Raw genomic sequence first — 112,143 nt, 5'->3', positions numbered from 1 at the left:
CAGGCTCGTCTCGTCGCCGACCCGGCCATCAATTTCCCGTCTCCCTTCATAGACAGGACGGGAACCCGAAGGGCGACACAACGGGGTGTCCTTCCTTCTCTTCATAAAAAGAGGGGCTTCGCCTCGGCCTACGGCCCGCACTGCGTGCGTTCACCCGCTGCGCGGGATGTGTCTACTTTCTTGGACAAGCAAGCCCAGCCGCTTGCGGCTGGAACGCCGAAGGCGGCCCGAAGGGTGAGTGGCAACGCCACGAATCAAGTAGAACGCCCAACAGGGCGTCAGCGGCGATGGGAAATGGATCGGCATTGAATCAATTCCCGCTAAAGCGCGATGAACCAAAAAAAAGCCGCCCGGAGGCGGCTTCAGGTTGCTGACGAACCCCGCCTTGAGCGGGGTTCGTCGTTTCTGGGCGGTGATCCGTGGATCAGGAGAGTGGACTCTTGGGCCGGGCCGGTTCGAGGAGCCAGGGTCGAACCGGAAGGACGAGTCGCCGTTAGGGAACGAGCAAGTCGCCTGCGGCGTTTACTAGACCGGTAAAACGCCTTGAGACTACCCTTCAGGCGGCCAACGCCATCTTTTTCAAGTTCTGCGCCGCCGCCGACAGCAACGCCTGCTCACGCATCCCCGCCAGACCCCGCATTCGCGCATAGCGGTACCCATGCAGTTGCTTGGCGTCCGCGAAGCTGCGTTCCACCGTCTCCTTGCGTCGCTCGTAGACCTGCTTCCCCTCCGACTCCAGACGGTGTCGATTGACCCGTTCCTTCGCCGCTTCCCAGACATGACGCGTCACCGTCTTCTGCTTTTTGTCGTTGCGCGTGCACTCAGCCAGCCTCGGACAGCTCCGGCACCAAGCCGGGTCCGATTGGTAATGCCGGTATCCCTGCCGGTTGGTGGTCGCGTAGCGCAGCGCTTGCCCCTCCGGGCAGCGGTAGACATCGTTCGTCTCGTCATAAACGAACAACCGCTTAGCCATCATCCCCTTGGCCTTGTTCGGCCGCCGGTAACCGATCACCCCATACAGTTCACGCTTGTCCAGACCCTGGCAGATCGCCGCCGTGAAGTACCCAGCGTCCAGCCCCACCGCTTCCACCTCGAACCCGAACCGCTCGCTCTGACGGTCCAGCCGCTCCAGATACGGCACACTGTCGTGCACGCTCGCCGGCGTCACGTGGACGTCCGTGATGATCGTGTGCTTGGCGTCCACCGTGCGATGGTCCAGGTAGAAGAACCCCTTGGGCTTGCCCTCTCGCACCATGTACCCGCTGTCCGGGTCCGTCTTACTGATCTTTTTGCGCGCCGTCTCCGGTTCCGCCTCGGGGCGAGGCGGCAGCGGCTTTTTTCCGTGCGCCTCCCGGTCTTCAGTGACCGACTCTTCCAGCTCCGCCAGATAGGCTTGCGGGCTCACCTCAACGTCTTCAACCGTATAGTGATGCCGGTTGGCGCTGGCCTTGATGTGCGTGCTGTCGGTGTACAGGATGCGACCGCCCACCAGGCCCCGCTCCATCGCTTGCTCCACGATCCGGTCAAACAGCCTCTGTGCGATGTCGCTGTCGCGGAACCGGCGCCGCCGGTTCTGGCTGAAGGTCGAGGCGTCCGGCACTTTGTCGGTCAACCGCAGCCCCAGGAACCAGCGATACGCCACGTTCACTTGCAGCTCGCGCACCAACTGCCGCTCGCTGCGAATCCCAAACAGATAGCCGATGAACAGCGCCTTGAACAACACCACCGGGTCCAGCGCCGGGCGGCCGTTGTCGTCGCAGTAGAGGTGGCGGACTTCGTCGCGAATGAATGAGAAATCGACGATGGCATCAATGCGCCGGAGCAGGTGATCGGAAGGCACCAGCTCTTCCAGGGTCACCATCTCCAGCTCGTGTTGGGTTGGACCGGGATCTTTTAGCATACCCTAATAACAACAAAGCCCCGGTCAAATGACCAGGGCTTTGTCAGCAACCTGAAGCCGCCCGGAGGCGGCTTCTCTTTCTCGGCGGGGTGGCGCTTCAGTCGCGCTCGTTGAGCGGAACGAATTCGCGCTCGGTCTCGCCGGTGTAAAGCTGGCGGGGACGGCCAATCTTGTAGGGATTGGAGATCATCTCGTTCCAATGCGCGATCCAGCCCACGGTGCGGGACAAGGCGAAGATCACGGTGAACATGGAGGTCGGGATGCCGATCGCCTTGAGAATAATGCCAGAGTAGAAGTCCACGTTCGGGAACAGCTTCTTCTCTTTGAAGTAGGGGTCGCTGAGCGCGATCTCTTCGAGCTTCATGGCCAGCTCAAGCTGCGGATCGTTGACGCCCAGTTCAGCCAGCACTTCGTGGCAGGATTCACGCATCACCGTGGCACGGGGGTCGTAGTTCTTGTAAACCCGGTGCCCGAAGCCCATCAACTTGAACGGATCGTTCTTGTCCTTGGCTTTGGCGATGTACTCGTCGATTTTGGAGATGTCGCCGATCTCGTCGAGCATGTTCAGCACCGCCTCATTGGCACCGCCATGGGCGGGGCCCCACAGGGCAGAGATGCCCGCGGCGATACAAGCGAACGGGTTGGCGCCGGAGGAGCCGGCCAGGCGCACCGTGGAGGTGGAGGCGTTCTGCTCGTGATCCGCGTGCAGGATGAAGATCTTGTCCATGGCGCGCGCCAGGGTGGGGCTGATCTTCGATTCCTCGCACGGGTTGCCGAACATCATGTGCAGGAAGTTTTCCGCGTAGCCCAGGTCGTTGCGCGGGTACATCAGCGGCTGGCCAAGGCCATACTTGTAGCACATCGCCGCAATGGTCGGCATCTTGGCGATCAGCCGGTAGGCGGTGATCTCGCGATGCTGCGGGTTATTGATGTCCAGGGAGTCGTGGTAGAACGCGGACAACGCGCCGACCACACCGCACATGATGGCCATCGGATGGGCATCACGGCGAAAGCCATTGAAGAAGTTGCGGATCTGCTCGTGCACCATGGTGTGGCTTTTCACGGTGGCGACGAACTGGTCCTTCTGCTCGGCGGTCGGCAGTTCGCCGTAGAGCAGGGTGTAGCACACCTCAAGGTAGTCGGACCTGGAGGCCAGCTCCTCGATGGAGTAGCCACGGTGCAACAGCTTGCCCACTTCACCATCGATAAAGGTGATCTTGGATTCGCAGGAGGCGGTGGACGTAAAGCCCGGGTCGAAGGTAAAGATGCCGTTGGCGGTCAGGGAAGAGACGTCGATCACGTCGAGACCCAGGGTCGGCGTGTGGATCGGAAGTTCCAGATCGTCCCGGCCCTCTACCTTGAGAATGGCTTTCTTCTCGGTCATGGGAATTTCTCCTCGGTGTATAGAGGGTACCCCAATTGGGGTAAAGGAGCCGTTCAGCCGTTGCCGTCGAGCGGCGGCCCACGACTCCCAAGGTCCTCCAGAGCGCGGGGGACGTTAAAGTTTTGGTGGGTCTTTGTCAACGAGAAGGACCCGTGTCACAAAGGCGACTTTTGCAGCGTAAACAGCTGATTAGAGCGCTTTCGCCGTTCCGGCGCGCCACCCCTTCGCCGGTTCGATGGGAAACTGCCTTTATAAAACAAAGCGTTAGCCCGAACTTCTAAATGCCTTGGCAAGCGCCACATCGCCGACCGGGCCACCCATGGTGGCGCGTGAAGCGATTTCGGCGGCCGGCGTCGCATTGTCGTGGACGCGCTGTTTACTCCGTGATCAGTTCATGGCCGGTGTGGTTTGCGCGTGCCATGGCGACGGCGCGAATATCTTCACCGCACGGAGAAAAGCGTCAGTAACCTGTTTGTTTTGCCGGGGACGCGGCGATATACTGCCGCCCGCGAAGGAGTCTCCGGCTCAGTCCCTTGCGATCTTCATCGATCATGACGGACTGACCCCGGAGTTCCCAGTGGGCTCCACCCCGGCCCGGGCACTCTTCGGTTTCCGATCTTCACATTCTGATCTCGCCGACGGTGTCAAGTTCCCGACAACCGCTCCGGTGCACCCGGAGCCCGGCAAAAGTGTAGGCTACCGTGAACGACAAAAGACCCGTCAACCTCGATCTCACGACGATCAAGTTCCCGGTCACCGCCATTGCATCCATTACCCATCGCGTGACCGGCGTGGCCATCTTCGTGGCCCTGCCGATTCTGCTTTGGATGATGGATCGCTCCCTGGCGTCCCCCGAGAGCTTCGCGGATTTTAAACAACTAATGACCTCGCCACTGTTAAAGCTGGTGGTCTGGGCGATTCTCGCCGCGCTTTTCTATCACCTGGTGGCGGGTATCCGGCACCTGATCATGGATACGGGCGTGGGTGAAACTCTGGAAGGTGGCCGTCGTGGTGCTTCCGCCACGTTTATCGTCACCGCGGTACTGATTCTGTTGGCAGGAGCCTGGATATGGTAACCAGCGTAACAAGTCTGGGCCGTAACGGCCTTTATGACTGGCTGATCCAGCGGGTCTCCGCTGTGGTGATTGCCGTGTACATGATCGGCATGCTGGGCTTTCTGATCACCCAGTCCAATCTGGATTTCGACACCTGGTCCGCCTTCATGGGCTCCGCGCCGATGCGGATCGCCAATACTCTTCTGGTGCTCTCCGTGGCCGCCCATACCTGGATCGGCCTGTGGAGTGTTACCACTGACTATCTGACCAGCCTGACCTTCGGCAAAGCCGCCACCAAGGTTCGTCTGGTGGTGCAGATGGTGATTGCCCTGTTGCTGCTCGTGTACGTGCTGTGGGGCCTGCTGATGATCTGGGGAGGCGCATAATCGATGTCCATTAGAACGATCACCTTTGACGCAATCGTCGTTGGCGGCGGTGGCGCCGGTATGCGCGCCTCCCTGCAGATGGCGCAATCCGGCTTCAAGACCGCGCTGATTTCCAAGGTCTTCCCGACCCGTTCACACACCGTGTCCGCCCAGGGCGGCATCACCTGTGCCATTGCTTCGTCCGATCCCAACGACGACTGGCGCTGGCACATGTATGACACCGTCAAGGGCTCCGATTACATCGGTGACCAGGACGCCATTGAATATATGTGCCAGGTCGGTCCGGAAGCGGTGTTCGAGCTGGATCACATGGGCCTGCCGTTCTCGCGCACCGAGGAAGGCCGCATCTACCAGCGCCCGTTCGGTGGCCAGTCCAAGAACTTTGGCGAGGGTGGCCAGGCCGCCCGTACCTGCGCCGCCGCTGACCGTACCGGTCACGCGTTGCTGCACACCCTTTACCAGCAGAACCTGAAAAGCGGCACCCAGTTCTATAATGAGTGGTACGCCGCCGAGCTGGTCAAGGACAGCCAGGACAATGTCTGTGGCGTCATCGCCATCAACATTGAAAGCGGCGAAACCGTGTTCTTCAAAGCCAAGGCCACGGTGTTCGCCACCGGCGGCTCCGGGCGCATCTACTCCTCGACCACCAATGCCCTGATCAACACCGGCGATGGCGTGGGCATGGCCCTGCGTGCGGGTGTGCCGGTCCAGGACATCGAAATGTGGCAGTTCCACCCCACCGGCATCGCCGGCGCGGGCGTGCTGGTCACCGAAGGGTGCCGGGGCGAGGGCGGCTACCTGATCAATAAGGATGGCGAGCGCTTTATGGAGCGTTACGCGCCCAACGCCAAGGACCTGGCGTCCCGGGACGTGGTGGCCCGCTCCATGATGATGGAGATCCTCGACGGTCGCGGCGACGGCCCGGACGGCAGCTACGTGTACCTGAAACTCGACCATCTCGGCGAGGAAGTACTGCACAGCCGTCTGCCCGGCATTTGCGAACTGGCGATCACCTTCGCCGGCACGGACCCGGTGAAAGAGCCGATTCCGGTGGTGCCGACCTGCCACTATATGATGGGCGGTATTCCCACCAACGTTCATGGCCAGGCGCTGAAACTGAGCGGCGGCCACGAGGGCGACGCCCAGGCCGTTAATGGCCTGTTCGCGGTGGGCGAAGTGGCCTGCGTATCGGTGCATGGCGCCAACCGACTGGGCGGCAACTCGCTGCTCGATCTGGTGGTGTTCGGTCGCGCCGCCGGCCTCTATATCGAGGACGCGCTGCGCCAGGGCATGACCCAGTACGAGCCCAGCAACGACGACCTTGATCGCGCTCTGTCCCGGGTGCGTCGCTGGGATGAGTCGAAAGGCGGCGAATCGGTGGCGTCCCTGCGCAAGGAGCTGCAGAGCACCATGCAGAACCACTTCGGTGTGTTCCGTAAGGGTGACCTGATGGAAGAGGGCGTGGAGAAGCTGGCCAATCTGCGTGAGCGTATCGCCAACGCGCACCTGGAGGACAAGAGCGGGGCGTTCAATACCGCCCGTGTCGAAGCCCTGGAGCTGGACAACCTGTTGGAAGTGGCGGAAGCCACCGCGATCGCCGCCGCCGGCCGCACCGAAAGCCGTGGCGCCCACTCGCGTTATGACTTCCCCGACCGCGACGACGAGAACTGGCTGTGCCATTCGATCTTCGATCCGCTCACCAAGCAACTTGGCAAGCGCGAAGTGAACTTCAAGCCGAAAACCGTGGACACCTTCCAGCCCAAGGTGCGGACCTACTAACGGAGACATGTAGCCATGAAAGTCAGTATCTATCGCTACAACCCGGAGACCGACCGCGAGCCGGCCATGAAAGAATACGAGCTGGACACCCAGGGCAAGGACCTGATGGTGCTGGACGTGCTCAACCTGCTCAAGGAACAGGACCCGTCACTGTCGTTCCGCCGTTCCTGCCGGGAAGGGGTGTGTGGCTCCGACGGCATGAACATGAACGGCAAAAACGGTCTTGCCTGCATCACGCCGCTGTCCGCCGTGGCGCCGGGCGTGAAAGAAGGCAAGAAACCGCTGGTGCTGCGCCCGCTGCCCGGCCTGCCGGTGATCCGCGATCTGGTGGTGGACATGACCATGTTCTACAACCAGTACGAGAAGGTGCAGCCGTACCTTCAGAACAACACGCCGGCGCCGGCCATTGAGCGGCTGCAATCGCCGGAGGACCGCGCCAAGCTGGACGGCCTCTACGAGTGCATTCTGTGTGCGTGCTGCTCAACCAGCTGTCCGAGCTGGTGGTGGAACCCGGAGAAGTTTCTGGGCCCGGCGGCGCTGTTGCAAAGCTACCGCTTTCTGGCGGACAGCCGCGACAACGCCACCGAGGATCGTCTCTCGAAAATGGACGACCCGTTCAGCCTGTTCCGGTGTCACGGCATCATGAACTGTGTCAGCGTTTGCCCGAAGGGGCTTAACCCGACGCGAGCCATCGGGCATATCCGCTCGATGCTCTTGGAGCGGGGCGTGTGAGACGAGAAAAACGGCCTTCGGGCCGTTTTTTTTGGCTGGACGCTGGACGCTGGACGCCGGACGCCGGACGCTAAACCCTGAGCCTGAAGTGTGCGGTGTGTTTCCTGCTATACCAAACCAGAAAACACGCCAAGGTGTTCTGCTACGGGTTGGGCGTCCGGCGTCCGGCGTCTGGCGTCCAGCGTCCAGCAATTTTGTATCCGAATGCGACCAGATGAAGCCCGCCGTCGCCGCATTCGTTAAGCTTGGCCCTGTTTATGATCGGTTTGAGGCGTTTTGCCGTGGCGAACGCGCCGGATCGGAACAAATTAGGCCTACCATGGTCTTGTAGTGCCTAACAATGGCCCCATAAACGTAATACACTATCGACCGATTCCGGTAACCCCGGGATCACCGCGAGCAGGGTGGAGCAGTGCTTAAAAGGCGCCTGTTCCGTAAATGGCAAAAGCGCGGGTAACAGGGCGCACGGCCCTGTGGACAGAGCATCATGACATGCCCACAGGCGTGACGTCGGCCCGGCTAAGGAACGAGCGACGATGCAAGACAGTTCCATGTACCGCCAATGGCAGTCCTCACACATCGGAGGCGCCAATGCGGCCTATGTCGACGAACTGTATGAATCCTATCTGATTGATCCCAACTCCGTGCCGGAAGACTGGCGCGTTTACTTTGAAAAACTCCCCAGTGTCGATGGCGCGGTGGAATCCGACGTGCCCCATTCGGCGGTGCGCGAGCATTTCCTCCTTGAAGCCAAAAACCGTTCCCGGGTGCGCAAGTTCGGTGCCGGCGCGGTCAGCAGCGAGCACGAACGCCGCCAGGTGAGGGTACTTCATCTGATCGCCGCGTATCGCAACCGCGGTCACCAGATGGCCCGGCTCGACCCGCTTGGCATCATGGAGCGCGAGGCGGCGCCGGACCTGGAGCTTGCCCACCATGGCCTGAGCAAATCCGACCTGGACACCGTGTTCCAGACCGGCAACCTGTTCATCGGTAAGCCGGAAGCCACCCTGCGCGAAATCGTCGACTGTCTGCAAGGCACCTACTGTTCCACGGTGGGCGCCGAATACATGCATATCGTCAACACCGCGGAGAAGCGCTGGCTGCAGCAACGCCTTGAGGGCGCGCGCAGCCATCCGCAGTACGGCGAGGACATCAAAAAGCACATCCTCGAACGGTTGACCGCCGCCGAAGGCCTGGAGAAATATCTTGGCAGTCGCTACCCGGGCACCAAGCGGTTTGGCCTGGAAGGCGGCGAATCGCTGATTCCGCTGATGGACGAAATGATTCAGCGGGTCGGCAGTTACGGCGGTAAGGAACTGGTGATCGGCATGGCCCACCGGGGCCGCCTTAATGTGCTGGTCAACACGCTGGGCAAAAGCCCGCGTGATCTGTTCGGTGAATTCGAAGGCAAGAGCTTCAACGAGAACGGCTCCGGTGATGTGAAATACCACCAGGGCTTCTCGTCGAATGTGCAGACCTCCGGTGGCGAGGTCCACCTGGCGATGGCGTTCAACCCGTCCCACCTGGAGATCGTTTCTCCGGTGGTCGAGGGGTCGGTGCGCGCCCGCCAGGACCGCCGCGGTGACCAGAACGGCGACCAGGTGGTGCCGATTCTGATTCACGGCGACGCCGCGTTCGCCGGCCAGGGCGTGGTCATGGAAACCTTCCAGATGTCACAGACACGGGGTTTCCATACCGGCGGCAGCATGCACATCATCATCAACAACCAGGTCGGCTTCACCACCAGCCGCCGCGATGACGCGCGCTCCACGGAATACTGCACCGACGTGGCGAAAATGGTGCAGGCGCCGATTTTCCACGTTAACGCGGACGATCCGGAAGCGGTCTATTTCGTCACCCAGCTGGCGGTGGACTACCGCATGCAGTTCAAGAAAGACGTGGTCATCGATCTGATCTGCTATCGCCGTCTGGGTCATAACGAGGCCGACGAGCCCTCGGCCACCCAGCCGTTGATGTACAAGAAGATCAAGTCGCACCCGACCACCCGCACCCTGTACGCGGAGCGGCTGGTCAATGAAAGCGTGCTCGCCGAGAAGGCGGCGCAGAAGATGGTGGACGACTACCGCGACGCGCTGGACGAAGGCAACCATGTGGTCAAGGCCCTGGTGCGCGAGCCCAACAAGGCGCTGTTCGTGGACTGGTCGCCTTACATCGGCCACGCCGTCGAGGATGACTGGGACACCGGCTATCCGCTGAAAAAACTCCAGGACCTGGCCAATCGTCTGGAGACGATTCCCGAGGGCGTGGTGATTCAGCGCCAGGTGAAGAAGATCATCGAGGACCGTCGCAAGATGACCGCCGGCGCCATGGCGCTGAACTGGGGTTACGGTGAGACCCTGGCCTACGCGTCGCTACTGGATCAGGGTTTCGAGGTCCGTCTCACTGGCCAGGATTCCGGGCGTGGCACTTTCTCGCACCGGCACGCGGTGGTTCACAACCAGAAAAACGGTGAATTGTACGTGCCGCTGCAAAACCTCTACGAAGGGCAGCCGACGTTCGAGATTTACGACACCCTGCTTTCTGAGGAGGCGGTGCTCGGGTTCGAATACGGTTACTCCACCACCACGCCCAAGGCGCTGGTGGTCTGGGAAGCGCAGTTCGGTGATTTCGCCAATGGCGCCCAGGTGGTGATCGATCAGTTCATCTCTTCCGGAGAAGCCAAGTGGGGCCGCCTTTGTGGGCTGACTCTGCTGCTGCCGCACGGTTATGAAGGCCAGGGTCCCGAGCACTCCTCGGCACGTCTGGAACGCTTCCTGCAATTGTGCGCCGAGCACAACATGCAGGTGTGCGTGCCGTCCACGCCGTCACAGATCTACCATCTGTTGCGCCGTCAGGCGGTTCGCCCGCTGCGCAAGCCGCTGGTGATCATGAGCCCGAAAAGCCTGCTGCGACACAAGCGCGCGATTTCATCGCTTGAGGATCTGTCCGACGGGCGTTTCCAGACCGTGCTGGACAACCGCGCCGACGTCGGCGCCGATCAGATCAAACGCGTGGTGATGTGCTCCGGCAAGGTGTTCTACGACCTGCTGGAGAAACGCGAAGCCGACGATCTGAATGACACCGCCCTGGTGCGCATCGAGCAACTCTATCCGTTCCCGGAGCAGCGGCTCCAGGAAGTGCTGGAGAGTTACCCGAACCTGGAGACCCTGGTGTGGTGTCAGGAAGAGCCGATGAATCAGGGCGCCTGGTATTGCTCTCAGCACCACATGTTCCGGGTGGCGCGGGCGGTCAAGAGCGACCTGATGGTGCATTACGCCGGCCGTGACATGGCCGCCGCTCCGGCGGCGGGCTCCATGTCCCTGCACGTTGAACAGCAGCAGCGTCTTGTAGAAGACGCCTTTCAGATCAAATAGCGAAAGCCAAACTGAATTGGTAAGGAATAAGCATGGCGACAGACATCAAAGCCCCGCAATTTCCCGAATCCGTGGCGGACGGAACGGTGGCCACCTGGCACAAGAAGGAAGGTGAGGCGGTCAAGCGTGACGAGCTGCTGGTGGACATCGAGACCGACAAAGTGGTGCTCGAGGTGGTCGCGCCGATGGACGGCGTGGTAGCCAAGATCCTCAAGGACGAAGGCGACACGGTCGAGAGCCAGCAGGTGCTCGGCCAACTGGAAGCCGGCTCCGGCTCCGGTGGTGGCGACGCCAAGGCCGAGTCCGAGGACAAGCCAGCGGCCAAGGCCGACAAGGCCGACAAGGACAGCGCCGAGCAGCCCGAGAAGTCTTCCGAACAACAGGAAGAGGGCGATGACGACGCCCAGGCTGGCCCCGCCGCCCGTAAAATGATGAGCGAGCACGGTCTTTCCGCCGCCGATGTGAAGGGCACCGGGCGTGCCGGCCGCATCACCAAGGAAGACGTGGAAAAAGCGCTGGCCAGCAAACAGAGTGGCCAGCCGGCGTCCGCTTCCGAGGCGCCCAAGGCGGCACCGATTCCCGCCGCCGAACCGGGCGAGCGTGAAGAGCGCCGGGTGCCGATGACCCGCTTGCGCAAGCGCATCGCGGAGCGCCTGGTTTCCGCGCAACAGAACGCGGCCATGTTGACCACCTTCAACGAGGTCAACATGAAACCGATCATGGACATGCGCAAGAACTACAAGGACGCCTTCGAGAAGGCGCACGGGGTTCGCCTGGGCTTCATGGGCTTCTTCACCCGCGCCTGCGTCGAGGCCCTTAAGCGCCACCCCGAGGTGAATGCCTCCATCGATGGCGACGACGTGGTCTATCACGGTTATTACGACATCGGCGTGGCGGTTTCCACCGAGCGCGGTCTGGTGGTGCCGGTGGTTCGCGACGCCGACCAGAAAGGTCTGGCGGAAGTGGAATCGCAGATCATCGACTATGGGCAGAAGGCACAGAAAGGCAAGCTGTCCATCGAAGAGATGACCGGCGGCACCTTCACCATCTCCAATGGGGGCGTGTTCGGTTCGCTGATGTCGATGCCGATCCTCAACCCGCCGCAAACCGCGATCCTGGGCATGCATAAGATCCAGGAGCGTCCCATGGCGGTGGACGGCAAGGTGGAAATCCTGCCGATGATGTATCTGGCGCTGTCTTATGACCATCGCCTGATCGACGGCAAGCAAGCGGTGCAGTTCCTGGTCACCGTGAAGAACTTCATCGAAGACCCGGCGCGCCTGCTGCTGGATATTTGATTTTTCGCTTGCACGCGGCACGCTTGCACGCAACACGCTGGAAGGCGTGAGAGCGTGTCGCGTGGAGCATGCAGGCGTCGAGAAAAGGATTGAGTTATGGCTGACAAGTACGATGTCATCGTGATCGGTGGCGGCCCTGGCGGGTACGTTACCGCGATCCGCTGTGCGCAGCTTGGCCTGAACACCGCTTGTATCGAAAAGCGCATCAACAAGCAGGATCAGCCGGCCCTGGGCGGCACTTGCTTGAACGTGGGGTGTATTCCCTCCAAGGCGTTGCTCGACTCTTCCTGGAAGTACCATGAAGCGGAAGGCGCGTTCGCCGACCACGGTATCCAGGTGGGCAAGCTCGGCATGGACGTGAAAGCCATGCAGGAGCGCAAGGACAAAGTGGTTCTTCAGCTCACCGGTGGCGTGGCGTCCCTGTTCAAAGCAAACAAGGTCACCTGGCTGCAAGGCAGCGGCGAGCTGAAAGCCAACAAGCAGGTGGTGTTCACTCCCCACGACGGCGAAGCACAAACGCTGGAAGCCGAAAACGTGGTGCTGGCCGCCGGCTCGGTGCCGGTGGCGATTCCCCCCGCCGAAGTCGACCAGAACATCGTGGTGGATTCCACCGGCGCCTTGGAATTCGACGCCGTGCCGAAAAAGCTGGGCGTGATCGGCGCCGGCATCATTGGCCTGGAACTGGGCAGTGTCTGGTCCCGGTTGGGCAGCGAAGTCACGGTGCTGGAAGCGGTGGATACGTTCCTGCCCACCGTCGATCAGCAGATCGCCAAAGAGGCGATGAAACTGTTCACCAAGCAGGGGCTCGACATCCATTTGGGTGCGCGGGTCACTGGAACCAAGAAAAACAAAAATTCCGTGCGCGTCACCTACACGCTCAATGGTGAAGAGCATGAGGAAACCTATGATCGCCTGATCGTCGCCGTTGGCCGCCGCCCCTACACCGAAGGGCTGCTCAGCCAGGATGCCGGGGTGACACTGGACGAGCGTAATTACATCTACGTGGACAACCAGTGCCGTACCGATGTGCCCGGCGTCTACGCCATTGGCGATCTGGTGCGCGGTCCCGCCCTGGCTCACAAAGCCATCGAAGAGGGCGTAATGGTGGCGGAGGTGATCGCCGGGGAGCACACCCAGGTGAATTACGACGCCGTCCCCGGGGTTATCTATACCCACCCGGAAGTGGCCTGGGTCGGCAAGAGCGAACAGGAAGCGAAGGACTCGGGCGAGCCGTACAAAACCGGTGTCGTTCCTTTCGCCGCCAATGGTCGCGCCCTGGCGGCCGGCGAGCCCGCCGGCATGGTCAAATTCGTGGTCGATGAAAAGACCGATCGGATTCTTGGCATGCACGTGCTGGGTCCGCAGGCTTCGGAGTTGATTCAGCAGGGTGTCATCGCCATGGAGTTCGGCTCCAGCATCGAGGATCTGCAGTTGATGATGTTCGGGCACCCGAGCCTCTCCGAGACCGTGCACGAGGCCGCTCTGGCGACCGATTACAAGGCTATTCACGTGGCGCAACGCCGCCGCAAAAAATAGGGCAACGCCAACACGGGCCCTGAAAAACGAAAGCGGGGCCCGCCAAGGCCCCGACTTTTTTGCAGCGCCGGGAGCGCTATCCACAGACAAGCTGACGGAAGTTAAGGCATGAATCTCCACGAGTATCAGTCGAAACAGCTTTTTGCTGATTACGGCCTGCCGGTTTCCAAAGGTTTCGCCTGCGACACCCCGGAAGAGGTGGCCGCCAAGGTGAAGGAAATCGGAGGCGACAAATGGGTGGTCAAGGCTCAGGTACACGCCGGTGGCCGCGGTAAGGCCGGCGGCGTGAAGCTGGTCAACAGCGCCGAGGAAGCCGCCGAGTTCGCCAAGAAATGGCTGGGCCAGCGTCTGGTCACGTTCCAGACCGATGAGCGCGGCCAGCCGGTGACCAAGATTCTGGTGGAAACCTGCACCGACATCGCCCAGGAGCTTTACCTGAGCGCGGTGTTCGATCGCTCCACCCGTCGGGTGGTGTTCATGGCGTCCACCGAGGGCGGCGTGGAAATCGAGAAGGTGGCCGAGGAAACCCCGGAAAAAATCCTCAAGGCCCTGGTCGACCCGCTGGTCGGCGCACAGCCTTATCAGGCCCGTGAAATCGCGTTCAAGCTGGGTCTGGAAGGCAAGCAGGTCAACCAGTTCGCGAAAATCTTCGTGGGCCTGGCGAAGCTGTTCGAAGACAAGGATCTGGCGCTGATCGAAGTGAACCCGCTGGTGATCACCGAGCAGGGCGATCTGCACTGTCTGGATGCCAAGATCAATGTGGACGGCAGCGCGCTGTTCCGTCACCCCGACATCAAGGCCCTGGAAGATCCCTCCCAGGAAGACGAGCGCGAACGCCGCGCCGCCGAATGGGACCTCAACTATGTGGCACTGGATGGCAACATCGGCTGCATGGTCAACGGTGCCGGCCTGGCCATGGGCACCATGGACCTGGTGAAACTGAAAGGCGGCGCGCCCGCCAACTTCCTGGACGTGGGCGGTGGCGCCACCAAGGAACGGGTCACCGAAGCGTTCAAGATCATTCTCTCCGACGACAAAGTCAAAGCCGTGCTGGTGAACATCTTCGGCGGCATCGTGCGCTGTGACCTGATCGCCGAAGGCATTATTGGTGCCGTCGAGGAAGTGGGTGTGAACGTGCCGGTGGTGGTGCGTCTGGAAGGCAACAACGCCGAACTGGGCGCCCAGAAGCTGGCCGAGAGTGGCATGAATATTATTGCCGCGGAAAGTTTTGACGACGCCGCCGAGCAGGTGGTGAAAGCCGCTGGAGGTGCCAAATGAGCGTATTGATCGACAAGAACACCAAGGTCATCTGCCAGGGTTTCACCGGCAGCCAGGGCACCTTCCACTCCGAGCAGGCGATTGAGTACGGCACCAAGATGGTCGGTGGCGTCACCCCGGGCAAAGGCGGTCAGACCCACCTCGGCCTGCCGGTGTTCAACACCGTCGCCGACGCCGTCAAGGACACCGGCGCCACCGCGTCCGTGATCTATGTGCCGGCGCCGTTCTGCAAGGATTCCATCATCGAAGCGGCGGACGCCGGCATCGAGCTGATCGTCTGCATCACCGAGGGCATCCCCGCCCTGGACATGCTGTACGTGAAGGAATACCTGATTCGCAAGGGCGGTGTACGCCTGATCGGGCCGAACTGCCCGGGCGTGATCACCCCTGGCCAGTGCAAGATCGGCATCATGCCCGGTCACATCCACAAGCCGGGCAAGGTGGGCATTGTGTCCCGTTCCGGCACCCTGACCTATGAGGCGGTCAACCAGACCACCAAACTGGGTTACGGTCAGTCCACCTGCATCGGTATTGGCGGCGACCCGATTCCGGGTACCACTTTTATCGACGCGCTGGAAATGTTCCAGAACGATCCGCAGACCGAAGCCATTGTCATGGTCGGCGAGATCGGCGGCACCGCGGAAGACGAAGCGGCCGCTTACATCAAGGAGCACGTGACCAAGCCGGTGGTCAGCTACATCGCCGGTGTCACCGCGCCTCCGGGCAAACGGATGGGCCACGCGGGCGCGATCATCGCCGGTGGCAAGGGCACCGCGGACGAGAAGTTCGCCGCCCTGGAAGCGGCCGGTGTGGTCACCGTCCGCAACCCCGCCGAGATTGGTGAGGGTGTGAAGAAAGCGACCGGCTGGTAACAGGGCAGGGTTGCGAAAAGGCCGGCGAAAGCCGGCCTTTTTTGTGGCGGGTTTTTGTGGCGGGAACATTGGCGTTCGAACACCGGGATTAACGGCACGCCCGGCGCCGATGTCGCTGCCCTGACAACACTGGCCATTTCACAAAGGCGCACCAACGGTCTAACCGCGTTACGCCGGTGTGGCGGCCACCCCCTTTAATGCAGAGTGTCGTCTTCGTCTTCCAGATCGAAGGCTTCGTAGTCGTTCAGCTCGCGCTTGAGACGGCGCTCCTCCAACCGGTCTTCAATACGATGCCGCATGTCCATGTTGAAGCTGCGTGGGCGGGCCGCGCGCTCCTCCTGGGCATCATCGTCATCGGTTACATCATCGAATTCAAAGTCATCGTTCATTAGCAACTCATCCGACTCATAGTCATGCTCAGCGCGTCGGCTACTCATGGTCGTCTCCCTGCCAAATGGAACCGCCGTAAACAACCGGGTACCAAGGGACGCCGAACCAGACAGCGTCCAACCTGACCACCTCAGCGCCTATATAACGTTTGGATTTCCTTCAGACAAGCGTTTTTTTATGAAAACCGATGACCGGCGCGCGGACCTTCGGTCACGGTACCGGCAAAGCCCCGTCATACCCGGCCTGGCGGTGGCGGCGGGTGTGATCGCCGTCAAAGCCTGACCAGCACGCCGCGCCGCCGGCGGCGAAACGGTGGCATGCGCACGGCGGGCTTTGTAAGCTGAGCCCTGCCGCGCGATGGCGCTTCCAATCGGCGTTTCGTCAACGCGCGGCCGGGACCATCGGCGAGCTTTGCCGGCCTGTCGTCGCCAATCGGGGAGAACATGAAAAATGGCTGAATGGCTGGTCGTGGCGGGCGTCAGTATCGTGATCATGGCGACCGTGGGGTTGCTCAGGCAGGCCGCGTTCCGGGGGCACAGCGCGCTGCTGTTTCTGTTGCCCCTGGCCGGCTGGCGGCAGGTGCAGGAAAACTGGGACGCCTATGGCCGTCTGGCGCTTCTGCGCGTGCTGGGCGCGGTCTGCGTGCTGTGCGGGCTGGCGCTGATCGCCACCCAGCAACCAGCGCTGCCGCAGCCCGGCCCGCCCCGGGGACCGTTGCTCACGGGCACGATCGCCACCACGCCGAGCGCGTTCGTGGCTTCCCAGCAGGCGGCGCTGCTGATGGCGCGTGGCGAGGGCCAACCGCTGGCCGGTCGCGTTCATGGTCAGCCCCTGACCACGCCCCGGGCCAGCCTGATCAATGGTGTGCTCAGTGTCAGCCAGGGCGAGGGCTTTCTGGCCGATCTGTCGATAAGCGTGATGCTCGGCTGGACGGCGGAATCCCTCAACGAACGGCGCACATTGCTGATCAACCCGGCTGATCGGGACGCCCCGGATGTGCACCTGTCCTGGCGGCCGTCCGGGCATCATTACCCCGAGACGCGGATCTTCCATAACGGCTACCGGCTGGAGCTGGTCCTGGCGCCGCTGGACCGGCATCAGCTCAGGGGCCGTCTGCAGCTGGTGTTGCCCGACAACCGGCAAAGCTATCTGGTGGGCACCTTCACCGCCTACACCAACCATCTGCGCTTCCGTAATGGCGAGGTCGATCTTGATTTCGACCATCCCGATACCCTGGGCTATGTGGCCGAGCAGTACCTGCAAACCCAATACCCGAACGGCGCCATCGACACCCTGGTGATTGAACACGTCAAGTTGCATCGCCCGCAGCGGGAAGGCGAAGTGCAGGCCCGCATTGTCCTCACCGATGGCACCGTGCAACGTCGCTGGATGGCGTTGGCGGAATCGTCGGTGGGCTGGTCGGTGACTCCGGGTTCACTGCGTGGCGAAACGTTGGAAGCGGCGCACGACGGAGGCAACGACCCGCCAGCCGCGCAGGCCAGCTCATCCCCCGACACCGCCGAGACGCCGGCCGCGCACTGGCCGGTGCGCCAGATCGCCGACTTTAAGGATCTGGCCACGGCGGTGGGCCAGGACGTCACCGTGATCGACCGTGCCGGCCGGCACACCCGAGGGCGTTTGCTGCGGGTGGCCAGCGACCGGCTCTGGCTGCGCGTGGCGATGGGGGCCGGACGCGCCGATCTGGAACTGGCCGCCGAGCGGGTGGCGGCGCTGGATCTGGAAGAGCAAGGCGAACGGCTGAGCATCGCCAACGAAGCGCCGGCGGCGCAGGCCGGGGCTCGCCAGGCGGATCAGCTGCCGGAGCTGGAGTCGGCGCCAATGGGTAGCGTTGAACAGGCGCTGGTGGGGCGCCGGGTGACGGTCAGCCTGAACAGCGGCGAGCGGCATCAGGGCGTGCTGCGCGCGGCGGACCAGGAACGCATTACCCTGGCGGTTTCCATGGGGGCCGGCGGCGTGGAATACTTCTTCGATCTGACCGATGTGGCGTCGATCGCGGAGGCACCGTGAACATACTGATCACCGGAGGCAGCGGCTTTATTGGCCAGGCGCTGTGCCAGCGGCTGGCCCGGCACGGCCACCAGCTGACCGTGCTCAGCCGCCGCCCGGAGCGCGCGGCCGGTTGTCTGCCACCGGACACCCGGGTGATCGACAGCCTGGACCGGATTGATGACCAGGAAGCCCTGGACGCGATCATCAATTTGGCCGGCGAAAACCTGTTCAGCAAACGCTGGACGCCGGCGCGCAAACAGACCCTGATGAACTCGCGCCTGGATGTGACCCGCGCCCTGGTGATGCTGGCCCGTCGGTTGCGGCACACGCCGGGGGTGATGGTGAGTGGCTCGGCGGTGGGCTTTTACGGCGACGCCGGCGACGCCGAGCTCACTGAACACAGTGCGGCGCGGCGCAAGGACTTCGGCTACCGGCTCTGCGACGCCTGGGAGCAAACCGCCCGCGAAGCGAGCCGCCTGGGCATGCGCCTGTGTTTGATCCGCACCGGCATCGTGCTGGGCCGCGAGGGGGGCATGCTGGCCAGCCTGTGGCCGGTGTACCGGCTGGGGCTGGGCGCGCGGCTGGGCGACGGCAGCCAGTGGCTGAGCTGGATTCATCTACACGACATGGTGGCGATCCTGGTGCGCGCGGTGGAGACCCCCGGCGTGGAAGGGATCTTCAATGCCACCGCCCCGGGGCCGGTGACCCAGCGCCATTTCCACCATGCCCTGGCCAGCGCGGTGCGCCGGCCGGCGCCCTGGGCGATGCCGGCACCGCTATTGCGGCTCGGCCTCGGCGAGCGCGCGGGCCTGATGCTGGGCGGGCAACGGGTCTATCCGCGCCGTTTGGAAGACCAGGGTTTCGTGTTTCGCTTCCCCACCCTTGAAAACGCCCTGCGGGATCTGGCCGGCGCGCCGCGCTAGCCACAGCCTGTCAATCACCGTTGCGCGGCCCCCGTGCTCTTGAAATTTGGCCCCCGCCCACCCATTACCGGATGCACGGCCGGCATGGCCACTGTGTTCCTGTTGACTCTTTGCGGAGAAGAATTCGATGACGCAAAATCGCGAGACCCGGGGCTTCCAGGCGGAAGTATCCCGATTGCTGAACCTGATGATCCATTCGCTTTACAGCAATCGGGAAATTTTCCTGCGGGAGCTGGTTTCCAATGCTTCCGACGCCTGCGACAAACTGCGTTTCGAGGCGCTTGACGACGCCGCCTTGCTGGAGCGCGATCCGGAGCCCTGGATCCGCATCGCCGCCGATGCTGATTTGGGCACGCTGACCATCGCCGATAACGGCATTGGCATGAGCCGCGAGGAAGTGATCGACAATCTGGGCACCATTGCCCGCTCAGGCACCGAGAAGTTTCTCGCCGGGCTCACCGGTGAAAGCAAGAAAGACGCTCAATTGATCGGACAGTTCGGGGTTGGCTTTTATTCCGCCTTTATCGTCGCCGAACGGGTTGAAGTGTTCAGCCGTCGGGCCGGCGCCGCCAGCAACGAGGGCGTGCACTGGGAAAGCGACGGCCAGGGCGAGTTCATCGTCGAGGACGTGGAGCGTGAACCGCGCGGAACGTCGGTGGTGCTGCACTTGCGCGAGGACGCGCGCGAGTTCCTGGACACTTTCAAGGTGCGCGAGGTGGTCCGGCAGTATTCCGATCACGTGGCGTTTCCGATTCTCATGGCGAAGCCCGCCGAGGCCGGTGACGACGGCGAGAAGCGCGACAGCGAGTGGGAGACCATCAATTCCGCCACCGCCTTGTGGCAACGGCCACGCAACGAAGTCAGCGATGAGGAATACCAGGGTTTCTACAAGCACATCGCCCACGATTTCCAGGACCCGCTGACCTGGAGCCACAACAAAGTGGAAGGGGCGCTGGAATACACCAGCCTGCTGTATGTGCCGGCGCGGGCGCCCTTCGACCTGCACCACCGGGAAGGCAACCGTGGCCTGAAACTGTATGTGCAGCGGGTGTTCATCATGGACGACGCGGAGCAGTTTCTGCCGTTGTACCTGCGCTTTATCAAAGGCGTGGTGGACGCACCCAATCTGCCACTCAATGTCAGCCGCGAACTGCTGCAGGACTACGGCCCGGTGAAGAAGATCCGCGCCGCGCTCACCAAGCGGGTGCTGCAGATGCTGAAGAAACTCAGCCAGGACGAGCAGCGCTACGCCGGTTTCTGGGCCCAGTTCGGCCAGGTGCTCAAGGAAGGCATCGGTGAGGACGGCGACAACCGTGAAGCCATCGCCGCGCTGCTGCGGTTTTCCTCGAGCGCCGGCGAAGAGGGCGCCACCGTCGGCCTGGACAGCTACCTGGAACGGGCCGCCGAAGGCCAGGAGCGGATTTATTACCTGCTCGCCGACAATCTTTCCGCGGCGCGCAACAGCCCGCATCTGGAAGTGTTCCGTAAAAAAGGCATCGAGGTGCTGCTGCTCACCGAGCGGGTGGACGAGTGGATGGTGGGTTTCCTGAACGAATACCAGGGCAAGTCGCTGGTCAACGCCGCCCGTGGCGAGCTGGAGATGGACGGCGAAGACACCCCCGCCAAAATCGGCGATTCACCGCTCACCGGACGTCTGGCCGAGGTGCTGGGTGAGCAGGTAGAGACGGTGCGGCCCACCGCCCGGCTGGTGGAGTCGCCGGCCTGTCTGGTGCTGGGCAAGGACGAGCTGGGCCCGCAGATGCGCATGATGCTGGAAGCGGCCGGGCAGAGCGTGCCCGAGAGCAAGCCGGTTCTGGAGGTGAACCTGAGCCACCCGCTGATCGAACGGTTGGCGCGGGTCGAGGCCGACGGCGAATTCGCGGAAATGGCGGAGCTGCTGCTGGATCAGGCATTGTTGGCCGAAGGCCAGTTGCCCCGGGACCCGGCCGCCACCGCCCGGCGCCTGAATCGTCTGCTGCAGGAGCACGCCAGCGGCGGCGCCTGAGGCGCGATCGGCCCGGTGGCTGGATTAGTGCTCACCGGGCCGAGTATGATGCCTCGAATTCGATTCACCCGGCCTTCGGGCCGGCAGCGAAAAAAGGTGCCCGCATGGCCCCGCACAGAGACAGTTTTGCCGCCGTTCTGGCCCGTCCCAGGGCGGCGCTGTTCCCGGTTGCACGGTTCCGAAGTGAGCCACGGAGAGCCGGCCGATGAGCGTTAAGAAGCACACCGCCGCGATCCTGGGTGGCGGCAGTTTCGGCACCGCCATGGCGAGCATTCTGGCCGAAAACGGCCACACCACCCGGCTCTGGGTGCGCGATCCGGAGACCGCGGCGGCGATTAACGAAGACCGGGAGAACCCCCGTTATCTGCCCGGACAAGCCCTGCCGGAAGGCGTGCACGCCACCGAGGATCTCGACGAGGTGCTCGGCGGTGCCGATCTGATCTTCGTGGCGGTGCCTTCCAGCGCCTTCGTCGAGGTGCTGCGCCAGGCGCGCCCCAAGGTAGCTGACGATACCCTGGTGGTGAGCTGCACCAAGGGCATCCACGAACAGGGCTTCCTGCTGATGAGCCAGTTGCTCGAGCGGGAATGGCCGCACACCCGCATCGGCGTGCTCAGCGGCCCCAATCTGGCCCGCGAAATCGTCGAGCGTAAGTTCACCGGCACGGTGATCGCCAGCGCCGACAGCGAGCTCTGCCAGACCATTCAGGACGCTCTGAGCTGCGACTATTTCCGCGTTTACGACAACCCGGACATGTACGGCGTGGAATTGGGCGGCGCCTTGAAGAACATCTACGCGGTGGCCTCTGGCCTGGCGGCGGCGGTGGGTGTGGGTGAAAACAGCCGCAGCTTCATGCTCACCCGCGCACTCGCCGAGATGAGCCGCTTCGCCGTGGAGATGGGCGCCAACCCGCTCACCTTCCTGGGCCTGGCCGGCGTCGGTGACTTGATTGCCACCTGTTCGTCGTCGCTGTCGCGCAACTATCAGGTCGGGCAGCAGCTCGGTCAGGGCTTGTCGCTGGATCAGGCGGTGGCCCGCCTCGGACAAACCGCCGAGGGCATCAACACCATCAAGCTGGTGGCCGGGCGCGCCCGTGAGCTCAATGTTTACATGCCTCTGGCCAGCGCCCTGTTCGAGATCATCTACGAGCACAAGCCGCTGGACACCATGGTGGCGCGGTTGATGGGAGGCGAGCACAAACACGACGTGGAATTCAGCTTCCACGGAGTCCGCAGTTGAAGGTGTATCTGTGCCGCCACGGCGAAGCCATGGCGCAAGGGCCCACCGACGCGGAACGCGCGCTCACCGAACGGGGTCGCTTGGAAGTGATGGCGCTGTGGCAGACGCTCAGTGAAGAAGGGGTGCGCATTGACCGCCTGATCGCCAGCCCCTACCGCCGCGCCCAGCAAACCGCCCTGTGCATCGCCCGGGTGTACGGCGGCATGGAGCAGGAGGCCTGCGGCTACCTGGTGCCGGAAGCGCACCCGGAGCAATTACTGGATTGGCTGATCCGACAACCCGAGGGCGACAACCTTTTGCTGGTCAGCCATATGCCGCTGGTGTCACTGCTCACCGGCATCTGGACCGGCGACCCGGCATCGCGGCCCGGTTTCCGAGTCGGCGCCGTGGCCGCCCTGGAAGTGGAAGTGGCCGCCGCCGGCGGCGCCCGGCTGCGCTGGCTGCGCGCCCCCGGGGAGGGATGAAGGTGTTGAAAGTTAAAACTTAAAAGCCACCGGTCAGTCCTGGCGGACGGCGTTGCGCGGGTCAAGCGGCGTGGGCGAGGGCTCCGGCGCGCCTTGTTCCTCGCTCTTCCAGTGCTGCACCGCGACCTGCGCTTTCACGTGATCGAGAATTTCCAGCAGCGTCTGTTTCACCATTTCGTTGAGTTTGCCACTGTCGCCACTGGAGGCGCTCAATACGTTGTCGATCAGGGTATCCAGCCGTTCCCGATAGGCCGGGTCACTGATGTCCTCGACCAGTTGTTCGACCAAAGCGGTACCGGAATCGCGCACCGTTTCGCCAAGCAGGGCAATGGCGCGCGGGCCGGCCACCGGGATCATCGCCAGGCGGCGGCCGGCGGCGGTGCGATTGACGGCCTCGTCGGTCAGGTGCACCAGGTAATCGGAAAGCTGGTCGCGGTATTGATCGTGGCTGCGCCGGGTGGCGTCGGCGATGCGCCCGGCAAGATAATCGACCAGCTGCGCCCGCCGGGGCGCCAGCACTTCCCGTTCAATGCGATGCATCATCGGCCCGCCGGTGCGGATCTCCCGTTGCGCGCCCTCCAGCACGTTGATCACCACCCGGTCGGAAATCTCCTCCATCAGCACCCGGTAATACTTGATCACCGCCTGGCCCACGGCGGTTTCGGAAAAGTCCACCACGCCCAAGCGCTGCAGGCGGTACATCAGGCTGATCAGGCGCAGTATCCGCAGCCAGCGGAAGCTGCCGACCGGGATACAGCCGAGCAGGTCGTACCAGTGCACGAACGGAAAGAAAAACCAGCGATGGTAGGTGCGCCGACCGATGGCGAAGCCCCAGCGAATCACGAACTCGGTGAGATAAATCGCCACGAACCAGAGGTCGATGCGCACGAAATTGGCGTGCACTTGATTGTTATAGAACTGGAACAGCGTCGGTGTGTATTCCTGCATAACGCCTTGCACCAGGTCGAGCCGGAACGCCCAATCGAACAGGATCAGCGACAGGTTGGCGACCACCAGCACGATCATAAAGACGTCGATCAGAAAGCCGAGGCCATCCAGATTGGGGCGCAGTTTTTCCGGGTGCAGATGAATACTCATGACACGAAGTGACTCATGACGTTCAGGGATTGCCCAGATGATCAAACCGGCTCCACACCGGACAATGGTCCGAGGGCCGTTCCATGGCACGGATGTCGTAATCCACGCCCGTATCGGTGAGGCGCTTGAGCAAGGGCGGCGTAGCCAGCACGGTGTCGATGCGCAGACCCCGGCGCGGATCCCGTTCAAAGGCCCGTGAGCGATAATCAAACCAGGAGAACACGTCGTCGGTGTCCGGATGGCGGTGGCGGAAAGTGTCCACCAGCCCCCAGTCCATCAAGCGCTGCCACCACTCCCGTTCCTCGGGGAGGAAGCTGGTTTTGCCCTCGCGCAGCCAGCGCTTGCGATTGGCCTCACCGATGCCGATGTCGAGATCGGTGGAAGAGATGTTGAAGTCGCCCATGATGGCAAGCTGGTCCTGGGGCGTGTGGTAGCGTTGCAGATAGTCCTGGAGGTCTTCGTAGAATTTTTTCTTGGCCGGAAACTTGGTCGGATGCGCGCGGTTTTCGCCTTGCGGAAAGTAGCCATTGAGCACCGTGACCGGGTTGCCTTCGGCGTCGCGCAGGCGGCCGATCACCATTCTTCGCTGTGCTTCTTCGCCGTCGTTGGGAAAGCCGTAGTGCACTTCTTCCAGCGGTTCGCGGGTCAGAATGGCCACGCCATAATGGCCTTTCTGGCCGAAATAGTACGGGTGGTAGCCCATGTCCCGAACCGCTTGTTCCGGGAATTCGCTGTCGTGCACCTTGGTTTCCTGCAGGCCGAGCAGGGTCGGCTGATACTTTTCCAGCAGCGTTTCCAACTGGTGCAGGCGCGCACGAATACCGTTGATATTGAATGAAATCAGGGTCATGGACTCTCCTTGGGTGGTCGCGGCCGCGCTTTGGGTGATCGCAGCGGGCCACCCCGGGTTCACGCCGGCGGAGCGCGCCGCGCCCCCGGCCTGGCAATCGAAAGCGGCAATTGTACACGCTGAATCGGCCAAGCGCGCACCCGCGCCGCGCTCGGCCGCCGCCACCGGGGGTTGAGCGATTTGGTCCATGAGTTTAGTGCCCAGGAAGGCTATCATGGCACTTTTTTCCGGTCCTGACGTTTGCCAGCCCGCTTCGGTGGCGGGTCGCGAATGGCTTCAAGGAGACTCAATGAACGCCGTAGAACATGCCCCCCAAGACCGCCCGGTGCTGGCGTTCGCGCACGCCAATGGCATCCCCGGCCACAGCTACGACACCTTTCTGGCGCCGTTCCAGGAACGTTTCGATGTGCGCGTGGTGGAGTGCCTGGGCCAGGACCCGCGCTATCCGGTGGACCGTGACTGGGTCAGCCTGAGCCTGGAACTGGAAGCGTTTCTGGAACCGCTGCCCAAACCGATCATCGGCCTGGGCCACTCGATGGGCTCGGTGTTGATGTTCTGGGTGGCGCACCGTCATCCGGACTGGTTTCAGGCGCTGATCATGCTCGACCCGCCGGTGGCCAACGGCCCCCACGCGCTGGCGTTGCGGCTGACCAAGCTGACCGGCCTCGGTGACCGCTTCTCGCCGGCGCGCAAAAGCAAGGGGCGGCTCGACTACTGGGCCAACTGGGACGACGTGCAGAGTTACTTCAATTCGCGCGGCCTGTTCAAGGCGTTCGACCCGCGCGCCCTGGAAGATTATCTGCGCGCCGGCCTGGAACGCCACGGTGACGGCTGGCGGCTGCGCTTCCGCCCGGACGTCGAAGTGGCGGTGTTTCAACAGACCCCCACCGGGGTCACCCGCCTGCCGCGTCTTAAAGTGCCGGGCGTGCTGATCACCGGCGAGGGCTCGCCGGAGCTGTTTCAGAACGGTGGCCGGCGTCACGCCCGCCGCCACCGTATGAAGCGGTTGTTCGCGCCGGGCAGCCATATGTACCCGCTGGAACGGCCGGACAGCACCGCCAGCCTGGTGCTGGGTGAGCTGGACCAGTTGCTGGCCGGGGAGGGCGCCCATGCGAGCGGTCACTGAACGGCGTTTCCATGCCTCCGGCCAGACCCTGGCCGCCTTACTCTGGGAGGGGCAGGGCGAGCCAATGCTGGCGCTGCACGGCTGGCTGGACAACGCCGCCTCGTTCATTCCGCTGGCACAGCATTTGTCGTCGCCGATGCTGGCGATGGATTTCTCCGGTCATGGGCATTCCGAACACCGGCCCGCGGATCTCGCCACCCATCTGGTGGATCACGTCCGCGATGTGCTGGAAGTAGCCGAGCAGATGGGCTGGCAGCGCTTTGTGCTGGTCGGCCATTCGATGGGCGCCGGGGTCGCCAGCCTGTTCGCCGCCACCTACCCAGAGCGGGTCAGCCATCTGGTGCTATTGGAAGGGTTGGGGCCGCCGGCCACCGACGCCGACGACGTGGCGCCCACGTTGCGCAAGGCGATTGATCAGATTCGCGGCCTTTCCGCCAAGCGCAAACCGGTGTACAGCGATCCGGAACAGGCGGTGGCGGCGCGCCTGCCGGCGCTGGGCGGGCTCGAGGAACAGTCCGCCCGGCTGTTGTGCGAGCGTGGCCTGGTGGCGGTGGAAGACGGCTGGACCTGGCGCACCGACATTCGTTTGCGCATCACCTCGTCGTTGCGTCTCACCGAACAACAGGTGGAGGGTTTCGTGCGCGGCATCGCCGCGCCCACCCTGTTGGTGTTGGGTGAGCAGGGGCTGGGCGGCGATGGCCGTTTCGCGCACCGGGAAGCCTGGGTGCCGGCTCTGACGCGCGTGGATCTGCCCGGTCGCCACCATCTGCACATGGACGATCCGGCGCCGGTGGCGGCGGCGATTCAGCGTTTTCTCGACGCTCATCAATAAGCGGATCGCTGGCCACGCACCGACGTATCCGAGCGCCGGGCGCGGGTGACAATCGCGGCGACGACGGTGTACCGTCTTCAGTTTGCGAACGCCGCTCGCCTGGCGTCGTGGCGATCCGGTTCGATGGCGTAAAATCATCAACAGGCTATGGGCCTGATCACACCAGGTTCCTAGGGAGATACCGATGGACGTGACCGTGGAACGTCGTTATCCGGTCGATGTGGAACGCCTTTATGAGATTCTCACCAGCAAGGACTTTTTTCAGACCCGCTTCGAGTGGGGCAAAGTGGACGATTACCGCTTTGATGCCTTTGGCCCTCAGGGCAGCGAATTCCTGATCCGTATTGTGCAACCGATGGACATCCGGCTGGACAAAGTGCCCTCAATGGCGCGCCGGTTCCTGCCGGCGAAAGCGGATCTCACCACTGAATTCCGCTGGCGCCCCGCCGACGGCGGCTACCAGGCCGATTACCGGTTCGCGCTCGGCAATGTGCCGGTCAAGGTGGGCGGCACCATGGCCCTGCTGGCCGACGGCGAGCAGGCCGGGCAGATCACCCGGGTGGCGGTGAATTCCTCGGTACCGCTGGTGGGCCGTAAGCTGGAAAGCCTGATCGGCGAACGTTTCGACCGGGCCCTGGAAGGCGATTACCGCCACACCCTGCGCTACATCGAACAACACGCCCAACAGAACTGAACACTGAAAACTGAAATGCACCCCTACCGATACCGCCGCAGGCGCCGGGCGAGGCTGCGCATGCGGCGCACGAAGCGTAGCGGATTGCGGCGCTTGCGCCGCCACTCGCGCTGCGCCTCGGGCTGCGGAAAGATGTACAGCGGGCGGCTGGCCAGGGCCTTGAGAATGTGCGCCGCGAGCCTCTCCACCGGGTCCGGGGCGCGCAGCAGGGCGCGCTCCAGCCGCGCGCGGCTGAGCGGGTCGGAATCGCACATGTGCCGGGCCAGATCGCTGGCGAACCAATCCGGGCAGACCACGCTCACCGCCACGCCGAGGCCTTCCAACTCCGCCGCCAATGCCTCGCTGAGGCCAATCAGGGCGGCGTTGCAAGCCACATAACTGGCCATGCCCGGTGGGGCACTGATGCCGGGCAGGGCGGCCACATTGACCAGATGCCCGTCGCCCTGAGGTTTCATCAAGCGCAGCGCCGCCTGGCAACCGTGCACGGCGCCCATCACGTTGACGTTCCACAGGGTCTGCCAGCCGGTGTTGTCGAGCGCTTCGAACGGACCGGCGGCGGCCAGCCCGGCGTTGTTGATCAACACATCAAGGCGCCCCCAGCGCCGCTCAATGCGTTCCACCGCCTGGCGCATCTGGCGCTCATCGCTGACGTCGGCGTTCAGGAACAACACCTCCGCGCCGCCCTGGCGAAGTTCGTCCGCCAGAGCCACGCCGGCGCTGTCACGCTGGTCCAGCAGAGCCAGCCGGTATTGGCGCGCGGCGGCGCGCGCCAGAGCCCGGCCCAACCCGCCTGCGGCGCCGGTGATCAACATCACCGGCTTAACGCCGGCGGCCGGTGCCGGCGGCGTGTCAGCCTTGTTCAAGGTCGAGTTCCCGCATCGGCTGACGCAGCACGTCCTCTTCACCCTCACTGCGCGCCAGCAATACGGCGCACACGCTGTCCCCCCACACGTTGGCGGCGGTACGGCACATATCCAGCACCCGATCGGTGACCAGAATCAGGCCAATCGCTTCCGCCGGCAGACCGATCACGCCGAGGATCACGGTGATCGCCACCAGGCTGGCGGCGGGGATCGCGGCCACGCCGATGGAGGTGATCAACGCGGTGAGAACGATAATGAACTGGGTGGTCAACGACAGATCCAGCCCATACGCCTGGGCGATGAACAACGCCGCCACGCATTCGTACAAGGCGGTGCCGTCCATGTTCACGGTGGCCCCCAAGGGCAGAACAAAGCTGGAGGTGCGCTTGGAGACCCCGGAGCGTTTTTGCACGCACTCCATGGTCAACGGCAGGGTGGCCGCCGAGCTGGACGAGGAAAACGCGGTCAGCAGGGCCGGTGTCATCGCCTGCAAATGCCGCAATGGCGAGCGCCGCCCGAGCACGCGGATCAGCAGCATCATGGTGCCGAACATGTGCAAGCCCAGGGCCAGGAGCACGGTAATAAAGAACAGCGCCAGTGGCTCCAGGGCATCCAGGCCGGTGCGCGAAACGGTGGCGGCGATCAGCCCGAACACGCCCAGGGGCGCGAAGCGGATGATCAGCATGGTGATGCTCAGGGTGACCTGGTAAATGCCCTCGATGGTATTGCGCAGGGCGGCGCCGGGTTCGCCGCCCAGGGTGCGCAGAAAGTACCCGAACATCAGCGAGAACACGATCAGGCCCAGCATCTGCCCCTGGGCGGCGGCCTGGAACAGATTCGGCGGCAGCATTTGCACCAGGATCTGGGTGAAATCGCCGGCGCCGCGCCCTTCGATGCTTTGCAAGGTGTCCTGGGTGTCGGCGGACAGGCCGAGCAGGTCGCGGGCCGGCTGGCCATCAATGATGCCCGGGGCGATCAGGTTCACCACCAGCAACCCGATCAGAATCGCCATCAGGCTGGTGCCCATATAAAAAAGCACCGTTTTCATGCCCATGCGGCCCAGGTTGCGGCCTTCGCCCACGTTCATCAGGCCGCTCATGATGGCGGTGGTGATCAGTGGGATCACCACCATTTTCAGTGCGTTGATAAACAGGGTGCCGATCAGATCGTAGCCCGGCAGCACCGGCACCCCGAACAGCTGGCTGCCTTCGCTGGTCACGGCGCCGGCCAGGCCGCCCAGTAGCATGGCCAGGAAGATCTGATGGTGTAATTTCATGCCGAACCCCAATGGAAGGATGGCCGGTAGCATAATGACCGGTTGGAACCGCTGGCAAGTTGCCCGGCCGTTACCGGTGGCCGACGCCGTGGTGTCGCCCTCCGGATTGGTATCGGGACGCCTGGTGATACCGTCCCTGGATTTAGCGTGCTGCGCGGCAAAATCCTTTAAAGCAGCGCGCGCAGGGCCTCATCGAGCGCCGGCCAGTGCCGCCGCACCCGCTCGCCGGCGTTGTTTAAAAGCCGGTCCGCGGGCACCGGCCCATAACGCTCGCACAGCAGCACGTAGGCCCGGTTAAGAAGCCGTTGCAGCGGCTCGCGTGGCAAGGGCGCGAGCGTGTCCCGGGGTTGGTTGAGCCAGCGTTCCATGGTGGCGCGAACGTCCGCGTCGAATCGCTGGCGGCGCAGGTCGGTGAGCTGGTCCAGGCGCATCGGGCTGGCCTCCTGCTCACCAAGTTGCTCCCACAGACCGCGCATCAGGTACTGGAACGCCAGGGTGCAGGGGTGGGCATCGTGGTGTGGGCGCTCCGAGTCGGCCGCTGCCACCGGATCGGCGAGCAGTGCGCGTTCCGGCAGCGACATCGCCTGCACCAGGCTCAGATGCAGATCGTGGCGGCGCTCGGCGATCTCGAACAGGCGGCACAGTTCACTGACGTAGCCCTGCAGGGAGAAGCGCGCCCGGCCGGCGTAGTCACGCTGCCACAGTGCCAGCGCCTCGGTGAGAGCGGCGCTGTCCAGATAAGGCGTCAGTCCGGTGGCGATGGCACGCCGTTGGCGCTGGCTGTCGCTCATTGTCGACCTCCCAGCCCCCCGGCGACCTGATCGTTGTAAAGGTGTGATTGCGAGAATTCCGGGTAACCGATCTCGGCGTGTTCGCTGAGATCCAGGCCGCGCTGCTCATGCAGTGCCGGCACCCTGAGGCCGGTGGTCAACGCCAACAGCATGTACATGATCAGTGCTGCGAAGAACGCCCAGGCAAACGCCACCGCCACGCCCAGCAATTGCACCAGGATGCGCTGCGGATCGAACAGGTCACCGTGGAAAAACAGCCCGGCGGCCAGCGTGCCCCAGGCGCCGGCGAAGGCGTGCACCGGCACCGCCGAGACCACGTCGTCCAGGCGCAGGGCCAGTAACAGGCGCGCCCCCGGGCCGACCATCAATCCGGCCAGCAGACCGGTGACGATGGCAAACCCCGGCACCATGGTGGCGCAGCCGGCGGTGATGCCCACCAGCCCGGCCAGCGAGCCGTTCACGGTTTCGGTGAGCAGCACCGGCCGGCGCATCAGCAATCGGTAGAGCGCCGCCCCGATGGCGCCGGAGGCCGCCGCCAGTTGGGTATTGAGATTGACCAGGGCGATGTCGGCGCTGGCGCTCAAGGTCGAACCGCCATTGAAACCGAACCAGCCGAACCACAACAAAAAGCCGCCCAACGCCACGAACGATAAATTGTGGCCGCGAATCTCACGGGGCCGCCCCTGGCCATCGAAACGCCCCAGGCGTGGGCCGACCACCATCACGCCGGCCAGCGCGCACCAGCCGCCGACGCTGTGGACCACGGTGGAACCGGCGAAATCGATAAAGCCGAGCCGATTCAGCCAGCCGTCGCTGTTCCACGCCCAACCGCCGAACAGCGGATAGATCAGCCCGGTGATCACCATGGCGCCGCACAGGTAGCCGGCGTAGCGGGTGCGCTCGGCCATGGCGCCGGAGGCGATGGTGGCGGCGGTGGCGGCGAACATCAGCTGAAACAGCAGCAGGGTCCACAGATCCGCATCGCCCTGGCTGGGCGCGAACAGGGTCTCGCCGAACCAGCCGCTGGGGTTGCCGCCGAACATCAGTCCGAACCCCAACGCCCAGAACACCAGCGTGCCAACGCACAGATCCATGTAGTTTTTCATCACCACATTGAGGGCGTTCTTGGCGCGGCTGAGGCCACTTTCCAGCAGCGCGAACCCCGCTTGCATGAGAAACACCAGCGCCGCGGCGATCGCGATCCAGGCCACATCGGCGCCGGAGTAAGCCGGGCTGTCCGCGAGTGCGGGAAGAGGCAGGCCGGTCAAGGCCAGTGCGAGCAGTCGTCGTTCCATGCTATCCCCACCTTGTTATTGTTCCCGGGGGGATACTGCAACCGCTGTGCCAGACCCGCCGCCGCTGGCCGGGCCGGGCGACGTGACTCGAGAACAACGGCTTGCGCCAGATTGGTGCGTGGCGCGCGCGGCGGACGTGGTCGGTTCAGGGCAGAGCGAGATCGAGGCTGCCGGACACCGACAGATCCGGTTCACACAGAGCGAGGATCTGCTGGTACTGCCGGTCGGTGATGTTCTGCACCGACAGGCGCGGGCGGATCACCAGCTCCAGATCGGCGAACTCGGGGTACTGGCGCACCTCGTTGAGGGTCAGGGGGCGGGTATAGCTGCGTACGTACCGCACATCGATCTGATACCAGCGCGGTTGGTTGGCGCTGCTGCGCGCATCGAAGCCTTCGTGATCCGGATTGAACTGGGTGGGGTCCGGGTAGGCCCGCGACACCACCAGGGCCTCGCCGACGATCGCCGGTCGTTTGCCCCGGGAGTGATAGATCAGCACCCGGTCGCCTTCCTGGATTTCATCCCGCAGACGATTGCGCGCCTGATAGTTGCGGACGCCGTCCCAACCGGTGATCTGATCCGGCGCATCGCGAAGGTCGTCGAGGCTGAAGTGTCGCGGTTCGGTTTTGAAAAGCCAGGTGCGCATGGAACCCTCAGTGCAGTTGGACACCGGAAATAAGGAGGCTCCGCTCCACGGCAGGGCAGGGTGCGCCTGGCTGCAATGAGATTCGCGTGGGGCCCGTTCACCGCCCGCAATTTAACATGTTTTACATCGAAGTCAGCACTTTGAACCGGCGGCAAGGCAATAAACCTGCACATTTTTACATTGCGCGATCACGGGCTCCGCGCGCCGATAATGTGCTACTCTTGCGCGCCCGTTCAGGAGGCCCCCACGTGATCGAACCCCGCGAACAGCAACAGGCCCTGGCCACCCTGCAAACTCCCCGTGATTGCCTGCGCTGGGGGGAGTCCGCGTTGCGCCGCGCCGGCGTGTTTCTCGGCCATGGCAGCGACGATCATGGCGACGAAGTTCTGGCGCTGTTGCTGCACGTGCTGGCGCTGCCCCTGGACACCGACCCGCGCATGCTCGACGCCCGTTTGCTGGCCGATGAGATCGAACGCTTCGTTGGTTTGATCAAACGCCGCATCAATGACCGCACGCCGACGCCGTATCTGACCGGCCAGGCTTGGTTCTGCGGCTTGCCGTTCTCGGTGGACGAACGGGTGCTGATTCCGCGCTCGCCGATCGCCGAACTGATCGAGGCGGGTTTTCAGCCCTGGCTCGACCCCGGGCAGGTGCACTCGGTACTGGATTTGTGCACCGGCAGCGGCTGCATCGCCATTGCCTGCGCCTACGCGCTGGAACAGGCCCGCGTTGACGCCAGTGATATCTCCGCCGATGCGCTGGCGGTGTGCGAGCAGAACATTGCCGCGCACCGGGTTGGCGATCAGGTCAGCGCGGTACTGTCCGACGGCTTCGACAATCTGCCTGGCCGTTACGATCTGATCGTGTCCAACCCGCCTTATGTGGACGCCGACGAGATCGCCGCCATGCCCGAGGAATATCGCCACGAGCCGGAACTGGCCCTGGCGTCCGGCGGCGATGGCCTGGATTTCACCCGCCGGCTGCTGCGCGAAGCGGCCGACCATCTCACCGACGAGGGTGTGCTGATCGTCGAGGTGGGCGCCAGTGACCGCCATGTGGTGGCAGCCTGGCCGCAGGTGCCGTTCTTCTGGTTTGAGTTTGAACGCGGCGGCGAGGGGGTATTCATGCTCACCCGCCAACAGCTGCTAGACTTCCATCATTGCTTCGCGCCCCGGTAACGAGGAACCCCATGTCTGGAAACAGTTTTGGTGAACGCTTTCGCGTCACCACCTTCGGAGAGAGTCATGGCGTCGCCCTTGGCGCGGTGGTGGAAGGCTGCCCGCCGGGGCTGGCGATCAGCGAACAGGATCTGCAGGTCCAGCTCGACCGCCGCAAGCCCGGCACCAGCCGCTACACCACCCAGCGCAAAGAGCCCGACCAGGTGCGCATTCTTTCAGGCGTGTTCGAAGGCCGCACCACCGGCACCTCGATCGGCCTGCTGATTGAGAACACCGATCAGAAATCCAAGGATTACGCCAACATCGCCGAGACCTTCCGGCCCGGCCACGCGGATTACACCTACACCCAGAAATACGGCTTCCGCGATTACCGGGGCGGCGGGCGTTCGTCCGCCCGGGAAACCGCCATGCGCGTGGCCGCCGGCGCCATTGCCCGCAAATACCTGAGCGAGCGTCTTGGCGTGCGGCTGTACGGCGGCGTCGAGCAGATCGGCGAGATCCGCGCCGAGCGCTACGATTGGCAGCGGGTCGATGACAATCCGTTTTTCTTCCCCGACGCCGACAAAGTGCCGATGCTCGAAGCGCTGATCAACCAGTTGCGCAAAGAGGGCTCCTCGATCGGTGCCCGCGTCACGGTGTTCGCCGAAGGCGTGCCGCCGGGCTGGGGCGAGCCGGTGTTCGACCGCCTGGACGCGGATCTGGCCAAGGCGCTGATGTCGATCAACGCGGTCAAGGGCGTGGAAATCGGCGATGGCTTCGAGGTGGTCAACCAGCGCGGCGAGCAGCACCGCGACGAGATGTCGCCGGCCGGTTTTCACAGCAACCACGCCGGCGGCGTGCTCGGTGGTATCAGCTCCGGGCAGGTGATCCGCGCCAGCCTGGCGCTGAAACCCACCTCCAGCCTGACCCTGCCGGGGCGCAGCATTAACCTGCGCGGCGAGGCGGTGGAAGTGGTCACCAAGGGGCGCCACGACCCCTGCGTCGGCGTGCGCGCCACGCCCATCGCCGAGGCCATGCTGGCGCTGGTGCTGATGGACCACTACCTGCGCCACCGTGCCCAGAACGCCGACGTGACCCCGCCACTGGCGCCGATTCCCGGCCAGATCTAACCCCGTTGCCGGGCGCGCCCCACGCGCCTGGCCGGGCCCGGCCCGGGCCATCGAGAGAACCCGATGCCTTAGAGAGTTGCTCAGATGTTCCCTTACTACTGGCGACTGTCCGGTTTCTACTTTCTGTACTTCTCGTTGCTCGGCACCCTGGCGCCTTACTGGTCGCTGTACCTCAAGAGCCTGGGGTTCAGCGCCGCCGCCATCGGCTTGCTGATGGCGGTGCCGCAGATCACCAAGATCGGCGCCCCCAATCTGTGGGGCTGGCTGGCCGATTGCACCGGCCAGCGGTTGCGCATTATCCGCTTCGGTAACCTGGCCGCCGCCATCGCCTTTGTCCCGGTGTTCTGGGTCGACCGGGTGTGGAGCATGGCGCTGCTGCTGGCCAGCTTCAGCTTTTTCTGGAACGCGGTGCTGGCCCAGTTCGAAGTGGTGACGCTGCGCGCTCTGGGCGATCAAGCGCACCGTTACAGCCAGGTGCGCCTGTGGGGTTCGCTCGGCTTTATCTGCGCGGTGCTGGTGGTGGGCTGGGCGCTGGACCGGTTGCCGATCAGCGTGTTGCCCTGGGTGATGGCCAGCCTGTTGTGGCTGCTGTGGCTGGGCACGCTGTTGCTGCCGGCCGGGTCCACCGCGCCGCGCCAGCGTGGTGCCGGCGGCATCAAAGCGCTGCTGGCGCGCCGTGACGTGCAGGCCTTTATCGCCGCCTCGTTTCTGATGCAGGCCTCGCACGGACCGTACTACACCTTTTACAGCATCTATTTATCCGACCTGGGCTTCAGCAAATTCACCGTTGGTTTGCTGTGGGCCCTGGGCGTGATCGCCGAAGTCGGCCTGTTTCTGGTGTTCCACCGCCTGCTGCGCCGCTTTCCACTGCGCTCGCTGCTGATCGCGAGCCTGCTTCTGGCGGCCCTGCGCTGGGCCATGATCGGGCTGTGCGGCGCCCACCTCGGCTGGCTGATCGCCGCGCAACTGCTGCACGCCGCCAGCTACGCCAGCTTCCACTCCGCCAGCATCGCCTGGGTGCAACACACCTTCGGCGAACACCACGCCGGCCAGGGCCAGGCGCTCTATTCCAGCCTCGGCTACGGCGCCGGCTGGGCCGCCGGCGCCGGCCTCAGCGGTTTGTTCTGGACGTCGCTGGGGCCGATCTGCTTTCTGGTGGCCGGCGTGGTGGCACTGGCGGCGGCGGGGGTGGCCTGGCGGGGCATGGGGGGAACGCTGGACACAGGACGCTAGACGCCGGACGCCGGACGCTGGACGCCTGACGCTAAAACCGCCGTGGTCTGATCGGTTTGGTTGTTTCGCAAAGGCCCTATGCGCAGCCGCAACGCCTGCCGGCCCGGGTTTTGACTTAGCGTCCGGCGTCCGGCGTCAGGCGTCTAGCGTCTGGCGCCTTCCCCAACAACCCCAGAAACGCCGCCGCCGCGTTGGAGCGGCTGCGGCGCGGGTGGGTGACCACGCCGAGCTGGCGCAGCGGCAGGGGGGTGTCCACGTTAAGGCGCACCACGCTGTCGTCGAGCATGGTCTGCGGTAGAACGCTCCAGCCCAGGCCGATGGAGACCATCATGTGAATGGTCTCCAGATAATTGGTGGACATGGAGATATTCAGGCTCAGGCCCTGTTCGCCGAACAGCCGTTCGACGATGCCCCGGGTGAAGGTCACCGGAGAGGGAAGGATGGCGCTGTAATCGGTCAGGGTGGCGAGCGGCAGGTGCTCGCGGCCGGCCAGGGGGTGCTCCGGCGCCGCCATGAACACCAGCGGGTCGTGCCAGATCACCTCGCTGAGCAGGCGGCTGTCCGGTTCCGGCGGCAGGGTCACCACCCCCAGTTCCAGATCGCCGTGCAGCACCGCCTCCCAGGCTTCCTCGGAATCGATAAAATCAATGTCCAGTTTGACCTCCGGATACTCCCGGGAAAACCGCCGCAGCACCGGCGGCAAGCGGTGCAGGCCAATGTGATGGCTGGTGCCGATGCGCAAGGTGCCGCCCACCGCGCTGGTCAGATTGCCGATCTCCCGGCCCATGTCCTCCAGCTCCAGCAGCACCTGGCGGGCGCGCGGCAACAGCGCCCGGCCCGCCTCGGTCAAGCTGATGCGGCGGCCGATGCGATCAAACAAGCGGGCCCCGAGCTGTTGCTCAAGTTGGGCGATGCGCTTGCTGACCGCCGGCTGGGTCAGAAACAACCGCTCCGCCGCCCCGGAAAACGACCCGCTTTCAGCGACCGCCATAAATGCGTTGAGGGATTGGGTGTCCATGGGGCTGGTTCCGAGGGTTGGAGGAGGGAATGTTTGGCAGACGCTGGACGCTGGACGCTGGACGCTGGACGCTAAAGTCAAAACCCGGAACCGGATAGCTTTGCGGCTACGCAAGCAGATGCTGTAACCCCGCAAACCTTCGGGTCGGGGGTTTTTAGGGGTTTTAGCGTCCGGCGTCCGGCGTCTAGCGTCCAGCCCGTCCCAAGTCGCTTCGAGCCGTCCGTCTGACGTCAGCCTTTCAGATAACTCTAAGGAATCCTAAACATAAAAAATATGAATTGGAATTATATTAAGCCCCTGCGTACAGTGTGGGCATCGAATGGGAGCCAGCCTTATGTCCGCCACAACCTTCTCCGGCAAAACACTGTACGACAAACTGTGGGATGCCCACCTGATTACCGAGCGGGAAGACGGCTCGGCGCTGATCTATATTGATCGCCAGATCATTCATGAGGTGACCTCGCCGCAGGCGTTCGAAGGCCTGCGGCTGGCCGGGCGCAAGCCGTGGCGCGCGGGTGCCTCGGTGGCGACGCTGGATCACAACGTGCCGACCACGCCGTTCCAGAGCGCCGCCGACATCGTCGACGAGACGTCGCGGTTGCAGGTGACCACCTTGCAGGACAACACCCGCGAGTTCGGCATCACCGAATTCGGCATTGGTGACGTGCGCCAGGGCATCGTTCATGTGATGGCCCCGGAGCAGGGCGCGGTACTGCCCGGCATGACCGTGGTGTGCGGCGATTCGCACACCTCCACCAATGGCGCCCTGGGCTGTCTGGCCCACGGCATTGGCACCAGCGAGGTGGAACACGTGCTCGCCACCCAGACCCTGGTGGCCAAGAAAATGAAGAACATGCAGGTCAAGGTGGAAGGCGACCTGGGCCCGGGTGTCACCGCCAAGGACGTGGTGCTGCACATTATCGGCGTGATCGGCACCGCCGGTGGCAACGGCCACGCCATTGAGTTCGCCGGCAGCGCGATCCGCTCGCTGAGCCTGGAAGGCCGCATGACGGTGTGCAATATGTCCATCGAGGCGGGTGCCCGGGCCGGCATGGTGGCGGTGGACGACACCACCATCGACTATGTGAAAGGCCGCCCCTACAGCCCCACCGGAGCCGACTGGGACAAGGCCGAGGCGTACTGGCGCACGCTGGTGTCCGACGCCGACGCGCGCTTCGACACGGTGGTGGAAATCAACGCCGCCGACATCAAACCGCAGGTGTCCTGGGGCACCAGCCCGGAAATGGTGATTCCGGTGGACGTGCCGCTGCCGGACCCGGCCGCCGAATCCGATGAAGTGAAACGCTCGGGCATGCTGCGGGCCTATGAATACATGGGCCTGAAACCCGGCATCCGGGTTGGCGACATCAATGTGGACCGGGTGTTTATCGGCTCGTGCACCAATTCCCGCATCGAGGATCTGCGCGCCGCCGCCGCCGTGGCCAAGGGCCGCAAGAAAGCGGATTCGGTGAAGCAGGTGCTGGTGGTGCCCGGTTCCGGCCTGGTTAAACAGCAGGCGGAAAAGGAAGGCCTGGACAAGATCTTCCTGGAAGCGGGTTTTGAATGGCGCGAGCCGGGCTGTTCCATGTGCCTGGCGATGAACCCGGACCGCCTGCAACCCGGCGAGCATTGCGCCTCCACCTCGAACCGCAATTTCGAAGGGCGCCAGGGTAACGGCGGGCGCACCCATCTGGTGAGCCCGGCGATGGCCGCGGCCGCCGCGGTGGCCGGTCATTTCGTCGATGTGCGTGAACTGGGCGCCTAGCAGCCTGCTAAGGAGACAGAGCATGGAAAAGTTCGTTAAACATACCGGCCTGGTGGCGCCGCTGGATCGCGCCAACGTGGACACCGACCAGATCATTCCCAAGCAGTTTCTCAAGTCGATCAAGCGCACCGGCTTCGGCCCGAATCTGTTCGACGAGTGGCGTTATCTGGACGAAGGCCATCCGGGGCAGGACAACGAGGCGCGCCCGAAAAACCCGGACTTCGTGCTCAATAAGCCGCAATATCAAGGTGCCAGCGTGTTGCTTGCCCGGCGTAATTTCGGCTGTGGCTCAAGCCGCGAGCATGCCCCCTGGGCGCTGATGGATTTCGGCTTCCGGGCGGTGATCGCGCCCAGCTACGCGGACATTTTCTACAACAACTGCTTCAAGAATGGCCTGTTGCCGATTGTGCTCAGTGAAGCTACCGTTGACGGCCTTTTCAAGGCGGAAGCCGAAAACGAGGCGTTCCAGTTGACCATTGATCTGGAAAACCAGTGTGTGCTCAGCCCGTCAGGCGAGCGTTTTCCGTTCGAGATTGATGAGTTCCGCAAGCACTGCCTGCTCAATGGCCTCGACGAGATCGGCCTGAGCCTGCAGCAGGCGGACGCCATCCGTGAGTACGAGGCGCGCCGCGCGCAATCGGAACCCTGGGTGTTCCAGGAACCGGCGCTCTAAATGCCGTCGCCGCGCGCGCTCGCGAGCCTGTTGCTGGCCACGTTGCTGGCTGGCTGTGCCGGGGTGCCGCTGTATCAGCCGCCGGGCGACGACCAGCCCGTGGCCGTCGTGACCGTGAGCGATCAGGCGGCCGGGCAGGGCGGCGAAGGGCGTTGGCCGGCCACCGCCGCTGTGTTCGCCGTGGACGGCGTGCGGGTGGCGGAGCAGGGCGGTGCGCAACAGGTGCGTTTGAGCGCTGGGCAACACAGCCTGCGGGTGTTCGCCGACCACGGTGGCAGGTTGCGCTTCGGCACGCTGGAGTGCCGCTTCGACGCGGCCGCGAATTACGCCATCACGATCAGCCAGGGCAACGGTGAGCACGCCTACCAGGCGGTGCTTGGCAAAGCCGGCTCCGGGGTGGTGCCGATTCTGGACGAGACAACGTTTTAAGGGTGTCGCCGCACCGGTTAATGGCCACTCAATGGAACAACGGACAACTGGATCAGGGGCCGCGCGCCTCGTAAACAGGACAAAATATGAGCTCTATTCTGGTATTGCCGGGTGACGGCATTGGCCCGGAAATCGTTGAACAGGCACTGCGTGTGCTGAGCGCCGCTGAACAACGGTTCGATCTGAACGTGGAACTGGACCAGGCGCTGGTCGGCGGCGCCGCCTACGACGCCGAAGGCGATCCGCTGCCCGAATCCACCCTGGCCAAGGCGCGCGCCGCCGACGCCATTCTGTTCGGTGCCATCGGCGGGCCGAAATGGGACACCATTGAGCGCGACAAACGGCCCGAGCGCGGCCTGCTGCGGCTGCGCTCCTCGCTGGGGCTGTTCGCCAACCTGCGCCCGGCGATTCTGTTTCCGCAACTGGCCGACGCCTCCAGTCTTAAACCGGAAGTGGTGTCGGGGCTGGATATCCTGATCGTGCGCGAGCTCACCGGCGGCATCTATTTCGGCCAGCCGCGCGGCATCAAGGAAGAAAACGGCGAGCGCGTCGGCTTCAATACCTACGTGTATTCCGAATCGGAAATGAAGCGCATCGCGCGGGTCGCCTTCGACCTGGCCATGCAGCGCGGCAAGCGCGTCTGTTCGGTGGACAAGGCCAATGTGCTGGAGGTCACCGAGCTGTGGAAAGAAGTGGTCACCGAGGAAGCGAAAGCCTACCCAGAGATCGAGCTGTCGCACATGTACGTGGACAACGCCGCCATGCAACTGGTGCGCGCGCCCAAACAATTCGACGTGATCGTCACCGGCAACCTGTTCGGTGACATCCTCTCCGATGAAGCCGCCATGCTCACCGGCTCCATCGGCATGCTGCCCTCCGCGTCCCTGGACGAGAACCGCAAGGGCCTGTACGAACCCTGCCACGGCTCGGCGCCGGACATCGCCGGCCAGGGCATCGCCAACCCGCTGGCGACGATCATGTCGCTGGCCATGCTGATGCGTTACAGCCTGCAGCGCGGCGACGTGGCCGATGCCATCGAAAGCGCCGTGGAAAAGGTGCTGGATCAGGGGTTGAGAACCGCGGATATTTACACCGAGGGCACTCGTAAAGTGAGCACCGGGGAAATGGGCGCCGCCGTCGCCGAAGCGCTGAGCCACGGCTGAACCCCATCATCCACAGAAAGAAAGGGCGAGCCCTTTCGGGAGACAGGTTTACATGAAGAAAGTCGGTTTTATCGGCTGGCGCGGCATGGTCGGTTCCGTATTGATGGACCGCATGCGCGAAGAAAATGACTTCAAAGACATCGAACCGGTGTTCTTTTCCACCTCCCAGGTCGGCCAGCAAGGCCCGGACGTGGGCAAGGACATTCCCACCCTTGGCGACGCCAAGAGCGTGGATGATCTGAAAGCCCTGGACGTGATCGTCACCTGCCAGGGCGGCGACTACACCAATGAGGTGTACCCGAAATTGCGCGAGGCCGGCTGGAAAGGCTACTGGATCGACGCCGCCTCGACCTTGCGCATGGCGGACAACAGCGTGATCGTGCTGGACCCGGTCAATCGCAAGGTGATCGACCAGGCACTGGATCGCGGTACCCTGGATTTCGTCGGCGGCAATTGCACCGTCAGTTTGATGCTGATGGCACTGGGCGGGCTGTTCAATGCCGATCTGGTGGAGTGGGCCAGCGCCCAGACCTACCAGGCGGCCTCCGGCGCCGGCGCGCAGAACATGCGTGAATTGATCGCGCAGATGGGCGCCATTCACGGCGATGTTGCCCGTCACCTGGCCGACCCGGCCAGCGCCATTCTCGACATTGATCGGCAAGTGGCCACCTCCATGCGCGGCGACGCCATGCCCCGCGACCATTTCGGCTTCCCGCTGGCCGGCTCCCTGCTGCCGTGGATCGATAAAGAGATGGACAACGGCCAGAGCAAGGAAGAGTGGAAAGCTCAGGCCGAGACCAACAAGATTCTTGGCCGTGGCGATCACCCGATTCCCCTGGACGGCACCTGTGTGCGCATCGGCGCCATGCGTTGCCACGCCCAGGCTCTCACCGTGAAGCTGAAGAAAGACGTGCCCCTGGACGAGATCTATGATCGTATTGGCCAGGCCAACGACTGGGTCAAAGTGGTTGCCAACGAGAAAGAAGCCACCCTGCGCGACCTGACCCCCACCGCCGTGACCGGCACCCTGACCGTGCCCGTGGGCCGGCTGCGCAAACTCAACATGGGCCCGCGGTTCCTGAACGCCTTCACGGTCGGCGATCAGCTCCTCTGGGGCGCCGCCGAACCGCTGCGTCGGATGTTGCGGATTTTGTTGGAACGATAAAGGGCTGGACGCTGGACGCCGGACGCTAGACGCTAAAGTCAAAACCCGGGTGGGCCACCCTTGCGGCTACGCACAAGTGCTTCTGCGTAGCCGCCAAACTGTGAAGATGGGGGTTTAGCGTCCGGCGTCCGGCGTCCAGCGTCCGGCGTCCCAAAACTCACTCAGACACCTCCCCGGAGAAACACATGTCATACCAACCGGCACTCGCGATAGTGGGCGCCACCGGCCTGGTGGGCGGGGCTTTTCTGGAGCTGCTTGCCGAACGGCAACCGCCACTCGGTGAATTGTTCGCGCTGGGCTCGGAAAGCAGCCAGGGCAAGACCGTGCATTTTGGCAAGCGCTCACTGAAAGTGGGCAAGGCCGAGGAGTTCGATTTTTCCCAGGTGCAACTGGTGGTGTTCGCGGCCGGTGCCGCGGTGTCCCAGGAACTGGTGCCGCGCGCCATTGAAGCGGGCGCCATGGTGATCGATCTGTCGCCGGCGTACCGTTACGAATCCGATGTGCCCCTGGTGGTGGCCGGCGTTAACGATGAGCAGCTGGCCGCCGCCCGCGAGCGCAACCTGGTGGCCGCGCCGGACGCCGCCACGGTACAACTGCTGCTGGCGCTCAAGCCGCTGCTGGCACAAGGTGAGTTGACCCAGGTCACCGTGACCCAGATGCAGGCGGCGTCGTCGGCCGGCCGCAACGGTGTGGAACGGCTTGCCCGGCAGAGCGCGCGCTTGCTCAACGGGCTCGACGCCGACGAAGGCGAGGGCGCGCAGCACGCCTTTAATCTGATCCCGGTGGCCGGCCGCCTGCAGGACAACGGCTACACCAGTGAAGAGCTCAAGCTGATGCTGGAGACCCGCCGCGTACTGGGCCAGCCGGATCTGGCGGTGGACGTGACCTGCGTGCAGGTGCCGGTGTTCCATGGCCTGTCGCAGTCGGTGCGCGTGCAGGGTACCCTGCCGGTAACGCTGGCCCAGGCGGAAGCCTGCTGGGACCACGCCCCCGGCGTGCACATGGACAACGGCGCCGAAGGCGACGGCGCCTCGCCGGTCAAACAGATTCTCGACACCTTGACGGTGCGCATTGCCCGCGTGCGCGAAGACATTGATGGGCAGGGCAGCCTCAGTTTCTGGACGGTGGCGGACAACATTAAAACCGGGGCCGCGCACAACGGCGTGCTGCTGGTGGAGGCGTTGATAAAAGACTATCTGTGATGGATAGTTACTGACATTATGTGACGCAGTTTCTAGGTTTTTCGCCTGAGTTTGTGCAAAATCGGCAACAATAGTCTGTTGGCAGCCGGACACCGCGACCGGATAATTTCGTGGCCCGCGATTCCGTGGCCCGTGAAAGCCTCAGCGCCCCTGGCCAGGGCGCCGTTCACGCAGGCGGCTGATCGACACGCCACAGCGCGGGCAGCACGGCGCGCCGGGCCAGCCGGCCGGCGCCAACACGGCCAGGGGGGCTGGCGCGGCTCCTTGGGACGGATAATAAGTAAAGGGTCTGATCGATGCTCCGAAAACTTGGGATAGGCTTTATTGCCCTGGCCGCCATGACTCCGGGGCTGTCGGCGGCGCTGGGGGTAGGGGATTACCAGCTCGATTCCTATCTGAATCAACCGCTGGACATGTCCGTCAATCTCTACGACGTGGGCGATTTGTCGGAGGATCAGATCCTTGTCAATCTTGCGTCGCAGTCGGATTTCGACGCCGCCGGCGTTGATCGAAGCTATTTTCTCACCGACCTGCGCTTCCAGATCGAGCGCCGCGGTGACGACGCCGCCGTGCTGCACATTCGCTCGCGCCAACCGGTGCGTGAACCCTATCTGAATTTTCTGGTTGAGTTTCTCTGGCCCACCGGTCGTCTGATGCGCGAATACACCGTGCTGCTTGATCCGCCGAGCTACGACAACGGCAGCAACGCGGTGACGCCGGCGCGGGTGCAACAGGCGCCCCGTCCGCTCGCCGAATCGCGCTCGCAACCTCAACCCCGCTCCGAATCCCGGCCGCAGCCATCACGGTCCCAGCCATCACGGCCGCCGCAAGCGCGTGCCGACAATGCCGCGCCCGCGCCCGCCGAGCCACGGCGTTCGCAGCCCGCCGCGCCGCCGCCGGCGCGCGCCGACCGCACCCCGGAAGCCACGGACCGCACCTACCGGGTGTCCGCATCGGACACCATGTGGAGCATCGCATCGCGCAACCGGCCCGCCGCGGATGTGTCCGTTCAGCAGACCATGATGGCCATTCAGGAGATCAACTCCGAGGCCTTCATTGACGGCAACGTCAACCTGGTGCGTGAAGGCGCGGTTCTGCGCCTGCCCAGCGCCGATCAGGTTCGTTACCTGCCGGAGCCGGAAGCGGTCTCGCGAATGGCGGACCAGAACCGGCAATGGCGCCAGCGGCAGACCCGTGATGAGCAGGTGCGCAACCCGCAGCGCGCGCCAGTGGACGCCACCGGTCGTGACACCCCGGCGCCACGGGACAATGACGCCTCGGGCCAGGGTCGGGTCACCCTGGTGACCCCGGACACCGCCGAAGGCGCCAGTGATGGCGACGGCACCGGGGCTCAACAGGGCGGCAGCGCCAACACCGCGGCACTGCAGAACGAACTGGCGATCCGTGACGAGAACCTGGATCGTCTGAATCGGGAAAACGACGAGCTGCGCAGCCGGCTCGACGACATCGAAGCGCAGATGGACACCAGTCGCCAGCTGATGAACCTGCGCAACGAGCAGATTGTCGCGCTTCAGCAGGAACTGCGCCGTCTTCAGGAAGAGCAGGGCGCCGACGTCAACCCGGACCTGCTCAAGGCACCGGCGCCGCCGGCCGCCGCCCAGGGCGATGAAAGTGAAAACGGCGACATTGACGCCGGCACCGCCTCCGAGCGCGCCGAAGAAGCGGGCCAAACCGACAACGCCGATGCCGACAACAGCGGCGCGGTTCCGAGCGACGCCGCCAACGGCACCGCCCAGGACGGTGCCGCGCCGAAGGCCGCCGCCGGCAACGGCATCGTTGATCTGATCATGCGGAACCTGCTTTATATCGGCGCGCTGCTGGTGGTTCTGTTGCTACTGCTGATGTTGCTGATTCGCCGTCGCCGGGATAACGGCGACGACGACGATGATCATCAATACGGCCCCGACGATGATGACCAGGGCGACGGCTTCGGCGGCAGTGCCATGGCGCTGGGCGCCAGTGACGCCAGCGAGGATTTCGGCGCACCGCCGAGCGAGGATCTGGACGACGATCAGATGGACCCGATGGAGCGCGCCGACGTCTACGTGGCCTACGGTCAGTATCCGCAGGCGGTCGATTACTTGCGCAACGAGATCAACCAGGACCCGCAGCGCGGTGATTTAAAGATTCGCCTGTTGGAGCTGCTGAAAGAAACCGGCGATGAGCCCGGCTTCCGCCAGCAGGCGGCGCTGTATGCCGGCACTGGCGCCGCCGTGGACGCGGCCATCAAACGTCTCGGTGGCGACCCGGGGGAGCGGGCCGGCGACGGCGATCCCTCCCTGGACGACCTGGAGCTGGATCTGGCTTCGGACCTGTCCGACGAAGCCGGCGACGATCAGCCCACGGCGGCAGCCAGCGACACTTTTGACGACGACGAACTGGAATTTTCCGATCTCGACTTCGACCTGGACGACGAGCCGCGCAATCTGGATTTGAAGGACGAGACGCCGCTGCAACTCGACGACCTGGTGCTCAGTGTCGGCGACGATGACGAAGGTTTTGACGACGAGCTGGAAGAGAGCGACCTGCAACTCGACACGCTGGAGCTGGACCACCCGCACAACGACCAGGCGGATGCCCACGACCGTGACGACGAGCAGAGCATTTCCCTGCAAGGCGCGCTCGAAGAGGGCAACGACGAGGCCGCCGCCGACGACGACAACCCGTTCGCCGATCTCGACCTGGAAGAGCTGGACATGCAGCTCAACGAAGTGGCCGAACGCAACAGCTCTCCGGCCGACGCGGATCGTCACGTGGATGCCGACGAGCTGGAACTGGACGATTTCGATCTTTCCCTGGATGACCTGGAGCTTGAGCCGGCCGATCCGGCGGACCCCTCGGCGGTGACCGGCGTCGAGGCCGACACCGGGAACCCGCCCACCGATGAACCGGACCGGTTGGACATCAGCGACCTGGAGCTGGAGCTCGATGGCGACGACCAGGCGCCGCCGGAAACCGTCACCGGTGCCGCGCCGCTGGCCGGTGCCGAAGACCGGGATGTGCTTGGCGACGACGACGATTTCGATTTCCTCGGTGAAACCGACGAGAACGCCACCAAACTCGACCTGGCCCGCGCCTACATCGACATGGGCGACGCCGACGGCGCCCGCGACATCCTCAACGAGGTACTCAACGAAGGCACCGGCGAACAGCAGGGCGAAGCCCGCGAACTGCTGGGACGGATTGGCTGACACGGCGGCAAGCTGGCTTACACGCTGCACGCGGCACGCTTGCACGCTCAGTCAAAACCCGGTCGCCGCTTGGGCGGACGTAAAAAGGGTTGCGGGCTCCGGCTGGTAGCGTGCTGCGTGTAGCGAGCGCATAGCGTATAGCGCCCACCCACCCCCTGGCGCGCCCCCCCATCGATGCCTTAATGTATCGCCCCCGTTTCAGCAGCGTTGCGAATTTCCATGACCCGAATCGCGGTGTCGGTAGAGTACGATGGCAGCGCCTTCCATGGCTGGCAGACCCAGCAGGAAGGGGTGCGCACGGTGCAAAGCGAACTGGAAGGCGCGCTGTCGAAAGTGGCCAATCATCCGGTCACCCTGTTTTGCGCCGGGCGTACCGACGCCGGCGTGCACGCCACCGCGCAAATCTGCCATTTCGAATCCGACGCGGCGCGGGACATGAAAAGCTGGGTAATGGGCGCGAACCGGTTCGCCGCCAAGGACGTGGCGGTGAACTGGGCGGTGCCGATGCCCGATGACTTTCATGCCCGGTTCAGCGCCCGGCGGCGGCGTTACCGTTACGTGATCTACAACCACGCCACGCCGCCGGCGCTGTTCCGGCGCCAGGTGACCTGGAATTACCGGCCCCTGGATGTCGACGCGATGGTGCAGGCCAGCCGTCATCTGATTGGCACCCACGACTTCACCTCCTATCGCAGTGTGCATTGCCAGGCCAAATCGCCGCTCAAGACACTCAGCCTGTTCCAGATTCACCGGCAGGGCCCGTTGATCATTCTGGAAGTGGAAGCCAATGCTTTTTTGATGCACATGGTGCGCAATATGGCCGGTGTGCTGATGAGTATTGGCGCTGGCCATCATGCGCCGGATTGGGCCGCTCAGGTGCTGGAAGCCCGTGATCGCCGCCAGGGTGGGGTCACGGCGCCGCCGTTCGGCCTCTATCTGGTGGACATCGGCTACCCGGAGCAATTCGAACTGCCGCGTTCGCCGTTGGGGCCGCTGTGGCTGGGTGGATTGAGCGCGATCTCATAGCATAATTGACACCATGCTTGCTCCGATCTGATAGGATAAGACATCAATGAACACTCCCCGGATCAAAATCTGTGGTATCACCCGGCCCGAAGACGCGGTGCGTGCCGCGCGCGCCGGCGCCGATGCCATTGGTCTGGTGTTCTATCCGCCTAGCCCCCGTTACGTGACCCTTCGCCAGGCCACCGCCGTGCTCGCGGCACTGCCGCCGTTCGTGACCACCGTGGGGCTGTTCGTGGACGCCGACCCGGCGACCCTGCAGGCCCACTTGAACGCGTTGCCGCTGGACATGCTGCAACTGCACGGCAATGAGACGCCCGAGTACGGCGCCGCCTTAACGCGCCCATGGATCAAGGCGCTGCGCATGCGCGACGGCGCCGATCCCGCCGCCGAAGCGCTGCGTTACCGCGCCGCCGGCGCGCGCGGCCTGCTGGTGGACAGCTATGTGCCCGGCGTGCCCGGGGGCACCGGCGAGCGCTTTGATTGGCGGCGCCTGCCGCGCGATGCGGCGTTGCCGCTGGTGCTCGCCGGCGGTCTGGATGCCAGCAACGTGGCCGAAGCGGTGCGCACCGTTCGCCCCTGGGCGGTGGATGTCAGTGGCGGCGTCGAGCAGCTTGCTGTCGATGGCCGCCGCCGGGGTGGCATCAAGGACAGTGCGGCGATGCGCGCTTTTATCCGTGCCGCGCGCGGTTGAGCGGTTCATCGTTGCCGATTTTCATTGCCGCCGAGAGCGGTATCAACACGAAGGAGCATGAGGTGACTGAACGTCCTGATTACAAGGCATTCCCCGACCAGCGCGGTCATTTCGGGCAATTCGGCGGACGGTTCGTCTCCGAAACCCTGATGGCGGCTCTGGACGAGTTGGAAACCATGTACCGGCGCCTTAAGGACGACCCCCAGTTCCAGGCCGATTTCGACTACGACCTGGCGCATTACGTGGGCCGCCCCTCGCCGTTGTATCTGGCCGAGCGCTGGAGCCGGGAACTGGGCGGCGCGCGGGTGTGGCTCAAACGTGAAGATCTGAATCACACCGGCGCCCACAAGGTCAACAACACCATTGGCCAGGCGCTGCTCGCCAAGCACATGGGCAAGAAGCGCGTGATCGCCGAAACCGGCGCCGGCCAGCACGGCGTCGCCTCCGCCACCGTGGCCGCGCGCCTGGGGCTTGAGTGTCACGTGTTCATGGGCGAGGAAGACATTCGCCGCCAGCGCCTCAACGTGTACCGCATGAAGCTGCTGGGCGCCAACGTGGTGCCGGTGACCTCCGGTTCGCGCACCCTTAAGGATGCCATGAACGAGGCCATGCGTGACTGGGTCACCAACGTGGACGACACCTTCTACATCATTGGCACGGTGGCCGGGCCGCACCCGTACCCGATGCTGGTGCGTGACTTCCAGGCGGTGATCGGCCGCGAAGCCCGCGAACAATGTCTCAAGCAAGCCGGCAAGCTGCCCGATGCCCTGGTCGCCTGCGTGGGCGGTGGCTCCAACGCCATCGGTCTGTTTCACCCGTTCCTGAATGACGACGGCGTCGCCATGTACGGCGTCGAAGCCGCCGGTGACGGCATTGACACCGGCCGCCACGCGGCGCCGCTGAGCGCCGGCCGGCCGGGCGTGTTGCACGGCAACCGCACCTATCTGATGGAAGATGACAACGGCCAGATCATCGAGACCCATTCGGTGTCCGCCGGCCTGGATTATCCCGGCGTTGGCCCCGAACACGCCTGGCTCAAGGACCTGGGGCGGGTGCAGTACGTCGCCGCCAACGACCAGGAAGCCCTGGCCGCGTTCCGTGAACTGACCATGGTGGAAGGCATCATGCCGGCGCTGGAGTCCGCGCACGCGGTGGCCCACGCGCGCAAGCTGGCGCCGACCATGGACAAGGACCAGAACATCATCGTCAATCTGTCCGGCCGGGGCGACAAGGACATCCTTACCGTGGCCGAGATCGACGGCATCGAATTCTAGGCGCGAAGCGTAGCCTGACAGTCAGCATAAGAGAGAGAGTCATGAGCCGTATTCAAGACTGCTTCGCCCGACTCGGTGAGCAGCAACGCAAAGCCCTGATCCCGTACATCACCGCCGGCGACCCGACCCTGGAAGTCACGGTGCCGGCCATGCACGCCATGGTCGAGGCGGGCGCCGACGTGATCGAGCTGGGGGTGCCGTTTTCCGATCCGATGGCCGACGGCCCGGTGATCCAGAAAGCCTGTGAGCGGGCTCTGCGCGCCGGCACCAGCTTGACCCGCGTGTTGGAAATGGTCGGCCAGTTCCGGCGCGACAACGACACCACGCCGGTGGTGCTGATGGGCTATCTGAACCCGGTGGAGATCATGGGCTACGCCCGCTTCGCCGACGCCTGCGTGGCCGCTGGCGTGGACGGCGTGCTGCTGGTGGACCTGCCGCCGGAAGAGTGCGAGGACGTAGCGCCGCTGTTTCGTGAACGCGGCATCGACCTGATCTTTCTGATCGCGCCGACCACCACCGACGCTCGGATCCGGTCGATTGCCGCCGCCGCCAGCGGTTACCTGTATTACGTCTCGGTGAAAGGGGTCACCGGCTCCGCCAGCCTTGATGTGAACGAGGTGGCGGCCCGCGTTGAAACAATTCGCAACCTTGCCCAATTGCCGATTGGGGTAGGCTTTGGTATCAAGGACGCGCAATCGGCACAAGCGGTGAGCCGGGTCTCCGACGGTGTCGTGGTCGGCAGCGTACTGGTCAGCCAGGCCGCCGAACACGAGCAGCACCCGGAGAAGATCGCCCCCGCCATGGCGGCGATTCTCGCCGACATGCGTGCCGCCATGGACAAGCCCTGAGCCGCCCCGCGGTTCGCGCAACAGAGTAGGCGTCGACGATGAGCAACAACTGGCTGGAAAAAATCCTTCCCGCGGTACGCCGCCCGGAGGAGAGCCGTCGTAACAATGTTCCCGAAGGGTTGTGGCGGAAATGTCCGCGTTGCGACAGCGCCCTGTACCGGCCGGAGCTGGAGCGCAATCTGGATGTGTGTCCGAAATGCGAACATCACATGCGCGTGGGCGCGCGCAAGCGCCTCAAGCTGTTCCTGGACGAGGGCCCGGTCAGCGAGATCGGCGCCGATCTGGCGCCGGTGGACCGGCTCAAGTTCAAGGATTCAAAAAAATACAAGGATCGCCTCAGCGGCGCCCAGAAAGAGACCGAGGAGAAAGACGCCCTGGTGGTGATGAAGGGCAAGCTGAACGGTCTGCCGCTGGTCGCCTGCGCCTTTGAGTTCCGGTTTATGGGCGGTTCCATGGGGTCGGTGGTGGGCGAGCGCTTCGTGCGCGCGGTGAACGTCTGCCTGGAGCAAAAGCTGCCGCTGGTGTGCTTCGCCGCCAGCGGTGGCGCGCGCATGCAGGAAGCACTGTTCTCGCTGATGCAGATGGCCAAGACCTCCGCCGCTCTGGAGCGCCTGCGCGAGGCCGGCTTGCCGTTTATCTCCGTGCTCACCGATCCGGTCTATGGCGGCGTGTCCGCGTCCCTGGCCATGCTCGGCGACGTCAATGTGGCCGAGCCGAACGCGCTGATCGGCTTCGCCGGCCCGCGCGTGATCGAACAGACCGTGCGCCAGAAGCTGCCGGAAGGCTTCCAGCGCAGTGAGTTCCTGCTCGACCACGGCGCCATCGACATGATCGTGGAGCGTCAGCATATGCGCGACACGTTGCACCGGTTGCTCGCCAACATGACCGGGGCGCCGCTGGCGGACGCTGTTTGACCTCTGCGGCCCTCCAGCTCCGGCACTGGCTGGAGCGCATCGAGCGGCTCCACCCCAGCGACATCGAACTCGGCCTGGCGCGCCTGCGCCAGGTGGCCGAGCGGCTGGCCGTGACCACACTGCCGATGCCGGTGATCACCGTGGCCGGCACCAACGGCAAGGGTTCGGTGGTTGCGCTGCTGCGCGCGCTGGCGGAGCAGGGCGGCCAACGCTGCTGCGTGTACACCTCGCCGCACATCCTGCGCTTCAATGAACGCATCCATCTGCCCGATGGCCCCGCCGACGCCGCCGCCCTGGTGCGCGCTTTTGAAGCGGTGGACGCGGCTCGCGGCACGGTGCCGCTGACCTATTTCGAGTTCACCACGCTGGCGGCGTTGTGGCTGTTCGCCGGCAGCGGCGCGCACCTGACGATCCTGGAAGTGGGCCTGGGCGGCCGCCTCGACGCGGTCAATCTGATTGACGCGCAGGTGGCGGTGGTGACCTCCATCGGCCTGGATCACACCGATTGGCTTGGCGACAGCCGTGAAGCCATTGCCGTGGAAAAACTGGGCATTGCCCGCGCCGGCAGGCCACTGATCTACGGGGAGATCGACGCGCCGGCCAATCTGGACCAGGAAATCGCGCGGATCGGCGCGCGGCCGTATCGGGCCGGCCGCGAGTTCGACCTCGCCGATGGCGAATTACGGTTGCGCGACGGTGCCGGGCAAACGGTGGCGTACCCGATGCCGGAGCCGGTGGCGCTGAGTGCCGACAACCTGGCCAGCGCGGTACAGGCGCTGTGTGCCGCCGGGCTGGCCCCGGCCAGCGAGCACCTGGCGGCGGCGGCGACGCTGCGCTTGCAAGGCCGCTGCCAGCAACTGCGCTATCGGGGCGTGGAGTGCGTGTTGGACGTGGGTCATAATCTGGAGGCGCTCAGCCGCCTGTTCACGCGCCTGCCGCCCTGCGCCGGCGAGCGGCGCCTGGTGCTCGGCATGATGGCCGACAAACCGGTGGACGCGGTGGTCCGCCGGCTCGCCGATGAGCCGCTGCGGTGGTATCTGGCGCGGCCGGATCTGCCCCGCGCGGCGGACACCCGCCGCCTGGCCCGGGCCTTGCCCGAGCGGATTGCCCCCCGTCACTGCGCCAGCGTCGCCGACGCCCTTGATCAGGCGGTGACGGATAGCGCGGCGGGGGATCAGGTGGTTATAGTGGGCTCATTCTTTACCGTCGCGGAGGCGCTGGCCGTCATCGAGCGCGAAACGGACCCGGGAGAGTGAAAAAGTGGACGTGAAATCCCGTCAGCGGTTGATCGGTTTTCTGCTGTTGTTGCTGTTGGCCGCGATCCTGGTGCCGCTGGTGTTGCGCAGCCCGGATGAAGTGCGGGTGGCCCTGGACATGTCGATCCCGGAACCGCCGGCCCTGGAAGAGCCGGAGGTGGCGCCGGTGATCAGCGACGACGAACGCCAGCAAACCGACCAGCAGATCAGCGAGCAGCGGCAATCGGTGGCCGATGCCGGCGACCTGGCCGCCGCCGATCAGGGCGCCGATCGGGCGCGGCAGCCATCCGCCGACGCCACACCGGAACCGCAAGCCGAGCCGGCCCCGCAGGCGCGACCCGAGCCCGCCGCCGAAGCCGAGCCGACCGCCGACCCGGACAACCCCAGCCCGGCTTTTACCGTTCAGGTGGCCAGCTTCAGCGACCGCGCCAACGCCGATGCCCTGACAGCGCGCCTCAAGGAGGCCGGTTACAACGCCTACGCGCGCGCCGTGCAACAGGATGGCAACACCTGGCAGCGGGTGTTCGTGGGCCCGGAAATCAAACGCGACCGCGCCGAAGCCCTGCGTCAGCGCCTCGCCGACGATAAGCGTTTTGCGTTGCAGGGCCTGGTGCGTGGATTCGCGCCTTGAGGCTGGATGCCAGACGCTAGACGCTGGACGCCGGACGCTAGAATCAAAACCCGTGGTTGAAGGCGTTGCGGCTACGGTAGGTGCTGTGTTCGTGCTGCCAGCCAATACGAAACCGCCGGGGTTGTCTTTAAGCGTCTAGCGTCTAGCGTCTAGCGTCTGGCGTCCGGCGTCCGGCGCTTGGCGCTTGGCGTCTCGCGTCCACCGCCCAGCCAACCAACCCATGTGCAAGCGAGGGAGCCTCTGTTAGACTCTGCGACCTGTTCCAACCGCGCGCTTTTCCATGAATCTGGCAGACGGCATCATCCTGTTTATCATCGCCGTGTCGACACTGTTGAGTGTGCGTCGCGGTTTCACCCGGGAAGCCTTTTCCCTGCTGACGTGGGTGGCCGCCTTTCTCGTCGCGCGCCTGTTCAGCCCGGCGCTGGAGCTGCTTCTGCAAGACCAGATACAGACCCCGAGTCTACGCACCGCGGTCGCTTTCGGTACCCTGTTCGCGATCACCCTGGTGGTCGGGGCGTTGATCAATCATTTGCTTGGCGAGCTGATCCGAGTGACCGGCCTGAGTGGCACCGATCGTCTGCTGGGCATGGTATTCGGCGCATTGCGTGGCGCGTTGGTGGTGGTGGTTCTGGTGGCCCTTGGGCACCGCTTTTTTGGCCAGGACCCCTGGTGGCGGCAGTCCATGCTGGTGCCGCATTTCGCTCTGCTGGAAGACTGGACCCGCCGTATGGCGGAGCAGTTGCTGGCCTATCTGATGAACTTCAATGGCCATCCGGCCCTTGGCACGACCCCTTCGTCCTAGAGGATTCTCAACATGTGCGGCATTGTTGGCATTGTCGGCCATTCCTACGTGAACCAGGCGATCTATGACGCCTTAACGGTTCTGCAGCATCGCGGCCAGGACGCCGCCGGCATCGTCACCTGCGACGGCGATCGCCTGTTTCTGCGCAAGGACAACGGCATGGTGCGGGACGTATTCCGCAACCGGCACATGCGCCGCCTGGTGGGCAACATGGGCATCGGCCATGTGCGCTATCCCACCGCTGGCAGTTCCAGTTCCGCCGAGGCGCAGCCGTTCTACGTCAATTCACCCTACGGCATCACCCTGGCGCACAACGGCAACCTGACCAACTCCGAGGCGCTCGCCGAGCACATCTTCCGTGCCGATCTGCGCCACATCAACACCACCTCGGATTCGGAAGTATTGCTCAACGTGTTCGCCCACGAGCTGCAACGCCGGGGCAAGCTGCAGCCGGAACCGGACGACATTTTCGATGCCGTGGCGGCGGTGCATCGGCGCGTCGAGGGAGCCTACGCGGTGGTGGCGATGATCACCGGCTACGGCATTCTCGCGTTCCGCGATCCGCACGGCATCCGTCCGGTGTGCTTCGGTAAGAAAGAGACCGATCAAGGGCCGGAATACATGGTGGCCTCCGAGTCGGTGGCGCTGTCCGCGCTGGGCTTTCACCTGGAACGGGATCTGGCGCCCGGCGAGGCGGTTTACGTGACCGCCGATGGCCGCCTGCACACCCGTCAGTGCAGCGATCATCCGAGCCTCAACCCGTGCATTTTCGAGCAGGTCTATCTGGCCCGTCCGGATTCCATCATCGATGACATCTCGGTGTACAAGGCGCGCCTGCGCATGGGTGAGAAACTGGCGGAAAAAGTGGAACGGGTGTGGCCGGATCACGACATCGACGTGGTCATTCCGATCCCCGACACCAGCCGCACCTCGGCGCTGCAAATGGCCAATCGCCTGAACGTGAAATACCGCGAAGGGTTTATCAAGAACCGCTACATCGGCCGCACGTTCATCATGCCCGGCCAGCAGCAGCGGCGGAAATCGGTGCGCCAGAAGCTGAACGCCATCGAGCTGGAATTTTCCGGCAAGAACGTGTTGCTGGTGGACGACTCCATCGTGCGCGGCACCACCTGCCACGAAATCATCCAGATGGCCCGGGAAGCGGGCGCCAACAAGGTGTATTTCGCCTCCGCCGCGCCGGCGGTTCAATATCCCAATGTGTACGGCATCGACATGCCCTCGGCCAGCGAGTTGATCGCCCATGACCGCAGCGAACAGGAAGTCTGCCAACTGATCGGCGCCGACAAGCTGATCTACCAGGATCTGGACGATCTGGTCAGCGCCTGCAAAGAGGGCAACCCGCACATCGAGGAGTTTGATTGCTCGGTGTTCAGCGGCCATTATCTGGCGGGTAACATTGATCAGAATTACCTGTCGGATCTGGAAGCCCGGCGCAATGACAACGCCAAGGAAAAACGGGAAAAAACCCGCGCTCTGGCCGACAACGAAGTGATTGATCTGCATAACTCCAACTGATTCAGACCAGCCGAGGTGGTAATGAGCGATAAACCGGACCCGAGTGAACTGCATACCGATACCCTGGCGATCCGCTGGGCGCAGTTGCGCACCGACGAGATGGCGCACTCGGACCCGATCTTTCTCACCTCGAGCTTTGTGTACGACAGCGCGGCCCAGGCCGCCGCGCGCTTTTCCGGCGAGCAGCCGGGCAATGTCTACTCCCGTTTCACCAACCCCACGGTGCGCGCCTTCGAAGAGCGGCTCGCCGCCATGGAAGGCGGTGAAAAGGCGGTGGCGCTGGCCTCCGGCATGGCGGCCATCAGCAGCACCTTCTTCGCGCTGCTGGCGCCCGGCGATCACGTGGTCAGCTCGCGCAGCGTGTTCGGCACCACCAATGTGATCTACAACCGTTATTTGAAGAAATTCAATATCGACACCACGCTGGTGGATCTGGCCGATCTGGATCAATGGCGTGCCGCCATGCGTCCGGAAACCAAAATCCTGTTTCTGGAAAGCCCGTCCAATCCGCTCTCCGAGATCGGTGACATCGAAGCGCTGGCCAGGCTTGCCCACGACCAGGGCGCGTTGTTGGTCGTGGACAATTGTTTTTGCACGCCGGCGCTGCAAAAGCCGATTGAGCTGGGTGCCGATCTGGTGATTCACAGCGCCACCAAATATCTGGACGGCCAGGGCCGTTGCCTGGGTGGCGCGGTGGTCGGCCCGGCCACACTCACCGACGAAGTGCTCGGGTTCGTGCGCTCCGCTGGGCCCAGCATGAGCCCGTTCAACGCCTGGGTGTTCCTCAAGGGCTTGGAAACTCTCGGCCTGCGCATGAAAGCGCATTCGGAAAATACCCTGCTGCTGGCGCGCTGGCTGGAGCAGCAACCGGGCATCGCCCGGGTGCATTATTCCGGCCTGGAGAGCCACCCTCAGCACCAGTTGGCGGCGCGTCAGCAAAGCGGTTTTGGCGCGGTGATCGCCATCGAGGTGGAAGACAGCGACGGCCACCGCGACCGCCAGGCCGCCTGGCGTTTCATGGACGGCACCCGCCTGATTTCCATCACCGCCAACCTGGGTGACGTGAAATCCACCATCACCCACCCCGGCTCCACCACCCACGGCCGCGTCGACCCCGAGGAAAAAGAGCGGGCCGGCATCACAGAAAACCTGATCCGGCTGGCGATTGGCCTGGAACACGTGGAAGATCTGAAAACCGACTTGAGCAGGGGGCTCAAAGCGCTCGGATTCTAGAACAAGTTAAAAGTTAAAAGTTAAAAGTTAAAAGGAGCTGGGCCGGTGCCCACCGTGGACTTTGGGCGTGGGCACGGTGAAACCGGATAGCGGCGAGCTTTTTCGCGTTTCAACTTTTCACTTTTAACTTTCTTCTTCGAGGGGGTTTATGCAGGCGTTGGATAAAGCGCTGGCCCAGGTGGGCAGCGTGGTGCTGGGTAAAACCGAACAGCTGAAACTGGCGCTGGCCTGCATGCTCGCGGGCGGTCATCTGTTGATCGAGGATCTGCCGGGGATGGGCAAGACCACGCTGGCGCATGCGCTGGCGCGGGTGTTCCGCCTCGACTACCGCCGTGTTCAGTTCACCAGCGATATGCTGCCCGCCGATATCCTCGGTGTTTCCGTGTTCGACCCCGACAGCCGTGCGTTTTCTCTTCGTGAGGGGCCGGTGTTCACCCAATTGCTGCTCGCCGACGAGATCAATCGGGCCACCCCCAAGACCCAGGGCGCCTTGCTGGAAGCGATGGAAGAGCGGCAGGTGACGCTGGATGGCGCCACCCGGGCGCTGCCCGATCCATTTTTCGTGGTCGCCACCCAGAACCCGGTGACCCAGGCCGGTACCTTCGTGCTGCCCGAATCCCAACTCGACCGTTTCCTGATGCGCATTTCCCTGGGTTACCCCTCGCCGGAGGTGGAGCGCGCGCTGCTGGCCGGTGGCGATCTGCGCGAAGCGGCCCGCGCCCTGAAGCCGGTGATCGACCCCAGCGGTCTGATCAAACTGACCGCCCATGTCGCCAAGGTGCGCGCCACCGACGAACTGCTGGATTACATCCAGCGTTTGCTGGAAGCCACCCGCGCCGACGACCGCCTGGAGGCCGGGCTGTCGCCACGCGCCGGCCTGGGGCTGTTGCGCGCCGCCCGTGCCTGGGCGTTGCTCCACGACCGTAATTACGTGTTGCCCGAAGACGTGCAGGCGGTGTGGTCGGCGGTGGCCGAGCACCGCTTGCAGTCGCGCCAGGGCGGCAGCGTGGCCGCCATGACCCAGTCGCTGCTGCAGAGCGTACCGGTGGTGCGTCACTGAGCGGGAGGAAGCGCCGTGTTCAAGCAAGCCTGGCAACGCTGGCTGGAACGCCGCCTTCCCCGCGCCGCTCAGGTACGTCTTGATCAGCGCCGTATTTTTATTTTTCCCTCCGGTTACGGTTTCCTCTATGTGCTGGTGGCGGTGCTGTTGTTCATCGGCGGCATCAATTACGAAAACAACCTGATCCTGGGGCTGTGTTTCGTCATGCTCAGCCTGTTCGTGGTCACCATTTTGCACACTTACCGCAATCTCTCCGGCCTGAGCCTGCGCGCCGGCGCCTCGCGCAGTGGCTTCGCCGGCGGCCAGGGCGCCCTGCAGGTGGTGTTGATCGCCCAACGGCGCGCGCACCGCAGCCTGTGGCTGAGCTGGCTCGATCAGCCACCCCAGGAAATCAGCATCGAGCCCGGTGAAGAGAGCGCGCTGTGGTTCAATCTGCCGTTGCCGCGTCGTGGCCGGGTGACACCGCCGCGCCTGCGGGTGCAGAGCCGCTACCCGCTGGGGCTGCTGCGCAGCTGGTCTCTGGTGGCCTTGGATCAGGCCTGCCGGGCCTGGCCGCGCCCACAAAGCACGGCGCAATGCCCGGCCGACGGTGGCGACGGCCACCGAGAGGTGGCCCGGGCCGGGCAAATCGGCAGCGAGGAATTCCAGGGCCTGCGCGCCTACGCGCCGGGCGATTCCCTGCGCCAGGTGGACTGGAAAGGGTACGCGCGCGGGCGAGGTCTGCACGTCAAACTGTTCCAGGAGCCCGCCAATGGCCGTCTGTGGTTGCGCTATCAGCGTCTTGAGGGGCAGGGCATGGAAGCGCGCCTTTCGGTGCTGTGCTATTGGGTGCTGCGTCTGACCCGCGAGAACCGGCCGTTTGCCCTGGAATTGCCCGATGCCACCCTGGCCCCGGGGCAAGGCGATGAGCACCGCCAGCGTGCCCTGGATCTGCTCGCCCGCCACGGCGGGCCACGCTGATGGCGCGCATTTATCAGATTCCCAGCCACGCGCGCACCTGGTTGACCCTGGGCATCGTCGCCGCCTCGCTGCCGCAATTGTTGCGCGGCCCGCTCTGGCAGGCGGCTCTGTTGTTGCTGGTGCTGGGCTGGCGGGCCTTGATCGAACGGCAACGGCTGGCGTCGCCGGGCCGGTTGGTGCGGCTGGCGCTGCTGGTGGCGACGGTGGCGGCGACCTGGCGCAGCTTTGGTCGGCTGCATGGCCCGGAAGCAGGCACCGCGCTGATCACCAGTTTGTTCGCGCTGAAGTATCTGGAGCTGGTCAGCAAGCGCGATGCCTATGTGTTGATCGTACTGGGCTATTTTGTCTGTGCCACGGTGTTGCTGTTTTACCGGGGGCCCGGTGCCGCCCTGTATGTGTCCGGCTGCCTGCTGTTGCTGACCGCCAGCCTGGCGGGCATCAACTACAGCGATACCCACGCCCGGCGTCGCCAGCATGTGCGCACCGCCGCTGTGCTGCTGGGCCAGGCACTGCCGTTGGCGGTGGTGCTGTTTATCCTGGTGCCCCGGGTGGCGCCGATGTGGAGCATGCCGCTCGGCGGCGGTCAGGCCCGCACCGGCATGAGCGATACCATGTCGCCGGGGCAGGTCAGTAGCCTGACCGAATCCAGCGCGCTGGCGTTCAGGGTCGAGTTCCAGGGCCCGCCACCGCCGCCCCGGGAGCGCTATTGGCGCGGCCTGACCTACAGTTACTTCGACGGCACCACCTGGAGCCAGGCGCGCCCGCGTGGTTGGCGTGACCGGGACACCCTGTACCGGGGCCGTGGCGCGGCGCCGCCCTGGTACCAGAGTCTGCTGGCTGCCCGAGGCGACGCCGCCGGCTATCGCTACCGGGTGATCATGGAGCCCAGCCAGCGGCGCTGGCTGTACGCCCTGGCGGTGCCGTTCACCGACCTGGATGGCATGGGCCTGGCCCGTGACTGGCGGTTGGTCGCCGATCACGCCGTGGACACGGCGCTGGGTTACCGGGTGCACAGCGTGCCGGCCGCTCGGGCCGGGGCGCTCACCCTGGAGCAGGCCGAGCGCGACCTGATGCTGTCGTTGCCCGAGGGCGGCAACCCCCGCGCCCGCGCCCTGGCCGAGCAATGGCGGCGGCAATATCGGGATAACAGCGCCCGGGTCAACGCCGCCCTGGGTTATTTCCGCCAGCGGCCGTTCCATTACACCCTGCAGCCGCCGCGCCTGAGCGGCGATACCGTGGATGGCTTTCTGTTTGGCACCCGGCGCGGCTTCTGCGAGCACTACGCGTCCGCGTTTACCTTTTTGATGCGCGCCGCTGGCGTGCCGGCCCGGGTGGTGGCCGGCTACCAGGGCGGTGAGATGAACGCCGGCGAATACCTTCAGGTGCGTCAGTACGACGCTCATGCCTGGGCCGAGGTGTGGTTGAGCGGGCAGGGCTGGGTGCGCGTCGACCCGACTGGGGCGGTGGCGCCGGAGCGTGTGGAACTGGGCCTGCGCGGCGCCCTGCAACGCGCTGGCGATGGCGCCGACGCGGCGTTGGGCGGCATCGGCCGCCTGCCGCTGCTGTTCCAGCTCCGGCAATGGGTGGACTACCTGGATTTCAACTGGCAAAAATGGGTGCTCGGTTACCGTCAGGACCAACAGCGGGCGCTCTGGCAGCGCCTGCTGGGCGGGGTCTCGCCGTGGCGTGTGGGGCTGGCGTTGATGGTCTCGCTGGCGGTGTTCGCCGCCGTGCTCGGCGCCTGGGTGTTGCTGCGCCGGCGTGACCGCCCCATCACTCCGTTGCAGCGGGAGTTCCACCGGCTGCGCCGGGCGCTGGCGCGCCGCGACCTGACGGCGCCGGCGGCGGCGTCCGCCGCTGAACTGGCCGCGCTGGTGAGCCGGGCGCGGCCCACCGCCGCCCGCGCCGCCGGCCACTGGCGTTGCCTGTTCGAGCAGCTCGCCTACCGGGGCGAGCAACCGCCGGCGCGGGCCGAACTGGCGGCGCTGGCGCGGCGGCGGCGGGCGCTGTTGCGGGCGCTGCGGCGCTGACGGCGGTGCCATCGGCCCTGCCCACGCGGCGGAAAGGTTTCTATCTTTGTGTAGGAGCAGGCCCAGCCAGCGACGGGTTTGATTCTGGTTTTCGCGTCGGACGTCTGACCGCAAACCCGTCAGGTTCGCGGCAAAGACACCGTGCCATTCGGCCAAAAGACGTCGCTTGCACGGCCTGCTCCTACGGCGCCGCTGTAGAGGCACTGTCAGCGTTACGGTGCGCCCGGTGCCGATCTGCAGGGCCTTCCCCTTGACTCACTGGCGAACCAATAAGGAGAACAAGCATGGCCATCGCCCGCTATAAGCAAGCGCTTGAACTGACCCCGCACGCGCCCTGGGCGCAACGTTTCTGGGACGCCTTGGTGCCACTCAAGGACCGGGTCGCGGGGCATCCGCTGTTTCAGGAGATGGGTGAGGGGGCGCTGTCGTTGCCGCGTTTTCGCGATGCGTTGCTGCACTTCTATCCGCTGGTGGAGCATTTTCCCAAATACATGGGGCTGGCCCTGGCGAAAACCCGGCCGGGTCTGTACCCCGGCCATGAAGAGACCAGGAACTGGTTGATCGGCAACATCAAGGTGGAACAACGCCACGCCTATTGGTACCAGGACTGGGCCGCCGGCTTCGGGCTGGCCCTGGCGGAGCTGGAGCAGGTTCGCCCGCCAGCGGCGATGAACGCGATCAATCACTATTTGTGGGATGTCGGCCATCAGGGAAGCCTTGATGAGAGCATCGCCGCCACCAACCTGGCGGTGGAATGGGCCACCGGCGAATGGAGCCAGCATGTGGTCAGCGGCATGCAGCACTACGCCGAGCAAGGGCAGGCCAGCATTACCCGCCACACCCTGGCCTGGCTGCGCGCCCATGCCAGCTACGACGACGCCCACCCCCACGAAGCGATGGAACTGGTAAAGCGGCTGGCCACCGACGAGCCCGCCCGCCAGCGCGCCTTCGCCGCCGCGCAACGGGGGCTGGAATATTATTTGCTGGCGCTGGATGACTGTTACCAGCAGGGCGAGCAGCGAACGGCGCAAACGGCGCCGGATTTAGGGGAGTGAGGGTTCGGTTTTCAGTGTTCAGTGTTCAGTAAAACCCGCACAATCGCGACTGAAAACTGAAAACTGAAAACTGAAAGCTGAAAGCTGAAAGCTGAAAACTGAAAACGCCCCATGTCCCTTCTGCCCGTCGACACCATCCTTCCCGAACTGCTGCGCTGTCTGGCGGAGTGCGGCGGCGCCGTGCTTGAAGCGCCGCCCGGCGCCGGCAAGTCGACGCGCGTGCCGCTGGCGCTGCTGGCAGCGCCCTGGCGCGGCGACGGCAAGATACTGCTGCTCGAACCACGCCGGGTGGCGGCGCGGGCGGTGGCCGCCTTCATGGCCGAGCGGTTGGGTGAGCCGGTGGGCGCCACGGTGGGCTACCGCACCCGCCTGGACAGCCGGGTCAGCCACGCCACCGTGATCGAGGTGGTCACCGAGGGCGTGCTCACCCGCCTGATGCTCGATGACCCGTCGCTGGAAGGCTACGCGGCGGTGCTGTTCGATGAATTCCACGAGCGTTCCCTGCAAGCGGATTTGGGGCTGGCCCTGGTTCAGGAGGTGCGTCAGGCGCTGCGTGGTGAGCTGCGTCTGCTGGTGATGTCGGCGACCCTGGAGGTGGGGCCCCTGGCCGAGGGGCTGGCGCTGCCGGTGGTGCGCAGTGAGGGGCGCGTCCATCCGGTGACGGTGAGCCATGCTCCGCCGCCGGACAGCCGCCGGTGGCTGGAACATTGCGCCGCCCAGGTGCGGGCGTTGGCGGGGCAGGGCACGGTGCTGGTGTTCTTGCCCGGCGTGGGCGAGATCGACCGGTTAGGTGCTTTGCTGGCCGACCTGCCGATGCCGGTGGAGACGCTGCATGGGCGTTTGCAGGGCGACGCCCAGGCGGCGGTGTTGCGCAACGTGGAGGGCCAGGCCCGGGTGGTGTTGAGCACCAACGTGGCGGAAACCAGTGTCACTATTGAAGGGGTCACCACGGTGCTCGACAGCGGCCTGGAGCGGCGGCCGGATTACGATCCACGCCGCCAGCGCAGCCGCCTGGTGACGCGCCGCATCAGCGAGGCCAGTGCCGCGCAGCGCGCCGGCCGGGCGGGAAGGCTGGGGCCCGGCCGTTGCGTGCGGCTGTGGTCCCGGGACGAGGTGCTGGCGCGGCGCGGCGAGGCGGAGATTCGCCAAGTGGGCCTGGAAGGGCTGGTGTTGGATCTGGCGCGTTGGGGCTGCCGTGACCCGGCCGAGCTGTTCTGGCTGGACCCGCCGCCGGCCGGCGCCTGGGCGGCGGCCCGGCAGCGCTTGCAGCGGCTTGGCGCACTCGGCGCGGACGGCGCCATCAGTGAGTGGGGCGCGCGCCTGGCGCAATTGCCGCTGCCGCCGGAGTTGGCGGCGCTGGTGTGGCTGGGACGCGAGCAGGGCCTGCCACTGAGCGCGGCGCGGCTGGCGGTGCTGCTTTCCGAGCCAGCGCCGGGCCTGGATCGCGAACCGGACCTGGCGGTGCGCCTGAACCGGTTTGCTGAGCGCAGCGGCGACTGGCCTGCGCTGCATCAGGTGACTCAGCGGCTGCTGGCGAACCGGGCGGCGCGGGACCGCGCCGAGCCGCTGGCCGGCGCCGGCGGGTTGCTGGCGCAGGCGTTTCCGGATCGGCTGGCGCGCCGCCGCGAGGGCGAGGCGCCCCGTTACCTGCTCGCCGACGGCAGTGGCGCGCGCTTGCCCCCGGGCAGCGCGCTCGGCACCCGGGCCTGGCTGGTGGTGCTGGAAACCGACGGCGACCCCCGCGAGGCCAACATCCGTTTGGCCTGGGCGCTGGATGAGCAACAGGCGCGACGGTGCCTGGATGAGCGCGGCGTCTGGGAGGAGCGGGTGGCCTGGGACAACGGCGCCCAGCGGGTGCGCGCCCGCCGGGTGTTGACCCTGGGTGCCATCGAGGTGGACAGCCAGCCACTGCAGCAGCCGTCCGCCGAACAAATACAGGCGGGGTTGCTCGATGGCGTGCGCCAGCAGGGTCTGGAAGCGTTGCCGTGGACGCCGGCGCTGCGCCAGTGGCGCGCGCGCGTGGGCTGGATGGCCCGGCTGGAGCCGCGGCAATGGCCGGACACCAGCGATCAGGCCTTGCTGGCTAACCTGGAACAATGGCTGGGGCCGTTCCTGGCCGGCCTGCGCAGCCTGCGGGATCTGCGCAAGGTGGCGCTGGCCGACGCCCTCGGGTTGCTGCTCGGGCCGGGCCAGCGTCAGACCCTGGAGCGACAACTGCCCGCCGGCGTGGCGGTGGCGTCCGGGCGCACCGCGATGATCCGCTATGACAACGAAGGCAGCCCGAGACTGGCGGTAAAACTGCAGGAGTGTTTCGGCATGCGCGCCTTGCCGGCCCTGGCGGAAGGTCGGGTACCGCTGGTGGTTGAACTGCTCACCCCGGCGGGGCGGCCGGCGGCGATCACCGCGGATCTGGAGCATTTCTGGCGGCACGGCTACCCGCAAGTGCGCAAGGCGCTGCGCGGTCGCTATCCCAAGCACCCCTGGCCGGACGACCCGTTCAGCGCCGTCGCTACCTCTGCCAGTAAGCGCCGCCAATAAGCGCCGGCGCTGAAGGTTGAGCGTTTCCGCCCTTTCCAGGGGCGCGCCTCTCTGCTATCAATAGCCGCTTTTCACGGGAGCGCATTATGAAATTTGATTCCATTATCAAGGCGGCCGAGGGCCCGCGTATGCAGGTGCCCGAGGGCTGGGGCCAGGGCCGGGCCACCTTCGGGGGGCTGGTGGGGGCGATCCTTATCCGCCATATGCAGGCCAACATGGACGCCGACGCGGCGCTGTTGCGCAGTTTCTCACTCTCGTTCGTGGCGCCGATGGTGCCCGGCCCGCTGGATCTGGATATGGTCACCCTGCGGGCCGGCAAGTCGGTCACCCAGGTGCAGGTGAGCGGCCGCCAGGATGGCCAGGTGGTGGCCACCATGCTGGCCAGCCTGGGCCACGGCCGAGAGTCGCAATTGCGCGTGCCGGCGCCGCGCGCGCCGGCCTGCAAGCCCCCCTCGGAATGCTTCAAGGTCCCGTTCCTGGAAGGCAAATCGCCGGACTTTCTGCGCTATTTCAATCTTTTCTATGCCGGTGGCAATATCCCGTTCAGTGGCTCCAAGGAACCGGATTTCCAAGGCTATATGTGCTTCAGCGAGGCCAGTGATAACCAGGATGCCGCCACCCTGGCGTGTCTGGCGGACACCTGGCCCTCGTCGGTGATTCCGATGCTGAGCCGGCCGGCGCCGATGAGTTCGCTGACCTGGACCATGGAATATCTGGTCGATCCCGCCACGCTGCCGCCGGTGGATTGCTGGCAATACGACGTGCGCACCGATGCCTTCGCTGACGGCTACGGGCAGAGCCAGGCCACGATCTGGGACGATCGCGGCAATCCGGTGGCGTTCAGCCGCCAGACCTTCGTGGTGTTCACGTGAGTCCGGTGCGGCGATGAATACGCCTCGCGACCGCGCCGCCGACCACGCCTTGCCGCCGCTGCGCGCCGCTGACGTCGGCCCCCGGGTACCGCGGCGCGGCCATTGGCTGGCGGCCGCTCTCGGCCGGGCGATCCTCAGACTGATTGGCTGGCGGGTAGTGGGCACTCTGCCGGATGTGCCCCGGGCGGTGATGATCGCCGCGCCGCACACCTCCAATTTCGATGGTCTGGTGGGGGTCAGCGCGATCCAGGCGTTACGCCTGGATATCCGCTTCATGGCCAAGCACAGTCTGTTTCGCGGGCCGGCGGGTGTGTTGCTGCGGGCGCTGGGCGGCATGCCGGTGAACCGCGACAGCGCCGGTGGGGTGGTGGAGAAATCAAAAGCCCGCCTGCAAGGCGAGGAGCCATTCTGGCTGGGGATCACGCCGGAAGGCACCCGTGCCGGCGCCAGGGAGTGGAAAACCGGGTTTTACCGCATCGCCGAGGATCTGCGCCTGCCGATCATCGTGGTGACGTTTTGCTATCGGCGCCGTCAGGCGCGGGTGTTGCGGGCGATCTGGCCCAGTGGCGATCTGCAGCGGGATCTGGAGCTGATCCATGCGTTGTTGGATGACGTGCGTCCGCGCCATCCGGAGCGGTTGTCCGCGCCGCTCAAACGCCGGCGCGGGCAGCCATAAGCCGGGTGCTCAGCCGGCGTCCCGGTGCCGGCGGATAAACGCCTCGCGGCCGATCGCCGCCGTCAGGGCGTAGGCGAGCGGGGCACCGAGGGACTCGACTCGCGTGCGCATGTCGTCGCCGAACGGCTCCAGCGCCGCCAGTTCAATGACCCCCAGGGCCTGGTCGCCGTGCCACAACGGCAGCATCAGAAGCTGCGCCGGGCGTACCCGGCTCTGGCCGGTTTCCAGATCCAGGTAACCGGCCGGCACGTCGTGGCGTACGGTGACGCCGCGCCCGCCTTCCAGAGCCCCGCCCAGCAGCCCCTCGATGGCCACGTTGTCCCGTTGGCGGGCCTGCTGATTCAAGCCGCGCGCTGCCTCCTGGTGAAGCAGGCCATCGTCGAGCCGGTAGGCGGCGCCCGCCACCGCCGGGGTTTCCGCGATCAGGAACGCAAGAGTCTGATCCAGCAACACCGCCACCGTTGGGTTGCCGGCAATGTGCGCCATGAACTCGTTGAGCATGCGCTGGCGGCGGGTTTCCCGGTCGGCGTTGTCGCGCCACTGGCGCAGGCGCCCGGATTCGCGGTTGAGCAACAGGGTGTTGGCGTAGCTGGTGCGGGCGCTGGCGTCCAGCATGTAGCCATTGAGCGCGCACACCATCAGCGGAAATCCGTAAAACAGCAACAGCGCCGCCGGGCTCACCGACCAGCCCGCCACCATGGCGGTGAGCAACGCCAGTATCAGCGAGCCCAGGCACCAGAACAGGGTGCGGGTGGGCGGCAGGCGCAGAATCGAGAAGCCGATGATCAGCACATAGACGGTTTCAAACGCCGCCACCTGGCCGAGAAAAGTGCCTTCCAGATAAATCGCCCCCATCAGGGTGCCGGCCAGCGACGTCATCAGCGCCAGGCCGATCAGCGTGGTCACCCAGCGATCCAGGCGCGGCACTTTGATCGCCAGCAGCAACAGGCCCAGTGAGGCCGCGATGGGGTACACCCCGAAGCTTTGCCAGAGCGCCAGATTGTGTTCCTGGTTGAAGATCGAGACCGGCACCGCCACCAGCAGAAACAGCGACACCAGCACATAGATGGAACGCTTGATCAGCTTCTTGGCGCGGCGTTCCGCGTGCTCGGTGTAGGTGTCTTCCAGGCTGCCGGGAAAACGCACCCACAAGGTGTTCAGAGATTGCTTGAGCGCCCGCTCCTGACGGCTGTCCAGCGACGGCAATGATTTGGTGCCCGACATAAACTTCCCCTTCCCCGGTGACGCGGTGTTTTTTTGCTGGTCTCTCGCCGTGGCTTTCCGCGTGGCTTTGTTTGCGTGCCGTCTTTACGTGACGCTGTTCGCGTGGCTATGTTGTTATGCGCGAAGACGGTGGCCGGTTGATCGATGCGGCGCCCACTCGGGAGGGCCCGCCACGCGGGCTCCTAATGAATTATCGTTAAATTAACCAACAGGTGCGAATAATGGCCGATGCAGCCCGTTTTGAACAGGCCCAGAAAGACGTAAAGACGCTGACCCGCAAACCGTCCAATGACGATCTGCTTTATCTGTACTCTCACTTCAAACAGGGCAGCAGCGGTGACGTGAGCGGCAAAAGGCCGGGCATGCTGGATATGGTCGGGCGCGCCAAATACGACGCCTGGGCGAAACTGAAAGGCACCAGCCAGGACGACGCCCGCCAGCAATACGTCGACAAGGTCGACGCGTTGCTTGAGAGTCATAAATAAAGAGAGCGGAGTTTTCAGTTTTCGGTTAAGCGTCGGACGTCGGATCAATCGATGCGGGCGAACAGGGCGCGTTCGTCGTCCGGGTCGGCGTTGTCGATGCGTTGTTGTTCTTGCCGTTCCCGGCTGAGGGCACGTTTGCCGAGCATCATCACCATTGGCGCGGCGATGTAGATCGATGAAGTGGTGCCCACCACGATGCCGAACAGCATCGGCAGAGCGAAACTGGCCACCGCCTGGCCGCCGGCCAGCGCCATCGGCACAATCGCCAGGAAGGTGGTGGTCGAGGTGAACACGGTGCGCGTCAGCGTTTGCGTGATGCTGCGGTTGATCAGGGTTTCCAGTGGCTGGTCTGGATTCAGTGCGTGGTTCTCACGAATGCGGTCGAACACCACGACTTTGTCGTTCACGGAATAGCCGATCAAGGTGAGCAGCGCGGCCACCGCGGTGAGATTGAATTCCACGCCGGTGAGCACGAAAAAGCCCAGCGTCTTGCTTAAATCCAGCCCCAGGGTAATCACCGCCGCCCATGCGTAGTAGGGCTTAAACCGCACGCGCAGATAGATGAACATGCCGACACCGGCCAGCAACACCGCCAGCAAACTGGTTTGCACGAAGCCGCCGCTGACACTGGGGCCGACCACATCCACCTTGGGAAAATCGGCCTGCGGCGCCACCGTGGTGACCGCGCTTTTAACCCGGTCCACCTGGGCGGCGGCGGCGGCGCTGGCCGGCAGCCGCACCAGATAATGGCCGGCGTCGCCGAACTGCTGGATCGCCGCGTCGCTCAGGCCCTGTTCGGCGAGGCCCTGACGCACGGTTTCAATGGCGGTGGTGGCGCCGGCACGCACCTCCACGCTGGTGCCACCGCGAAAGTCGATGCCCTGATTGACACCCGGGTACACCAGGGCGATCAGCGACGCCACCGACAACAACACCGACAGCGCAACGCCCAGCCCTTTAACGCGCATGAACTGGATCGGCGGCCGGTCGTCGTCCCGTTGCAGCGCCGCCACTCCTGGGATGTCCAGGGGCGCGCGGCCGGCGCGGCGCAAACGCCACTGCATCAGCAGCCGGGTCACCGACACCGAGGTGAACAACGACACCACCAGGCCCACCCCCATGGTCACGGCGAAGCCTCGGATCGGCCCGCTGCCGAACATGAACAGCAGCCCCACCGCGATCAGCGTGGTGATGTTGGAGTCGACGATGGTCGCATAGGCCCGTTGAAAACCGGCTTGCAGGGCGCCCTCGGCGCTGCTCCCACGGCGGCTTTCTTCGCGAATGCGCTCGTTGATCAGAATATTGGCGTCCACCGCCATGCCCACGCTGAGAATCAACCCGGCGATGCCGGGCAGGGTCAGGGTGGCGCCGAGACTGCCCAGTACGCCCAACACCAGGGCCACGTTGACCACCAGCGCGGTGTTGGCGATCAGCCCCCAACGGCGATAGATGCCGACCATGAACAGCAGCACCAGGGCGGCGCCCAGCAACCCGGTGGACACGCCCATGCGAATCGCGTCGCGACCCAGGTCCGGCCCCACGGTGCGCTGCTCCACCACTTTCAGGGGCGCGGGCAGGGCGCCGGCGCGCAGCAACAGCGCCAGATCGCCGGCCTCGCGGCTGCTGAAACCGCCGCTGATCTGCCCGCGCCCGGCGGTGATCGGCGAACGGATCACCGGGGCGGTGATCACTTCATCGTCCAGCACCACCGCGAACGGCCTGCCCACGTTGGCGCTGGTGATCTCGCCAAAGCGCCTGGCGCCTTCGCTGTCGAGGCGGAAGTTGACCACCGGCGCGTTGCTGGCCTGGTCGAAGGCGAGGCGGGCGTCGGTGAGGTGGCCGCCGTCCAACAGCGGCGCCGCGGTGACCACATAGTGGCGCCCGGATTGATCGCTGGCCGGCAGACTGAGTGTGTCGGCACCCGGGCGCGCCTCGACCAGATGAAAGGTCAGCCGGGCGGTGCGGCCCAGCAACGCCTTGACCCGATCCGGATCGGTGACACCAGGCAGTTGCACCAGCACACCGTCCTCGCCCTGGCGGGTGATCAGAGGTTCCACCACGCCGGTTTCGTCGATGCGCCGGCGCACCACTTCCAGGCTTCGGGAGACGGCATCCTGGGTCAATTGCTGGCGCAGCGCGCCGCTCGGCGCGAAACGAATACCTTGCGTGTCCCGGCTCACCTCGAACAGGGTGACGCCATTTTCCCGGGCACCGGCTCCGGCCAATTGAATCGCGGCGTCCTGGTCCGGGCCGGGGCGCAACACCAGCCGGGCCTGATCGCCATCGAGCAGGGCGCGGCCATGGCGAATGCCTTTCTGGTCAAGCTGTTCGGCCAGATCACGGGCCTGTTGCAGGGTGCGCTCGCGCACCAGCTGTTTGGTCTGTACTTGCAGAAGAAGATGCGAACCTCCTTGAAGGTCGAGGCCCAGGGTGAGGGTGTTGTTCCGATACCAGGATGGCAGGTCCTGGAGCAGTTTGGTGGGCAGCACATTGGGCAGCGCCGCCAGCACGCCAAGCAGAATCACCAGGCCATAGCACAGCGCCCGGATGCGTAAAGATTTCATACTCTGAATTCCAACCACGCGGAGGCACGGCGTTCAGGCGCCGCTTACCGCTTGTTGCTATTGATCGCCGCGAAAACGCGGCCTGGGGCGGGTCGGGACTTCACAGAGGTGGGGCGCGCGGAACACCTGGGCGGGACCGTAAGGCCATGACCGGAGCCGGTGCCATCGGCACGCGGCTGGCCAGGGCAGGGAAAAATGTGGCGGCCGTCGCGGAAAACGCCGGGCCGGGCAGGGCCGGCGGCGGCGGGTCACCGGCGCCATGGTCCGCATCGCCACGGCGTTGCCATTCGGCGCCGACGTCGCGCAGCAGAGCGAGCTGGCCATCCTGGCCAACGGCAACGGTGCGCGGTAACGCATCCGCCGTGCCACCGGTGGCCAGCGCCGGGCCGGCGGCGACAGCGAGCGCCAGCAATAAGCCGAGCAGCGCCGCCCAGGGCAGCAGGGCGCGGGTTAAGGGCGGCGAGGGCAGTCGGTTCAGGCGCAACGGCGGTGTCCAGTTGTTAACGTAGGCGGATGCCAGGCAAATGCTAAGCCGGCCGCTGGTTGCGCGCAATGGCGGCGCGCCGCCGTCACAGCCAGGCCTTGAGCAGGCGGCGCACACTGGACCAGCGGTTCACCATCAGCGACAGGAAGATCATCAGACAACCGGAGATTTGCACCGCCGACATGCTCTCGCCAAACCAGAACACCGCGAACAGGGCCGTCCACATCGGTTCCAGCACCATGATCACCACGCCATGACTGTGCACGGTGAGGCTCTGCGCGTAGGTCTGCACAAAGAAGCGCATGGCGGTGCCGACGGTGGCACTGGCCACCACCCAGCCGAGCATCACCGGGGTGAAATTGGCGATGGCGGTGGGCCAGTCCTCCAGCAGTAACGAGCCGCAGGCGGTGACCAGCCCGACGGTGAACAACACCACGGTGGTCAGCGCCACCGCCGGCACCCGCTCGCGGCGCATCTGCTCGCCGTTGGCGGCGCGTACCACGGCGTCGTTGGCGGCGCGGGAATTGAGGGTAAAGAACAACGCGAACACGCAGGCGGAGGCAATATAGAACAGTTGCCCAAGCTCGGCTTGAAAGCCGCCATCCAGGCTCAACAGAGCCAGACCGGAGGCCGCCACCGGCAGCGCCACCCAGGTGCTGGCCGGGGGTGTCTCCTTGAACACCAGCCGTGCCACCACCGGCACCAGCACCACCCCCAGGCTGGTCAGAAAGGCGCCTTCGCCGACATGGCTGCCGACACTCAGGCCCATGATCCAGAAGCTCATCGCCAGGCCGAACACCACGCCCACCTTGAAACTGCGCCAGTACTTGTCCCGGCTCATGCGCCGTAACTGGCGCCAGCCAGCGAGGCCCAGCACCAGGCCGGCGAGGGCGAACCGCAACGCCATGAACAACAGGGGCGGCATCAGCAGCACCGCCTCTTTGGAAAACATCCAACTGACCCCGGCCAACAGGGTCACCGCCACCAGCAGCAGTTCGGACTTGCCCGAATTCACCACGCCCACGGTTCGCTCACCGAATCAAAGAGGTAAAGACGCGCCGCCCGGTTAGCGGGCACGGCACATCGGGAAGGGATTACAGGTAGCGCCCGGCGGCCGCGATCACCACCACCAGCAGGCCAAGGATCAGGTTGAGGCCGACCAGCTTGCGGATCTGGCCGACCCGGCGCGCGCCTTCCTGCACATCGTCGCTGGCCACCGCCTGTTTGAGGCGGCGGAAGGCAGCGAAATAGACGTGGCCGAAAATCAGCATCATGACGATGCCCAGACCGAGCATCGCGTGCACCGCCCCGCCGACCTGGGCCATGCCGCCATAAATGCCGAAGATCATGCCGAAGCCGGTGATCAGCAGTACCAGAATCGCGCCCCACACCCAGGCGAAGAAGCGTCCCAGGGTGGCCGCCCACAGCGCCGGCCGCCGGGCCGGGTCGAGGACTTCGCCGACCGCTGGGCGCATCGCCATATAGGCAAAAAACATTCCGCCGACCCAGACCACGGCGGCGAGCAGGTGAAGGGCAAGGGGCAGTGCCATGGCAGCGGCCATTGAAGACTCCATGCAGGTGAACTCGGGGAGCGCAGTGTAGCAGAGCCCGCCCGGCCTGGCAGGCAAGGAAAATTTACACCAGCGGCTCCCCAAAACCCGAGCAAATTGATAACGTGGGCACCCCGGGCGCGGTCGCGCCGGGGCCGCGCGGATCACCGCCGGCGGGCGTAGCGCATCACAGGGGAAACCAGGAACCCATGACCACTGAGGCCATCCGCGTCGAAGACTATTACGAACCGGCGACTTTTCGCCGCATCAAGGATCTGGCCGACACCAGGGAGACGCCCTTCGTGGTGATCGACACGGAAACCGTCGGCAAGCATTACGATGAGCTGATTGGCCATTTTCCGTTCGCCAAAGTGCACTACGCGGTCAAGGCCAACCCCGCCGTGGAACTGATCACGCTGCTGCGTGACCGGGGCGCGAACTTCGACATCGCCTCCATCTATGAGCTGGAAAAGGTGATGGGCCTGGGGGTCGGCGCCGAGCGTTGCATCTTCGGCAACACCATTAAAAAAGCCCGCGACATTCGCGCTTTTTATGAAAAAGGCGTGCGCATGTTCGCCACCGACTCGGAGGCGGATCTGCGCAACATCGCCAAGGCGGCGCCGGGCTCGCGGGTGTACGTGCGCATTCTCACCGAGGGCACCCACACCGCCGACTGGCCGCTGTCGCGCAAGTTTGGCTGCCAGACCGACATGGCCCTGGACCTGATGATCCTGGCCCGCGACCTGGGCCTGGACCCCTATGGCGTGTCATTCCACGTGGGCTCCCAGCAGCGCGACATCGGCGCCTGGGACGCCGCCATTGGCAAAGTGAAAATCATGTTCGAGCGGCTGCGCGACGAAGTCGGCATCGAGCTGAAGATGATCAACCTGGGCGGCGGTTTCCCCGCCAACTACATCACCAAGACCAACGATCTGGCGCTCTATGCCCAGGAAATTATTCGTTTCCTGAAAGAGGATTTTGGCGAACAGCTGCCGGAAATCATTCTCGAACCGGGCCGCTCTCTGATCGCCAACGCCGGTGTGCTGGTCAGCGAGGTGGTGCTGATTTCACGCAAATCCCGCACCGCGCTGCAACGCTGGGTGTTCACCGACGTGGGCAAATTCTCCGGGCTCATCGAGACCCTGGACGAAGCGATCAAATACCCCATCTACACCGAGAAAAAAGGCGAGATGGAAGAAGTGGTGATCGCCGGCCCCACCTGCGACAGCGCCGACATCATGTACGAAAACTACAAATACGGCCTGCCGCTTAACCTGGCCATCGGCGATCGTCTGTACTGGTTCTCCACCGGCGCCTACACCACCAGCTACTCGGCGGTGGAATTCAACGGTTTTCCGCCGTTAAAGGCGTATTATATTTAACCAAGAGCGGGTTTTCGGTGTTCAGTTTTCAGTGTTCAGTGTTTAGTAAACCTGGCCAACGGGAAAAGTCTCCCAACTGAAAACTGAAAACTGAAAACTGAAAACTGAAAACTGCCCCCTTACCTAAAACCTCACCGCCACCCCGGCGCCCATCGGCGTCACCCAACGCTGAACATAAAAATCCAAACGCCCGCCGTTGGCTTTGACGGTGAAATCCGGGTGCTGTTCGAGGAACGCGGTGGCGGTGTCCGGGCGGGTGCGCACGTTCAGTTCGGTGGTGAGCATGCCGGTGGCGAAATTGACCCAGGCGTCGCCGGGGCGGTTGTCGTCCAGGCCGATGGCCAGGCCGGCGAGGCCGTTGACGATCAGCCCTCCCAGGCGGCTGCGCCAGCGCCGTTGTTGCTCTTCTTCCGCCGCCAGGGTGGCCATGACGATGCGCGCGCTGGCCAGGGCCTGGCGGTCGCCGTCGGCGCGCAGAGCCTGGAACCGTTGCAGTGCCTGGCCGTGCCGCGGGGCGAACAGCAGGGTGCCGGCCAGACCCAGCGCCGCCTTGGTGGCGTCGACGTAATCGTCATAGCGGTCGTCGGCGTGATGGGTGCGGTGCGCCTGCACCAGCGACCAGGCGCTGCTGCCGGCGTAAAAGGCGCCCCAGCCCCATTGCCAGTAGCGCGCCTGATCGGCGCCCCGTTCGAAGCTGTCTTCCATTTCTTGCCACTGATCCGCCCGGGTCGGCGAGGGCACGGCCAGCATCATCAGGGCCAATATCAGGGCAGAGGCTAACGAAACGGATCTGATCGCCATGGTGGGTTCCAGTCAGGTTCCTTAGGCAAGGCGCTCCATATAAACCCGTTTGCGGGCACGACGCAAAACACCGGCGCACTTGAGCGCCGGCGCGGAAATGGGCAAGCTGCCCACTCCTTTGTGTGCAGTGAGCGACGATGTTCAAACGGCTGGGGCGGTGGCTGGAAACGCGCAAGGTGGCTCGCCTGCCAGTGACCCGGCAGCAGTGGGAGCGCGCGGTGGCGGTCTGGCCGGTGGCGGCCCGCTATCGCGGCGCCGCCCGGGATCGTCTGTACGATGCCACGTTGCGTTTTCTGGTGCGCAAGGAAATGGTCCCCGGCGGCGATTTCGAGCTGGCTGATGACATGCGTCTGCTGATCGCCACCATGGCGGTGGTGCCGGTTCTGGAGTTGGGCCTGGACTGGTACGACGGCTGGTACACCCTGATCGTCTACGAGGACACCTTCGTCACCCCGGACGGCGAAATGGATGAGTTCGGGGTAGTGCACGCCCAGGGGCGCGAGCTGGCCGGCGAGGCCTGGTTGCGCGGCCCGCTGCTGTTGTCCTGGGCGGACGTCACCGAGGCCGGCGGCGACGACGGCTACAACGTGGTGCTGCACGAACTGGCGCACAAGCTGGACATGCTCAGCGACGGCCCCAACGGCGCGCCACCGTTGCACGCGGGAATGAGCCCGCAAGCCTGGCACGATGCGTTCACCCAGGGTTACCAGGCGTTGGAACAGGCGGAACGCCGTGGCCAGCCGTTTATGGACCCTTACGCCCTGGAAGATCCGGGCGAGTTTTTCGCCGTTGCCAGCGAATGCTTCTTTGAATCCCCGCCTCTGCTCAAGGAATCGCTGCCCGAGGTGTACCGGCAATTGAGCCTGTTTTACCGGCAAACGCCCTGATAAACGCGGCGGTTCCGGCGTTTATCCGATCACGAAAAACGTTGCAGCCGTTGCCGCAGACGCTGATTTTCCTGGCGCAGGGAGGCCACTTCCTCAAGCAGTTCCAGGGCCAGAGCCACGCCGTTCCAGTCGATGCCCAGGTCCTGGTGCAGGCGACAGGCGCGGGTCACCAGGAGCACCACCTGTTCGTCGAAATGCCAGTCGTTGCCGTGGCGCACCGGTTCGATGATGCCCACCTCGACGATTTCCACCACCGTGGTCCTTGGCAGGGCGACGCGATGGCAGAGTTCACTGAGGGTAAGGGTGCCGTTTTGCCAACTGCTCATGTCAATGCTCCCAATCCGCTCTCGGGTTGAAGTCCGCCTGCTCGGCCAGTTGCCGCCAGAGCGCATCGGCGCTTTCGTCGCCGCCCTCGGGCATCACCACCTTGAGCACCGCGTAGAGATCTCCAGCGCCCCCTTTCGTGGGCAGGCCCTTGCCTTTAAGGCGCAGGCGTCGGCCGCTCTGGCTGTGCGCGGGCACCGTCAGGCTGAGCCGGCCGGTGAGGGTGGGCAAATCCACCTTGGCGCCGAGCGCCGCTTCCCAGGGCGCCACCGGCACGGTAATGATCAGGTCGTGGCCATCCACATCGAACAGCGGGTGCGGCACCAGCCGCACGCGTAAATAAAGATCGCCGGCGGGGGCGTCGTCCAGGCCCGGCGCCCCCTGGCCTTTCAGGCGAATGCGTTCGTTGTCGCCGGTGCCGGCTGGGATCTTCACGTTAAGGGTTTTTTCCCGGTCGGCGAGGCGCCGGCCGCGCGCGTCGTACTGGGGCAGGGCAAACCGAATCTGTTTGCTGGTATCGCTGACCGTGTCTTCGAGAAACAGCGGCAACTCGACTTCCAGATCCTCACCACGATGGCGTCCAGCCGCACCGGCGTTCCAAGAGAACCCCTGCGCGCCAGCGCCGAACAGATTTTCAAAAAAATCCGAAAAATCACCATGCCCGGTGGCGGCGTCGCCACCCGCCGAGGGGCGCCAGCCCGGCGGCGGCTCGAAACCGCCGCCGGTGCCATGGCCGCTGGCGCGGTACTGGCGAAGCTGATCGTATTCGGCCCGTTTGGCGCTGTCCTTGAGCACCTGGTAGGCCTCGGCCACTTCCTTAAAGCGGGCTTCCGCGTTGTCGTCCTTACTGACGTCGGGGTGATATTTGCGCGCCAGACGCCGATAGGCGGCTTTCACCGCTTTGTCGTCGGCATTCGGCTCGACTCCGAGTATCTGATAGTAATCCTTGAAGTCCATCGTTTTCCGCTGCTCCAGACTTGAGGGCGGTGACCATGATCCGCCTGTCATTGCCTTCAAATGCGTCTTTTTGTGTCGTTTTACAAGCCTTTACCTTCCCAGTGCCACTTAAACTGATCGCTAAGTGATATTTTACCGCCGCTTACTTGAACCCGCGCCCGGTTCCTTCTATCAAATAACACAGAGGCTTTGCACGGTGAAGCAGCGAGCAGAGCGAGAGGGTTCGGGCGAAGGCCGGGGAACGGCCGAGAAGGCAGCGGGATAGCGCTTCGGCCTGAACGCTCACGACGATAAGGGACGATGAAGGAGAGCCGCTTGAAAATCGTCGATACCACTTTGTTTTATACCCAGTCCAGCGGCGGGGTTCGCACTTACATCGACAGCAAGCGAAAAGCGCTGCTCCAGCGCCCGGGCATTCACCATAAAGTGGTCTACCCGGGGGCGAAGGCCCTGTTTGATGGCGATTTTATTCAACTGCCGGCGATCAACCTGCCGATGGCGCCGGGTTTCCGCTTCCCGGTGCGGGTACCGTTGTGGGGCAACGTGATGGCCGGCTTGCAGGCCGACATTATTGAAGCCGGCGACCCCTATACCCCGGCGTGGGCGGCGCAACGGGCGGCGCGTCTGTTGGATGTGCCGGCGGTGGGTTTTTACCATTCCGATCTGTTCACGCTGATTCATAATCGCGTCAGCCGTTTTCTCGACAGCAGCACCCGGTTGTACATCAACCGTCTCTATGAAGGGTTCGATCTGGTGCTCAGCCCCAGCCAGGTGATGGCGGAGCAGCTGCACCGCTGTGGTATCCGCGACGTGCGCGTGCAACCTCTCGGCGTGGATCTGTGCGCCTTCCACCCCGATCACCGTCGTACCGACGCGAGAAGCGAACTGGGCCTGAGCGAGGACCAGCCATTGCTGGTGTTCGCTGGCCGTGGCACCCAGGAAAAAAACATTCCGGTTCTGCTCGACGCGATGCGCGCACTGGGTTCGGACTACCATCTGCTGTTGATCGGCACCGGTTTGCAACCGGACGCCCCCGACAACGTATCAGTGATTGACCAGTTCTGTGCCACCGAAGACGTGGCCGGCTGGATGGCCTCCGCCGATGCCCTGGTGCACGCCGGCGATCAGGAAACCTTCGGGCTGGTGGCACTGGAAGGCATGGCCTGCGGGCTACCGGTGGTGTGCGTGGACGCCGGCGCGCTGCCGGAAGTGGTGCCCGAGCATTGCGGCCGCCGCGCGCCGCCCAACGACGGCCCGGCGATGGCCGAGGCGGTGCGCGATCTGTTCGAACACGCCGACCCGAAAGCCATGGGTCGCGCGGCGCGCGCCTACGTGGAAGAGCGCCACAGTTGGGACGCGGTGGTGGAAAGTCTGTTGGGGCATTATCGGCGGGTGCTGGGCAGTCGCGGCGAAGCACTGCTGGCGGGCACCAATGAAACCCACTCCTGAGCGCGCCGCCTTTCTGTTATCCCTGCACGATGTGGCGCCGGTCAGTTGGCCTCTGTATCGGGATTTCCTCGACCAGTTGAGCGATCTGCAAGACGTGAGGTGCACCCTGTTGGTGGTGCCCCATTTTCATCGCGGCGTCGTCGCCGCCGACGACGCCGGCTTCTGTGCCGCCATGGTGGCTCGCCAGGCACGCGGCGACGAATTGGTGCTGCACGGCTATACCCACACCGACGACGCCTCACCACCGCGATCGCCCGGCGGCATTTTACGCCGGCGCATTCTCACCCACGAAGGGGAGTTCGCGGCGCTCGATGAGCGCCAGGCCCAGGCGCGCATCGACGAGGGCCTGGCGTTGTTCCACGCCCAGAACTGGCGGGCGGCGGGCTACGTGCCGCCGGGCTGGGTCAGCAACGCCGCCGGCCGGCGGGCGATTACCGCCGCCGGCTTCGCCTACCGCACCGACGCCCATGCCCTGTACGCGTTGCCTTCCGAGCACCGCTTGCCGTTGCCGACCCTGGTGATGTCGTCGCGTTCGGCCTGGCGGCGCACCCTGTTCGCCGCGCTCAACCGGCACCGCCTGCGGCGCTTCCACGATCAATCGGTGCTGCGCCTGGCGATCCATCCGGTGGACCTGCGATTCGCCGATTCCCGGCGTTTCTGGCTGGACACCATCCGTGATCTGCACGGCCGCCGCCGCAGCCTGACTAAACAACAGTGGCTCGCCGAACAGACGCTGCCCACGCCGCGCCGGGAGGCCGCATGAAACGCCACTGGGTGGTTTTGCTGTTCGTCGCCGTGCTGGTGGGCGCGTCGGTGCCGCTGATTCTCGGCGGCAAGGGTTTGTTTATCGAATTGCTCAAGGTGCCGCCCAGCTGGTTGCTGGGCATGGTGGCGTTGATTTTCCTGTGCTGGAATCTCAATGCCCTGCGTTTGCGCCTGATGCTCAAGGGCCGCGCCCGCCACCTCAGCCACCGCGCCGCGCTGGCCACGGTGATGGCCACCGAGTTCACCCTTAACGCCACCCCCGGTGGCAGTGGCGCGCCGTTCGCCATGGCCGCCTTGTTGCGCCGCCATGGCGTCGCGCCGGCCACCGCCACGGCGGTGCTCGCCGTTGACCAGCTCACCGATTTGCTGGTGTTTTTGCTGCTGCTGCCAACGCTGGCGCTGTACGGCTTGTCCCGCTATCTGAATCTGGATGGCTGGTGGGAATTGGCGGTGCCGTTCGCGCTGCTCTCGGCAGGGCTGCTGTTGGTGGTGCTGATGGCGCGCGCCCATCGCCCGCTGCTCAGCACCACCGGGGAGTGGCTGCGCCGGCTGCGCGTGAAGCGCTCGCGCCGGTTTGGCCTGGCGCGTTCGATGCTGCGTTTTCGCAGCGGCATAGGAGACACCCTGGCGGTGCCCAAACGGCGTCTGCTGGCCATGTTTGGCCTGTGCCTGGCGCACTGGTTATTGCGTTATTCGGTGATCTGGCTGGCGGTATTGTCGCTCGGCGACCAGATCGACTGGGTCTACGGGTTCTTCGTGCAAATGGTGGCCATGGGCGCCGGGCACCTGACCCTGCTGCCCGGTGGCGCCGGTGGCGCGGAAGTCGCCGGCGCCGCCATGTTGAACCCATGGCTGGGCAGCCTGACTACCGCCACGGTGATCGTGGTGTGGCGCTTTATCACCTTCTACTGGTATCTGATCGCCGGCGGCCTGGTGATGCTGATCTTCACCGCCCGCGAAGCGCGCCGCGCCCGCGCCGCCTCGCCGCCATTAGGCGGGTGAAAAACAGGATGCGGGGAACAGGGCGGGGGCTTCAAGCTGCAAGCCGCAAGCCGCAAGCTACAAAAAGCGGCGCCGTGGCACACATTTGAAGCTTGAAGCTTGCAGCCGCCCGCCCGGCGGGCTGTTCCCTGTTCCGTTCAATAAAATACCCCGGCCGTGGCCGGGGCAGCCCCCCAAGGGCTTGAAAAGGGTGGGGTGTTATTCAGCGTTCGCTAGAGCGTGTACATCATTGACGGTCCTGGAAATTCCGAGCCGTTGTCTTCGCCCACTTCTTCCGCCACCAGAGCGTTGGTGCGGTTGCTCATTGCCATCAATAACGGTTTAACCTGCTCCGGTTTGGCGGCCAGATTGACCAGTTCGTCCGGGTCGTTGAGGGTGTCGTAGAGTTCCAGGTCGTTATGCCCGGTGAGGGTGTCCCAGTCTTTCGGGGTGTGGTGGCTGTCCGGGCTGAAGTAGCGGGCGAACTTATAGCGGCCGTCGTAGACCCCGCGATGCAGGCCACGGTTGCCGAGCTCGGGCCCCAGGCGAAGCTGCTTGAGAAACTCGGTCATCAGTTTCACCGGGGTGATTTCGTCGCCGTCCTTGACCAGCCGGCGGGTGGTTTCCGGGTCGGTGTAAAGCGTGACGCCATAGGCGAACAGAATGCCCTTGCGGTCGCGGTCGGTGACCTGGCCACCCAGGGCCGGGCTGAGGTCCACGCCAGGCGTGTCGCTTTGCCCCTGACCTTCGGTGGCCAGTGACACCAGCGTGGGCAGCAGATCCAGCGTCGAGCCGAGATTTTCCACGCTGCGGCCGCCGGCCACGTCCGGATGGCTGACGATCAACGGTACCCGGCTGTTTTCCTTGTAGATCATCGGGCCTTTCTGACGCAGGCCGTGGGCGCCGGCCATTTCGCCGTGGTCGGCGGTGTACACGATGATGGTGTTATCCAATTGCCCGCTTTCTTCCAGAGCCTGCAGTACCTGGTCGACCTGTCGCGACACGTCGCGGATGCAATTGAAGTAGTAGCTTTGATTGGCCAGCCAGGCGGCTTCGTCGTCGCGGTCCATGCGGCCATACAGGCTGTCGATCACCTGGGCGTAGGAACGGTGGCTCCACGGCTTGTCGTGCAGATCGTCCTTATAGAACGACGCCGGCAAACCAACCTGGGACCAGTCCCGGCGGTAAATCGGGTCGTGGGGCGCGGGGCGCAACGGTGCCATGAACGCCGGGTTGGTGCGTGAGCGCTCCTGTTTCTCACCGCTGGAAAAAAACATGATGTCGTGGGGATTGACGAAATTCACCGCCAACAGCCAGGGCTTATCCAGTTGCTGGCCGGTGCGCATCAGCCATTGGCTGGCCTCGCCGGAAACCATGCGATCGGCGATAAAACCCTGCCACACCGAGCCGTGCACATCGCCGGTGAGGTTGTATTCACTGAAACCGAATTGATCCAGCGCATCGGTTCGGCTGGGATAGCTGCCGTACATCAAACCGGGGCCGTCCTTGATGTCGGAAAGGTGCCACTTGCCTTTGTAGGCGGTGTGGTAGCCGAGCCGGCGAAAAACATGGCCGAGGGTGGGCAAATCCCGGTTCAGGGTGGGGAAGGGCGGCGCGTGTAGGTTGGCGGTCATGTGCGTGCGCATGGTGTGCTGGCCGGTGTACATCACCGAACGCGACGGCGAGCACGGCGAGGTGTTGGCGTAGTAGCGGGTGAAGCCGGTGCCGCGCGTGAGCAGTTTTTCGTGGGCGGGCAGATCCAGGGCGCCGGGCAGATCCTCCCAGCAGCGTTCCTGGTCGGACACCAGCAACAGCACGTTCGGCGGGCCCTTTGTGGCTGACGATGTGCCCTTGCCCAGCGCCGGGGCCGCCTTCAAGGCGGGGGCGGCGCCCAGGGCAGCGGCGCCCAAGGCGATGTTTTTGAGAACCTGGCGGCGTGTGATGTCGTCCATGCCCAACCCTCGGTACCTGTTGTTGTTTTGTTGCGTCTGACCGGGAGTATGCTTGGCGGATTCATAACAAGGGGTAATATATCCATGCATTTTCGAATTGGAGAGCGCCATGTGGCAGCTTCACCATCTGGCTCAGTTCCGCGCCGTCTATGAGCACGGCAGCGTGTCGGCGGCGGCCCGCGCCCTGGGTCTCACTCAGCCGGCATTGAGCCGCAGCCTGCAAAAGCTGGAGGAAAGCGTCGGCGCGGCGCTGTTTCAGCGCCATACCCGTGCGCTGCGGCCCACTGAGCTGGCCGCCTTGGTGTACCGCCAGGCGGTGCGGGTGCTGGACGAAGCCGCCGGCCTGGACAGCGTGATCGAAAGCTTCCACGACGGCCTGGCCGGGCTGGTGAAGGTCGGTTGTGGTCCGTTCGTTCCCGACATCGTCTCCCAGGCCCTGGCCCCCCATTTGCAGCGGCAGGGCACGGCGATCCGCCTGGACATTCAAACCGATCACTTCGAAGCGTTGCTGGAGGGCCTGTACGCCTACCGCCACGACTTTCTCGTCTACGACGTGCGTAAGCTGCAAGAGCTGCCGGATCCGGCCGACGGCGTGATTCAGCCGCTGCTGCGCATGCCGGTGCGGCTGGTCGCGCCGCGACAATGGCTGCGCGGCGCTGGCCACCGTGCTGCCCACGACCCGGACGCCGCCCTGCGCATGGTGTTGTCCCGCCCCTGGGCGTTGCCACGAGTGGCACCGGAATACGGCGCGCAGGCGCCGTTCTGGTTCCAGCGGGAATTACTGCGCCGGCGCGGCGCTGAGTTTCAACTGGGCACCATCAGTTCCTGTTTGGCGCTGTGCCGTAGCGGCCGGGCGATCACCATCGCGCCGGACATTCTGCTGACCGGTGACCGGGAAGCCGGAGCCATTGAGGTGCTGCCCCTGGACATGGGCGTGGTGGTGGAAACCGCCGCCTACCGGCTGCGTTCGCGGCCGCTGTCGGAAGCCGCCGGCCAGGTGTGGCGGATGATGAAAGCCGGCGTGGTCGCCGACAACGCTGGCGGCGGGGCATGAAGGCGGTTGTTCGCGGCGCCCGAAGGGCGCCGCGACACGCTGGCACGCGGCACGCTTCACGCAACATGCGCAATGCAAGCTTCAAGCTTCAGGCGACAACACGGGTGCGGCCATGGTGGGGCAAAGGCCGTGCCCGCGCTCCACGGAAAACTGAACACTGAACACTGAAAACTAAAAACTCGTCTCCACCCCCAACGCCCCAACGGCGTCGCTCCACGCCCCTTGGTAACCCTAAACCGCAGGGTCCGGGCGCTTGCGCAGGCGCGACAGGCTGACCAACACCGCCAGGGCATCGAAACCCGCCGCCATCAGCAGCGGCGCGACGATGCCGCCGCCGGTGAGCGCGAAGGCGAGCGCGGTGAGCGCCGCCCCGGTGCTTTGCCCAAGCAGGCGCGCGGTGCCTTGCATGCCGGCGGCGCCGCCACTGCGATGGCGTGGGGCGGCGCCGATGATGGCGCGGTTGTTGGGCGCCTGAAAGAAACCGAAGCCGAGCCCGCACAGGGCCATGCAAGGCAGCAAGGCCGCCAGCGATGGCTGGGCCGGCAGCGCGGCGATCAGCAGCAGTCCGATCAACTTCAACGACAGCCCCAGCGCGCACAGCGCGCCCACCGGGTAACGGTCCGACAGCCGCCCGGCGATCGGTGCCGCCACCACCACCGCCGCCGGCCAGGGCGTCATCAGCAGGCCGGTCTGCACCGGGCTGTAACCGAGGGTGTCGTGCAAGTAGAACGGCAGCACGATAAAGGCGGTGATCTGGCTGGCGAAAGCACACATTGACGTGCAGACGGCCAGCGCGAACGGCCGGCTGCGCAGCAAATCCACTGGCAGCAGGGGGGAGCTGCGATTGAGCTGACGACGCACCAACAGCCACAGCACCGTCGCCGCCAGCGCGATTTGTGACAGCGACCAGGGCCAGTAGACGCCGTGAGAGAGGCCATCGATGGCGGTCACCAGCAAACCGATGCCGAGCACATTGAGCACCGCGCTAAGAAAATCAAAGCGATGGCTGGCGCGGGGGGTAAACGGCAGGCTGCGCGCGGCCAGAAAAAACGCCACACAACCCAGGGGAATGTTGACCGCGAACAACCACGGCCAGTCGCCCACCGACAGAATCCCCGCCGCCACCGTCGGCCCGATGCCGGTGGAGAACGCCACCACCATGGCGCTGATACCGATGCCTTTGCCCAGTTTCCGGGTCGGATAAATAAAGCGGATCAGGGCGGCGTTGACGCTCATGATGCCGGCCGCGCCAAGCCCCTGAAAAAAGCGCGCCGCGGCCAGCATCGGCAACGAATCGGAAAAAGTGCAAACCAGTGAGAACACGGTGAACAAGGCCAGCCCGGCCAGGTAGACGCGCCGGTAGCCAACGATGTCGCCCAACGCGGAAAGCGGCAGCAGAGTGGTCGCCACGGCGATCAGATAGGCGTTCACCACCCACACCGATTCGGAGGCGCTGACATTCAGGTTGTCGGCGATCACCGGCAGCGCCACGTTGACGATGCTGCTGTCCATCACCGCCATGCCGGTACTCACCGCCACCGCCAGAATGGCCCAGTAGCGCTGCGGTTTGGGGACACCGTCTTGCGGTGGAAGGGGGGATGAGGTGTCGCTTTGGGGGAGGGCGCTGGGGGACAAATCATGGCTCCGGCTGACAGGGCACCGATCGGGGGATTTGCTAATGGCGCGACATGATACCCCTCCTGACGAACTTTGCGCGCCTGTTGATACCAATGAATCGTTTCATTTTTGTACTGCCATGCAGAATTAAATATTTCTATGCGGAACAAAAAGCCGCTTAAAGGGATAGCCCGAGTGTGCCGGAAAGAATCCGTCTTGGCGGTTAAGAAAGCCGCTGAACCTCCTTGTTCGCTGTATTCGCATCGCTATATTCGAGGCCCGGAACAGATCCGTGATCATTGAAATTCTCTGATCCATGTTCCGCAATGCGAAATAAAAAGGCACCTGACAAATCCGACGTTTCGTTAGTAAAGCAAGCCTTATTTCCGACCATCCGGCTCGGGAGCCATGACGGAATCAACGAAGCGGCGTGTCGGGGGCTTTCCTCGAGCCGGGGCGCACGCCCGGCCGTACAACAACAAGAGGAAGTGGAAATGACAATCAAGAAAACCGCGCTGAGCCTGGCGCTGGGATCGGTGGGATTGCCCTCCATGTTGCTGCTCGCCAGCAACGCTTACGCGGTCAGCTTTCCGGTCAATCTGGACAGCGACGAGCAAACCGCCGAGACCTTCGAAATCTACGGCAAGGTCCGCCTTTCGGTGGATTACGCGGATTCCGATCTGGGCGGCGCCGAAGAGAATAAATCCATCGGCCTCACCGACGGCAGTGTCGGGCTTTCATCCAACACCACCATCATCGGCTTTCGCGGTTCTTACGCGGTTAAAGAGCAGCCCTATACCGTGGTGTGGCAGGTCGAGCAGAACTTCAATCCGGACACCGCCACCGACGACACCTGGTCCAACCGGGACACTTTTCTTGGCGTGGAAACGCCGTTAGGTCTGTTCCGTGTTGGTCTGATGGACATCCCTTTTAAACGGGCGGGGCTCGCTAACACCATATTCGTGACCACCGTTGGCGACCCCTTCGCGATTCTTGGTAAGAGCTCGCAGAACGGTTCACGACTGGACCTGCGCGGCTCCAACTCGCTGTATTGGAACGGCGAAGTCGGCGATGTAAAGCTGGCGGTACAGTACGCTCTGGATCAGAACAAGGTTGCCTACGATCAGCCCGGCGGCGACGTCAACGAGGGCAACCAGGGTTTTATCGATGACAACGACGGCGACATGTTCAGTGCCAGCGCCGGTTATGACCTGGGGCCAGTAACGCTGACCGCGGCTTACGCCAACTATTCGGAAATCTACGGGGGCGAAGTGGAGGCCTGGCGGGCCGCCGCCAAATACACCGCCGGCGCCGCCAAGATGGGCGTTATCTTTGAGAACATCGATACCGACAGCGATGTGGCCGGTGGTTCCCTGTCCCGTTCGGCCTATGGCCTGTTTGCCCAGTACCGATTGCTGCCCAAGACCACCGTCGGCGCCCAGTGGATGCACGCGGATGAATCCGATCAGGCCGGCGGCGACGACGAAGCGGATCAGTTCTCCCTGGGCCTGTACCAGCAGATCTTCCCGCGCCTGAAGGTGTACACCCTGGCCACCACCACCCGTAACGGTGACAACGGCAAATACCGCACCGCCGATTACGCGCACGGCGACAAAGTCGCCACCGTCGCCGGCGGCGACCCGTTCGCGGTCTCGGTGGGCGCTGAATTCGTATTCTGACCGGGCTCTCCACCCGCGGCGCATGCCGCGGTCATAGTGACCTTGTGCCGCTTCTTCGGGAGCGGCTTTTTTTGCTTCATCGCGGTTTAGCGGGAATGGTCTCGAGCTGATCCATTGCCCATCGCCGCTGACGCCCTGTTGGGCGTTCTACTTTCTTGCTTGTCCAAGAAAGTAGACTAAGAAGGACACCCCGTTGTGTCGCCCTTCGGGTACCCGAGTCGCGGGAAATTGATGGCCGGGTCGGCGACGAGACGACATCCTGTCGTCCGCCGCGTCAGTTGGCCGTCCCTGGCCAACTGGCCCTATCAATTTCCCGCGCCTCGGCGACACAACAGGGGGAGGCCCTCCAGAGCGGCACGACCAGGCCGTCGCCGTTGGAGATAAAATCTGGCCAAGCAGTTTCATCCAAGAGTATTGACGGCTCTGCTAGCAAACCCGTGAGTAAAGCCCTTTCCCGGTAAGCCAATAGATCGACCTTAAACCCATCATGGGGACGCTAGTCTCTCAAGCGTCATTGTTGGCGCCAAACCGTGCCGTCACGGTCCTGGCGGTTTGGTGACCCGTGGCGGTGACGCTGCTCAGTGAGCGGGGCAAGGGCGGGGCCTGGCGGGAGCTGTTTGGCCAGGGATGGCCAAACAAACAGCGGCCAGGGATGGCATGAGCGGTCCCGGAAGGCACCGCCCTTGTCCCGCGTCCTCAATAGCGCCAACCAGACACGATCCCAAAAGACAATTCCCGCTAAAGCGGGATAAACCAAAAAAACCGACGCCGCTGCACCTCACTTGAAGCTTGAAGCCCCTGCCCACAAGGAACGGCATCCAATTCGGCATGGCCTCGCATGGTCCCCTGTTTTCTTTATCCTGTTCCGCGCTTTCAGGTGCGCTCGATGAATTCGAGCAAGTGGTGGGCAAGGACTTCGGGCTGGTCGTGATGGAGATTGTGGCCGGCGTTTTCGATCAGCGCCTGCTGGCCGTGGCGCAGACATTGGAAACGGTGCTGATAGAGGGCGTCGGTGGGGAACACGTTGGCCATGTAATGGGATTGGTCGCCGCGCAACCATAAGGTGGGCGCCTGAATCGCGGCCAACATGGTTTCAAAATGGTCCGCCGCCGGGAACGACAGCGGCAAACCGCGCAGGCGTCGCCAGTCGTCCATGTGCAGCATCAGCTCACCGCCGGCATCGGGCTGGCCGATGTGGCGGCTGAGAAAGGCGGCGCGTTCCGGCGTCAGCCGGGGGTTGGCATGACTCAGACGATCGGCCAGGGCAGCGCGGTCCCGGTAGGGGCGATGGCGAGGGCGTTGTTTGATGGTGTCGAGCCAGCCGGCCAGCCGTTGCGGGGCATCCGCCAGCGCCACCTGGGGCGGCCCGAACCCTTCCAGACTGATGCAACGGGCGACCCGCTCGGGGCGGGCGGCGGCGTACAGCGTGGCCACCTGACCACCATAGCTGTGGCCGACCAGGGTCACCGGTTGATCCGCGGCGCACTGGTCGAGCAGGGCATCCAGTATCGCCACGTCGTCGTACATCCAATAGGGGCCGGGCCGGCCGGGGGTATCGCCATAACCGGGCCAGTCGGGCGCGATCAGTCGCCAGCCGGAGCCCAGGGCGTCGGCAAGAAACTGAAACGACACCGAGGTATCCAGCCAACCGTGCAATAAAAACAACGTCGGTGCGTGCGGGTCGCCCCATTGGCGCAGATGGCAGTCGGTGCTTTGCAGGCGCACCACCTGGGAACGCGCCGTCGCGGGGTACGGGAAAGGGTGTTCGGACAACGGTGATCTCCGTCAGGGTGAGGCGGGCGTGCGCAGACGCAGCAGGCTGACCAGCGCGGCCATGCCGGCGGCGCCCGCGGCGACCAGCAGCGCGCAGGGAATGGCTTGCTGGGGGAACAGGCCGAATATCAAGGCGGTCAGCGAGGCCCCCAGGGTCTGGCCGATCAGGCGCGCGGTGCCCTGCATGCCGGCGGCGCCGCCGCTGCGGTGGGGCGGCGCCGAGCTCATCAAGGTGCGGTTGTTGGGCGCGTGGAACAGACCAAAACCGAACCCGCACAGCGCCATGCTGGCGAGCACCGCCGCCATCATCGGCGGGTCGGGCATGGTGGCCAGCAGGATCAAACCGACCAGTTGCAGGGCCAGGCCCAGCCCGCACAGCGCGCCGGCGGCGTAGCGGTCGGCCAGATGCCCGGCGATCGGCGCCATGATGATCACCGCCAGCGGCCAAGGCGTCATCAGCAGGCCGGTCCAGACGGCGCTGTAGCCGAGCCCGTCGTGCAGATAAAAGGGCAGCGTGATGTAAGCCATGGTCTGGCCGGTAAAGGCGCACATGGAGGTGCCGACGGCCAGCGCGAACGGCCGGATCTTCAGCAGGTCGACGGGCAACAGCGGCGATGGCCGGGACAGTTGCCGGCGCACCAGCCAGTAGAGAATCAGCAGCGCGCTGACCAGCTCGACCAGAATCACCCAGCCCGGCACACCGTGAGCGAGGCTGTCGATGGCGATCACCAACAGGCCGATACCAAAGGCATTGAGCAGCGCGCTGATCACGTCGAAACGGTGCGACGAACGGGGCGTGTGGGGCAGGGTACGCGCCGCCATCACCATCGCCAGGCAGCCGATCGGCACATTGATAGCGAACAGCCAGGGCCAGGTGCCCACCGACAGAATGCCGGCGGCGGCGGTCGGGCCGATGCCGGTGGAGACCGCCACCACCATGGCGTTGATGCCCACGCCCTTGCCCAGCGAGCGGGCCGGAAAAATAAAACGCACCAGCGCCACGTTGACGCTCATGATGCCGGCCGCGCCCAAGCCCTGCAGAAAACGCGCGGCGGTCAGGGTTACCAGGGAATCCGACAGCGCGCACAGCAGCGAGGCGACGGTGAACACCAGCAACCCGCCCCGGTAGACCCTGCCGTAACCGATGATCTCGCCCAGCGACGAGAGCGGCAACAGGGCAATCGCCACCGCCAGCAGGTAGCCGTTCACCACCCAGATGGATTGCGCCGGCGCGATTCGCAGTTGTTCGGCGATGGCGGGCAGCGCCACGTTGACGATGGTGTTGTCCATCACCGCCATGCCAATGCTCAACGCGGTGGCCAACAGCGCCCAGTAACGCCGGGGCACGGGCAGCCCTTGTTCAGCGTCGGTATGGTCAATAGCAGTCAATCGGATTCTCCGGCCGCGCTGTGCGGCGGCTCACCGCCTCGATCAGCGCTCAGGCGCCGCCTCTGGCTGGAACAGCGGCAACACGGTTTCGCCGTCGCCGAGCGGTTGATAGACCACCGTCACCGATTGGCCGATGTGCACCTGATCGGGACGGTCCACCAGCACATTGGTGAGCAGGCGCGGCCCTTCTTCGAGATCCACCAGCGCCACCACGTAGGGGGTGATGGCCTGAAAAGCGGGGCCGGCGGGGCGCCGCGACACGGTGTAGCTGTAGACGGTGCCGCGGCCGCTGGCGTTTCTCCACTCCAGATCATCGCCATGACAGCGCGGGCACAGCGCGCGCGGATAAAAGAACGCCGCCGCGCAGGCGCGGCAGTAGGGCAGGCGCAGTTGTTGGCGGGCGGTGCCTTGCCAAAACGGACGGCTGTCGTCGTCGATCACCGGGGCGGGACGATTGGTCATGCTGTTTCTCCTAATCGCGGCTAAGAACGCAGGTGGCGGTGCTGGACAACGTGCCGCCAGTGCCGTTGACCAACGCGATGCGCGCATCGCGCACCTGGCGCGGGCCGCACTCACCGCGCAGTTGGCGCACCGCCTCGACCAGCAGATACAGCCCGTACATGCCCGGGTGGGCGCAGGACAGCCCGCCGCCGTTGGTGTTGATCGGGAAGTCGCCCCCCGGAGCCAGCCGCCCGTTGGCGACGAATTCGCCGGCGCCGCCGCGTGGGCAAAAACCCAGAGCCTCCAGCGTCAGCAGCACGGTAATGGTGAAAGAGGCGTAGATCTGCGCCACGTCCACATCGTCGTGGCTGATGCCCGCCATGCTCATGGCGCGGCGCCCGGTGTCGGCGGCGGTGGTCAGGGTCAGGTCGGGCATCTGGGCGATGGTCCAATGGGTGTGCGACTCGCCAAAGCCGCGCACGTAAATGGGTTTGCTGTTCAGCGAGCGGGCGCGCTCGGCGCTGGTCATCACCACCGCGCCGCCGCCGTCGGTGACCAGGCAGGCGTCCAGTTTGTGCAGCGGATCGGACACCATCGGGCTGGCCAGGACGTCGTCGACGCTGATCGGCTCGCGGCGGGTGGCGGCCGGATTCAACGATGCCCAGGCGCGCGCCGCCACCGCCACTTCGGCGAGCTGCTCGCCGGTGGTGCCGTAATCGTGCATGTGCCGCATGGCGGCCATCGCATAGCCGCCAATCGGCATCAACATGCCGAACGGGCTTTCGTATTGCATCGTCAGGGTCGGCGCGCGCCCGCCCAGGGTGCGGCTGCTCTCGCTGCGCTGGGTGCTGCCATAGCAGATCAGCGCCACGTCGCAGTAGCCGCGTTCAATGGCCAGCGCGGCGTGGGCCAGATGCGCTTCAAACGCGGCGCCGCCGATGTTGGTGCTGTCGGTGAAGCGCGGGCGGATGCCCAGGTACTCGCCAAGGGTAATGGTCATCAGGCTGCCCGGCCCGGGCACCCCCCAGGTGCCGGCGCTGAGCAGGCCATCCACTTCCGCCATGCTCAGGCCGGCCTCGTCAAGCGCCGCCTTGGCGGCGCGCGCCTGGACCTGAAGAACGCTGCCGCCGTCTCTCAAAACACCGTTTTGCAACGGCGTATCAGCGACGCCGACGATCACTGCTTCGCGTGTCATGGTGTGTCTCCTTGTGCGGGCTGTGCCGGGCGATTCGGGTTGTCCAGATGGCCGCGCCCGAGCCATTTGCCGCCGTCGATCACCAGGTTGGCGCCGGTGACGTAGGCGGCGTAATCACTGAGCAGGTAACAGGCGGCGTCGGCGATCTCTTCACGGCGGGCGAAACGGCCGGCGGGGATCGCGGCGATGATCCGTTGTTGCGCATCCGCCTCGGGGAACAACTGACCAACGGCACCGGTGTCAGCGGTGGCGCCGGGCGTCAGCACGTTGACCCGTACCCGGTGCGCGCCCCATTCCACCGCCAGGGTTCGGCTCATCGCCAGCACCGCGCCTTTGGCGCTGGCCGAGTGCACCGCCAGCGGCCCGCCGTGGAACCCGCCGACGGTGCCAATATTAAGGATGGAACCGCCGCCGGCCTCGATCATCACTCGCCCCACCGCCTGGGTGCAGAACCAGGTGCCATGCAGCACGATGTCGGTGACCGCCCGCCAGGCGTTCTCCGAGAGCGCCACGGCTGGCGCGCGAAAGTTGCCGGCGGCGTTGTTGACCAGCATGTCGATGCGGCCGAACGTGGCCAGGCTGGTGTCGACCATGGCTTGCACCGCCTCGGCGTCACGCACGTCCATGGCCACCGGCAGCACCTTGACGCCGTAACCGCGCAGTGCGCTGGCGGTGTCTTCAAGCGGCTCGCGGCGGCGCCCGGCGATCACCAGATCGGCGCCCAGCGCCGCCAGCTGCGTGGCGATGGCCTGGCCGATGCCGGTGCCGCCACCAGTGATCAGCGCCACGCGGCCGGCGAAGTGGGCGTCAGGAAGCATGGCAAGGCGCCTCATGGGTGGCGTTGCCGGGGGCGGGCGCGGCGTTGTCGCTGGCCTGAATCATCAGCGCGTCGACCGCCACGGCGCCCTCGCCACGGGGCAGTACAATGAAGGGATTGATGTCCATGCTGAGCAGCGAGTGGCGGTTGCGCGACGCCACCTGGGACACCGCCACCAGCGCGCGGGCGAGGGCGTCGGTGTCCGCCGGCGGCCGATTGCGCGCGCCGCTGAGCAGCGGGTAACCCTGAATCTCGCGGATCATGCTGTGCGCCTCTTCAAGACCAAAAGGTGCCGGCCGCAGCGCCACGTCCTTGAGGGTTTCCACGAAGATGCCGCCCAGGCCGAACGCCACCACCGGCCCGAACACCGGGTCGCGCTGCACGCCGATCAGGGTTTCCGTGCCGCCGATCACCATGCGCGAAACCAGCACGCCATCGATGCGCGCCGCCGGGTGCCGGCAGCGGATGCGCTTGATGATCTGGCGATAGGCGGATTGCACCTGGGTCGGGTTGACCAGGTTGAGGATCACGCCGCCGGCCTCGGTTTTGTGGGCGATGTCCGGGGAGACGATTTTCAACACCACCGGGTAGCCCACTTCGGCGGCGGCGCTGGCGGCATCATCGGCGGAATGCGCCAGCCGTTCATCGACCACCGGCACGCAGGCTTCCGCCAGATACTGTTTCACGGTGAATTCGTTGAGGTGCGCCGGCGGCGCCGGCAGGCCGCCGCCATGGAACAGCGGCACACCGTTGCCGCCAGCTTCGGCGGCCTTGAACTGCCGGCCCAGGCGCATCAGCTCCGCCGCCGCCTGCACCGCCACGCTGGGGTCCTCGAACACCGGGAAGCCGTCGCCTTCGTAATCGGCGCGGATCGCTGGCGTGCACAGCGTACTGATGATGATCAGGCGTTCCGGGTAGCGTTGCCGTAGCGTGCGCAACTGATCGCGCAGGCGATCGGAGGTTTCCTTGACCAGCCCGGTGTGCGCCAGAAAGATCACCAGGGCGTGGTAGTCGCCCTGGTCCAGCATCTTTTCCACGAACTCCGTGAGCAGGGCGCGATCACTGGTGACCTGGGCAGTGGTGTCCACTGGGTTGGCCACCGCCGCCGGCGCCCAGCGCTGCTTCATCCATTGCTGGGCGGCCTGTGGCATGGGCGCCACATCCAGACCCAGGGCCGAGGCACGATCCGCCATCAGCACCCCGACACCGCCGGACACGGTGGCCAGGCCGATGCGATCCCCGGCGGGGAAACGGCGACCCAGGCAGGCGTAGGTGAGCTCCATGAATTCGGTAATCGAGTGCGCGCGACACACGCCGTACTGGCGGAACACGGCATCATAGACGGCGTCGGAACCGGCCAGCGAAGCGGTGTGGGACGCCGCCGCCTGCGCGCCGATTTCCGATTCGCCGACCTTCAGCAAGATCACCGGCTTGCGATTCTGGCGCGCCACTTCCAAGGCTTTTTTCAGTTTCTCGCCGTCCCGGCAGCCCTCGATGTACGCGGCGATCACGTCGGTGTCCGGGTCCTGGGCGAGAAACGCCAGACAATCGGCGAACTCCAGATCGCATTCATTGCCGGTGGTGACCCAGTAACTGAAACCCAGACCCCGTTCCCGGAAGGCGGCAAAACAGTGCGAGCCGAGCGCGCCACTCTGGCTGACAAAGCCGATGCGGCCCGGTTGCGACAGCCCGCCTTCCATTCCCGAGGTAAAAGTGCCGATCATGCCGTGGCGCAGATTAATCGCGCCCAGGCAGTTGGGGCCGAGAATGCGCATGCCGGATTCGCGGGCAATGCGGGTCAGGCGCGCTTGTTGGCGGCGGCCGGCCTCGCCGGTCTCGGCGAACCCGGCGCTGAACAGTATCAACGCCCGCACCCCGCGATCCGCGCAGGCCTGCACGGCCTCCAGGACCAGCGTCGCCGGCAGGGCGACGATGGCCAGATCGATGTCGCCGGGTACCTGCTCCACCGCCGGGTAGGCCTGCAGGCCCTGAACCTGGTCGCGGCGCGGATTGATTGGCAGAATCCGGCCTTTATAGCCGCTCTCCAGAAGATAGCGCACGGTGCGACCACTGATTTTAGCGGGGTCGTCGGAGGCCCCCAGAATCGCCACCGAGGACGGTTGAAACAGGGCGCGCAGGCGCGAAAAGTCGAGCGGGGCTGTCGAGGTCGACATGAAACACTCCATTGTTATTGGCATGGGCGGCGTTGGCCGCGAAGGTCAGACCGTTGGCCGCCCGGCGACCCACAGCACCTGGCCGGTGATAAAGCCCGCTTCGTCGGCGGCCAGAAAAGCGGCGGCCGCGGCGATGTCTTCGGGCTGGCCAACGCGTTTGATGGCATTGGCTTGGATGGTTTTTTCCTGCAATTGCTGATAATCGATGCCGATGCGCGCGGCGGTGGCGCGGGTCATTTCGGTTTCGATGTGCCCGGGGGCGATGGCGTTAACGTTGATGTTGAACGGCCCCAGCTCCATCGCCAGCACCCGGGCCATGCCCTGCAAGCCGGCCTTGGCGGCGGCGTAGTTGCTCTGGCCACGATTGCCCAGCGCCGCCCGCGAGGACATCAGCACGATCTTTCCGTAGCGCTGGTCGACCATGTAGCGCTGGGCGGCCCGGCAGCACAGGAAGCTGCCTTTGAGGTGGGTGTCGATGACCCGATCCCAGTCGTCGTCGGTCATTTTGTGAATCAGGTTGTCGCGGGTCAGCCCGGCGTTGCACACCAGCACGTCGAGCCGGCCGAAGCGTTGCTGAACCCGTTCCAGGCTGTCCTCAACCTGATCCCGCTGGCTGACGTCGCAGCGCAGCGCCAGCGCGTCGCCGGGCAGGGTGGCGGCGACCCGCTCGGCGCCTTGCAGGTCCAGATCCAGCAACGCCACCCGCGCGCCTTCCTCGGCGAGCCGCCGGGCGACGCCCTCGCCAATGCCCTGGGCGGCGCCGGTGATCACCGCGACTTTATTACTGAAGCGCATTGAGATACCTCCGCTGAGATGGGTTACTGGCCAGCTTCCTGGTCGCCGGCGGCACGGAAATCCGCGGGCCGCTTTTCCAAAAACGCACGCACCCCTTCGATGTGCTCGGCGCCGCGCGTCACCAGCCCCATGTGCGAGGACACCAGATCCAGGGCGGTACTCAGATCCAACCGCTGGCATTGGTAGACGGTCCGTTTGGTCAGGCGCAGCGCCCGGCGCGGGCCGTCCGCCAGGCGGCGGGCGAAGGCCAGCGTCTCGGGCAGCAGCGTGTCACTGGGATACACCCGGTTGACCAGACCGATGCGCAGGGCCTCGCCGGCGTCGATCAGGTCGCCGCTCCAGAGCAGTTCCAATGCCTTGGGCAGCCCTACCAGGCGCGGCAGGAAGTAGGCGCCGCCGTCACCGGGCACCAGGCCCACCTTGATGTAGGTTTCACCAAGCCGGGCGTGGTCGGCGCAGAAGCGCAGGTCGCACATCAGCGCCATGTCCAGGCCGGCGCCGGTGGCGGTGCCGTTGAGGGCGGCGATCACCGGTTTGTCCAAACGCTCCAGCGCCAATGGAATGCGGTGGATGGCTTCCCAGAGATAGTCCTTGGTGGACCAGGTGCCACGCTCGCCGCGATTCATATCGGCGATGTCGCCGCCGGAGCAGAACGCCCGGTCGCCGGCGCCAGTGAGCACCACCGCGCCGATGTCCGCCCGGGTGCGGCATTGCTCCAGCGCTTGCAGCCATTGCTCGATCATGGCGCGGTTGAAGGCGTTGCGTTTGTCCGGTCGGTTGAGGGTCAGCAGGGCCACGCCGTCGTCGACCTGGAACAGCAGTTCATCGCTCATTGTTGCTCCTCGCTGCTGTCCTGCAGGGCGGTCAGGGTGGCCCACAGGCCATCGCCGCCGCCGCTCGCCGCCAGCGTGCCCAGCCGTGTTTGCCAGAACGATTCGTTGCCGTATTCGTCGCGCCAGGACCACAGCCTCCGGGTGCCATGGTGCAGTGTGTGTTCACGGGTATAGCCCATGGCGCCGTGCACCTGATGTCCGATCGCCGCCACCAGCCCGGCGGCCTCGCCAACCCGCGCCTTGGCGACCGCGATGGAAAAGCCATGGTCGCGACCATCGGTGCGGCGGGCCGCGTCCTCGGCGGCGGCGGTGGCCGCGGCGAGCTGCCCGGCGGCCACCGCGAGCTGGTGCTGGATTGCCTGAAAACGGGCGATCGGGCGACCGAACTGAACCCTCTCATTGGCGTAATCGACCGCCAGTTTCAGTGTCTTGCGCATGGCGCCGCTCATTTGCAGGGCGCGAATCAGCGCGCCCCATTCCAGCAGCGAGGGGGAGCCGGCGGGGAAGGGCGGGCACTGGCTGTCTTCAACTCGCAGATCCACGCTGGCATCGTCACGCGGGTCATCGGCCAGATTGGTGGCCGCGCGCCAGGCAAGACCGGCGCCGGCAATCCGCACCAGCCGGCTGCCCTGATCGCTTTCCACCTGCAGCACCACGGCGTCGGCGTGGCGCCCCCAGGGCACCGCGCTCAACTCGCCGTGCAACCGCCAATGGTCCTGCTCACGGTCGAGGCGCACGGTCTCGCCCGCCGTGGCCGCCAGGGTCAACGGCTGATCGCCGATCGGTAAGCCGGCCAGCGCCAGCAACCGGTTCGCCACCAGAGTCTCTGGTAACGGCAAGGCCAGGGTGTGATAGCCACACAGCTCGCTCACCGCCAGAGCGTCGGCGACGCTCAAGCCATCGTCACCGTGCTGCGGCGTCAGCGCTGCGGGCAGGCCCAGTTCCACCAACCGCTGCCAGGCCGCCCGTGGCCAGCCGTGATCGTCAGCGTCGGTGGTGTTCAATTCGCCGAGTAGCCGGTCGCAGGTCGAGAGAAAAATGTCCTTTAGTTCGCTCATCGCAGGCCCAGCCCTTTCGCAATAATGCCGCGCAGAATTTCCCGGGTGCCGCCACGAATGGTGAACGACGGTGAGGTAAGCACCGCTCGGGCCAGCGCTTCGTTAAATGGGTCGCCACGCTCAAGACCGGGGCGGGCTTCCACCAGCAAGCGGGCGATCTCGGGGATCTCCTGTTCGAAGGTGGTGCCGATGTCCTTGACCAGAGCGGCTTCCAGGTTGGGCGATTCGCCCCGTTCCAACATGCCCGCCACCGACGTGGACATGGTGCGCAGGGTGGCCAGATGGGCGACCAGCCGGCCCAGGGCGGCGCGATCACGGCGATCCGGTTGTTCGCCGAGTGCATCGATAAGCTGCCGCAGCAATTGGAAGGTGCTCAGAAAGCGGTCCGGCCCACTGCGCTCGAACGCCAGCTCGCCGGTGACCATGCGCCAGCCGTCGCCTTCCTTGCCGATCACGCGGTGGGCGGGAACGAAGGTGTTGTCGAACACCACCTCATTGAAGTCATGGCCGCCGTAGAGGTTATAGATGGGCCGCACTTTGACGTCGTCACCGCCGAGCTTGACGATGAACTGGGTCAGCCCGGCGTGCCGGTCTTCGGTTTTGGCGGCGGTGCGGGCCAGCGCGATCAGGTAGTGCGCGCGGTGCGCGCTGCTGGTCCATATCTTGGTGCCGTTGATCAGCCAGCCACCCTCGGTGGGTTCCGCTCGGGTGGTGGCGGCGGCCAGGTCGGAGCCGGAATTGGGCTCGCTCATGCCAATCGCGAAAAAGCACTGGCCGGCGGCGATTTCCGGCAGAATTTCCTGTTTTGCCTGCTCGCTGCCGTGGGCGAGGATATTGGCGCCGCTTTGCCGGTCGGCGACCCAATGGGCCCCCACCGGCGCGCCGGCGGCAAGCATCTCCTCGGTAACCACATAACGCTCGAGGGCGCTTTTTTCATGGCCACCGTAGCGTTTTGGCCAGCGCATGCCGATGTAACCCCGCTCGCCGCATAACGCACTGAAGTCAGCGTCGTAGCTGCCCCAGGAATTACGGTGCGGAGTAATTCCACCTTTACTGATCTGTTCGGCGAGAAAGTCACGAACTTCTCGTCGCAACTGTCTGGCGCTCTCCGGCAAGGCGACCGGATCGAAACGAAAAGCTTGCATTTTTTGTTCTCCCGGAAAATTCCAAACGCCGTGGCAAAAAGCAGCGACGGCTGAAAGCGGATTTTCATACGGTGGTTGTCATAGTGATTATGAAACCCCACCCCGACTTTACGACTGGGAAAAAATTAATGCAGGGTTAACCAGAAGTTTTGTGGGTATTTTTTAGGGAGCCGGGAACAGGGAGCAGGGAACAGCGCGAGGCAGCGCATAGCCGGCGCAAAGGCCGTGCCCGCGCTGTAACACCGAAAAGGAAAACGTCCACGACACACCGCCTGGCCCTTTCACCTCGTTCCCTGTTCCCCAGAAAAACAGAAGGTTCGAGGTGCCAGATGCTTCAAAAAAATCAAAATGGGCGGTGTGCAAGGCGAGCGGGAGAGAAGGCGAAACGAGGAACAGTTAACTGAACTCGAGCACAGCCTCCTCGCCCAGATTGATGGTGTTGGAAAGATCAAGGCGGGCGATGGCGACATCCGCTTCCGCTTCCAGCCAGGTGCGGAAGGCCGCCACACGGGGGTCGTCGAGCCGCTCCGGGCGGCTCACCATGCAAATGCCCTTGGTGCGTTGCGCGGCCAGATTAAAGGGCGCCACCAGGCGGCCCGAGCGAAATTCCTCGTCGACCAGCAGTCTTTGCACCACGGCCACGCCCATGCCTTCGGCGGCGGCCTGATAGGCCAGGCTTGAGCCGGTGAACGTCAGCTCTCGGGCCGGTTTGATGTCGTCCAGCCCGGCGGCTTGCAGCCACTCTTGCCAGTCCTGCTGGCGATGCTGGGAGTGCAGGAAGATATGGTGGCTGAGGTTGGCCGCCGGGGGCAGCGGGTGCGGCCCGCCCAGCAGTTTGGGGCTGCAGGCGGGCTGAATGATGTCTGGCAGCAGCAGCTGAGTGATCAGATCCTGACGGGCGTCGTGCAGGTACTGCAGGCCAATGTCGACTTCGTCGTAATCAAATTCCTTGGGCGCCACCGCCGTGGTCATGCGAATTTCAATATCCGGGTGGCTGTCATGAAAACGGCTCAGGCGCGGGATCAGCCAGTGGATCGCCACCGAAGGGTAGGCGCAGATCACCACCGGCTCGGAGCTGCGCGTCTGCAGCTTGCGCGCGCCCTCGCTGAGCAGATCAAAGGCGGCGGTGGCGCAGGGCAGAAAATCGCGCCCCGCCTGGGTCAGACGCAAGGTCTGGTGCAGGCGGTCGAACAGAGGAATGCCAAAATACCCTTCGAGCACGGCCACCTGTCTGCTGATTGCGACCGGCGTCACATGCAGTTCCTCGGCGGCCTTCGTGAAACTGCCATGGCGAGCGGCCGCTTCAAAACTTCTGACCGGGTTCAAAGGGGGTAAACGACGTCTGCGCACTTGAAAACCTCGCGGCATAACCTGCGGTTAATTTGACATTAACGTTTAGCAAATGGCGTCGCAAGAGCGGCTCACCATAATGAGACATCAGGTTGGTCGCACGGTTGATAAAAATCCAATCTTTTTCATTGGCGCGCGACTGAAAAGGCAGGTTCATCAAAGTGTACACCCATGGATGAACGCAATGCCGGGTATCTCAGGAGTGATCATGAGCCCCGAATCCGAGAACAATAAACAGAAAAATTCCGACATTACGTCGGCGATCGTTGGCCGGGTCCGGTCAATAAAATACACCGATCTCAACGCCGAGGAAGTGGAATTCGCAAAGCACTGCTTTCTCGACTGGCTGGGCGTCACCCTCGGCGGTGGCGGCGAGCCGCTGGTGAAGATACTGCGCGACGAGGCCGGTGACGACGAGTGCGCGCCACGCGCCACGCTGATTGGTCATCGGCAGCGCAGCAGCCCGCGCTGGGCGGCGCTGATCAACGGCGCCGCTTCCCACGCTCTGGATTTCGATGACGTGGTTTCACAGATGGGCGGCCACCCCTCGGTTCCGGTTTTTCCCGCTCTGCTGGCCCAGGCCGAGCAACGTGGCGCCACTGGCAAAGCTTTCATCGCCGCCTTTGTGGCGGGCGTGGAGGCGGAATGCCGGGTCGGAACACTGGTCTCGCCGGGTCATTACGCACGAGGTTTTCACTGCACCGCCACGGTGGGCACGTTCGGCGCCGCGGCCGCGTGCGCCCATCTGGCCTGCGCCGACCCGACGACCTGGAACACCGCGTTTGGCCTTGCCGCCACCCAGGCGGCCGGTTTGAAATGCATGTTCGGGACCATGGCCAAACCGCTGCACGCGGGTAAAGCGGCGGCCGCCGGCCTGTTCGCATGGCAGCTGGCGGAGCGCGGATTTACCGCCCATCCGAATGCGCTGGAGGCGGAACAGGGCTTCGTCGCCACCCAGGCGGACGGCATCAATCCCGCCGGCGTCGCCGGCCCCGGCGAGCCCCTGGGCATCACTGGGGTGTTGTTTAAATACCACGCCGCCTGCTACCTGACCCACGCCACCATCGAGGCGCTCACCGCGCTGCAATCGGAACACTCGTTCACGCCCTCGCAGGTGCGCGAGATCGTGGTGCGTGTGCCCCCGGGCCATCTGCGTGTGTGCAATATCGAAAACCCGCAAACCGGCCTGCAGGGCAAGTTCAGCCTGCGCATGACGGCGGCGCTTGCGTTCCTGCGCAGGGGCACCGGCGAGTCCATGTTCACCGACCGCATGGCCCGCGATGCGGACATCATCGCGGTTCGCGACAAGGTGCGCGTCGAAGCGGTGGACACCTTGGCCAACAACTACAGCAGCGAGGTGAGCGTGGTGCTCACCAACGGCGACACGGTGACCGGACACGGCGATGTTTCACGACCCGCCTCCGGACAGGGCCTGGCTGAACAGTGGCGGCGCCTGAGCGATAAATTTCTCGCCCTGGCGACGCCGGTGATCGGCGCCCACCGCGCGCACACGCTGCTCACCGGTGTTGCCGCCCTGCACGACAGCGGTGACATCGGCGAATTGTTGTCGCTGACCACGCCGCAACACTGATCGCCGCACACCTATTCCCTGACACCCATTGCCGGACACCCATTTCCGGACAGAGAGGAATCACCATGATTGATGTACAGGCGCTGAAAGCGAAAGCGAGTGACTGGCCAAAAGGAAACGGACTGGACGACATGACCGTTGGCCAGCTGTTCGAGCACCACTGGGGGCGCACCCTGTCGCAGGAAGACAACACCCGCTTCAGCACCATGACGTTGCATTTCAATCCGCTTTATTTCAACACCGAGTATGCCCGCGCGCACGACCACGAAAGCGTCGTGATCAATCCAATGCTGGTGTTTCTCACCGTGTTCGGGCTGTCGGTGGAAGCCCTCAGTGAATCCGGCGGCGCCTTTCTGGGCGTGGAAAAGCTGACTTTCGAAGGCACGGTTTATCCCGGTGACACCCTGACGGCACGCAGCAAAGTGATCTCTCTGCGTGACTCCGACAGCCGGCCCGATGGCGGCATCGCTACCTGGCATACGGAAGGTTTCAATCAGCGCGGCGAGCGCGTCATCGAATTCCACCGCACCAACCTGATCGCCAAACGTCTGGAAGGAAAATAACCATGAGCAGAGAGAATCCCCCCATCCCGCCGCGCGACGACGTGCCCGATTACATGACCGAAGAGCGGTTGATGATCCAGGAGACCGCACGCAATTTCACCATGAAAGAAGTGCTGCCGGTGGCCAACGAGCTTGACCCGATCAACGGCGAGATACCGATGTCGCTGCGTGATCAGATGGCGCGGATGGGCTTCTTTGGAATCATGATTCCAACCCGTTACGAAGGTCTCGGCCTTGGCTGCTTTGAATACTGTCTGGTGGCCGAAGAGCTGGCGCGTGGCTGGATGAGCGTGGCCAGCATTATGGCGCGCGGCAATGCCGCCGGCAGCGGCTTTAACGAACAGCAAAAAGCGGATTTTCTGCCGCGCATCGCCCGAGGTGAATACCTCGGTGCGTTCGCGCTGTCCGAGCCCAACGCTGGGTCCGATGTGGCCAACCTTTCCACCCGGGCGCGCCGCGACGGCGACGACTGGCTGATCAATGGCAGCAAGATGTGGTGCACCTTCGCCGACGGCGCGGATTACCTCACCGTGATGGCACGCACCGATCCCAACGTGGACCCGAAAGCCCGCCATAAAGGCATCAGCGCCTTTCATATTCCCAAGCCACGGGGCACCTTGCCGCCGGGGGTCCAGGGCACCGCGGTGAAGAAAATCGGTTACCGGGGCTGGAAAACCTTCGAGCTGGCTTTCGAGAACTGCCGGGTGCCCGCCAGCGCGCTGATTGGCGAAGAGGGCAAAGCGTTTTACACCACAATGGGCAAACTGGAAGTGGCGCGCGCGCACACGGCGGCACGCTCCATCGGCCTGGCTCGCGGTGCGCTGGAAGACGCCATCAAGTACGCCCAGGAGCGCGTTCAGTTCGGCATGCCGATTGCCCATTTCCAGGCGATCCGCTTCAAGATCGCCGACATGGCCGCGCAGATCGAGGCGGCACGCCAGCTTATGTATTACGTGGCCACCGAAATCGACAGCGGCCGCCGCTGCGACAAGGAGTCCTCAATGGTGAAGCTGTTCGCCGCCGAAATGGCCGAGCGCGTCACCAGCGAGGCCTTGCAGATTCACGGTGGCGCCGGCTACACCACCGATTTCGCCGTCGAGCGCTACTGGCGCGACGCGCGGCTGACCAAAATTTTCGAAGGCACCTCGGAAATTCAGAAACGGATTATCTCCGACCGGCTTCTGGGAGCAATCAAAGCATGACCACCACGCCTGACACTCTCACCGCGAACGACAACTACTTTGAAGCCTTCGAGCCCGGCCAGGTATTTCGCCACGCCCGCGGGCGAACCATCACCGAGATGGACAATGTGCTGATTACCTTGCAGGTGATGAACACCGCCCAGGGCCATTTCAACGAGCATCGGATGGCGTCGTCGCCGTTCGGGCAGCGCATTAATTTCGGCGGCATTACCGCGTCGTTCATTATTGGCCTGGCCTCTCAGGACACCGCCGAGCAGGCGCTGCTTGAAATGGGCCTGGACAAGATCCGCTTCACCAATCCAGTGTTTCACGGCGACACCCTGTACGCCTTCAGCGAGGTGCTGGCCGTTGACGACGCGCCCCGCGAGGATGCCGGCGTGATCACCTTCCGGCATATCGGTATCAACCAGGACGACAAAGTGGTGTTCACCGGGGAGCGACGGGTGATGCTCAAACGTCGCAGCCATTGGGGTCGTGCATGAGTTCCTGGAAGCGCGAAGGCGGCGGCCCCCTTAAGGGCGTCACGGTGCTTGATCTGACGCAAATGCTGGCCGGCCCCTATTGCTCGATGATGCTCAGCGACATGGGCGCCGAGGTGATCAAGGTGGAGCCGATTGGTGGCGATCAGACCCGCAAGCAGGGGCCGCACTTCGACGACGATACTGATCGCCATTACGGCGGCTATTTTCATAGTGTCAATCGCAACAAGGCCAGCGTCACGCTGGATCTGAAACAGCAGGCCGGCCGTGAAGTATTGCTGCGCATGGTGGCCGGCGTTGACGTGGTGCTGGAAAATTTTCGCGTCGGTGTAATGGATCGCTTGGGGCTGGGCTATGAACGGCTGCGCGAAATCAATCCGAAGCTGGTGTACGCCTGCATTCGCGGTTTCGGTGACCCGCGCACCGGCGCCAGCCCCTACGCCCATTGGCCGGCCTACGATGTGGTTGCCCAGGCCATGGGCGGCCTGATGGGCATCACCGGGCCGGATGCCGACAGCCCGATCAAGATCGGCCCGGGCGTCGGCGATATCTTCCCGGCGGTGCAAACCGCCTTTGGTATTGCCGCCGCGCTCTGGCATGCCGAGCGCACCGGCCAGGGTCAGTTTCTCGATGTGGCCATGTACGACAGCATCCTCAGCCTGTGCGAACGGATCGTCTATCAATACAGCTACACCGGCGAGATACCAAAGCCCCAGGGCACCAGCCATCCGTTGCTGTGTCCGTTCGACAATTTCCCCGCCCGGGACGGCTGGGTCACCATCGCCGCGCCCCGGGACAACCTCTGGCGAGAGCTGTGCCGGATCATCGGACGCCCCGACATGGCCGAGGACCCGCGTTACATGGATAACCCATCGCGGGTAGAGAACGCCGTCGAGGTGCGCGCTGTCCTGGCCCAGTGGTGCGCACCGCGCAGCAAGCAGCAAATCATGGAGGCGCTGGGTGGGTTCGTGCCGGCCGGGCCGATCAATACCGCCGAAGACATTTTCAACGATCCTCACATCCCCGCGCGTTCCATGTTTCTGCGCTTGCAACATCCGGGCAGCCGGCACAGCGGCACGTTTGCCGCTCCGCCGATCCGCCTGCGCGACACGCCGTCCACCGGCGCGCGGCGCGCGCCGATGCTCGGTGAGCATACCCTGGCGGTGCTGAAGAGTTTTGGCTACACCGGCCATGAGCTGGCGAAGCTGGAAGAAGAAAACGTTATTGCGAGCTATTCAAAAGGATAAAACTTATGCGTTTACGTCGTTCGGAACTGTCCACCCCGGGCAGCAGCGAAAAGATGATGGCCAAGGCCGCCGCCTCGGACGCGGATCTGGTGTTTCTTGATCTCGAGGATTCGGTGGCGCCCAGCGAAAAGGAAGGCGCCCGCGCTAAGGTGGTGGCGGCGTTGAACAACCTGGACTGGGGCAACAAAACCCGTGCCGTGAGAATCAACAATCTGGAAACCGAATACGCCCACCGCGACATCATCGATGTGGTGGAGCAGGCCGGCGCCAATCTCGACATGATCATTATTCCCAAGGTGAAAAGCGCCAAGGACGTGTGGTGGGTGGATGTGTTGCTGACCCAGCTCGAAACCCGGCTTGGTCTTGAAAACCGCATCGCCCTGGAGGTGCTGATCGAGGAGGTGGAAGCGATGATCAACGCCGAGGAGATCGCACTGGCATCACCGCGTCTGGAAGCACTGATTTTCGGCCCCGGCGATTATTCCGCGTCCCAGGGTGTGGATACGAAGGCAATCGGCTCGTCCGACGGCTACCCCGGCGATATCTGGCACTACGCGCGCAACAAGGTAATCATCGCCGCGCGCGCCGCCGGCATCGACATGGTTGATGGTCCCTACGCCGCCTTCAAGAACCCGGAAGGCTATCGGGAAGAGTGCAAACGTTCGCGGATTCTCGGTGCCAGCGGCAAGTGGGCAATCCACCCCAGTCAGATCGAAATCGCCAACCATGAGTACTCGCCCAGCAAGGACAGCGTGGATCGCGCGCGCAAGCTCGCCAAGGCCTATCAGGAAGCGGAAGCCCAGGGCCTCGGCGCGGTCGCCGTGGACGGCGATATGGTCGACGCGGCCTCGATACGGATTCTCGAAAACACCATTCGCAAGGCCGATCTGATCGGTATGTAAGGCGGCGGGAGCGACACCATGACGATGACACTCAGACCACGACGCTCGGTGCTGTATATGCCGGGTGTCAATCAGCGGGCCATGGAAAAGGCGAAGAGCCTGGATTGCGACGCGGTGATCCTTGATCTGGAAGACGCCGTCGCCCCGGCGCGCAAGGATGAGGCGCGCGGGTTGGTGTGCGACCAGGTGCGTGCCGGCGGCTATGGGCATCGGGAGATGATCGTGCGTGTCAACGGCGAGCAAACTCCCTGGTTCCAAGACGACATGAAAGCCGCGGTGGGCGCCGCGCCCGACGCCGTATTGGTGCCAAAGGTGGACGACGCGGCGATGGCGAAACGTTGTCTTGAGCAGCTCGGCGATGCAGCACACCGGCCCGCGCTTTGGGTCATGATCGAGACACCTCAGGCGCTGGCCAATGTGGATGAGATCGCGGCCAGCGGGGCCGCCGTGATGGTCATGGGCACCTCCGATCTGATCAAGGAACTGCGTGTCGAGCCGGGTGCCGAGCGGTTGCCGCTGCTGTATGCGCTGTCACGCACGGTGGTGGCCGCGCGGCGCTTCGGCTGCGAGGTGCTCGACGGCGTGTGTCTGGATCTGCGCGACGTTGCCGCCTTCGAATCGGTTTGCCGGCAGGGCAGGGCGTTGGGCTTTGACGGTAAGACCCTGATCCACCCCAGCCAGGTCGAGCCCGCCAATCGCCTGTTTGGCCCCGATCTCAGTGAAGTCGAACAAGCGCGGCGTGTGTTGGCCGCCTGGAAAGACGCCCTCGCCGAGGGTAAGGGCGTGGCGGTTCTGGACGGCAACATGATTGAAAACTTGCACGCCGACCAAGCGCAAAGAGTAGTGGCATTCGCCGAAGCGCTGGCGGCGCGAACCGCATAACCCGGATGCGGAGTACTGAGGGGCCTGGTGCCCTGGAGGAAAGCCTATGAATGATAACAATCAGGTACTGCGCGGCAAGACCGCGATCGTGACCGGCTCCGGCCAGAACATCGGCAAAGCCATCGCCATTGGCCTGGCCCAGGCCGGTGTTCGAGTGGTGATCAATGGTGGCCGCAGTCAGGAAAAAGTCGATGCGGTGGTGGCGGAGATTGAGCAGATGGGCGGCGAGGCCATGGGCCATCTCTGCGATGTGTCCGACCCCGACGCGGTGGAAAAAATGGTGGCGGCCACCGAGCAGCGCTTCGGCCCGGTGGACATCGCCATCTCCAACGTCGGTCGTCGCCTTCACCAGCCGTTTCTGGAGGTCTCCATCGACGACTGGAAACAGGTTCTGGAAACCAATCTCAGCGCTGTTTTCTACCTGGATCGCCTGGTCCTTCCCGGCATGAAAGAGCGCGGTTGGGGGCGACTGATCCACGTTTCCGGCTATGACGGCTTTACCGGTCACATTCTCAACCGTGCCCACAACATTGCCTGCAAGGCGGGGATGCATGGCTTCAGTAAAGCGCTGGCGCGGGAATTCGGGCCTTTCGGCATCACCAGCAACACGGTGGTGCCGGGGGCGATCAACACCACCCGTGATTGGAGCCAGTACCCGAACACCGATCTGGAAAAGAAAAAGCAGGAAATTCCAGTGCGGCGTTGGGGCGAGGTCGATGATCTTGCCGCTGCTTGTCTGTATCTGTGCGGCGATGGCGGCAGCTTCGTCAACGGTCAGGCGCTGCACGTGAATGGTGGCGAATTTATGTTTTGATCCCCGGCCAGGAAGGCAAACGATCGCCTTCCTGACTCTTCCACGCCGCTCGCAGCGGCCACAAAACCCGCTTTTCCGGGCGGGTTAACAACAAGACCATCGGGAGTAGCAATATGTTTAAAACGAAGATATTGAAGACGTTCTGTACTCAGGCCCTGATTACCCTGTCGATCGCCGGCCTGGGGCTGGCAATCTCCGGAGCCGCCTCGGCGCGGGCGATTTCTTTCGCCAGTTCCACACCGCCGACCAACACCTCTTACAACCGGGTTCTGAAATGGTGGTCCGATGAATTGGAGAAACGTAGTGACGGCGAGCTAAGCCTGAACATTCATTACATGGGCAGCCTGGTAAAGCTGAAAGACGCGGTCGATGGTGTCAGCTCCGGCGTCGCCGATGCCGGCTATGTGATTCCCGCCTATTCCCAGGCGCGCATGCCTTTGCATTATCTGTCCACCACCGGTGTCGGCACCGGCGATCAGTACGTGGCCATGGAAGCCTGGCGGCGCATGTACGATCGCTTTCCGGAGCTCAAGGAGGAGTTGGACCGCAACAACATGGTCTATCTGTCCCATTACTCGATCGGACCGAGCGTGCTGCTCAGTAAGAACCGCCCCTATTACACCCCGGACGACCTGAAAGGCGACAAAATCCGTCTCGCCTCCCGTTGGGCGAGGGCAGCGGAGCAGGGCGGATGGAACGTCGCCACCGTGAATCTGACCTTTCCGGATATCTACACCGCATTGGAGCGCGGCACCATCGATGGCGCTCAGAGTTATCTCAACCTGGTGATTCCCTACCGTCACCACGAGATCGCCAATTACGTGATCGAGCCGAACCTGGGCCAGCAAACCAATATCGTGGTGATGAATAAACGGGTCTACGAGAATCTTTCGGAAAAATCCAAGAAAGCACTGAAGTCATTGCAGGACGAATTGCTGCTGCGCGAAGCAAGGGAAGACCTGATCGACAGCAAAAACAGCCGCGATGAATTGACCAACGACAAAAAGTACCCGACCAAGGTAATCCGCCTGAACGCCGAACAGCGTCGAAGCTGGGCCAAGGCGGTAAGTCAGGCCGACGAGGACGTGGTGGGTCGATTGGCCAAACGCAACCCGGCGGCCCCCAAGATCTACAAAGCCTATATGGCGGAAATCGATAAAGTCGAGAAAGAGGTGGAAGAAAACGGCTATCCCTGGGATCGCAAGTAACTTTCTAGTGGTCCTCGCCCGGGCCATCCGGCCCGGGCTGTGTGCTGACTAAACCGGGAGACAATGCCGTGAATAATCTGCATCGAAACATAGAGCGTGGTATGTCGCTGGTCGACACGGTGTTCATCGTGATCGCCAAGCTGATGTTGTGCGCCATGGTGCTGGTCACCTTTCTGTCCGTGATCGGACGGACTTTCTTCAACACGCCGCTGCCCGATGATCTGCTGATCAGTGAAATGCTGATGGTGGCGCTGGTGTTTTTGCCACTGAGCTGGGTGCAGTCCCAGGGGGCTCATCTTGAGGTCACGGTGCTCACCGACTTCCTGCCCAAACCGGTGCAGACGCTGCTGGTCTCGATCGGCCTGCTGCTTGGGCTGGCGGTATTCGGGACCATGACCTACGTAAGCTGGATGAGCGCCCACGACGCGTTCGTGTTCGATGAACTGGCTTACAACAGCGTGCTTGATCTGCGTGATTGGCCGGCCAAGATGCTGATCCCGCTGGGGCTGGCCTGGTGGTGCCTGAGAATACTGACGCAGCTGTTGTGGCCGGCGTCGCGTCCCGACGACGAAACCGAGTTTGATGCGGCGCTGCGCGATACCGCCGATCTGGCGAAAAAACCGTGAAGCCGCCCATCAACAATCACAACAAAACAACAATGGAGTGATGCATGGATCCGCAAACCGTTGGCATCGTTGTCACCACCGGCATGATTGTGCTGCTGTTGTTGCGCGTGCCGATTGCCGTGGTGCTGGTCACCGCCGGTTACGTCGGCATGGTGCTGGTGATCGCCGCGCGCAGCCAGTCATTCGATATTCAGGCGGGCATGATGACCGCCAATTCCTTCCTCGGTAAGTTGCCCTATTCGAGTACCGCGGAATACACCTTCACCACCATTCCCATGTTTTTGCTAATGGGCTACCTGGCCACCGAGGGTGGTTTTACCCGGGATATCTATGGCGCCGCGCGGTTGTGGCTGGGCCGCGTGCCCGGCGGCCTGGCGGTGGCCTCCGCGGTGGGTTGCGCGCTGTTCGCCGCGATCAGTGGTTCAAGCCTGGCCACTGCCGCTGCAATGGGGCGCATGGCGGTACCGGAAATGCTGCAGCGGGGTTATCAGAAAGGCTTGGCGACCGGCGTGGTCGCCGCGTCTGGCACGCTGGGCTCGCTGATCCCACCGAGCATTCTGATCATCCTGTACGCCGTGTTCACCGAGCAATCGATTGCCGAGCTGTTCGTCGCCGGGGTGATTCCCGGGCTGCTGTCGCTGGGCATTTATGTGGCGGTGGTGATGGTCCGGGCAAAGCACAATCCGGCTCTGGCGCCACCGGTGGAGCGCTCGACTACCGGCGAGAAGCTGGCCGCGCTGAACAAGACCTGGGGCATGCTGGTCCTGATCGTGGTGATCGTGGCCGGCCTTTACAGTGGCCTGTTCACGCCCTCGGAGGCAGGCGGGATTGGCGCCATGGTGGCTTTTCTTCTGTGCGTGTTCAGCCGCCGTCTGGACCGCAAAAAGACCTCGAATGCGCTCGGCGAAACACTGAAAACCACCGCCATGTTGTTCGCGGCGGTGATCGGCGCCTATATGGTTACGTCGTTCACCGCGCTGACCGGCATTGCCGCGGATCTCACCACCTGGGCCGCCAGCTTCGACGTGCCGCCGTTCGTGATTCTCGCCTGTCTGTCGTTGCTGTATATTTTCCTCGGCACCTTCATGGGCTCCATCGAGATCATGTTGCTGACCCTGCCGATCGTGATTCCGATCATCAAAGGGCTGGATTACAACCTGGTCTGGTTCGGCATCATCATGATCAAATATCTGGAGATCGGCCTGATCTCGCCACCGATCGGTCTTAATTGCTTTATTATCAAGGCGGTGGTGCGTAATGAGGTGTCAATCGGCCAGATATTCAAAGGGGTGACCTGGTTTATCGTCGCCGACATCGTCACCGTGATTTTGCTGATCGCCTTTCCGCAGATCGTCCTGTTCCTGCCTGGTTTAATGTCCTGAGCCGCGCCGCGCCGGCGCCGCTTCGTGCTGGCGCCGGCCGTGGAACGGAAAGAAACGCAGAGAGGGACGTGCGGATAAGAAGGTTTTGGTTTCGCTGGGTGAAACATGGTACCGTGGCCGGACATGCAATATGCCCCATAACGTCACTGTCGCTCTGCCGAGCAGGGGGAGACACCTTTTGACGGGCTCCCGGTAGTTGCATTGATCGGACCTTCCGGATCGCCCCCTGGGCGGCCCGGCCGCTGACTCAGCGGCGATGGACGCCGCGTTGGTTTTTGCCGGCGCCGGCACCGCGGGTTGGTTCCGGAAGCTGTGTTTTATCTGGCGACGAATTGGACGAATGACTAAAAATATCGAACCCATCGGGGATCTGGAAACAGCACCCAAAGATCGCAAATTTGTTGAAGCGTTGTCCCGCGGCCTGAATGTGCTTCGTGCCTTCAGTCAGGGTGGGGTGATTCTGGGCAATCAGGACATCGCGCGCCTGACCAGCCTGCCCAAGGCCACCGTGTCACGGATGACGTACACGCTGACGCGCCTGGGTTACCTCAGTTATCTGCCTGATCTGGAAAAGTACCAGCTCAGTTCCGGCGTGTTATCGCTGGGCTACGCCTATGTCTCCAACCTGAAAGTGCGCCAGCTCGCCAAGCCCTATATGGACGAGTTCGCGCGCCGCAATAACGTCTCGGTGGGGCTGACCTGCCGTGACCGGCTGCACATGATCTACGTGGAAAACCGGCTGCCGCCGGACACCTCCATGTTGCGCATGGAGATCGGTTTGCGCATGCCGCTGGCGACCTCGGCGGCGGGGCGCGCTTATTTCGCCGCGCTCGGTGAAAACGACCGGGATATGATGAAAATCACCCTGGAGAAGAAATACGGCGATGACTGGCCGCGCTTCGAGGAAGCCCTGGACGACGCCACCCGCCAGCTTCAAGAGAGCGGCTTCTGTTTGTCGCTGGGCGATTGGGATCGCAACATCAACGCCGCCGGGGCACCGGTGTTTTTGCAAGACGGCACCATCATGGCGCTGACCTGCTCGGCCCCCTCCTATCTGGTCAACGCCGAGGCGTTCCGCAATTCGATCGCGCATCAACTGGCGATTCTCGCCGGCGATATCGAATCACTGGGCGTGTAAACCGGAGCCGCGTTACAGCGGCTCCAGATGGTCGTGCATGGCGAGCGCTTCGGTGTCCTCCCGATTGCCAAGAAAGTCGGGCCGGGGTTGATTGCCGCAGTAGGGCTGTTCCAGTGTGTTGTCCACGCTGTTGTAGACAAAAAACAGGTTCGCCCGTGGCCACGGTGACAGGTTTTTGTTGGACGCGTGCAGGGTATTGCACTCGAACAGCAACAGCGACCCCGGTGGCCCCTTGGGCGCTTGGATGCCGCCCTGATTGACCAGATCAATCAGATTTTCCTGGCTGGGCACGCCCAGACGCTGTGCTTTCAGGGAATCCTTCCAGTTGTCCTTCGGCGTGCTGCCTTCGCACGGCACGAAATAGTGGTGTGAGCCGGGTATCAGCATCAGCGGGCCATTGAATTCGTTGTTGTCGGTGAGCATGATCGACGCGCTCACCGCGCGCATACGCGGCATGCCATCCTCGGAATGCCAGGTTTCAAAATCCGAGTGCCAGTTAAAGCCGCTGCCCTGAAAGCCAAACTTATCGTTGATTCGCGATTGGTGGATATAAACGTCGCCGCCGAGCAACTGGCGCACCATACCGAGGATGCGCGGGTCTCGGGTGAGTTTGTCGAAACGCTCGGAAATGCGGTGCATATCAAACACCGAACGCAAATCGCCGGAATCCGGATCCTTGATCACCTGGTCCGAATTCATCAGATCGGTGTCCCTGGCCATTTCCTTAAGCTCATCGAAGAACGGTTTCATCCGCTCCCGCGAGAAAAAGCCCTCGAACCAGAGAAAGCCATCGCGTTCATAGCGGGACAGGGATACCTCGTCGAGTGGGCCGTTCCAGCGCTCCTGATTGCGGGCGTGAATGACCGGATCGACGCGGCTGAAACGCTCATGGCGCTCATCGTGACGGGTTGGGAAAAGGTCCTCGCTGGTCATCATTCTCCTCCTTAAGAGACGTCGTTCCGAAAACCGGACAACGAGAAAAGAATATTGTCCGCGGACAGGGGCTAGCCTGAGGGGGAGGGCACGGCTCTTCAACCAGGGGAACTGTAAAGATTACGTAAAGACGTCGTGGGGAGGGGGAACAGGGCGAGACCGTGCTGGATCGGACGCCGTGCTTTGTAGGGGGGGCTACAAGCTTCAAGCTGCGGGAGGTGACGACGTAGCCTGCCACTTGCAGTTTGAAGCTTGCCGGTCCTAAAAAAAGGTTCTTCGCGGAATAGCGGGAATTGACGCATGCTGATCCACCTCCCATCGCCGCTGACGCCCTGTTGGGCGTTCTACTTTCTTGCTTGTCCAAGAAAGTAGACAAAGAAGGACACCCCGTTGTGTCGCCCTTCGGGT

General features: G+C 64.2%; 98 protein-coding genes. 64 read left to right on the top strand and 34 right to left on the bottom strand.

All coding sequences use genetic code 11. From position 1 onward, the window contains the following. Positions 1-556: 556 nt before the first annotated feature. Both CGS25_RS09315 and gltA read right to left on the bottom strand, forming a co-directional pair. Complete coding sequence (locus CGS25_RS09315; protein ID WP_101675292.1) at positions 557-1,900, bottom strand: IS1182 family transposase; 1,344 nt, start codon at positions 1,898-1,900, stop codon at positions 557-559. 97 nt (positions 1,901-1,997) lie between these two features. Next, the gene (gene gltA, locus CGS25_RS09310) at positions 1,998-3,284 is read right to left on the bottom strand and encodes a citrate synthase (RefSeq protein ID WP_089032123.1); all 1,287 of its coding nucleotides are present in this window, start codon (positions 3,282-3,284) and stop codon (positions 1,998-2,000) included. A gap of 701 nt (positions 3,285-3,985) precedes the next feature. On the opposite strand from gltA, the gene sdhC reads away from it, so the two are divergent. From sdhC to sucD, 9 genes are all read left to right on the top strand, one after another. Next, a complete protein-coding gene (gene sdhC, locus CGS25_RS09305; protein ID WP_089032122.1) occupies positions 3,986-4,360 on the top strand; it encodes a succinate dehydrogenase, cytochrome b556 subunit in 375 nt (124 codons plus the stop codon). Next, positions 4,354-4,725 (top strand): succinate dehydrogenase, hydrophobic membrane anchor protein, encoded by a 372-nt coding sequence (sdhD, locus tag CGS25_RS09300; protein ID WP_101675291.1) that lies wholly within the window; start codon positions 4,354-4,356, stop codon positions 4,723-4,725. Before sdhC ends, sdhD begins: the two co-directional genes overlap by 7 nt. A gap of 3 nt (positions 4,726-4,728) precedes the next feature. Next, positions 4,729-6,504, top strand: coding sequence for a succinate dehydrogenase flavoprotein subunit (sdhA, locus tag CGS25_RS09295; RefSeq protein ID WP_089032120.1), 1,776 nt, complete (start codon positions 4,729-4,731; stop codon positions 6,502-6,504). 15 nt (positions 6,505-6,519) lie between these two features. Continuing rightward, on the top strand, positions 6,520-7,236 hold the full coding sequence (locus CGS25_RS09290) for a succinate dehydrogenase iron-sulfur subunit (RefSeq protein ID WP_101675290.1): 717 nt from the start codon (positions 6,520-6,522) through the stop codon (positions 7,234-7,236). 536 nt (positions 7,237-7,772) lie between these two features. Next, positions 7,773-10,610 carry a 2-oxoglutarate dehydrogenase E1 component gene (locus CGS25_RS09285; RefSeq protein WP_101675289.1) on the top strand — a complete coding sequence of 946 codons (2,838 nt, stop codon included), beginning with the start codon at positions 7,773-7,775 and terminating at the stop codon, positions 10,608-10,610. A gap of 32 nt (positions 10,611-10,642) precedes the next feature. Beyond that, the gene (gene odhB, locus CGS25_RS09280) at positions 10,643-11,908 is read left to right on the top strand and encodes a 2-oxoglutarate dehydrogenase complex dihydrolipoyllysine-residue succinyltransferase (RefSeq protein ID WP_101675288.1); all 1,266 of its coding nucleotides are present in this window, start codon (positions 10,643-10,645) and stop codon (positions 11,906-11,908) included. A gap of 96 nt (positions 11,909-12,004) precedes the next feature. Then, a complete protein-coding gene (gene lpdA, locus CGS25_RS09275; protein ID WP_089032116.1) occupies positions 12,005-13,444 on the top strand; it encodes a dihydrolipoyl dehydrogenase in 1,440 nt (479 codons plus the stop codon). Between the two features lie 108 nt (positions 13,445-13,552). Continuing rightward, on the top strand, positions 13,553-14,722 hold the full coding sequence (gene sucC / locus CGS25_RS09270) for an ADP-forming succinate--CoA ligase subunit beta (RefSeq protein ID WP_089032115.1): 1,170 nt from the start codon (positions 13,553-13,555) through the stop codon (positions 14,720-14,722). Next, a complete protein-coding gene (gene sucD / locus CGS25_RS09265; protein WP_089032114.1) occupies positions 14,719-15,594 on the top strand; it encodes a succinate--CoA ligase subunit alpha in 876 nt (291 codons plus the stop codon). The genes sucC and sucD overlap by 4 nt, the downstream gene beginning before the upstream one ends. Positions 15,595-15,788: 194 nt before the next feature. Here the strand turns inward: sucD and CGS25_RS09260 are convergent, their stop codons facing one another. After that, entirely contained in the window at positions 15,789-16,031 is a 243-nt protein-coding gene (locus tag CGS25_RS09260; RefSeq protein WP_101675287.1) for a PA3496 family putative envelope integrity protein, read from the bottom strand. A 403-nt stretch (positions 16,032-16,434) separates the two neighbouring features. Between CGS25_RS09260 and CGS25_RS09255 the strand changes: the two genes are divergently transcribed. The 5 genes from CGS25_RS09255 to sixA all read left to right on the top strand — a co-directional run bounded on the left by CGS25_RS09255 (position 16,435) and on the right by sixA (position 22,623). After that, positions 16,435-18,012, top strand: coding sequence for a hypothetical protein (locus CGS25_RS09255; RefSeq protein WP_089032112.1), 1,578 nt, complete (start codon positions 16,435-16,437; stop codon positions 18,010-18,012). Next, positions 18,009-18,917 (top strand): TIGR01777 family oxidoreductase, encoded by a 909-nt coding sequence (locus CGS25_RS09250; RefSeq protein WP_089032111.1) that lies wholly within the window; start codon positions 18,009-18,011, stop codon positions 18,915-18,917. The genes CGS25_RS09255 and CGS25_RS09250 overlap by 4 nt, the downstream gene beginning before the upstream one ends. 127 nt (positions 18,918-19,044) lie before the next feature. Continuing rightward, on the top strand, positions 19,045-20,922 hold the full coding sequence (htpG, locus tag CGS25_RS09245) for a molecular chaperone HtpG (protein ID WP_089032110.1): 1,878 nt from the start codon (positions 19,045-19,047) through the stop codon (positions 20,920-20,922). A gap of 205 nt (positions 20,923-21,127) precedes the next feature. After that, complete coding sequence (locus CGS25_RS09240; protein WP_089032109.1) at positions 21,128-22,159, top strand: NAD(P)H-dependent glycerol-3-phosphate dehydrogenase; 1,032 nt, start codon at positions 21,128-21,130, stop codon at positions 22,157-22,159. Positions 22,160-22,161: 2 nt separating this feature from the next. Next, positions 22,162-22,623 (top strand): phosphohistidine phosphatase SixA, encoded by a 462-nt coding sequence (gene sixA / locus CGS25_RS09235; RefSeq protein ID WP_089034495.1) that lies wholly within the window; start codon positions 22,162-22,164, stop codon positions 22,621-22,623. A 33-nt stretch (positions 22,624-22,656) separates the two neighbouring features. Here sixA and CGS25_RS09230 read toward each other — a convergent pair whose 3' ends face one another. Together CGS25_RS09230 and xthA are read right to left on the bottom strand one after the other, a co-directional pair. Then, positions 22,657-23,721 (bottom strand): ion transporter, encoded by a 1,065-nt coding sequence (locus CGS25_RS09230; RefSeq protein WP_089032108.1) that lies wholly within the window; start codon positions 23,719-23,721, stop codon positions 22,657-22,659. A gap of 22 nt (positions 23,722-23,743) precedes the next feature. Further along, positions 23,744-24,571 (bottom strand): exodeoxyribonuclease III, encoded by an 828-nt coding sequence (xthA, locus tag CGS25_RS09225; protein WP_089032107.1) that lies wholly within the window; start codon positions 24,569-24,571, stop codon positions 23,744-23,746. A gap of 289 nt (positions 24,572-24,860) precedes the next feature. On the opposite strand from xthA, the gene CGS25_RS09220 reads away from it, so the two are divergent. From CGS25_RS09220 to CGS25_RS09210, 3 genes are all read left to right on the top strand, one after another. After that, a complete protein-coding gene (locus CGS25_RS09220; protein WP_089032106.1) occupies positions 24,861-25,697 on the top strand; it encodes an alpha/beta fold hydrolase in 837 nt (278 codons plus the stop codon). Then, on the top strand, positions 25,681-26,529 hold the full coding sequence (locus CGS25_RS09215; RefSeq protein WP_101675286.1) for an alpha/beta fold hydrolase: 849 nt from the start codon (positions 25,681-25,683) through the stop codon (positions 26,527-26,529). Before CGS25_RS09220 ends, CGS25_RS09215 begins: the two co-directional genes overlap by 17 nt. A 184-nt stretch (positions 26,530-26,713) precedes the next feature. After that, positions 26,714-27,223 (top strand): DUF2505 domain-containing protein, encoded by a 510-nt coding sequence (locus CGS25_RS09210; protein WP_089032104.1) that lies wholly within the window; start codon positions 26,714-26,716, stop codon positions 27,221-27,223. 23 nt (positions 27,224-27,246) lie between these two features. On the opposite strand, the gene CGS25_RS09205 is transcribed toward CGS25_RS09210, so the two are convergent. The 5 genes from CGS25_RS09205 to CGS25_RS09185 all read right to left on the bottom strand — a co-directional run bounded on the left by CGS25_RS09205 (position 27,247) and on the right by CGS25_RS09185 (position 32,094). Next, positions 27,247-28,086: an SDR family NAD(P)-dependent oxidoreductase gene (locus CGS25_RS09205; RefSeq protein ID WP_089032103.1), complete on the bottom strand. Its 840-nt coding sequence runs from the start codon at positions 28,084-28,086 to the stop codon at positions 27,247-27,249. Beyond that, positions 28,073-29,362, bottom strand: coding sequence for a dicarboxylate/amino acid:cation symporter (locus CGS25_RS09200; RefSeq protein WP_089032102.1), 1,290 nt, complete (start codon positions 29,360-29,362; stop codon positions 28,073-28,075). The genes CGS25_RS09205 and CGS25_RS09200 overlap by 14 nt, the downstream gene beginning before the upstream one ends. 167 nt (positions 29,363-29,529) lie before the next feature. Continuing rightward, complete coding sequence (locus CGS25_RS09195; RefSeq protein WP_089032101.1) at positions 29,530-30,153, bottom strand: hypothetical protein; 624 nt, start codon at positions 30,151-30,153, stop codon at positions 29,530-29,532. After that, entirely contained in the window at positions 30,150-31,448 is a 1,299-nt protein-coding gene (locus CGS25_RS09190; protein ID WP_089032100.1) for an ammonium transporter, read from the bottom strand. Before CGS25_RS09190 ends, CGS25_RS09195 begins: the two co-directional genes overlap by 4 nt. Before the next feature lie 145 nt (positions 31,449-31,593). After that, positions 31,594-32,094 carry an EVE domain-containing protein gene (locus CGS25_RS09185; RefSeq protein ID WP_089032099.1) on the bottom strand — a complete coding sequence of 167 codons (501 nt, stop codon included), beginning with the start codon at positions 32,092-32,094 and terminating at the stop codon, positions 31,594-31,596. 248 nt (positions 32,095-32,342) lie between these two features. Between CGS25_RS09185 and prmB the strand changes: the two genes are divergently transcribed. The 3 genes from prmB (at position 32,343) to CGS25_RS09170 (ending at position 35,614) form a co-directional block, all read left to right on the top strand. Then, the gene (gene prmB, locus CGS25_RS09180) at positions 32,343-33,272 is read left to right on the top strand and encodes a 50S ribosomal protein L3 N(5)-glutamine methyltransferase (protein WP_089032098.1); all 930 of its coding nucleotides are present in this window, start codon (positions 32,343-32,345) and stop codon (positions 33,270-33,272) included. An 11-nt stretch (positions 33,273-33,283) separates the two neighbouring features. Beyond that, entirely contained in the window at positions 33,284-34,381 is a 1,098-nt protein-coding gene (aroC, locus tag CGS25_RS09175) for a chorismate synthase (protein ID WP_101675285.1), read from the top strand. A gap of 84 nt (positions 34,382-34,465) precedes the next feature. Further along, positions 34,466-35,614 (top strand): MFS transporter, encoded by a 1,149-nt coding sequence (locus CGS25_RS09170; protein ID WP_101675284.1) that lies wholly within the window; start codon positions 34,466-34,468, stop codon positions 35,612-35,614. Positions 35,615-35,729: 115 nt separating this feature from the next. Here the strand turns inward: CGS25_RS09170 and CGS25_RS09165 are convergent, their stop codons facing one another. Continuing rightward, the gene (locus tag CGS25_RS09165; protein ID WP_101675283.1) at positions 35,730-36,632 is read right to left on the bottom strand and encodes a LysR family transcriptional regulator; all 903 of its coding nucleotides are present in this window, start codon (positions 36,630-36,632) and stop codon (positions 35,730-35,732) included. 334 nt (positions 36,633-36,966) lie between these two features. Here CGS25_RS09165 and leuC point away from each other — a divergent pair, with 334 nt between their 5' ends. The 24 genes from leuC to CGS25_RS09045 all read left to right on the top strand — a co-directional run bounded on the left by leuC (position 36,967) and on the right by CGS25_RS09045 (position 65,643). Further along, positions 36,967-38,397, top strand: coding sequence for a 3-isopropylmalate dehydratase large subunit (gene leuC / locus CGS25_RS09160; protein ID WP_089032094.1), 1,431 nt, complete (start codon positions 36,967-36,969; stop codon positions 38,395-38,397). Between the two features lie 22 nt (positions 38,398-38,419). Beyond that, positions 38,420-39,070, top strand: coding sequence for a 3-isopropylmalate dehydratase small subunit (leuD, locus tag CGS25_RS09155; protein ID WP_101675282.1), 651 nt, complete (start codon positions 38,420-38,422; stop codon positions 39,068-39,070). Then, the gene (locus CGS25_RS09150) at positions 39,071-39,499 is read left to right on the top strand and encodes a hypothetical protein (protein ID WP_101675281.1); all 429 of its coding nucleotides are present in this window, start codon (positions 39,071-39,073) and stop codon (positions 39,497-39,499) included. Positions 39,500-39,585: 86 nt separating this feature from the next. Continuing rightward, entirely contained in the window at positions 39,586-40,662 is a 1,077-nt protein-coding gene (gene leuB, locus CGS25_RS09145) for a 3-isopropylmalate dehydrogenase (protein WP_089032091.1), read from the top strand. A gap of 52 nt (positions 40,663-40,714) precedes the next feature. After that, a complete protein-coding gene (asd, locus tag CGS25_RS09140; protein ID WP_101675280.1) occupies positions 40,715-41,827 on the top strand; it encodes an aspartate-semialdehyde dehydrogenase in 1,113 nt (370 codons plus the stop codon). Between the two features lie 185 nt (positions 41,828-42,012). Then, positions 42,013-43,029, top strand: a complete 1,017-nt coding sequence (locus CGS25_RS09135; protein ID WP_089032089.1) for an aspartate-semialdehyde dehydrogenase — start codon at positions 42,013-42,015, stop codon at positions 43,027-43,029. 296 nt (positions 43,030-43,325) lie between these two features. After that, complete coding sequence (locus CGS25_RS09130; RefSeq protein ID WP_198588741.1) at positions 43,326-46,241, top strand: FimV/HubP family polar landmark protein; 2,916 nt, start codon at positions 43,326-43,328, stop codon at positions 46,239-46,241. Between the two features lie 219 nt (positions 46,242-46,460). Then, complete coding sequence (gene truA, locus CGS25_RS09125; protein WP_089032084.1) at positions 46,461-47,267, top strand: tRNA pseudouridine(38-40) synthase TruA; 807 nt, start codon at positions 46,461-46,463, stop codon at positions 47,265-47,267. Positions 47,268-47,313: 46 nt separating this feature from the next. After that, positions 47,314-47,958 carry a phosphoribosylanthranilate isomerase gene (locus CGS25_RS09120; protein WP_089032083.1) on the top strand — a complete coding sequence of 215 codons (645 nt, stop codon included), beginning with the start codon at positions 47,314-47,316 and terminating at the stop codon, positions 47,956-47,958. A gap of 62 nt (positions 47,959-48,020) precedes the next feature. Continuing rightward, positions 48,021-49,232 (top strand): tryptophan synthase subunit beta, encoded by a 1,212-nt coding sequence (gene trpB / locus CGS25_RS09115; RefSeq protein ID WP_089034494.1) that lies wholly within the window; start codon positions 48,021-48,023, stop codon positions 49,230-49,232. A gap of 41 nt (positions 49,233-49,273) precedes the next feature. Next, entirely contained in the window at positions 49,274-50,080 is an 807-nt protein-coding gene (gene trpA / locus CGS25_RS09110; RefSeq protein ID WP_089032082.1) for a tryptophan synthase subunit alpha, read from the top strand. Positions 50,081-50,118: 38 nt separating this feature from the next. After that, positions 50,119-50,994: an acetyl-CoA carboxylase, carboxyltransferase subunit beta gene (accD, locus tag CGS25_RS09105; protein WP_089032081.1), complete on the top strand. Its 876-nt coding sequence runs from the start codon at positions 50,119-50,121 to the stop codon at positions 50,992-50,994. Next, positions 50,991-52,250 carry a bifunctional folylpolyglutamate synthase/dihydrofolate synthase gene (locus CGS25_RS09100; protein WP_089032080.1) on the top strand — a complete coding sequence of 420 codons (1,260 nt, stop codon included), beginning with the start codon at positions 50,991-50,993 and terminating at the stop codon, positions 52,248-52,250. The genes accD and CGS25_RS09100 overlap by 4 nt, the downstream gene beginning before the upstream one ends. A 4-nt stretch (positions 52,251-52,254) precedes the next feature. Beyond that, positions 52,255-52,881 (top strand): SPOR domain-containing protein, encoded by a 627-nt coding sequence (locus CGS25_RS09095; protein WP_089032079.1) that lies wholly within the window; start codon positions 52,255-52,257, stop codon positions 52,879-52,881. Positions 52,882-53,161: 280 nt separating this feature from the next. Beyond that, positions 53,162-53,683, top strand: a complete 522-nt coding sequence (locus CGS25_RS09090) for a CvpA family protein (RefSeq protein WP_089032078.1) — start codon at positions 53,162-53,164, stop codon at positions 53,681-53,683. A 12-nt stretch (positions 53,684-53,695) separates the two neighbouring features. Beyond that, on the top strand, positions 53,696-55,219 hold the full coding sequence (purF, locus tag CGS25_RS09085; RefSeq protein WP_089032077.1) for an amidophosphoribosyltransferase: 1,524 nt from the start codon (positions 53,696-53,698) through the stop codon (positions 55,217-55,219). A gap of 21 nt (positions 55,220-55,240) precedes the next feature. Then, complete coding sequence (locus CGS25_RS09080) at positions 55,241-56,452, top strand: O-succinylhomoserine sulfhydrylase (RefSeq protein ID WP_089032076.1); 1,212 nt, start codon at positions 55,241-55,243, stop codon at positions 56,450-56,452. Between the two features lie 148 nt (positions 56,453-56,600). Continuing rightward, positions 56,601-57,512 carry an AAA family ATPase gene (locus CGS25_RS09075; RefSeq protein ID WP_089032075.1) on the top strand — a complete coding sequence of 304 codons (912 nt, stop codon included), beginning with the start codon at positions 56,601-56,603 and terminating at the stop codon, positions 57,510-57,512. 15 nt (positions 57,513-57,527) lie between these two features. Next, positions 57,528-58,472 carry a DUF58 domain-containing protein gene (locus CGS25_RS19290; RefSeq protein WP_101675278.1) on the top strand — a complete coding sequence of 315 codons (945 nt, stop codon included), beginning with the start codon at positions 57,528-57,530 and terminating at the stop codon, positions 58,470-58,472. Next, a complete protein-coding gene (locus CGS25_RS09065) occupies positions 58,472-60,502 on the top strand; it encodes a transglutaminase family protein (protein WP_089032073.1) in 2,031 nt (676 codons plus the stop codon). The genes CGS25_RS19290 and CGS25_RS09065 overlap by 1 nt, the downstream gene beginning before the upstream one ends. A gap of 284 nt (positions 60,503-60,786) precedes the next feature. After that, positions 60,787-61,557: a TenA family transcriptional regulator gene (locus CGS25_RS09060; protein ID WP_089032072.1), complete on the top strand. Its 771-nt coding sequence runs from the start codon at positions 60,787-60,789 to the stop codon at positions 61,555-61,557. Between the two features lie 111 nt (positions 61,558-61,668). Continuing rightward, positions 61,669-64,095, top strand: coding sequence for an ATP-dependent helicase HrpB (gene hrpB / locus CGS25_RS09055; protein ID WP_089032071.1), 2,427 nt, complete (start codon positions 61,669-61,671; stop codon positions 64,093-64,095). 86 nt (positions 64,096-64,181) lie between these two features. Continuing rightward, positions 64,182-64,967, top strand: coding sequence for a thioesterase family protein (locus CGS25_RS09050; protein WP_089032070.1), 786 nt, complete (start codon positions 64,182-64,184; stop codon positions 64,965-64,967). A gap of 13 nt (positions 64,968-64,980) precedes the next feature. After that, a complete protein-coding gene (locus tag CGS25_RS09045) occupies positions 64,981-65,643 on the top strand; it encodes a 1-acyl-sn-glycerol-3-phosphate acyltransferase (RefSeq protein ID WP_089032069.1) in 663 nt (220 codons plus the stop codon). Positions 65,644-65,652: 9 nt separating this feature from the next. Here the strand turns inward: CGS25_RS09045 and CGS25_RS09040 are convergent, their stop codons facing one another. Next, the gene (locus tag CGS25_RS09040) at positions 65,653-66,867 is read right to left on the bottom strand and encodes a GAF domain-containing protein (protein WP_089032068.1); all 1,215 of its coding nucleotides are present in this window, start codon (positions 66,865-66,867) and stop codon (positions 65,653-65,655) included. Between the two features lie 221 nt (positions 66,868-67,088). Here CGS25_RS09040 and CGS25_RS09035 point away from each other — a divergent pair, with 221 nt between their 5' ends. Further along, positions 67,089-67,352, top strand: coding sequence for an acyl-CoA-binding protein (locus tag CGS25_RS09035; protein ID WP_089032067.1), 264 nt, complete (start codon positions 67,089-67,091; stop codon positions 67,350-67,352). A gap of 44 nt (positions 67,353-67,396) precedes the next feature. Here the strand turns inward: CGS25_RS09035 and secD are convergent, their stop codons facing one another. From secD to CGS25_RS09015, 4 genes are all read right to left on the bottom strand, one after another. After that, positions 67,397-69,916: a protein translocase subunit SecD gene (gene secD / locus CGS25_RS09030; RefSeq protein ID WP_089032066.1), complete on the bottom strand. Its 2,520-nt coding sequence runs from the start codon at positions 69,914-69,916 to the stop codon at positions 67,397-67,399. Positions 69,917-70,016: 100 nt separating this feature from the next. Further along, positions 70,017-70,400, bottom strand: coding sequence for a hypothetical protein (locus CGS25_RS09025; RefSeq protein ID WP_089032065.1), 384 nt, complete (start codon positions 70,398-70,400; stop codon positions 70,017-70,019). An 85-nt stretch (positions 70,401-70,485) separates the two neighbouring features. Continuing rightward, a complete protein-coding gene (locus tag CGS25_RS09020) occupies positions 70,486-71,424 on the bottom strand; it encodes a DMT family transporter (protein WP_198588740.1) in 939 nt (312 codons plus the stop codon). 70 nt (positions 71,425-71,494) lie between these two features. Continuing rightward, entirely contained in the window at positions 71,495-71,962 is a 468-nt protein-coding gene (locus tag CGS25_RS09015) for a CopD family protein (protein WP_198588739.1), read from the bottom strand. Positions 71,963-72,159: 197 nt separating this feature from the next. Here CGS25_RS09015 and CGS25_RS09010 point away from each other — a divergent pair, with 197 nt between their 5' ends. Next, positions 72,160-73,332 (top strand): type III PLP-dependent enzyme, encoded by a 1,173-nt coding sequence (locus tag CGS25_RS09010; protein ID WP_089032064.1) that lies wholly within the window; start codon positions 72,160-72,162, stop codon positions 73,330-73,332. A gap of 123 nt (positions 73,333-73,455) precedes the next feature. On the opposite strand, the gene CGS25_RS09005 is transcribed toward CGS25_RS09010, so the two are convergent. Then, on the bottom strand, positions 73,456-74,133 hold the full coding sequence (locus CGS25_RS09005; RefSeq protein WP_157933803.1) for a hypothetical protein: 678 nt from the start codon (positions 74,131-74,133) through the stop codon (positions 73,456-73,458). Positions 74,134-74,270: 137 nt separating this feature from the next. Between CGS25_RS09005 and CGS25_RS09000 the strand changes: the two genes are divergently transcribed. Further along, on the top strand, positions 74,271-75,020 hold the full coding sequence (locus CGS25_RS09000) for a M90 family metallopeptidase (RefSeq protein WP_101675277.1): 750 nt from the start codon (positions 74,271-74,273) through the stop codon (positions 75,018-75,020). A gap of 29 nt (positions 75,021-75,049) precedes the next feature. On the opposite strand, the gene CGS25_RS08995 is transcribed toward CGS25_RS09000, so the two are convergent. Further along, positions 75,050-75,346, bottom strand: coding sequence for a chaperone modulator CbpM (locus CGS25_RS08995; RefSeq protein ID WP_089032061.1), 297 nt, complete (start codon positions 75,344-75,346; stop codon positions 75,050-75,052). 1 nt (position 75,347) lies between these two features. Continuing rightward, positions 75,348-76,301 carry a DnaJ C-terminal domain-containing protein gene (locus CGS25_RS08990; protein ID WP_089032060.1) on the bottom strand — a complete coding sequence of 318 codons (954 nt, stop codon included), beginning with the start codon at positions 76,299-76,301 and terminating at the stop codon, positions 75,348-75,350. Between the two features lie 315 nt (positions 76,302-76,616). Here CGS25_RS08990 and CGS25_RS08985 point away from each other — a divergent pair, with 315 nt between their 5' ends. From CGS25_RS08985 to CGS25_RS08975, 3 genes are read left to right on the top strand one after another with little or no spacing between them, the layout of a single operon-like run. Beyond that, positions 76,617-77,750, top strand: coding sequence for a glycosyltransferase (locus tag CGS25_RS08985; RefSeq protein ID WP_089032059.1), 1,134 nt, complete (start codon positions 76,617-76,619; stop codon positions 77,748-77,750). After that, positions 77,734-78,513: a DUF2334 domain-containing protein gene (locus tag CGS25_RS08980; protein ID WP_089032058.1), complete on the top strand. Its 780-nt coding sequence runs from the start codon at positions 77,734-77,736 to the stop codon at positions 78,511-78,513. Before CGS25_RS08985 ends, CGS25_RS08980 begins: the two co-directional genes overlap by 17 nt. Further along, on the top strand, positions 78,510-79,517 hold the full coding sequence (locus tag CGS25_RS08975; RefSeq protein WP_089032057.1) for a lysylphosphatidylglycerol synthase transmembrane domain-containing protein: 1,008 nt from the start codon (positions 78,510-78,512) through the stop codon (positions 79,515-79,517). Before CGS25_RS08980 ends, CGS25_RS08975 begins: the two co-directional genes overlap by 4 nt. 212 nt (positions 79,518-79,729) lie before the next feature. On the opposite strand, the gene CGS25_RS08970 is transcribed toward CGS25_RS08975, so the two are convergent. Then, on the bottom strand, positions 79,730-81,448 hold the full coding sequence (locus CGS25_RS08970) for a sulfatase-like hydrolase/transferase (RefSeq protein WP_089032056.1): 1,719 nt from the start codon (positions 81,446-81,448) through the stop codon (positions 79,730-79,732). 109 nt (positions 81,449-81,557) lie between these two features. Here CGS25_RS08970 and CGS25_RS08965 point away from each other — a divergent pair, with 109 nt between their 5' ends. Then, positions 81,558-82,502, top strand: coding sequence for a LysR family transcriptional regulator (locus CGS25_RS08965; protein WP_101675276.1), 945 nt, complete (start codon positions 81,558-81,560; stop codon positions 82,500-82,502). A gap of 231 nt (positions 82,503-82,733) precedes the next feature. On the opposite strand, the gene CGS25_RS08960 is transcribed toward CGS25_RS08965, so the two are convergent. Then, positions 82,734-84,137, bottom strand: coding sequence for an MFS transporter (locus CGS25_RS08960; protein ID WP_232802337.1), 1,404 nt, complete (start codon positions 84,135-84,137; stop codon positions 82,734-82,736). A 476-nt stretch (positions 84,138-84,613) separates the two neighbouring features. On the opposite strand from CGS25_RS08960, the gene CGS25_RS08955 reads away from it, so the two are divergent. Next, on the top strand, positions 84,614-85,798 hold the full coding sequence (locus tag CGS25_RS08955; protein WP_157933802.1) for a porin: 1,185 nt from the start codon (positions 84,614-84,616) through the stop codon (positions 85,796-85,798). A gap of 873 nt (positions 85,799-86,671) precedes the next feature. Here the strand turns inward: CGS25_RS08955 and CGS25_RS08950 are convergent. The 12 genes from CGS25_RS08950 to CGS25_RS18980 form a co-directional block, all read right to left on the bottom strand. Next, positions 86,672-87,571 (bottom strand): alpha/beta fold hydrolase, encoded by a 900-nt coding sequence (locus CGS25_RS08950; RefSeq protein WP_101675274.1) that lies wholly within the window; start codon positions 87,569-87,571, stop codon positions 86,672-86,674. Between the two features lie 12 nt (positions 87,572-87,583). Next, positions 87,584-88,960: an MFS transporter gene (locus CGS25_RS08945; RefSeq protein ID WP_232802336.1), complete on the bottom strand. Its 1,377-nt coding sequence runs from the start codon at positions 88,958-88,960 to the stop codon at positions 87,584-87,586. 42 nt (positions 88,961-89,002) lie between these two features. Continuing rightward, positions 89,003-89,422 (bottom strand): Zn-ribbon domain-containing OB-fold protein, encoded by a 420-nt coding sequence (locus CGS25_RS08940; protein WP_101675273.1) that lies wholly within the window; start codon positions 89,420-89,422, stop codon positions 89,003-89,005. Between the two features lie 10 nt (positions 89,423-89,432). Next, positions 89,433-90,596 (bottom strand): acetyl-CoA acetyltransferase, encoded by a 1,164-nt coding sequence (locus CGS25_RS08935; protein WP_101675272.1) that lies wholly within the window; start codon positions 90,594-90,596, stop codon positions 89,433-89,435. Further along, the gene (locus tag CGS25_RS08930) at positions 90,593-91,414 is read right to left on the bottom strand and encodes an SDR family oxidoreductase (RefSeq protein ID WP_101675271.1); all 822 of its coding nucleotides are present in this window, start codon (positions 91,412-91,414) and stop codon (positions 90,593-90,595) included. Before CGS25_RS08930 ends, CGS25_RS08935 begins: the two co-directional genes overlap by 4 nt. Then, a complete protein-coding gene (locus tag CGS25_RS08925) occupies positions 91,404-93,587 on the bottom strand; it encodes an acetate--CoA ligase family protein (RefSeq protein WP_101675270.1) in 2,184 nt (727 codons plus the stop codon). Before CGS25_RS08925 ends, CGS25_RS08930 begins: the two co-directional genes overlap by 11 nt. Positions 93,588-93,632: 45 nt before the next feature. After that, positions 93,633-94,382 carry an SDR family oxidoreductase gene (locus CGS25_RS08920; protein WP_101675269.1) on the bottom strand — a complete coding sequence of 250 codons (750 nt, stop codon included), beginning with the start codon at positions 94,380-94,382 and terminating at the stop codon, positions 93,633-93,635. 23 nt (positions 94,383-94,405) lie between these two features. Then, complete coding sequence (locus CGS25_RS08915) at positions 94,406-95,215, bottom strand: enoyl-CoA hydratase/isomerase family protein (protein WP_101675268.1); 810 nt, start codon at positions 95,213-95,215, stop codon at positions 94,406-94,408. Continuing rightward, positions 95,212-96,273, bottom strand: coding sequence for an acyl-CoA dehydrogenase family protein (locus tag CGS25_RS08910; RefSeq protein ID WP_101675267.1), 1,062 nt, complete (start codon positions 96,271-96,273; stop codon positions 95,212-95,214). Before CGS25_RS08910 ends, CGS25_RS08915 begins: the two co-directional genes overlap by 4 nt. Beyond that, positions 96,270-97,418: an acyl-CoA dehydrogenase family protein gene (locus CGS25_RS08905; protein WP_101675266.1), complete on the bottom strand. Its 1,149-nt coding sequence runs from the start codon at positions 97,416-97,418 to the stop codon at positions 96,270-96,272. The genes CGS25_RS08910 and CGS25_RS08905 overlap by 4 nt, the downstream gene beginning before the upstream one ends. A gap of 396 nt (positions 97,419-97,814) precedes the next feature. Beyond that, a complete protein-coding gene (gene gcvA / locus CGS25_RS08900) occupies positions 97,815-98,786 on the bottom strand; it encodes a transcriptional regulator GcvA (RefSeq protein ID WP_101675265.1) in 972 nt (323 codons plus the stop codon). Next, complete coding sequence (locus tag CGS25_RS18980) at positions 98,722-98,925, bottom strand: hypothetical protein (RefSeq protein WP_157933800.1); 204 nt, start codon at positions 98,923-98,925, stop codon at positions 98,722-98,724. The genes gcvA and CGS25_RS18980 overlap by 65 nt, the downstream gene beginning before the upstream one ends. 51 nt (positions 98,926-98,976) lie before the next feature. Between CGS25_RS18980 and CGS25_RS08895 the strand changes: the two genes are divergently transcribed. The 12 genes from CGS25_RS08895 (at position 98,977) to CGS25_RS08840 (ending at position 110,802) form a co-directional block, all read left to right on the top strand. Beyond that, positions 98,977-100,359 carry an MmgE/PrpD family protein gene (locus CGS25_RS08895; RefSeq protein ID WP_157933799.1) on the top strand — a complete coding sequence of 461 codons (1,383 nt, stop codon included), beginning with the start codon at positions 98,977-98,979 and terminating at the stop codon, positions 100,357-100,359. A 65-nt stretch (positions 100,360-100,424) separates the two neighbouring features. Beyond that, on the top strand, positions 100,425-100,922 hold the full coding sequence (locus CGS25_RS08890; RefSeq protein ID WP_101675263.1) for a MaoC family dehydratase: 498 nt from the start codon (positions 100,425-100,427) through the stop codon (positions 100,920-100,922). A gap of 2 nt (positions 100,923-100,924) precedes the next feature. Beyond that, positions 100,925-102,124 carry an acyl-CoA dehydrogenase family protein gene (locus tag CGS25_RS08885; protein WP_101675262.1) on the top strand — a complete coding sequence of 400 codons (1,200 nt, stop codon included), beginning with the start codon at positions 100,925-100,927 and terminating at the stop codon, positions 102,122-102,124. Beyond that, positions 102,121-102,606: a MaoC family dehydratase gene (locus tag CGS25_RS08880; RefSeq protein WP_101675261.1), complete on the top strand. Its 486-nt coding sequence runs from the start codon at positions 102,121-102,123 to the stop codon at positions 102,604-102,606. The genes CGS25_RS08885 and CGS25_RS08880 overlap by 4 nt, the downstream gene beginning before the upstream one ends. Then, positions 102,603-103,850: a CaiB/BaiF CoA transferase family protein gene (locus CGS25_RS08875; RefSeq protein WP_101675260.1), complete on the top strand. Its 1,248-nt coding sequence runs from the start codon at positions 102,603-102,605 to the stop codon at positions 103,848-103,850. The genes CGS25_RS08880 and CGS25_RS08875 overlap by 4 nt, the downstream gene beginning before the upstream one ends. Before the next feature lie 5 nt (positions 103,851-103,855). Beyond that, positions 103,856-104,752, top strand: coding sequence for an HpcH/HpaI aldolase/citrate lyase family protein (locus CGS25_RS08870; protein WP_101675259.1), 897 nt, complete (start codon positions 103,856-103,858; stop codon positions 104,750-104,752). Between the two features lie 18 nt (positions 104,753-104,770). Further along, on the top strand, positions 104,771-105,634 hold the full coding sequence (locus CGS25_RS08865; protein WP_198588738.1) for an HpcH/HpaI aldolase/citrate lyase family protein: 864 nt from the start codon (positions 104,771-104,773) through the stop codon (positions 105,632-105,634). 46 nt (positions 105,635-105,680) lie between these two features. Then, positions 105,681-106,448 carry an SDR family NAD(P)-dependent oxidoreductase gene (locus CGS25_RS08860; protein WP_101675258.1) on the top strand — a complete coding sequence of 256 codons (768 nt, stop codon included), beginning with the start codon at positions 105,681-105,683 and terminating at the stop codon, positions 106,446-106,448. A 113-nt stretch (positions 106,449-106,561) separates the two neighbouring features. Continuing rightward, positions 106,562-107,656 (top strand): TRAP transporter substrate-binding protein DctP, encoded by a 1,095-nt coding sequence (gene dctP, locus CGS25_RS08855; protein WP_101675257.1) that lies wholly within the window; start codon positions 106,562-106,564, stop codon positions 107,654-107,656. Between the two features lie 68 nt (positions 107,657-107,724). Beyond that, the gene (locus CGS25_RS08850; RefSeq protein WP_232802335.1) at positions 107,725-108,282 is read left to right on the top strand and encodes a TRAP transporter small permease; all 558 of its coding nucleotides are present in this window, start codon (positions 107,725-107,727) and stop codon (positions 108,280-108,282) included. A 44-nt stretch (positions 108,283-108,326) separates the two neighbouring features. Further along, positions 108,327-109,664: a TRAP transporter large permease gene (locus CGS25_RS08845; protein ID WP_089032052.1), complete on the top strand. Its 1,338-nt coding sequence runs from the start codon at positions 108,327-108,329 to the stop codon at positions 109,662-109,664. 340 nt (positions 109,665-110,004) lie between these two features. Further along, positions 110,005-110,802 carry an IclR family transcriptional regulator gene (locus tag CGS25_RS08840; RefSeq protein ID WP_101675255.1) on the top strand — a complete coding sequence of 266 codons (798 nt, stop codon included), beginning with the start codon at positions 110,005-110,007 and terminating at the stop codon, positions 110,800-110,802. Positions 110,803-110,814: 12 nt separating this feature from the next. Here the strand turns inward: CGS25_RS08840 and thpD are convergent, their stop codons facing one another. After that, positions 110,815-111,738 carry an ectoine hydroxylase gene (thpD, locus tag CGS25_RS08835; RefSeq protein ID WP_101675254.1) on the bottom strand — a complete coding sequence of 308 codons (924 nt, stop codon included), beginning with the start codon at positions 111,736-111,738 and terminating at the stop codon, positions 110,815-110,817. Between the last annotated feature and the right edge of the window lie 405 nt (positions 111,739-112,143).

This window comes from Alloalcanivorax mobilis (assembly GCF_002864685.1).
In the GTDB taxonomy this organism is placed as follows: domain Bacteria; phylum Pseudomonadota; class Gammaproteobacteria; order Pseudomonadales; family Alcanivoracaceae; genus Alloalcanivorax; species Alloalcanivorax mobilis.
This window is presented reverse-complemented; position numbering and strand designations above follow the sequence as displayed.

Bases quoted from the DNA above. Each gene is read 5' to 3' on its own strand.
- accD (WP_089032081.1), top strand. From the start codon at position 50,119: ATGAGCAACAACTGGCTGGAAAAAATCCTTCCCGCGGTACGCCGCCCG.
- CGS25_RS09120 (WP_089032083.1), top strand. From the start codon at position 47,314: ATGAACACTCCCCGGATCAAAATCTGTGGTATCACCCGGCCCGAAGAC.
- gltA (WP_089032123.1), bottom strand. From the start codon at position 3,284: ATGACCGAGAAGAAAGCCATTCTCAAGGTAGAGGGCCGGGACGATCTG.
- CGS25_RS09000 (WP_101675277.1), top strand. From the start codon at position 74,271: ATGTTCAAACGGCTGGGGCGGTGGCTGGAAACGCGCAAGGTGGCTCGC.
- CGS25_RS09080 (WP_089032076.1), top strand. From the start codon at position 55,241: ATGAGCGATAAACCGGACCCGAGTGAACTGCATACCGATACCCTGGCG.
- CGS25_RS09135 (WP_089032089.1), top strand. From the start codon at position 42,013: ATGTCATACCAACCGGCACTCGCGATAGTGGGCGCCACCGGCCTGGTG.
- asd (WP_101675280.1), top strand. From the start codon at position 40,715: ATGAAGAAAGTCGGTTTTATCGGCTGGCGCGGCATGGTCGGTTCCGTA.
- odhB (WP_101675288.1), top strand. From the start codon at position 10,643: ATGGCGACAGACATCAAAGCCCCGCAATTTCCCGAATCCGTGGCGGAC.
- sucC (WP_089032115.1), top strand. From the start codon at position 13,553: ATGAATCTCCACGAGTATCAGTCGAAACAGCTTTTTGCTGATTACGGC.
- CGS25_RS09255 (WP_089032112.1), top strand. From the start codon at position 16,435: ATGGCTGAATGGCTGGTCGTGGCGGGCGTCAGTATCGTGATCATGGCG.
- CGS25_RS08895 (WP_157933799.1), top strand. From the start codon at position 98,977: ATGAGCCCCGAATCCGAGAACAATAAACAGAAAAATTCCGACATTACG.
- CGS25_RS08975 (WP_089032057.1), top strand. From the start codon at position 78,510: ATGAAACGCCACTGGGTGGTTTTGCTGTTCGTCGCCGTGCTGGTGGGC.
- CGS25_RS08930 (WP_101675271.1), bottom strand. From the start codon at position 91,414: ATGCTTCCTGACGCCCACTTCGCCGGCCGCGTGGCGCTGATCACTGGT.
- thpD (WP_101675254.1), bottom strand. From the start codon at position 111,738: ATGATGACCAGCGAGGACCTTTTCCCAACCCGTCACGATGAGCGCCAT.
- leuD (WP_101675282.1), top strand. From the start codon at position 38,420: ATGGAAAAGTTCGTTAAACATACCGGCCTGGTGGCGCCGCTGGATCGC.
- CGS25_RS09240 (WP_089032109.1), top strand. From the start codon at position 21,128: ATGAGCGTTAAGAAGCACACCGCCGCGATCCTGGGTGGCGGCAGTTTC.
- CGS25_RS09215 (WP_101675286.1), top strand. From the start codon at position 25,681: ATGCGAGCGGTCACTGAACGGCGTTTCCATGCCTCCGGCCAGACCCTG.
- CGS25_RS08970 (WP_089032056.1), bottom strand. From the start codon at position 81,448: ATGGACGACATCACACGCCGCCAGGTTCTCAAAAACATCGCCTTGGGC.
- CGS25_RS09150 (WP_101675281.1), top strand. From the start codon at position 39,071: ATGCCGTCGCCGCGCGCGCTCGCGAGCCTGTTGCTGGCCACGTTGCTG.
- truA (WP_089032084.1), top strand. From the start codon at position 46,461: ATGACCCGAATCGCGGTGTCGGTAGAGTACGATGGCAGCGCCTTCCAT.
- CGS25_RS08935 (WP_101675272.1), bottom strand. From the start codon at position 90,596: ATGACACGCGAAGCAGTGATCGTCGGCGTCGCTGATACGCCGTTGCAA.
- hrpB (WP_089032071.1), top strand. From the start codon at position 61,669: ATGTCCCTTCTGCCCGTCGACACCATCCTTCCCGAACTGCTGCGCTGT.
- CGS25_RS09315 (WP_101675292.1), bottom strand. From the start codon at position 1,900: ATGCTAAAAGATCCCGGTCCAACCCAACACGAGCTGGAGATGGTGACC.
- xthA (WP_089032107.1), bottom strand. From the start codon at position 24,571: ATGACCCTGATTTCATTCAATATCAACGGTATTCGTGCGCGCCTGCAC.
- CGS25_RS09035 (WP_089032067.1), top strand. From the start codon at position 67,089: ATGGCCGATGCAGCCCGTTTTGAACAGGCCCAGAAAGACGTAAAGACG.
- CGS25_RS08885 (WP_101675262.1), top strand. From the start codon at position 100,925: ATGAGCAGAGAGAATCCCCCCATCCCGCCGCGCGACGACGTGCCCGAT.
- CGS25_RS09230 (WP_089032108.1), bottom strand. From the start codon at position 23,721: ATGAGTATTCATCTGCACCCGGAAAAACTGCGCCCCAATCTGGATGGC.
- CGS25_RS08910 (WP_101675267.1), bottom strand. From the start codon at position 96,273: ATGAGCGAACTAAAGGACATTTTTCTCTCGACCTGCGACCGGCTACTC.
- gcvA (WP_101675265.1), bottom strand. From the start codon at position 98,786: ATGCCGCGAGGTTTTCAAGTGCGCAGACGTCGTTTACCCCCTTTGAAC.
- CGS25_RS09165 (WP_101675283.1), bottom strand. From the start codon at position 36,632: ATGGACACCCAATCCCTCAACGCATTTATGGCGGTCGCTGAAAGCGGG.
- CGS25_RS09195 (WP_089032101.1), bottom strand. From the start codon at position 30,153: ATGAGCGACAGCCAGCGCCAACGGCGTGCCATCGCCACCGGACTGACG.
- CGS25_RS08990 (WP_089032060.1), bottom strand. From the start codon at position 76,301: ATGGACTTCAAGGATTACTATCAGATACTCGGAGTCGAGCCGAATGCC.
- aroC (WP_101675285.1), top strand. From the start codon at position 33,284: ATGTCTGGAAACAGTTTTGGTGAACGCTTTCGCGTCACCACCTTCGGA.
- trpA (WP_089032082.1), top strand. From the start codon at position 49,274: ATGAGCCGTATTCAAGACTGCTTCGCCCGACTCGGTGAGCAGCAACGC.
- CGS25_RS09060 (WP_089032072.1), top strand. From the start codon at position 60,787: ATGGCCATCGCCCGCTATAAGCAAGCGCTTGAACTGACCCCGCACGCG.
- CGS25_RS09290 (WP_101675290.1), top strand. From the start codon at position 6,520: ATGAAAGTCAGTATCTATCGCTACAACCCGGAGACCGACCGCGAGCCG.
- CGS25_RS09075 (WP_089032075.1), top strand. From the start codon at position 56,601: ATGCAGGCGTTGGATAAAGCGCTGGCCCAGGTGGGCAGCGTGGTGCTG.
- lpdA (WP_089032116.1), top strand. From the start codon at position 12,005: ATGGCTGACAAGTACGATGTCATCGTGATCGGTGGCGGCCCTGGCGGG.
- CGS25_RS09005 (WP_157933803.1), bottom strand. From the start codon at position 74,133: ATGGCGATCAGATCCGTTTCGTTAGCCTCTGCCCTGATATTGGCCCTG.
- CGS25_RS08880 (WP_101675261.1), top strand. From the start codon at position 102,121: ATGACCACCACGCCTGACACTCTCACCGCGAACGACAACTACTTTGAA.
- CGS25_RS09285 (WP_101675289.1), top strand. From the start codon at position 7,773: ATGCAAGACAGTTCCATGTACCGCCAATGGCAGTCCTCACACATCGGA.
- sucD (WP_089032114.1), top strand. From the start codon at position 14,719: ATGAGCGTATTGATCGACAAGAACACCAAGGTCATCTGCCAGGGTTTC.
- secD (WP_089032066.1), bottom strand. From the start codon at position 69,916: ATGAAATCTTTACGCATCCGGGCGCTGTGCTATGGCCTGGTGATTCTG.
- CGS25_RS09130 (WP_198588741.1), top strand. From the start codon at position 43,326: ATGCTCCGAAAACTTGGGATAGGCTTTATTGCCCTGGCCGCCATGACT.
- CGS25_RS08890 (WP_101675263.1), top strand. From the start codon at position 100,425: ATGATTGATGTACAGGCGCTGAAAGCGAAAGCGAGTGACTGGCCAAAA.
- CGS25_RS09065 (WP_089032073.1), top strand. From the start codon at position 58,472: ATGGCGCGCATTTATCAGATTCCCAGCCACGCGCGCACCTGGTTGACC.
- CGS25_RS09260 (WP_101675287.1), bottom strand. From the start codon at position 16,031: ATGAGTAGCCGACGCGCTGAGCATGACTATGAGTCGGATGAGTTGCTA.
- CGS25_RS08875 (WP_101675260.1), top strand. From the start codon at position 102,603: ATGAGTTCCTGGAAGCGCGAAGGCGGCGGCCCCCTTAAGGGCGTCACG.
- CGS25_RS08840 (WP_101675255.1), top strand. From the start codon at position 110,005: ATGACTAAAAATATCGAACCCATCGGGGATCTGGAAACAGCACCCAAA.
- CGS25_RS09220 (WP_089032106.1), top strand. From the start codon at position 24,861: ATGAACGCCGTAGAACATGCCCCCCAAGACCGCCCGGTGCTGGCGTTC.
- CGS25_RS08995 (WP_089032061.1), bottom strand. From the start codon at position 75,346: ATGAGCAGTTGGCAAAACGGCACCCTTACCCTCAGTGAACTCTGCCAT.
- CGS25_RS09200 (WP_089032102.1), bottom strand. From the start codon at position 29,362: ATGAAATTACACCATCAGATCTTCCTGGCCATGCTACTGGGCGGCCTG.
- CGS25_RS09090 (WP_089032078.1), top strand. From the start codon at position 53,162: ATGAATCTGGCAGACGGCATCATCCTGTTTATCATCGCCGTGTCGACA.
- CGS25_RS08860 (WP_101675258.1), top strand. From the start codon at position 105,681: ATGAATGATAACAATCAGGTACTGCGCGGCAAGACCGCGATCGTGACC.
- leuC (WP_089032094.1), top strand. From the start codon at position 36,967: ATGTCCGCCACAACCTTCTCCGGCAAAACACTGTACGACAAACTGTGG.
- CGS25_RS09170 (WP_101675284.1), top strand. From the start codon at position 34,466: ATGTTCCCTTACTACTGGCGACTGTCCGGTTTCTACTTTCTGTACTTC.
- CGS25_RS09045 (WP_089032069.1), top strand. From the start codon at position 64,981: ATGAATACGCCTCGCGACCGCGCCGCCGACCACGCCTTGCCGCCGCTG.
- CGS25_RS09190 (WP_089032100.1), bottom strand. From the start codon at position 31,448: ATGGAACGACGACTGCTCGCACTGGCCTTGACCGGCCTGCCTCTTCCC.
- CGS25_RS09210 (WP_089032104.1), top strand. From the start codon at position 26,714: ATGGACGTGACCGTGGAACGTCGTTATCCGGTCGATGTGGAACGCCTT.
- CGS25_RS09010 (WP_089032064.1), top strand. From the start codon at position 72,160: ATGACCACTGAGGCCATCCGCGTCGAAGACTATTACGAACCGGCGACT.
- CGS25_RS08920 (WP_101675269.1), bottom strand. From the start codon at position 94,382: ATGCGCTTCAGTAATAAAGTCGCGGTGATCACCGGCGCCGCCCAGGGC.
- CGS25_RS08915 (WP_101675268.1), bottom strand. From the start codon at position 95,215: ATGAGCGATGAACTGCTGTTCCAGGTCGACGACGGCGTGGCCCTGCTG.
- CGS25_RS09185 (WP_089032099.1), bottom strand. From the start codon at position 32,094: ATGCGCACCTGGCTTTTCAAAACCGAACCGCGACACTTCAGCCTCGAC.
- CGS25_RS08965 (WP_101675276.1), top strand. From the start codon at position 81,558: ATGTGGCAGCTTCACCATCTGGCTCAGTTCCGCGCCGTCTATGAGCAC.
- leuB (WP_089032091.1), top strand. From the start codon at position 39,586: ATGAGCTCTATTCTGGTATTGCCGGGTGACGGCATTGGCCCGGAAATC.
- CGS25_RS09050 (WP_089032070.1), top strand. From the start codon at position 64,182: ATGAAATTTGATTCCATTATCAAGGCGGCCGAGGGCCCGCGTATGCAG.
- dctP (WP_101675257.1), top strand. From the start codon at position 106,562: ATGTTTAAAACGAAGATATTGAAGACGTTCTGTACTCAGGCCCTGATT.
- CGS25_RS08905 (WP_101675266.1), bottom strand. From the start codon at position 97,418: ATGCAAGCTTTTCGTTTCGATCCGGTCGCCTTGCCGGAGAGCGCCAGA.
- CGS25_RS08955 (WP_157933802.1), top strand. From the start codon at position 84,614: ATGACAATCAAGAAAACCGCGCTGAGCCTGGCGCTGGGATCGGTGGGA.
- CGS25_RS09015 (WP_198588739.1), bottom strand. From the start codon at position 71,962: ATGGCCGCTGCCATGGCACTGCCCCTTGCCCTTCACCTGCTCGCCGCC.
- CGS25_RS08870 (WP_101675259.1), top strand. From the start codon at position 103,856: ATGCGTTTACGTCGTTCGGAACTGTCCACCCCGGGCAGCAGCGAAAAG.
- htpG (WP_089032110.1), top strand. From the start codon at position 19,045: ATGACGCAAAATCGCGAGACCCGGGGCTTCCAGGCGGAAGTATCCCGA.
- CGS25_RS08865 (WP_198588738.1), top strand. From the start codon at position 104,771: ATGACGATGACACTCAGACCACGACGCTCGGTGCTGTATATGCCGGGT.
- CGS25_RS08925 (WP_101675270.1), bottom strand. From the start codon at position 93,587: ATGTCGACCTCGACAGCCCCGCTCGACTTTTCGCGCCTGCGCGCCCTG.
- sdhD (WP_101675291.1), top strand. From the start codon at position 4,354: ATGGTAACCAGCGTAACAAGTCTGGGCCGTAACGGCCTTTATGACTGG.
- sdhA (WP_089032120.1), top strand. From the start codon at position 4,729: ATGTCCATTAGAACGATCACCTTTGACGCAATCGTCGTTGGCGGCGGT.
- CGS25_RS18980 (WP_157933800.1), bottom strand. From the start codon at position 98,925: ATGAACCTGCCTTTTCAGTCGCGCGCCAATGAAAAAGATTGGATTTTT.
- CGS25_RS08940 (WP_101675273.1), bottom strand. From the start codon at position 89,422: ATGACCAATCGTCCCGCCCCGGTGATCGACGACGACAGCCGTCCGTTT.
- purF (WP_089032077.1), top strand. From the start codon at position 53,696: ATGTGCGGCATTGTTGGCATTGTCGGCCATTCCTACGTGAACCAGGCG.
- CGS25_RS09040 (WP_089032068.1), bottom strand. From the start codon at position 66,867: ATGTCGGGCACCAAATCATTGCCGTCGCTGGACAGCCGTCAGGAGCGG.
- CGS25_RS08980 (WP_089032058.1), top strand. From the start codon at position 77,734: ATGAAACCCACTCCTGAGCGCGCCGCCTTTCTGTTATCCCTGCACGAT.
- CGS25_RS08845 (WP_089032052.1), top strand. From the start codon at position 108,327: ATGGATCCGCAAACCGTTGGCATCGTTGTCACCACCGGCATGATTGTG.